Origin of the sequence: Tsukamurella sp. DT100, assembly GCF_049844855.1 — a bacterium.
GTDB lineage: Bacteria > Actinomycetota > Actinomycetes > Mycobacteriales > Mycobacteriaceae > Tsukamurella.
The window spans coordinates 117,561-230,936 of record NZ_JBNCLV010000002.1; the positions used below are offsets into that span (position 1 = coordinate 117,561).

103 protein-coding genes (2 of these 103 running past the window's edge) are annotated in these 113,376 nt (G+C 70.8%); 64 read left to right on the plus strand and 39 right to left on the minus strand.

Features of this window, described 5'->3' with window-relative positions; genetic code table 11:
- Window positions 1–781, plus strand: partial view of a succinic semialdehyde dehydrogenase gene (locus tag ACLQ3K_RS04300; protein ID WP_425997287.1) — the 3' portion only. Its footprint begins 770 nt before the window's first position; 781 of the gene's 1,551 nt are visible here — the last part of the coding sequence; the start codon falls outside the window, past its left edge; its stop codon occupies window positions 779–781.
- A gap of 51 nt (window positions 782–832) precedes the next feature.
- Here ACLQ3K_RS04300 and ACLQ3K_RS04305 read toward each other — a convergent pair whose 3' ends face one another.
- Window positions 833–1,186, minus strand: coding sequence for a nuclear transport factor 2 family protein (locus ACLQ3K_RS04305; RefSeq protein ID WP_425997289.1), 354 nt, complete (start codon window positions 1,184–1,186; stop codon window positions 833–835).
- A gap of 125 nt (window positions 1,187–1,311) precedes the next feature.
- Between ACLQ3K_RS04305 and ACLQ3K_RS04310 the strand changes: the two genes are divergently transcribed.
- A complete protein-coding gene (locus ACLQ3K_RS04310) occupies window positions 1,312–2,070 on the plus strand; it encodes a helix-turn-helix domain-containing protein (RefSeq protein ID WP_425997291.1) in 759 nt (252 codons plus the stop codon).
- 42 nt (window positions 2,071–2,112) lie between these two features.
- On the opposite strand, the gene ACLQ3K_RS04315 is transcribed toward ACLQ3K_RS04310, so the two are convergent.
- On the minus strand, window positions 2,113–2,979 hold the full coding sequence (locus tag ACLQ3K_RS04315; RefSeq protein ID WP_425997293.1) for an SGNH/GDSL hydrolase family protein: 867 nt from the start codon (window positions 2,977–2,979) through the stop codon (window positions 2,113–2,115).
- 85 nt (window positions 2,980–3,064) lie between these two features.
- Between ACLQ3K_RS04315 and ACLQ3K_RS04320 the strand changes: the two genes are divergently transcribed.
- Window positions 3,065–3,556 carry a hypothetical protein gene (locus tag ACLQ3K_RS04320; protein ID WP_425997295.1) on the plus strand — a complete coding sequence of 164 codons (492 nt, stop codon included), beginning with the start codon at window positions 3,065–3,067 and terminating at the stop codon, window positions 3,554–3,556.
- 12 nt (window positions 3,557–3,568) lie between these two features.
- Here the strand turns inward: ACLQ3K_RS04320 and ACLQ3K_RS04325 are convergent, their stop codons facing one another.
- Window positions 3,569–4,198 (minus strand): VC0807 family protein, encoded by a 630-nt coding sequence (locus ACLQ3K_RS04325; RefSeq protein ID WP_425997297.1) that lies wholly within the window; start codon window positions 4,196–4,198, stop codon window positions 3,569–3,571.
- Window positions 4,195–5,055 carry a glycosyltransferase family 2 protein gene (locus tag ACLQ3K_RS04330; protein WP_425997299.1) on the minus strand — a complete coding sequence of 287 codons (861 nt, stop codon included), beginning with the start codon at window positions 5,053–5,055 and terminating at the stop codon, window positions 4,195–4,197. The genes ACLQ3K_RS04325 and ACLQ3K_RS04330 overlap by 4 nt, the downstream gene beginning before the upstream one ends.
- A gap of 154 nt (window positions 5,056–5,209) precedes the next feature.
- Here ACLQ3K_RS04330 and ACLQ3K_RS04335 point away from each other — a divergent pair, with 154 nt between their 5' ends.
- Window positions 5,210–5,770, plus strand: a complete 561-nt coding sequence (locus tag ACLQ3K_RS04335; RefSeq protein ID WP_425997301.1) for a M15 family metallopeptidase — start codon at window positions 5,210–5,212, stop codon at window positions 5,768–5,770.
- 12 nt (window positions 5,771–5,782) lie between these two features.
- On the opposite strand, the gene eccCb is transcribed toward ACLQ3K_RS04335, so the two are convergent.
- The 5 genes from eccCb to ACLQ3K_RS04360 all read right to left on the minus strand — a co-directional run bounded on the left by eccCb (window position 5,783) and on the right by ACLQ3K_RS04360 (window position 14,182).
- On the minus strand, window positions 5,783–9,946 hold the full coding sequence (gene eccCb / locus ACLQ3K_RS04340) for a type VII secretion protein EccCb (protein WP_425997303.1): 4,164 nt from the start codon (window positions 9,944–9,946) through the stop codon (window positions 5,783–5,785).
- A gap of 28 nt (window positions 9,947–9,974) precedes the next feature.
- Window positions 9,975–10,697: a lytic murein transglycosylase gene (locus ACLQ3K_RS04345; protein ID WP_425997305.1), complete on the minus strand. Its 723-nt coding sequence runs from the start codon at window positions 10,695–10,697 to the stop codon at window positions 9,975–9,977.
- A gap of 305 nt (window positions 10,698–11,002) precedes the next feature.
- Window positions 11,003–12,361, minus strand: a complete 1,359-nt coding sequence (locus tag ACLQ3K_RS04350) for an EsaB/YukD family protein (RefSeq protein WP_425997307.1) — start codon at window positions 12,359–12,361, stop codon at window positions 11,003–11,005.
- Window positions 12,362–12,415: 54 nt separating this feature from the next.
- Window positions 12,416–12,712 (minus strand): hypothetical protein, encoded by a 297-nt coding sequence (locus ACLQ3K_RS04355; protein WP_068526633.1) that lies wholly within the window; start codon window positions 12,710–12,712, stop codon window positions 12,416–12,418.
- A gap of 48 nt (window positions 12,713–12,760) precedes the next feature.
- Window positions 12,761–14,182: a DUF4185 domain-containing protein gene (locus tag ACLQ3K_RS04360; protein WP_425997310.1), complete on the minus strand. Its 1,422-nt coding sequence runs from the start codon at window positions 14,180–14,182 to the stop codon at window positions 12,761–12,763.
- 574 nt (window positions 14,183–14,756) lie between these two features.
- On the opposite strand from ACLQ3K_RS04360, the gene ACLQ3K_RS04365 reads away from it, so the two are divergent.
- The 6 genes from ACLQ3K_RS04365 (at window position 14,757) to ACLQ3K_RS04390 (ending at window position 22,258) form a co-directional block, all read left to right on the plus strand.
- A complete protein-coding gene (locus ACLQ3K_RS04365; RefSeq protein ID WP_068627341.1) occupies window positions 14,757–15,089 on the plus strand; it encodes a WXG100 family type VII secretion target in 333 nt (110 codons plus the stop codon).
- 79 nt (window positions 15,090–15,168) lie between these two features.
- The gene (locus tag ACLQ3K_RS04370) at window positions 15,169–15,471 is read left to right on the plus strand and encodes a WXG100 family type VII secretion target (RefSeq protein ID WP_425997312.1); all 303 of its coding nucleotides are present in this window, start codon (window positions 15,169–15,171) and stop codon (window positions 15,469–15,471) included.
- 90 nt (window positions 15,472–15,561) lie between these two features.
- Complete coding sequence (locus tag ACLQ3K_RS04375) at window positions 15,562–16,137, plus strand: hypothetical protein (RefSeq protein ID WP_425997314.1); 576 nt, start codon at window positions 15,562–15,564, stop codon at window positions 16,135–16,137.
- Window positions 16,138–16,196: 59 nt separating this feature from the next.
- Window positions 16,197–20,219 (plus strand): hypothetical protein, encoded by a 4,023-nt coding sequence (locus tag ACLQ3K_RS04380; RefSeq protein ID WP_425997316.1) that lies wholly within the window; start codon window positions 16,197–16,199, stop codon window positions 20,217–20,219.
- Window positions 20,220–20,290: 71 nt separating this feature from the next.
- Window positions 20,291–21,100 (plus strand): hypothetical protein, encoded by an 810-nt coding sequence (locus tag ACLQ3K_RS04385; RefSeq protein ID WP_425997318.1) that lies wholly within the window; start codon window positions 20,291–20,293, stop codon window positions 21,098–21,100.
- A gap of 519 nt (window positions 21,101–21,619) precedes the next feature.
- Window positions 21,620–22,258 (plus strand): GAD-like domain-containing protein, encoded by a 639-nt coding sequence (locus ACLQ3K_RS04390; RefSeq protein WP_425997320.1) that lies wholly within the window; start codon window positions 21,620–21,622, stop codon window positions 22,256–22,258.
- 458 nt (window positions 22,259–22,716) lie between these two features.
- On the opposite strand, the gene ACLQ3K_RS04395 is transcribed toward ACLQ3K_RS04390, so the two are convergent.
- Window positions 22,717–23,412 (minus strand): DUF6474 family protein, encoded by a 696-nt coding sequence (locus ACLQ3K_RS04395; RefSeq protein WP_068740525.1) that lies wholly within the window; start codon window positions 23,410–23,412, stop codon window positions 22,717–22,719.
- 96 nt (window positions 23,413–23,508) lie between these two features.
- Between ACLQ3K_RS04395 and ACLQ3K_RS04400 the strand changes: the two genes are divergently transcribed.
- Window positions 23,509–25,056, plus strand: a complete 1,548-nt coding sequence (locus ACLQ3K_RS04400) for a TM0106 family RecB-like putative nuclease (protein ID WP_425997323.1) — start codon at window positions 23,509–23,511, stop codon at window positions 25,054–25,056.
- Here ACLQ3K_RS04400 and ACLQ3K_RS04405 read toward each other — a convergent pair.
- Both ACLQ3K_RS04405 and ACLQ3K_RS04410 read right to left on the minus strand, forming a co-directional pair.
- Entirely contained in the window at window positions 25,053–25,994 is a 942-nt protein-coding gene (locus ACLQ3K_RS04405) for an ABC transporter substrate-binding protein (RefSeq protein ID WP_425997325.1), read from the minus strand. The two genes, ACLQ3K_RS04400 and ACLQ3K_RS04405, sit on opposite strands and share 4 nt — an antisense overlap.
- 81 nt (window positions 25,995–26,075) lie before the next feature.
- The gene (locus tag ACLQ3K_RS04410; protein ID WP_425997327.1) at window positions 26,076–27,122 is read right to left on the minus strand and encodes a hypothetical protein; all 1,047 of its coding nucleotides are present in this window, start codon (window positions 27,120–27,122) and stop codon (window positions 26,076–26,078) included.
- A 193-nt stretch (window positions 27,123–27,315) separates the two neighbouring features.
- Between ACLQ3K_RS04410 and ACLQ3K_RS04415 the strand changes: the two genes are divergently transcribed.
- The 3 genes from ACLQ3K_RS04415 to ACLQ3K_RS04425 all read left to right on the plus strand — a co-directional run bounded on the left by ACLQ3K_RS04415 (window position 27,316) and on the right by ACLQ3K_RS04425 (window position 29,502).
- Window positions 27,316–27,798 (plus strand): XRE family transcriptional regulator, encoded by a 483-nt coding sequence (locus ACLQ3K_RS04415; protein ID WP_425997329.1) that lies wholly within the window; start codon window positions 27,316–27,318, stop codon window positions 27,796–27,798.
- An 88-nt stretch (window positions 27,799–27,886) separates the two neighbouring features.
- Window positions 27,887–28,399 (plus strand): hypothetical protein, encoded by a 513-nt coding sequence (locus ACLQ3K_RS04420; protein ID WP_068523328.1) that lies wholly within the window; start codon window positions 27,887–27,889, stop codon window positions 28,397–28,399.
- Window positions 28,390–29,502 (plus strand): MAB_1171c family putative transporter, encoded by a 1,113-nt coding sequence (locus ACLQ3K_RS04425; protein WP_224644929.1) that lies wholly within the window; start codon window positions 28,390–28,392, stop codon window positions 29,500–29,502. The genes ACLQ3K_RS04420 and ACLQ3K_RS04425 overlap by 10 nt, the downstream gene beginning before the upstream one ends.
- On the opposite strand, the gene ACLQ3K_RS04430 is transcribed toward ACLQ3K_RS04425, so the two are convergent.
- The 5 genes from ACLQ3K_RS04430 to ACLQ3K_RS04450 form a co-directional block, all read right to left on the minus strand.
- On the minus strand, window positions 29,499–30,257 hold the full coding sequence (locus tag ACLQ3K_RS04430; protein ID WP_425997332.1) for an SDR family NAD(P)-dependent oxidoreductase: 759 nt from the start codon (window positions 30,255–30,257) through the stop codon (window positions 29,499–29,501). The genes ACLQ3K_RS04425 and ACLQ3K_RS04430 overlap by 4 nt on opposite strands.
- A gap of 59 nt (window positions 30,258–30,316) precedes the next feature.
- On the minus strand, window positions 30,317–31,051 hold the full coding sequence (locus tag ACLQ3K_RS04435) for a TMEM165/GDT1 family protein (RefSeq protein ID WP_425997334.1): 735 nt from the start codon (window positions 31,049–31,051) through the stop codon (window positions 30,317–30,319).
- Between the two features lie 299 nt (window positions 31,052–31,350).
- A complete protein-coding gene (locus ACLQ3K_RS04440; RefSeq protein ID WP_224644932.1) occupies window positions 31,351–31,956 on the minus strand; it encodes a class I SAM-dependent DNA methyltransferase in 606 nt (201 codons plus the stop codon).
- A 94-nt stretch (window positions 31,957–32,050) separates the two neighbouring features.
- The gene (locus ACLQ3K_RS04445; RefSeq protein WP_224644933.1) at window positions 32,051–32,653 is read right to left on the minus strand and encodes a superoxide dismutase; all 603 of its coding nucleotides are present in this window, start codon (window positions 32,651–32,653) and stop codon (window positions 32,051–32,053) included.
- A 169-nt stretch (window positions 32,654–32,822) separates the two neighbouring features.
- A complete protein-coding gene (locus ACLQ3K_RS04450; RefSeq protein WP_425997337.1) occupies window positions 32,823–32,975 on the minus strand; it encodes a hypothetical protein in 153 nt (50 codons plus the stop codon).
- Window positions 32,976–33,274: 299 nt separating this feature from the next.
- Between ACLQ3K_RS04450 and ACLQ3K_RS04455 the strand changes: the two genes are divergently transcribed.
- The 7 genes from ACLQ3K_RS04455 to ACLQ3K_RS04485 all read left to right on the plus strand — a co-directional run bounded on the left by ACLQ3K_RS04455 (window position 33,275) and on the right by ACLQ3K_RS04485 (window position 38,086).
- Window positions 33,275–33,673, plus strand: a complete 399-nt coding sequence (locus tag ACLQ3K_RS04455; protein ID WP_224644935.1) for a hypothetical protein — start codon at window positions 33,275–33,277, stop codon at window positions 33,671–33,673.
- 74 nt (window positions 33,674–33,747) lie between these two features.
- Entirely contained in the window at window positions 33,748–34,167 is a 420-nt protein-coding gene (locus ACLQ3K_RS04460; protein WP_224644936.1) for a DUF2752 domain-containing protein, read from the plus strand.
- A gap of 47 nt (window positions 34,168–34,214) precedes the next feature.
- Window positions 34,215–35,120, plus strand: coding sequence for a S49 family peptidase (locus ACLQ3K_RS04465; RefSeq protein WP_224644937.1), 906 nt, complete (start codon window positions 34,215–34,217; stop codon window positions 35,118–35,120).
- A gap of 132 nt (window positions 35,121–35,252) precedes the next feature.
- A complete protein-coding gene (locus ACLQ3K_RS04470; RefSeq protein ID WP_425997340.1) occupies window positions 35,253–35,603 on the plus strand; it encodes a rhodanese-like domain-containing protein in 351 nt (116 codons plus the stop codon).
- Entirely contained in the window at window positions 35,603–36,436 is an 834-nt protein-coding gene (locus ACLQ3K_RS04475) for a DUF4328 domain-containing protein (RefSeq protein ID WP_425997342.1), read from the plus strand. Before ACLQ3K_RS04470 ends, ACLQ3K_RS04475 begins: the two co-directional genes overlap by 1 nt.
- Window positions 36,421–37,179: a glycerophosphodiester phosphodiesterase gene (locus ACLQ3K_RS04480; protein ID WP_425997343.1), complete on the plus strand. Its 759-nt coding sequence runs from the start codon at window positions 36,421–36,423 to the stop codon at window positions 37,177–37,179. The genes ACLQ3K_RS04475 and ACLQ3K_RS04480 overlap by 16 nt, the downstream gene beginning before the upstream one ends.
- A 10-nt stretch (window positions 37,180–37,189) precedes the next feature.
- Window positions 37,190–38,086 carry a DUF5926 family protein gene (locus ACLQ3K_RS04485; RefSeq protein ID WP_425997344.1) on the plus strand — a complete coding sequence of 299 codons (897 nt, stop codon included), beginning with the start codon at window positions 37,190–37,192 and terminating at the stop codon, window positions 38,084–38,086.
- A gap of 30 nt (window positions 38,087–38,116) precedes the next feature.
- Here ACLQ3K_RS04485 and ACLQ3K_RS04490 read toward each other — a convergent pair whose 3' ends face one another.
- The 3 genes from ACLQ3K_RS04490 to ACLQ3K_RS04500 all read right to left on the minus strand — a co-directional run bounded on the left by ACLQ3K_RS04490 (window position 38,117) and on the right by ACLQ3K_RS04500 (window position 41,110).
- On the minus strand, window positions 38,117–38,776 hold the full coding sequence (locus tag ACLQ3K_RS04490) for a TetR/AcrR family transcriptional regulator (protein WP_425997346.1): 660 nt from the start codon (window positions 38,774–38,776) through the stop codon (window positions 38,117–38,119).
- A gap of 9 nt (window positions 38,777–38,785) precedes the next feature.
- Window positions 38,786–40,264 carry an LCP family protein gene (locus ACLQ3K_RS04495; protein ID WP_425997348.1) on the minus strand — a complete coding sequence of 493 codons (1,479 nt, stop codon included), beginning with the start codon at window positions 40,262–40,264 and terminating at the stop codon, window positions 38,786–38,788.
- A gap of 66 nt (window positions 40,265–40,330) precedes the next feature.
- On the minus strand, window positions 40,331–41,110 hold the full coding sequence (locus ACLQ3K_RS04500) for a CPBP family intramembrane glutamic endopeptidase (RefSeq protein WP_425997350.1): 780 nt from the start codon (window positions 41,108–41,110) through the stop codon (window positions 40,331–40,333).
- A gap of 64 nt (window positions 41,111–41,174) precedes the next feature.
- Here ACLQ3K_RS04500 and ACLQ3K_RS04505 point away from each other — a divergent pair, with 64 nt between their 5' ends.
- Window positions 41,175–42,635, plus strand: coding sequence for an NCS2 family permease (locus ACLQ3K_RS04505; RefSeq protein ID WP_224651977.1), 1,461 nt, complete (start codon window positions 41,175–41,177; stop codon window positions 42,633–42,635).
- Between the two features lie 6 nt (window positions 42,636–42,641).
- On the opposite strand, the gene ACLQ3K_RS04510 is transcribed toward ACLQ3K_RS04505, so the two are convergent.
- A complete protein-coding gene (locus ACLQ3K_RS04510; protein WP_224651979.1) occupies window positions 42,642–43,478 on the minus strand; it encodes a hypothetical protein in 837 nt (278 codons plus the stop codon).
- A 78-nt stretch (window positions 43,479–43,556) separates the two neighbouring features.
- Here ACLQ3K_RS04510 and ACLQ3K_RS04515 point away from each other — a divergent pair, with 78 nt between their 5' ends.
- Complete coding sequence (locus tag ACLQ3K_RS04515; RefSeq protein ID WP_425997353.1) at window positions 43,557–44,123, plus strand: TetR/AcrR family transcriptional regulator; 567 nt, start codon at window positions 43,557–43,559, stop codon at window positions 44,121–44,123.
- The gene (locus ACLQ3K_RS04520; protein WP_425997355.1) at window positions 44,120–45,649 is read left to right on the plus strand and encodes an MFS transporter; all 1,530 of its coding nucleotides are present in this window, start codon (window positions 44,120–44,122) and stop codon (window positions 45,647–45,649) included. The genes ACLQ3K_RS04515 and ACLQ3K_RS04520 overlap by 4 nt, the downstream gene beginning before the upstream one ends.
- A 10-nt stretch (window positions 45,650–45,659) precedes the next feature.
- Here the strand turns inward: ACLQ3K_RS04520 and ACLQ3K_RS04525 are convergent, their stop codons facing one another.
- The gene (locus ACLQ3K_RS04525; RefSeq protein ID WP_425997357.1) at window positions 45,660–46,394 is read right to left on the minus strand and encodes a DUF2470 domain-containing protein; all 735 of its coding nucleotides are present in this window, start codon (window positions 46,392–46,394) and stop codon (window positions 45,660–45,662) included.
- Window positions 46,395–46,485: 91 nt separating this feature from the next.
- On the opposite strand from ACLQ3K_RS04525, the gene ACLQ3K_RS04530 reads away from it, so the two are divergent.
- Entirely contained in the window at window positions 46,486–46,881 is a 396-nt protein-coding gene (locus ACLQ3K_RS04530; protein ID WP_224651987.1) for a hypothetical protein, read from the plus strand.
- 12 nt (window positions 46,882–46,893) lie between these two features.
- Here ACLQ3K_RS04530 and ACLQ3K_RS04535 read toward each other — a convergent pair whose 3' ends face one another.
- A complete protein-coding gene (locus ACLQ3K_RS04535; protein WP_425997359.1) occupies window positions 46,894–47,853 on the minus strand; it encodes a hypothetical protein in 960 nt (319 codons plus the stop codon).
- A gap of 91 nt (window positions 47,854–47,944) precedes the next feature.
- Window positions 47,945–48,922 (minus strand): hypothetical protein, encoded by a 978-nt coding sequence (locus ACLQ3K_RS04540; RefSeq protein WP_425997361.1) that lies wholly within the window; start codon window positions 48,920–48,922, stop codon window positions 47,945–47,947.
- An 87-nt stretch (window positions 48,923–49,009) separates the two neighbouring features.
- Here ACLQ3K_RS04540 and pheA point away from each other — a divergent pair, with 87 nt between their 5' ends.
- Both pheA and ACLQ3K_RS04550 read left to right on the plus strand, forming a co-directional pair.
- Complete coding sequence (gene pheA / locus ACLQ3K_RS04545; protein WP_425997363.1) at window positions 49,010–49,942, plus strand: prephenate dehydratase; 933 nt, start codon at window positions 49,010–49,012, stop codon at window positions 49,940–49,942.
- Window positions 49,939–50,568 carry a histidine phosphatase family protein gene (locus tag ACLQ3K_RS04550; RefSeq protein ID WP_224651995.1) on the plus strand — a complete coding sequence of 210 codons (630 nt, stop codon included), beginning with the start codon at window positions 49,939–49,941 and terminating at the stop codon, window positions 50,566–50,568. The genes pheA and ACLQ3K_RS04550 overlap by 4 nt, the downstream gene beginning before the upstream one ends.
- A 6-nt stretch (window positions 50,569–50,574) precedes the next feature.
- On the opposite strand, the gene deoD is transcribed toward ACLQ3K_RS04550, so the two are convergent.
- From deoD to ACLQ3K_RS04565, 3 genes are all read right to left on the minus strand, one after another.
- A complete protein-coding gene (gene deoD / locus ACLQ3K_RS04555) occupies window positions 50,575–51,282 on the minus strand; it encodes a purine-nucleoside phosphorylase (protein WP_326483076.1) in 708 nt (235 codons plus the stop codon).
- A gap of 98 nt (window positions 51,283–51,380) precedes the next feature.
- Entirely contained in the window at window positions 51,381–51,725 is a 345-nt protein-coding gene (locus tag ACLQ3K_RS04560) for a metallopeptidase family protein (protein ID WP_224651999.1), read from the minus strand.
- Window positions 51,726–51,727: 2 nt separating this feature from the next.
- On the minus strand, window positions 51,728–52,735 hold the full coding sequence (locus ACLQ3K_RS04565; RefSeq protein ID WP_336669597.1) for a septum formation family protein: 1,008 nt from the start codon (window positions 52,733–52,735) through the stop codon (window positions 51,728–51,730).
- 87 nt (window positions 52,736–52,822) lie between these two features.
- Here ACLQ3K_RS04565 and serS point away from each other — a divergent pair, with 87 nt between their 5' ends.
- The gene (gene serS / locus ACLQ3K_RS04570; protein ID WP_425997366.1) at window positions 52,823–54,076 is read left to right on the plus strand and encodes a serine--tRNA ligase; all 1,254 of its coding nucleotides are present in this window, start codon (window positions 52,823–52,825) and stop codon (window positions 54,074–54,076) included.
- On the opposite strand, the gene ACLQ3K_RS04575 is transcribed toward serS, so the two are convergent.
- Window positions 54,048–54,446: a MerR family transcriptional regulator gene (locus ACLQ3K_RS04575; protein ID WP_425997368.1), complete on the minus strand. Its 399-nt coding sequence runs from the start codon at window positions 54,444–54,446 to the stop codon at window positions 54,048–54,050. The genes serS and ACLQ3K_RS04575 overlap by 29 nt on opposite strands.
- A gap of 47 nt (window positions 54,447–54,493) precedes the next feature.
- On the opposite strand from ACLQ3K_RS04575, the gene ACLQ3K_RS04580 reads away from it, so the two are divergent.
- Complete coding sequence (locus ACLQ3K_RS04580; protein ID WP_425997370.1) at window positions 54,494–55,462, plus strand: MBL fold metallo-hydrolase; 969 nt, start codon at window positions 54,494–54,496, stop codon at window positions 55,460–55,462.
- A 191-nt stretch (window positions 55,463–55,653) separates the two neighbouring features.
- Here the strand turns inward: ACLQ3K_RS04580 and ACLQ3K_RS04585 are convergent, their stop codons facing one another.
- The 3 genes from ACLQ3K_RS04585 to ACLQ3K_RS04595 all read right to left on the minus strand — a co-directional run bounded on the left by ACLQ3K_RS04585 (window position 55,654) and on the right by ACLQ3K_RS04595 (window position 59,468).
- Window positions 55,654–56,238 carry a hypothetical protein gene (locus tag ACLQ3K_RS04585; RefSeq protein ID WP_425997372.1) on the minus strand — a complete coding sequence of 195 codons (585 nt, stop codon included), beginning with the start codon at window positions 56,236–56,238 and terminating at the stop codon, window positions 55,654–55,656.
- A gap of 63 nt (window positions 56,239–56,301) precedes the next feature.
- A complete protein-coding gene (locus tag ACLQ3K_RS04590) occupies window positions 56,302–57,882 on the minus strand; it encodes a hypothetical protein (RefSeq protein ID WP_425997373.1) in 1,581 nt (526 codons plus the stop codon).
- Window positions 57,879–59,468 (minus strand): Rieske 2Fe-2S domain-containing protein, encoded by a 1,590-nt coding sequence (locus ACLQ3K_RS04595; protein ID WP_425997375.1) that lies wholly within the window; start codon window positions 59,466–59,468, stop codon window positions 57,879–57,881. Before ACLQ3K_RS04595 ends, ACLQ3K_RS04590 begins: the two co-directional genes overlap by 4 nt.
- Before the next feature lie 101 nt (window positions 59,469–59,569).
- On the opposite strand from ACLQ3K_RS04595, the gene ACLQ3K_RS04600 reads away from it, so the two are divergent.
- From ACLQ3K_RS04600 to ACLQ3K_RS04645, 10 genes are all read left to right on the plus strand, one after another.
- The gene (locus ACLQ3K_RS04600; protein ID WP_425997377.1) at window positions 59,570–60,334 is read left to right on the plus strand and encodes a lysophospholipid acyltransferase family protein; all 765 of its coding nucleotides are present in this window, start codon (window positions 59,570–59,572) and stop codon (window positions 60,332–60,334) included.
- 1 nt (window position 60,335) lies between these two features.
- Entirely contained in the window at window positions 60,336–61,184 is an 849-nt protein-coding gene (locus ACLQ3K_RS04605) for an HAD family hydrolase (RefSeq protein WP_425997379.1), read from the plus strand.
- Between the two features lie 303 nt (window positions 61,185–61,487).
- Window positions 61,488–63,584 (plus strand): SpoIID/LytB domain-containing protein, encoded by a 2,097-nt coding sequence (locus tag ACLQ3K_RS04610; protein WP_425997381.1) that lies wholly within the window; start codon window positions 61,488–61,490, stop codon window positions 63,582–63,584.
- Window positions 63,585–63,642: 58 nt separating this feature from the next.
- On the plus strand, window positions 63,643–64,845 hold the full coding sequence (gene glf / locus ACLQ3K_RS04615; protein WP_425997383.1) for a UDP-galactopyranose mutase: 1,203 nt from the start codon (window positions 63,643–63,645) through the stop codon (window positions 64,843–64,845).
- Window positions 64,846–66,771 (plus strand): glycosyltransferase, encoded by a 1,926-nt coding sequence (locus ACLQ3K_RS04620; protein ID WP_425997385.1) that lies wholly within the window; start codon window positions 64,846–64,848, stop codon window positions 66,769–66,771.
- Window positions 66,772–66,806: 35 nt separating this feature from the next.
- Window positions 66,807–67,346: a phosphatase PAP2 family protein gene (locus ACLQ3K_RS04625; protein ID WP_336670127.1), complete on the plus strand. Its 540-nt coding sequence runs from the start codon at window positions 66,807–66,809 to the stop codon at window positions 67,344–67,346.
- Window positions 67,346–68,266 carry a decaprenyl-phosphate phosphoribosyltransferase gene (locus tag ACLQ3K_RS04630; RefSeq protein WP_425997387.1) on the plus strand — a complete coding sequence of 307 codons (921 nt, stop codon included), beginning with the start codon at window positions 67,346–67,348 and terminating at the stop codon, window positions 68,264–68,266. The genes ACLQ3K_RS04625 and ACLQ3K_RS04630 overlap by 1 nt, the downstream gene beginning before the upstream one ends.
- Window positions 68,244–70,250, plus strand: a complete 2,007-nt coding sequence (gene zomB, locus ACLQ3K_RS04635; RefSeq protein ID WP_425997389.1) for a flagellar motor control protein ZomB — start codon at window positions 68,244–68,246, stop codon at window positions 70,248–70,250. Before ACLQ3K_RS04630 ends, zomB begins: the two co-directional genes overlap by 23 nt.
- Entirely contained in the window at window positions 70,250–71,659 is a 1,410-nt protein-coding gene (locus ACLQ3K_RS04640; protein ID WP_425997391.1) for an FAD-binding oxidoreductase, read from the plus strand. The genes zomB and ACLQ3K_RS04640 overlap by 1 nt, the downstream gene beginning before the upstream one ends.
- Before the next feature lie 99 nt (window positions 71,660–71,758).
- Entirely contained in the window at window positions 71,759–72,724 is a 966-nt protein-coding gene (locus ACLQ3K_RS04645; protein ID WP_425997393.1) for a GGDEF domain-containing protein, read from the plus strand.
- Window positions 72,725–72,761: 37 nt separating this feature from the next.
- On the opposite strand, the gene ACLQ3K_RS04650 is transcribed toward ACLQ3K_RS04645, so the two are convergent.
- Entirely contained in the window at window positions 72,762–73,625 is an 864-nt protein-coding gene (locus ACLQ3K_RS04650) for an alpha/beta fold hydrolase (protein WP_224648011.1), read from the minus strand.
- Window positions 73,626–73,808: 183 nt separating this feature from the next.
- Between ACLQ3K_RS04650 and ACLQ3K_RS04655 the strand changes: the two genes are divergently transcribed.
- From ACLQ3K_RS04655 to ACLQ3K_RS04695, 9 genes are all read left to right on the plus strand, one after another.
- Window positions 73,809–74,978 carry an MFS transporter gene (locus ACLQ3K_RS04655; protein WP_224648012.1) on the plus strand — a complete coding sequence of 390 codons (1,170 nt, stop codon included), beginning with the start codon at window positions 73,809–73,811 and terminating at the stop codon, window positions 74,976–74,978.
- Window positions 74,979–75,048: 70 nt separating this feature from the next.
- A complete protein-coding gene (hemA, locus tag ACLQ3K_RS04660; RefSeq protein ID WP_224648013.1) occupies window positions 75,049–76,284 on the plus strand; it encodes a 5-aminolevulinate synthase in 1,236 nt (411 codons plus the stop codon).
- Window positions 76,281–76,769, plus strand: coding sequence for a GNAT family N-acetyltransferase (locus tag ACLQ3K_RS04665; protein ID WP_224648014.1), 489 nt, complete (start codon window positions 76,281–76,283; stop codon window positions 76,767–76,769). Before hemA ends, ACLQ3K_RS04665 begins: the two co-directional genes overlap by 4 nt.
- Complete coding sequence (locus ACLQ3K_RS04670) at window positions 76,766–77,815, plus strand: hypothetical protein (protein WP_425997397.1); 1,050 nt, start codon at window positions 76,766–76,768, stop codon at window positions 77,813–77,815. The genes ACLQ3K_RS04665 and ACLQ3K_RS04670 overlap by 4 nt, the downstream gene beginning before the upstream one ends.
- A complete protein-coding gene (locus ACLQ3K_RS04675) occupies window positions 77,816–78,826 on the plus strand; it encodes an alcohol dehydrogenase catalytic domain-containing protein (protein WP_425997399.1) in 1,011 nt (336 codons plus the stop codon).
- A 21-nt stretch (window positions 78,827–78,847) separates the two neighbouring features.
- A complete protein-coding gene (locus tag ACLQ3K_RS04680; protein ID WP_425997401.1) occupies window positions 78,848–80,479 on the plus strand; it encodes an alpha/beta hydrolase-fold protein in 1,632 nt (543 codons plus the stop codon).
- 80 nt (window positions 80,480–80,559) lie between these two features.
- On the plus strand, window positions 80,560–81,000 hold the full coding sequence (locus tag ACLQ3K_RS04685; RefSeq protein WP_224648018.1) for a DUF732 domain-containing protein: 441 nt from the start codon (window positions 80,560–80,562) through the stop codon (window positions 80,998–81,000).
- 55 nt (window positions 81,001–81,055) lie between these two features.
- Window positions 81,056–82,024: a cutinase family protein gene (locus tag ACLQ3K_RS04690; protein ID WP_425997403.1), complete on the plus strand. Its 969-nt coding sequence runs from the start codon at window positions 81,056–81,058 to the stop codon at window positions 82,022–82,024.
- Window positions 82,025–82,043: 19 nt separating this feature from the next.
- On the plus strand, window positions 82,044–82,997 hold the full coding sequence (locus tag ACLQ3K_RS04695; protein ID WP_425997405.1) for a cutinase family protein: 954 nt from the start codon (window positions 82,044–82,046) through the stop codon (window positions 82,995–82,997).
- A gap of 42 nt (window positions 82,998–83,039) precedes the next feature.
- Here the strand turns inward: ACLQ3K_RS04695 and ACLQ3K_RS04700 are convergent, their stop codons facing one another.
- Window positions 83,040–84,158: an agmatine deiminase family protein gene (locus ACLQ3K_RS04700; protein WP_425997407.1), complete on the minus strand. Its 1,119-nt coding sequence runs from the start codon at window positions 84,156–84,158 to the stop codon at window positions 83,040–83,042.
- Between the two features lie 509 nt (window positions 84,159–84,667).
- On the opposite strand from ACLQ3K_RS04700, the gene ACLQ3K_RS04705 reads away from it, so the two are divergent.
- From ACLQ3K_RS04705 to ACLQ3K_RS04725, 5 genes are all read left to right on the plus strand, one after another.
- The gene (locus ACLQ3K_RS04705; RefSeq protein ID WP_425997409.1) at window positions 84,668–85,648 is read left to right on the plus strand and encodes a TIGR03621 family F420-dependent LLM class oxidoreductase; all 981 of its coding nucleotides are present in this window, start codon (window positions 84,668–84,670) and stop codon (window positions 85,646–85,648) included.
- Between the two features lie 226 nt (window positions 85,649–85,874).
- Window positions 85,875–87,785, plus strand: coding sequence for a long-chain-fatty-acid--AMP ligase FadD32 (gene fadD32 / locus ACLQ3K_RS04710; protein ID WP_425997411.1), 1,911 nt, complete (start codon window positions 85,875–85,877; stop codon window positions 87,783–87,785).
- Window positions 87,786–87,865: 80 nt separating this feature from the next.
- Window positions 87,866–92,995 (plus strand): polyketide synthase Pks13, encoded by a 5,130-nt coding sequence (gene pks13, locus ACLQ3K_RS04715; RefSeq protein ID WP_425997413.1) that lies wholly within the window; start codon window positions 87,866–87,868, stop codon window positions 92,993–92,995.
- Between the two features lie 19 nt (window positions 92,996–93,014).
- Entirely contained in the window at window positions 93,015–94,589 is a 1,575-nt protein-coding gene (locus ACLQ3K_RS04720) for an acyl-CoA carboxylase subunit beta (RefSeq protein ID WP_425997415.1), read from the plus strand.
- Window positions 94,590–95,939: an FAD-binding oxidoreductase gene (locus ACLQ3K_RS04725; protein ID WP_425997417.1), complete on the plus strand. Its 1,350-nt coding sequence runs from the start codon at window positions 94,590–94,592 to the stop codon at window positions 95,937–95,939.
- A gap of 142 nt (window positions 95,940–96,081) precedes the next feature.
- On the opposite strand, the gene ACLQ3K_RS04730 is transcribed toward ACLQ3K_RS04725, so the two are convergent.
- Window positions 96,082–96,567: a GAF domain-containing protein gene (locus ACLQ3K_RS04730; RefSeq protein ID WP_425997419.1), complete on the minus strand. Its 486-nt coding sequence runs from the start codon at window positions 96,565–96,567 to the stop codon at window positions 96,082–96,084.
- A 363-nt stretch (window positions 96,568–96,930) separates the two neighbouring features.
- On the opposite strand from ACLQ3K_RS04730, the gene ACLQ3K_RS04735 reads away from it, so the two are divergent.
- From ACLQ3K_RS04735 to ACLQ3K_RS04745, 3 genes are all read left to right on the plus strand, one after another.
- Window positions 96,931–97,908 carry an alpha/beta hydrolase family protein gene (locus tag ACLQ3K_RS04735; protein WP_336669621.1) on the plus strand — a complete coding sequence of 326 codons (978 nt, stop codon included), beginning with the start codon at window positions 96,931–96,933 and terminating at the stop codon, window positions 97,906–97,908.
- Between the two features lie 299 nt (window positions 97,909–98,207).
- A complete protein-coding gene (locus ACLQ3K_RS04740; protein WP_425997421.1) occupies window positions 98,208–99,170 on the plus strand; it encodes an alpha/beta hydrolase in 963 nt (320 codons plus the stop codon).
- A 112-nt stretch (window positions 99,171–99,282) separates the two neighbouring features.
- Window positions 99,283–100,212, plus strand: coding sequence for an HpcH/HpaI aldolase/citrate lyase family protein (locus ACLQ3K_RS04745; protein WP_425997423.1), 930 nt, complete (start codon window positions 99,283–99,285; stop codon window positions 100,210–100,212).
- 60 nt (window positions 100,213–100,272) lie between these two features.
- Here ACLQ3K_RS04745 and ACLQ3K_RS04750 read toward each other — a convergent pair whose 3' ends face one another.
- The 3 genes from ACLQ3K_RS04750 to ACLQ3K_RS04760 all read right to left on the minus strand — a co-directional run bounded on the left by ACLQ3K_RS04750 (window position 100,273) and on the right by ACLQ3K_RS04760 (window position 103,050).
- Window positions 100,273–100,809 carry a YceI family protein gene (locus tag ACLQ3K_RS04750; RefSeq protein WP_224648031.1) on the minus strand — a complete coding sequence of 179 codons (537 nt, stop codon included), beginning with the start codon at window positions 100,807–100,809 and terminating at the stop codon, window positions 100,273–100,275.
- Between the two features lie 113 nt (window positions 100,810–100,922).
- The gene (locus tag ACLQ3K_RS04755) at window positions 100,923–101,291 is read right to left on the minus strand and encodes a VOC family protein (RefSeq protein WP_224648032.1); all 369 of its coding nucleotides are present in this window, start codon (window positions 101,289–101,291) and stop codon (window positions 100,923–100,925) included.
- A 76-nt stretch (window positions 101,292–101,367) separates the two neighbouring features.
- On the minus strand, window positions 101,368–103,050 hold the full coding sequence (locus tag ACLQ3K_RS04760; protein WP_425997426.1) for a phosphoenolpyruvate--protein phosphotransferase: 1,683 nt from the start codon (window positions 103,048–103,050) through the stop codon (window positions 101,368–101,370).
- A gap of 102 nt (window positions 103,051–103,152) precedes the next feature.
- Between ACLQ3K_RS04760 and ACLQ3K_RS04765 the strand changes: the two genes are divergently transcribed.
- The 4 genes from ACLQ3K_RS04765 to ACLQ3K_RS04780 all read left to right on the plus strand — a co-directional run bounded on the left by ACLQ3K_RS04765 (window position 103,153) and on the right by ACLQ3K_RS04780 (window position 107,318).
- Window positions 103,153–103,926 (plus strand): DeoR/GlpR family DNA-binding transcription regulator, encoded by a 774-nt coding sequence (locus ACLQ3K_RS04765; RefSeq protein WP_425997428.1) that lies wholly within the window; start codon window positions 103,153–103,155, stop codon window positions 103,924–103,926.
- Window positions 103,923–104,882, plus strand: coding sequence for a 1-phosphofructokinase family hexose kinase (locus tag ACLQ3K_RS04770; protein WP_425997430.1), 960 nt, complete (start codon window positions 103,923–103,925; stop codon window positions 104,880–104,882). Before ACLQ3K_RS04765 ends, ACLQ3K_RS04770 begins: the two co-directional genes overlap by 4 nt.
- Window positions 104,883–104,928: 46 nt before the next feature.
- A complete protein-coding gene (locus ACLQ3K_RS04775) occupies window positions 104,929–106,992 on the plus strand; it encodes a PTS fructose transporter subunit IIABC (protein ID WP_425997432.1) in 2,064 nt (687 codons plus the stop codon).
- A gap of 68 nt (window positions 106,993–107,060) precedes the next feature.
- Window positions 107,061–107,318: an HPr family phosphocarrier protein gene (locus tag ACLQ3K_RS04780; RefSeq protein ID WP_068523395.1), complete on the plus strand. Its 258-nt coding sequence runs from the start codon at window positions 107,061–107,063 to the stop codon at window positions 107,316–107,318.
- A gap of 79 nt (window positions 107,319–107,397) precedes the next feature.
- On the opposite strand, the gene ACLQ3K_RS04785 is transcribed toward ACLQ3K_RS04780, so the two are convergent.
- A complete protein-coding gene (locus ACLQ3K_RS04785; RefSeq protein WP_425997434.1) occupies window positions 107,398–108,009 on the minus strand; it encodes a hypothetical protein in 612 nt (203 codons plus the stop codon).
- A gap of 115 nt (window positions 108,010–108,124) precedes the next feature.
- Here ACLQ3K_RS04785 and ACLQ3K_RS04790 point away from each other — a divergent pair, with 115 nt between their 5' ends.
- The 4 genes from ACLQ3K_RS04790 (at window position 108,125) to pntB (ending at window position 112,815) form a co-directional block, all read left to right on the plus strand.
- Window positions 108,125–109,045 carry a D-isomer specific 2-hydroxyacid dehydrogenase family protein gene (locus ACLQ3K_RS04790; protein WP_425997436.1) on the plus strand — a complete coding sequence of 307 codons (921 nt, stop codon included), beginning with the start codon at window positions 108,125–108,127 and terminating at the stop codon, window positions 109,043–109,045.
- Window positions 109,045–109,521: a MarR family winged helix-turn-helix transcriptional regulator gene (locus ACLQ3K_RS04795; RefSeq protein WP_224648039.1), complete on the plus strand. Its 477-nt coding sequence runs from the start codon at window positions 109,045–109,047 to the stop codon at window positions 109,519–109,521. Before ACLQ3K_RS04790 ends, ACLQ3K_RS04795 begins: the two co-directional genes overlap by 1 nt.
- Before the next feature lie 311 nt (window positions 109,522–109,832).
- On the plus strand, window positions 109,833–111,359 hold the full coding sequence (locus tag ACLQ3K_RS04800) for a Re/Si-specific NAD(P)(+) transhydrogenase subunit alpha (RefSeq protein WP_224648040.1): 1,527 nt from the start codon (window positions 109,833–109,835) through the stop codon (window positions 111,357–111,359).
- Between the two features lie 7 nt (window positions 111,360–111,366).
- The gene (gene pntB / locus ACLQ3K_RS04805; protein ID WP_425997439.1) at window positions 111,367–112,815 is read left to right on the plus strand and encodes a Re/Si-specific NAD(P)(+) transhydrogenase subunit beta; all 1,449 of its coding nucleotides are present in this window, start codon (window positions 111,367–111,369) and stop codon (window positions 112,813–112,815) included.
- Window positions 112,816–112,879: 64 nt separating this feature from the next.
- Here pntB and ACLQ3K_RS04810 read toward each other — a convergent pair whose 3' ends face one another.
- Window positions 112,880–113,376 carry the 3' portion of an NAD(P)H-binding protein gene (locus ACLQ3K_RS04810; RefSeq protein ID WP_425997441.1) on the minus strand. It continues 154 nt past the right edge of the window, so 497 of the gene's 651 nt are visible here — the last part of the coding sequence; its start codon lies off the right edge, out of view; it ends in the stop codon at window positions 112,880–112,882.

Genomic DNA, 113,376 nt, shown 5'->3' on the forward strand with positions numbered 1-113,376 from the left:
CAAGAACCCCATGGTGGTCACCAAGGACGCCGACATCGCCCACACGGCCGACGGTGCCGCCCGCGCCGCGTTCTCGAACTCGGGGCAGCTGTGCATCTCGATCGAGCGGATCTACGTCGAGCGGGAGATCGCCGACGAGTTCGCCCGCGCCTTCGCCGAGCGCACCGCCGCGCTCGCACTGGGCGCCGGCTACGACTTCGAGAACGAGATGGGCTCGCTCGCGTCGAAGTCGCAGATCGACACCGTTGCCGCGCACGTCGACGACGCCGTCGCCAAGGGCGCGACGGTGCTCGCCGGTGGCAAGGCCCGCCCCGATCTCGGCCCGTTCTTCTACGAGCCGACCGTGCTCAAGGACGTGCCGGAGGAAGCCGTCTGCTTCAAGTCGGAGACCTTCGGCCCGCTGGTGTCGATCTACCCCGTCGACTCCATCGATGAGGCCGTCGAGAAGGCCAACGACACTGAGTACGGCCTCAACGCCAGCGTTTTCGCGGGCACGACGAAGCAGGCGCAGGAGATCGCCGAGCGGATCAACGCCGGCACCGTCAACATCAACGAGGGCTACGCCGCCGCGTGGGGCTCGACTGCCGCGCCGATGGGCGGCATGGGCATCTCGGGCGTCGGCCGCCGCCACGGCACCGAGGGCCTGCTCAAGTACTGCGAGTCGAAGACCATCGCGGAGCAGCGGATCATCGGCATCGGCGGCATCAAGGGCGTGCCGCGCAACGTCTTCCTGAACGTCGTCCCGTCGGCGATCAAGGCGCTCAAGCTGATCGGCCGGTAGTCCGAGACACGGCGATGGCCCCCTCCGCGCGGAGGGGGCCATCGCCGTCTGTCAGGCGGGGACGCGGTCCAGGAAGCCGGCGACGGTGGCGATGCGCCCGTCGGCGCCGACGGTCACCACGTCGAAGCCGACGACCGGTGGCTCCGCGCCGGCGGGGCCGAGGCCCCACTGGAACCGCACCTGGCCGTGATGCGCGTCGGGCTCGCCGACGAGGGTGAACTCGAAGCCGGGGAACTGCTCGTGCACGCCGGCGACGACGGCGCCGATGGCCTCGGTCCCGGCGACCTCCGCCATCGGATCGGTGTACGTGGCCCCGGGCGCCCAGTGCCGCGCGAGCAGGTCGCGGCGGGCCTGCGGGTCGGTGCTGTTCCAGGTGGCGAGGTAGGCGTCGACGACGTGGTTCATGGTGTCCTCCAGGTGTTCTCGGTGGGGTCGATGGGAACGATGCCGAGTCTGCCGCCGATCGCGAACTCTGGCGATTACCTCGGAGGTAATGGTGGCGCCTCCCCGGCGCGGATAGATTCGCGAGCATGACGACGATCGAGGTGGGGCCGCTCCTGCGCACCTGGCGGCAGCGGCGGCGGCTCAGCCAGCTCGAACTCGCGAGCCGCGCCGAGGTCAGCGGGCGGCACCTGAGCTTCGTCGAGACGGGGCGGTCCCGGCCGAGCGCCGAGATGATCCTGCGGCTCGCCGACCACCTGGAGGTGCCGCCACGCGAGCGCGACGCCCTTCTTGTGGCAGGCGGTTTCGCCCCGCGCCACGACAGCCCGGCGGACGCCGCGGGCGTGCTCGCCTCCTTCCGCACCCTGCTCGATGCGCACGCGCCCTACCCGGCGGTCCTCCTCGACCGGTACTGGGACCTGGTGGACGCCAACGACGCCGTCGCCCCGCTGCTCGCCGGCTGCGCGCCGCACCTGCTGGAGCCGCCGGTCAACGTCGTCCGGCTGAGCCTGCACCCAGACGGGCTGGCGCCGCGCATCGTCGACCTCGGGGCCTGGCGCGAGCACCTGCTGCACCAGGTGGCCGCGCGCGCCGACCGGACCGCCGATCCGCGGCTGGCGGCGCTGCTCGCCGAGTGCCGGGAGTATCCGGGCGGCGGCCCGGCACCCGGGCCGTCCGGGCCCGTCGTCGAGCTCGTCCTCCGCATGCCCGACGGTGCGCCGCTGCGGCTGTTCAGCGTGGTCAGCGCCGTGCTCACGCCGCACGACGCCACCGTCGACGAGCTGCACCTGGAGACCTTCCTGCCCGCCGACGAGGCCACGCGGGAGCGGTTACAGGCGCGGGCCTGACGCCCGCACGGCGGCGGTGACAGCGGTGGCGACCGCCTCGCCCTACTCGGGGAAGGGGTGCAGCGCGGCGGCGCGGGGCACCTCGTCGACACCGTTGATCCACGGTCGCGCGCTGCACAGCTCGTGGCCCCTCGACGGTGCCTCCATGTCGACGTACTCGGCGCGGGCGTTCACGGCGGCCCGCCGGACGGCGCCGTTGAGCCGCTCGGTGAGGATGCTGCGCATCCACGGGATCGAGGCGGAGCGGAAGGGCGCGATCGTGGCGCAGGTCCGGTCGCCGGCGAACACGGCGGGGTAGCCCACCACGAGGATCCGCGCCCGCGGCGAGCGCTCGCGGACGGCGCGGATGATGCGCTCGTTCGCCGCGGTGATCTGCGCCAGACGGGAGGCGACGGCACCGTCGGACAGGCGGGCCGGGCGGGTGCGCTGATCGGCGGTGCAGCGGACCGCGGCCGATCGCGGTGCCACCGCGCAGGATTCGAGGATGCTCGAGTAGAGGTCGCCGTCGTTGCCGCCCAGGGAGATGGTGACGAGCCTCGTGGCGGGGGTGATCCCGTCGAGCTGCGGCGCGGCGTCGTAGTAGCCGGTCTTCGCGGAGCCGGCGTGTTGGCTCGCGAAGGCGTCCCGCGTCTTGGCGCCGCCGCAGGTGTTGTCCCGCAGTGCGTCCGGGGCCAGGCCCAGCGACGCGGCCACCAGCTTCGGGTAGTTGTGCGTGGACCGCCCGCACGCGCGCTCCTGCTGCGAGGCGCCGACGGTGGCGTCGGCGGGGAGGGAGGAGTAGGAATCGCCGAGCGCTACGTAGCTGGGCGCGGCAGGGGCGGCGTGCGCCGGCGGGGCGCCGACCACGGCCGTCGTGGCGAGGACCGCCGCGCCGAGCAGGGACAGGGACGGGCGGGCGCGCATCGACATGCCGCCACTGTATTGCGCGCGGCCGCGGGCCGCAGCCCGTCGAAAACCGGTTGCGGCGGCCCGGTGTGCGACGCACCCTGGAGGCATGGAGGTCACGTTCGTCAAGCGCCGGAACGGGTACGACGTGCGGATCACGCGCGCGAAGGGCCCCGAGCTGGCGCCCCGCGGCGGCCCGGGCGGTCGGCCGCCGGTGCCGCACGACGCGGCGCACCTCATCGTCGAGGCCGAGGCGGGCCTGCGCGGCGGGGTGTTCGGACGGATCGCCGACGCGAACGGCCTCGACGGGCTGTTCTGGCCCGCCGACCCGGGGGAGCGCCGCAAGGCGTCCCGCCGCAAGCGGCAGCCGACGGCCGCGCAATCCGCGGACATGGCGCGCTCGGAGTACCTCGCGTCGCTGACCGCGGCGCTGTGGGAGGTGGATCGCGGGCACCGGAAGCCGGAGCCCGCGTGGCCCGGCGCCCTCGAGGACGCGGACGTCGATCCCGCCCTGCGCGAGCGGATCTTCGCCCGCTACGACGACTTCGCCCCGCGCTGGGCCGCACTCGCCGACGGGGGCGAGCTCACGCTGCGCTGGTGACGCGCTCGGCCCTCAGGCAGGGTGGGGGTCCACCGGACGACGGAGCTCCGCGCGGAGGGGCCGGTCCGCCAGCTTGATGACGAGCAGGGCCAGCGGGACGAGGACGAAGCCGATCACCGGCCCGACGAGGACCACGGTGTCGATCGGGTAGTGCAGCGCGAGGTACAGGCCGGCCGACGATCCGGTGACCGCGGTGACGGCGCAGACCACGCTCATCCACCGGATCCGGCTGCGGAACCGCGGCGACTCGTCCAGGCAGCGGTCCCACGCCGTCGGTTCCACCTTGAGCGCCTTCACGTACATCGGCCCGAGAATGCTCGCTACGAGCGGCCTGCGGGTGAACGCCGAGACGAGGAAGTACGCCGCCGCGAAGAAGCCGTCGATGGACTGTGCCGCAAGGGCGATCCGCGGTTCTCCGGTGACGAGCGACGGTATGAGGGCCACCGCGAGGATGGCGGTCGTGAACAGCTCCAGCTGCCCGACCTGGCGCGTGACGAACATCCGCCAGGTCACGATCACCAGCCCCGTGACGATGCCGAGCACGACGCCGGTCAGCTGCGAGAGGCCGCCCAGGCGGGTGGCGCTGAAGTAGACGATGACCGGGAGGAGCCCGCCCAGGATCGCCGGGGGCGGTCGCCTCATGGTCGCTCGCGCTCCGCCCCGGTGCTTCGGAAGACGTTCCGCAACGCGAAGCCGCCGTCGCCGAGGCCGCGCAGGACGGCGAGCCGCGCCGCGTGGAAGCCGACGGTCAGCGGGAGCGCGGCCGTCAGCCAGGTGGCCGTTCCCCGCCGGCCGTGGATCCAGAAGGTGCGGGGCAGGTACGCGGCGTACGTCGCGTAACTGCCGACGCCGGTGTAGAAGCGGCGCGGCGAGACCTCCACCACGACGTCCCGGATCAGCGCGCACTCCCCGCCCGAGTCCTGGACGCAGAGGGCGATGTCGACGTCCTCGAAGACGTCTCTGCGCATCGCGACGTGCGGCCGTATCCGGCGCCACGTCTCGGCACGGAAGGCCATGCTCGGGCCGAAGCAGTAGCTCACCCGTTGCGCGCGCTTCTCGTTGCGCCCGAACGGATCGTTCCACTTGTTCAGGGCGGATTGGAATCGCCGGCCGGGGAGCCCGCGGAACTCCCCGAGGGTGGAGACGACGTCGAAGCCGCGGCCGTCGTCGGTGTCGAAGAACGTGCGCAGGCGCCGTGCCCATCCCGGAGCGACGACGGTGTCCGCGTCGATCCGGGCGATCACCGACGACGTGGCGGCGTCGAGCCCCGCGTTCCGGGCCCACACCAGGCCCTGCCGGTTCTCGCGAATCAGTTTCACGACGGGGTTCGCTGCGGCGGTGGCCTCCACCAGGGCGACGGTGCGGTCTGTCGAGTTGTTGTCGACCACGATGATCTCGTCGATCTCGGAACCTTCGGCGAGCAGTCGCTCGAGGCATTCCTCGATGACCTCGTCCTCGTTGTAGGCGGGAACGACAACAGTCAATGTGCTCTCTGCCATGGCGAAACGCTACGTCCGCCTCCGAGCCGTCGCAGCGCGGCGACCGGTGAGACTACTCACAGGTCGCCGGCGCTGTGGCGTTTGAAACACAACCGGGACGGGACCGCGGACCGTCGGCGACGGTACCGGGACGTGGGCGGCCCATCGTGAGGACATGGCTCATCTACTCACGAAATCGGCTGCCGCGCTGGTCGTCCTCGTCGCGGTGGCGGCGGTGATCGCGGCGTGTTCGGAGACGCTCCCGGGGATACCGGGCGGAGCGGAGACGGGCACCGTCGGGCAGCTGGGGGAGGCCGACGGGGTGGTGCTGGACAGGGTGGCGGTGGATGCGGATGTGCCGGCGGTGACCAGGCTCGACCCGAAGCTGCGCAAGGCGATCCGGTCGGCGGCACGCGCGGCGGCCGAGGAGGGCGTCGCGATGCACCTCACGTCGGGGTGGCGGTCGAAGCGGTATCAGCAGTACCTCTACGACGATGCCGTGCGGCGGGACGGTGCGGAGGAGGCGGCGCGGTTGGTCGCGACACCGGCGACCTCGGAGCACGTGACGGGCGATGCGGTGGACGTGGGGCCGACGGAGGCCGCGTATTGGATGGACCGCTACTCGGAGCGGTTCGGGTTGTGCCGCACGTACGCGAACGAGGTGTGGCACTACGAACTGCGGGCCGGGCGGGCGTGCCCGGAGATGGTGTCGGACGCCTCGGCGCGGCAGCGATGAGGGGGTGACCGGTCAGTCGGACTCGAGGAGCAGGGTCTGGGCGTGAATCGGTGCGGAATGGGGACGGATGATGCGCACGCGGCCGACCGGCTGATGGGTGAGGTGGACGCCGGGCGCCAGGCTGCCTTCCTGGCGGTCGCCGGAGAACAGCACCATCGTGGCGTTGTGCTCGCGGATTCCGCCGACGACGCTGTCGTACAGCGCGCGGCTGATGCCCGCTGAACGGCGGGCGACCACCAGGTGCAGTCCGATGTCGGCCGCGTAGGGGAGGTACGGGATCAGCGGGGCCAACGGATTGTTCGAGGTGCCGGACGCGAGCAGGTCGTAGTCGTCCACGATGAGGTAGATGTGCGGTCCCGTGAACGGCGCCGCCCGCTGTTGCAGGTCCTCCGGCGGGAGCCGCCGCTGTAGTTCCTCCGCGATCCCCGCCGCAAGGGCTCCGGCCGCGGGCGGCGATCCCGCGTATCCGCCCAGGTAGTCGTCCGGGACGAAGCCCTGCAGTGTGCGCCGGGGATCGAAGAGGCCGATGACGAGTTGCTCGTCGGTGTGGGTCGAGACGAGTTCCTCGACGATCACGCGGAGGAGGTTCGTCTTCCCCGAACGAGATTCGCCGATGACGAGCAGGTGCTGGTCGGTCGTCGTCGGATCGAGGACGAGCGGGGCGAGGTCGGTCTCGTTGATGCCGACGAGGAGCGGCTCGCGCTCGGGGAATCCGGGGCGGAAGCCTCGATAGGCGAGCGCGTCGGGGAGGGTGGGAACCGGCGGCATGGCCTGCCCCGCGGCGCGGTGCCGCGCCACTTCGACGACCTCGTCGAAGCCCGAGTCGGAGGAGAGGTGCGGGAGGGCGATCTGGGCCTGCGCGCCGAGGGGGTCCGTCGTGATGACACGGCCGGGTTGATCGGCGCGGATCAGCGCGTTCTGTGCGCGGCCGATCGTCGAATCGAGCGGATCGTTGAGGCGATGCTCGATCTTGGTGCCGATCACCGCCTGCATCGACATCCGGAGGTCGGCCCATCGCCCACCGACGATGACGACGTGGATACCGAGCGCGAGACCGCGGTTGCCGATGTCCTGGACCACGTCGACGAGATCCTCGTGGTTCTCCTTGAAGGAGGCCCAGCCGTCGATCGCGAGGACGATGTCGGCCGTCACGATCTCGGGGAACTGCTCGCCGCTCGCGATGCGCGCCCGGAGGTCGGCGATACCCTGGATTCGGCGCGACGCGAAGAACTGCTCGCGGGAATCCAGACTGCCGTGGAGATCGGCCACGATCCGGCGTGCGAGGTCGCCGTCGTAGCGCGTCGCGACACTCCCGGTGTTGGGGAGACGCTCGAGGTCCGCGAGCGCCGTTCCGTTCGCGTCGATGACGTGGAACCCGAGGGTCGCCGGCGGGTGGCTGATCGCGCCGGCGGCGACGATGGTCCGCAGTGTCGTCGTCTTGCCGGTCTGCGGGGCGCCCGAGATGTAGACGTTGCCCGACGTTCCCCGGAAGTCGACCGTGAGCGGTGATTGACGTTGCCGTTTGGGCTCGTCGGCGAGGCCGATCGCGACTGCGAGGCCGTCCACGGAGTGGCTCGAGCCTGCGCCGACCTGGTCGAGGGGCAGGGCCGCCGGGAGTGGGGGCAGCCAGATGCGGCGGGACTGGAGTGCGGGCGCATCGAGCGCATCGAGGATGACGTCGAGCGTCGTCGTGTCGGTCGGGGCGAGCGTGGGTGCTGCGGAATGGCGGCCGGGATGCTCCGCGACGGGCGAGAACTCGAACCGGGACACCTCCGGCGCGGCCTCGCTCTGCACGCGCTCGACGCTGGGCCGGTACGGGCCGGAGACGAACGCGGCCTTGAACCTCGTGAAGACGTCGGGGTCGACTTTGAGGATCGCCGAGCCCGGCACGGCGGGCAGGGTGTGCGCATCGGACACACCGAGTGCCGTCCGGGACTCCTGCGCCGTGAACGTCCGCAGCCCGATCCGGTACGAGAGATGTGATTCGAGACCGCGGAGGCGGCCCTCCTCGAGACGCTGAGTGGACAGGAGGAGGTGGACGCCGATCGAGCGGCCGATTCGCCCGATCTGTACGAAGAGATCGATGAAGTCGGGCTTGGCCGAGAGGATCTCACCGAACTCGTCGATGACGACGAACAGCGCGGGGAGGGGTGGCAGCTGCTCCGCAGTGGGATCGGCGAGCCGGATCCGCCGCAGGCGTTGGTATTCGGTGACGTTCGGCAGGTTGCCGGCATCGGCGAGGACGCGCTGACGCCGCTGGAGCTCACCGAGAAGGGCGTCGTGCAGGCGATCGACCAACCCGAGATCGTCGGCCAGGTTGTCGACCGAGGCGCTGGTGTGGGGAAGGCGCTCGAAGCCGGCGAACGCGGCCCCGCCCTTGTAGTCGACGAGGACGAACGACAGGAGATCCGGCGGGTGCGCGATGGCCATGGAGGTGAGGAGCGTTCGAAGGAGTTCGGACTTGCCGGATCCCGTGGCGCCGACGCAGAGGCCGTGCGGCCCCATCCCGTTCTGGCCGGACTCCTTGATGTCGAGGCGAACCGGCGCGCCGGCCGCATCCGCGCCGATCGGAACGTTGAGGTGATCTCCGAGCGGTCTCGGCGTGCTCCACAGTGCCGCCGGGTCGAGGTCGGCGGGATCACCGATGTCGTGCAGGGACGGAAGGTCGAAGGTGGCTTCGAGGGCACTCGACGGGATCGGGTCCGCGACGAGGCGCAGGGGCGCGAGTCGCCTGGCGCAGACGGTGGCCAGCTCGAGGGTCCAGGCGTCGACGGTCCCGCGGTCCGTCCCCAGGATGAGACGCTTCACCCATCCCGGTCCACTGTCGAGGTCGATCCCGTTGATCGATGCCGCGGAGATCCTGCCGTCGTCACCGTCGTAGGCGGATCGCGAGCTCCGCACGGCGGTAGCGCCGTCGGTGGTGTCCGGCTCACCGTCAGCGTCGGAGTCGTCGCCGCCGAGAAGCCTGGTCAGGACGCCCGTCAGGTCGGTCACATCCACCTCGCCCGTCGGGGAGACGCGTACGCGGGTATCGACGTGTCCCGGCTCATCGACGCGGCGCAGTGTCTCGGTCACGAAGCAGATCCCGAGTTGTTCGGGAGAGACTCCCGGAGGTAGCAGGTCGGCCGGATCGGTGCCCGCCCCTAGGCCACTGCCGATGCGGGCCGCTTCGGTCATGATGACCACGAGGGTCGGGCCGTCCCATGCGGACTCCGAACGCGACCGGTGGCCCCGGTCGCTGAGAGCGGTGATGCGCGCGGAGATGAGTTCGACGAGCCGCGTCCGCATCTCGTCCGGATCCGTGGTGATGCGGCGGGCGGGGAAGGGGCCGTCGAAGCGCCCCGGGTCGGCCGTGTGCGGGAGCCACTTCATCCAGTCGAATCGGCCTGCCCCGGTGACGGGGTCGGGGGGTGTGCCGATGTCATCGGGCGTGGTGCACAGCATGATCTGCACATCGGCGGGAGCGTGAAGAGCGGCGGCGCCGAGCACGAGGGCCGTGATCGTCCGTCCGGTCTCATGCCCCTCGCCCAGCACCGAGACCGTGCCGCGGAGCCGGACGGCGACCGGTACTCCGATGACCGACTCCGCGCGTTGCAGGAGCCTGTCGGCATGCGCCGCGGCGACCGGATCGGGTGGCGCGGCGGAGCCGGAGGCGCCGGGAAGGGTGACGGAACGCGCTATCGGGCCGATGCCCTCACCGATGCGGACCACGAGGAAGTCGATGTCGCCGCGGCGTCGTTCGAACAGTCGGAGGCGGTTGACCGCGATCTGCGGTAGGGCTTCGGGTGCCGGGTGGCGCCACGCCATCGCGGCACGATAGTCGAGGATGTCCTGGTCGATACCCACGCGGAGTCGCCCGATGTAGTCGACGTACCCGAGGCGGGCCTCACGTGCTTCCCGACGGCTACCCGTGCGGGCGAAGATCACGCTGGCGATCGCGGCGAGCACCATGGAGGCGATGATGGCGACGCCGGCGAGCATCCGGATCGGGTTGTTGCCGGAGAACAGCATCGCCCCGGCGCCGATCGCCGCGCCGAGCGGGAGCACTGCGCGGACGACGGTCGATATTCCGCCCGCGCCACGGGCGGTGGCGGGGACGGCGGGGATGTCAAGGGGAGCGACGTTCAGCTCGGGGCCACGCCCGCGGGCGGGCCGGCGGAAGATTGTGACCGACATGGATCTTCGTTTCTGCCGTAGTGGCGCTTCAGTCGGTGAACGACTTGGCTTGGAAGTTGACCGCCTCGATGAACTTGGGATCGGGGTTGTACGAGGCGACGGCCTTCTGCCAGCCTTCGGGGGTCGACATGTCGGCGCCGGCGCCGCAGAGCAGGCGTCCGAGGGTCAAGGCGGCATCGTCGAGATTGTCGGGGTTGGGCGGCATGCTCGTGTCGGAGCTCGCGGTGATGGCCCATTGCTCCCACACGGTGGGGGCGAACAGAAGTGGGCCCATGAGAAGGTCCGCGGAAGCGTCGCCGTCGTAGAATCCGCCGTCCGTGTCCTTCGCCGCCGGCTTCTGCGCCTCGCGGAAGGAGGGCCGGACGACGGCGTCGTCCCCGAGGCTGTGACTCCGGGAAGTCCCGTGGTCGGAGGTGATGCGCCCGATGGCCGCCAGTGTGGCCCAGCCGAGTTGGCAGCGTGGTGCGTTCTTCCCCATCACCAGGGCGGCCCAGGAGTAGGATTCCAGCGCCGTCGTCGGGGTGAGGTAGGGGCCGCTGTGAATGGCAGCCCACTTGGCCATCGCTGCCGCCGCACGCGGCGCCGACGGCGCGCTGGAGGCCGAGGAAGCGGGGGCGTCGGGTGTTCGCGTCAGGCGCGCGGAACATCCGGACAGGACGACGGTCAGCGCGACCGCGATGGCGATGCCGCGGACGGCACCGGTGAAGCGTGCCGAATGATGCTGCGGCGCTCGGGCTGTCGATTTCGTCACGGAGTGGCCTCTCGGGGTCGTGCACGCGATACCGTTGTGGAATGCAGGTCGACGATCAGGTAGCGGGTTCGCGTCAGCGGGCGCAGCGGGTGCACTGGGAACGGTCGGAACGACAGCGGATTCTGCAGGCGCATTCGCTCCGTACGAAACTGACCACTGCCGCGGTCCTGAACGGCAAACTTCCCCCGCGGTCGACGGCTTCGGTCGTGATGCTCGTGCTGTGGTCCGTCGCGATCGCGGCGATCGCCGCGGCGGCGGTGCTGGCGGGAGTGTGGATCGCCGGCTGGATGGGTGCGAAGTCACAATCAGCGCCCCAGGTCGGTACCAAGTATGTACTGGTAAATGCCCTGAGCCCAGAACAGCATGGGAATCAGCCCCAGTAGGACGAGCGCATCGACGATGTTCCAGAGCTGAGCCAGCCGTGCGCCGGTGACGGTGGGGAGCTCGAAATAGCCGAGGAACAGGATGATCACGCCGAGGAGCAGGGCGATGACCATGGTCGCGGCCGCGGTGATGAACGGTGCCGACTCCCCGATGCGCTGGCCGATCAGGGCGACCGGCACGATGAACGCACTCGTCACTGCGACGCCGATGATCGGCGCGACGTGCCGGACCTCCGAGAAGCTTCGACTCCGCAGGAGGAAGGCCAGTCCGATGTAGGCGCCGAACGCCGCCTGCTCCCAGACGCCCGTGATCGCGAGCACGAGAACCGCTCCCACGGCGCTCGCGCAGCACGCCCACACGATCCCGTCGAGGAGGTCGGTGGCGATGACCGCCCGCCGCACGATCTCGGGGCGACCGGGGCGCTCACGTCCGGCCTCGTACGAGGCGGCGGGAGACTCCTCCTCGGTGCGGGCCACGACGCCGCCCAGTCCCGACCACGCCACCGAGAGCCGTCCGGCGCAGGCGAGGCCGATGACGAGCACCGGGGAGATCCATGCCGCGAGCGCGGTGGCGTTGACTCCCAATCGAATCGCGATCACAGCGGCGATCGCGGTTCCGCCGGCGATCGACGACGAGGCGACGATCGCCCACCGGGCCGGTGACAGGACGAAGGTCGTGATGGCGATTCCGCACAGTCCGCCGCCGACGGTGGCGAGGACGACCTGTGGCCACGGGGACGCGTGGAACACCGCCGCCGACGCGGCGGCGAAGCAGATCGGAGTGATCCAGACGAGGTGACGGGCCGGCTCCGGAGCTGCGTAGGTGGCGAGGATGAACGCGCCCATCGCGGCGGCGCATGCGCCGGCGACGAGGCCCCCCGTGACGGCGAACGCGACGGCCGCGACGACGACCAGCATTCCCGCGTAGCCCACGACGACCGAATGCCGGGCGTTGCCGGTCCACATCCGGCGCTCGTCCTCGACGTAGTCGGCGACCACGTCGATCGCGGAGAAGATCTCCGGTGCGGCGACCTCGCTCGCGGCGGGCACGATGTAGAGCATGTCCCCGTCCACGACGCCGTAGTCGCTGAGCTTCCCGTGCGCGGCGAGAGGACCGGCCGCCACCGACGCGAATTGCCATCCGGTCTCGTCGGACGGATCGAGACCGAGAACGGCGGCGACCTGGTCGACGACCTCGGCGACGGGGCGTCCGAGCGGCGCGGTGACGTCGGCGGCGTTGTCCTCCGGGCCGACGACGGTGACCCGGACGAATTCAGCCACGGAACGTCCCCGACCGGGCGGAGGTGCGGTGTGCGCCGTTCGACGCGTGTCCGGTCACGCCTGCACGCGGTTGAACAGGGCCTTGCCGGCGATGTCCGACGCCGATGCCCGCGCGGCGATACCGTCGGCGGCGCGGCCGAACTCGGCGATATTCGCGATCAGCTGCTGGGTGAAGACCCCGCCGACCTCGGCATGACCGGCCATGGCTGCGTTGACCGCCGCACCTGCTTCCGCTCCTGCGCCGGCGACGGCGGGGCGTGCCGGGGCCGACAGCGACGCGGATACCACCCGCAGGCTGCTGCTCGCGTCGAGCAGGTCGTCAAGCGGGAACTGGGAGAACGAGGAGGTCATCGGCTTTGGCCCTTCCGGTCGAGATGGCGTGATGCGGAGCAGGAACGGTCAGGACGCGGCCCGCGACGTCGCGGTGGACGACGAGGGTGCGGGCTTGCCGGTGGTGGGAGGTAGCTGGCTGGTCGGCCCGGTGGGCGCCCCTTGTGCCGGCCCGGGCGGGAGGAAGGGCGCGTTCGGGAGCGGACTCTGGCCCACGTCCGGGACCGGGATCGACGGGACCTGCGCTCCACCGGGCAGGGTGACCGGGGCCAACTGCGCCGGCGGCTTGGGATTCTGCTTGGTGACGTTCGTGTGCATCAGGTACGTGTTGTACGAATTGAACTGAGACACGACGAAGTACAGATCGTTGCCCGAGGAACCGGGGAGGACCCGCGGTGCGTAGAGGCTGGGGTAGTCGGTGCCCGAGGCGATGATCTCGGGGTCCGACCACGGGCCGAGCGCCGACGCGGACTGACGCATCACGATGGCGTTGCGCACCATGTCCGTATTGACCATCACGAACCGCTGAACGCCGGGATGATAGGCGACGTTGAAGTCGCCGAGTGCACCCCAGGCGAGGGGGGACGGGGCGGTCTTCTCCGCGGCGGAGAACTCGCCGCCGTTCCACACCTTGTACTTCGACGAGTCGAGGACGTCCTTGGTCTTGGTCTTCGACACGAACACTCCGCCGATGCGGCCGGGCGGGCTCCCGTACAGGTAGACCTCGTCGCCGACGACGACGGCGGAGGTCATCTGGAAGGCCGTGTTCCGCTCGGAGTTGCGCCAGACGGCCTTCGGGGCCTTGAACCACGTGGAGCCACCGTCGTCCGAGTAGGCGATGCCCGAATAGTTCGACACCCACTGCCCGGACGAAGGGCCCCAGTTCCGAATGGAGGTGTAGGTCAGGAAGGTGCGGTCGCCGATCGCGAACCCGGAGGTCGGGATGACGGTCTCTTCGGCACCCTTCGCCTTCGCGCTCTGCAGAATCTCCTTGGCGTGGCCGGGGCGGTCGGAGATGAACGAGGTGATCTTCATTCCCGCCGAGGGATTGGAGACGTCGGCCACTGCGAGCGAATTGGACCTCCAGTCGAATCCCGTCGGTCCCGTGGTCCCGGTCCAACCGACGCCGGGGCTCTGCTGCCCGGTGCCGCCGCCGGAACCCTCCGAGGAGCTGCCCGAGCCGCCGCTGCCGGATCCGGAACCCTGCTGGCCGCCGGCGCGAATGTTGATCAACGGGATGTCGGGCACGGGGATCTTGACCGCCGAGGGAATGATCGGCACGTTCAATCCGCTACCGTCAACCAGCGGCGGAGTCGTGGCCTGCTCCCCGGTCGCGCGAGGGCCGCCGAACGTATCGCCGAAGGCGACGAGGGTTCGTCCCCGCGAGTCCGCGAACGGCACGGCCCAGGCCGCGCCGGCGACGCCCCAGTTCTTGTCGGTGTGAGAATACGACTGGGCGCCAGTGATCTTCGAGACGAAGGCGTTCGTCACCGATCGACCCTGCGGCAGAGTGGGCTGTCCGGCCCCGGGAGGCTCGGCGGCCGGTGCGGCCGGCTTCGCGGGTCCGCCCGGCCCGCCGGGACCGTTCGGCGTGGCTGCGACCACGGGAAGCCCCGGAACCCCGGGAGCGGGTGGCACGGCGTAGGGAAATGAACCCTGGGCACTGACCTGAGAGGGCTGCGCGCCCGCTTCCACCGTCTGAGAGGGTGCTGAGGAGGTCGAGCACGCGGCGACTGTGCACACCGCCACGGAGCCGACCGCGGCGGCACGCACTCGCGAGAGAAGCACGGACGTACCTTGAGATCGGTTGTGACGTACCGCATGTTTCGCCACGGCGTGCTCCCCGCTGGTTCTGGGGCCGCTGGAGCGCCGCTCCAGCAAACCTGAGATTTTCATATGGATCGCGGCGACCTTATCGCGCGGATTCAGCTCTCGCTACTTGATGTGACGAAGGGTACGTTGGTTGCGGTAACTGTTGCGAACGGTCGTAACCGCTTGTAGTGTCCTGCGCAAATTCAACCTGGGGTGTCTTGCCCCGGAAGATTCCCGGAGGGGCACGACGGCCATGGGTACTCGTTTCTCAGTCGCTAATCATGCGGTGACCACGCACGCGACCAACATCGAGCAGGTGTCGGGGGCGTTGAACGCTCAGGGCAAGAGGTTCGTCTCCGCGGTGGAGGCGTTGCCGGCGTCGTGGAAGGGGCAGTCGTTCATCGCGTGGGATCAGTTGACGACGCGGTGGGATGCTTCGTTCAAGGAGCTCAATGCGGCGTTGACGACGATTCGTGAGTCGGTGGGGCAGGCGGGGCAGCTGTACACCTCCGGTGAGCAGCAGCAGGCGGCGAACCTTGAGCAGGCGGCTCGGGGTATGGCGTGGGATCAGGCGAAGTTCCGCTGACTCTGGGGCTTTTCGAGCCCGACTTTTGATCTGCAGCCACGGACTTCCGTGAGCTGCGTCTGAGCCTTCCTATGAGGAGATGATCATGTCTGAGATGTATGCGTACGACGAGGGTGGCGCGGAGACGGCCGGTGATGATCTGGCGTCGATTGTCGCGGCGTTGGAGGCGAACCTGGAGCAGTTGCAGGGGTACGTGGCGTCGGTGGAGTCGCAGTGGAACGCGGATGAGCAGGTGCTTTACCGCGATGTGCAGACCAAGTGGAACAACGCGGCGGCGTCGGTGAGCGAGATCCTGGGTCAGATGAAGACCGCGCTCGGCACGAACACCGAGCAGGTTCGTGACATGCGGTCGCAGGTGCGTTCTGCGCTGTCGCGCAACTGACTGTGCTCACGAGCTCGTCATAGTCCTGAAGGCCGCGCTGTGCCTGCGCGGCCGCGTCCTGTCGTTGTCTATCGAAGGGTCACTGAGCTGATGTCCTCCATTTTCACCCTTGCCAAGCGGCTGTCGGTAGCGGCGCTGACTAGTATCGCGATCGCTGGTGCTGTCGTCGCGCCCGCCGAAGCTGCACCGATCACGAACGGCTGCCGCGCCGCGACCCAGCCAGCGATCGTGCTGGGCAAAGCAGGACATCTCCAGGTCGAAATCCCCGCAGCGCCCGGCTGGCATGACATTGGCCTACCCAAGGACGCACGAGCCACCGACCTAGGACAACTACGCGATGCAGCCGGACAGGATCGCCTCAACGCGTCCGCGGGCGTCCTCAAGCCTTCGATCACAACCTCAGCGCAGTTGGCCGACGCATCCTTGGCCGGCGTGCAGATCCTGTCCCGGCGAACGGTGAAGGGGCCGTGCGGGCTCCCCACCGAAGCAGTCACCTTCCAGGTCGCGGGCGGCGCGAACCAGCCTCCTCTCTACCGAATCGCTTGGTACACCGCCATGCGCTACAACTCGACGACGGCGGGGGTCGATGTCAGTGTCGGCAGCTATGACCGGAACCGTCTGCCGCAGTTGGAGAACGAGCTTCTTCGCGGCTACGGCCTGATCTAACCGGACCACTATCCAACCCTCCGTCAGTTCCGACGCCCCAAGCCTAGGAAGGCACCCGCATGAGTCTCGACATCACTCCTGGCGACGGCATCGTCGGGGAGCTTGAGCTGCTCGGTGACCTGATCGTCGGCGGGTTCCCGGAGGCCGTGTTCACGCTGCCGGGGGTGAGCGTCGACGAGGTCCTCGATCACGCCCGTCTGTATCTGGGGTTCGCGGAGGCGGCGGAGTCGGCGCATGCGCGGGTTCGTGGGCTCGAGGTACCCGAGTTCGTCGGTGTGGAGGGCGAATTCTTCCGCGGCCGAGTCCCCGGCGAGTTGGCGATGCAACTCGGCGCGGCGGTGGAGTCGTACTCCCGAGTCGGTTCGGGGATCAAGGAACTCGCTCGCGAACTCGATGCCTCCCAAGCAGCTTTGAAGCCCCTCGAAGCGCGGGCGCGGGCGGTGTTCGAGCACATGCAGAAGGTGTGGATCAAGGTCAACGTTCCGTTCACCGAATACTCGGGGTTGCGCAGCGAGTGGGATGAGCTGGTCCGCGCTGCGGGTGTGGTGCATGAGCGGGTCGCGGTGGCCGGGCAGCAGGCGGCCGCGGCGATCAACGCGGGCACAGAGGCGATGGTGCCGGTCAACGACTACTTCTCCACGCTGCCTGGCGGAGCGGTGGCGGGTGGTGTTGTGGCGCAGGGTGTGCGGTCGACTGCCTCGCGTGCGGCCTCCGCTGCCGGCGGTGTGACCGGTGCTCCGGGGCGCGCCGCGAAGGTGACCGCCGACGGGCTGGGTGTCGTAGCCGGCTCGGCCGTCTCGGTTCCGCAGCAGATCACCGCCCGCGGCCAGCAACTGGCAGCGCAGGTGACCCCGGACGGGATCAAGGTCGGCGACCAGCTTCTTATCGATCCGACGAGCGAGCAGGCACAGAAGCTTGTGCGGGACGGTCATGCGACGAACATCCTCGGACTCGACCCCACTGGTGTTCCGACAGCGATGATGATGCTCGCTTCCCCGAACACCCTGCTGCGGGAGCAGCCGCGCAAGAAGGCGGCCGGGCGTAGATGGTCGGGTGAGGATTCGAAGGCGCAGTCGATCGCGGAGAGTGCGGTCGGTCAGGTGGTCTCGGTTCCGGGCAGGTTCGTCGGCGGCGCCGTCGACCGGTTCGGCAACACCATCGCCGGCAATGCCGCTCTGATCGGTGTCGGTGGTGACCCCGTGCGCGCGTGGACGGGGCTGCTGTCGAACGTCACCAGCCCCGTCGCAGGTGCCGGTCGTGCTGTGGCGTCGGCTACCCCTGAGCAGATTCTCGCTGATCCTGTGGCCGCAGCCGGCTCAGCGGCCACCCACGCGCCCGCCGCGGTGCCCTTCGTCGGCTGGGCCTACGGGCTGGTGGAATGGGCGACCAAGCCCGGCGAACTCGCCCGCGAAGGCGCGAAGGAAACACTCACCTCCGCCCTGGATGCGCTCACCCTCAAGAACCTCGAAGCAGGCCAGGTAGTCGCCAACACCGGCGAAGTGCACGTCACCACCTCCGACGTGGACGTCCACGCCGACAACGGCGGATACGTCACCTTCACCCTGCCTGATCTGGAGGGTGGGGAGCCGAAGGCGTGGTACATCATGGCGACCCCCGATTCACCGGGAAATTTCACCACTGATGTTGCGACTGGTCCTGGTGAGGAACTGGTGGAGCGAGCGGATGGTTCTGTTGTGGTGGTCAACACCCGCACGGGTGAGGATGTTCGCCTGGTTAAGACGCCATGGGCGAAGGACGCGTTGGGGCGGGATCAGCCGACCTGGTACAGCGTCGAGAAGATTGATGATCAGACTTCGACGATCACCCAGCATATTCAGCCGAACAAAGGTGCGTTGTATCCGCTGATTGCGGATGCTCCGAAGGTGGTGGAGTGCCGTGTTGATGGGACGTTGGTCTACGACGACGGTTCGACGCGGAAGATGGAGCCGCCGCAGCAGACGAAGAACACCGTTCAAGCGCAGCAGACCGCTGATGCATTCGCGCCGACATCGGGCCCAGGTGTTCAGGTCGGACCGTATACGCCGGGTAATTCTCCCGCCGAGCAGAATCAGAAGATCCGCTCTGAGACCTTGGGGACGCTGAACACGATCAACCCGGCAGGAACGGCGCCTGTGGGGCAGCAGCCCACATGGAACCCCACCGTGACAGGTGGGACGGGAAGCCAAGCTGCCGTTGAGGCGCAGCGTATTACGCAGCAGCGTAACCAGGTCCAGTACGAGGCGAACCTACGCGCGGCTGCAGAAGCGGAGGCAAAGGCGCGGGAGGCCCGCGAGCAACGCGATACCAGCAGCAGCCTGGACGCGACGCAGAATGCGCTCACGAGAACGGCAACGGGCCCACAGACAGATGATGCACCTGCTTCGACCGGATCAGCGACACAGGCTCTGGCAGAGTTGAGCGCAGCGAAGCTCTCGCAAACCCTCGCCGCGTCGCCGACCAACTCTATGGGGCCGCACCTGCCCGATCCTGCCGCGACTACCGCAACGCCAACAACATTCATAGGTCCTGCAACGGGTGTGCCCTTCAAACCGGAACCGAAACCGTTCGTCGCACCGATCACTAAAGTGGTGCCCTTTGTTGCTGGTGTTGGAACGGGAACTGTCGATGCAGTCGAAGGTACCGTGCAAGCGATTGCACACCCGATTGATACGGCAAAGGCGATGGCGCCGCTGGTCGGGCTCGGTGACGATGGAATTGCAGTCAGGGACGCATGGAAGCAAGTCGCACGTGCGATGGTCGCCGCCGACGACTTCGAACGAGGCGACAGCGCCTACGCCAGCGGCAAAGTCGTCGCCAACGTCCTCACCGCCATCGTCGGGACCAAAGGCACTACAGCTCTGAGCAAAGCAGGCAAAGCGGCAGCCGTTAGTGAGTTCAATCGCCTCGTCGACCTCGGCGCGACTGCACCGAAGCCCGAAGCATGGGCGCAGGCAATTCAACAAGCGCAAGCGCGGGTGACCGCAGCCGAACAATCGCTGCAAGTCACGAAGGAAGCCGCGAAATCGGCAGGTAAGAACACCCCCGCCGCCGTTGCCGCCGCCGCAGCAGGGACAGCCACCCACGAGACGACCAAGCCACCGACCCCCGCTGCACGGGTAGAAGCCCCCGCTATGCCGAAACCTGACAAACCAGCTTTCGCCACCACCCCAGGAGTCGACCGCCGAACCGCCGAAGCGGCAGCCGCCACCGTGGAGAAGATCGCCATCGAAGCCGACAGGGCTGGATCACGCGTTCCGACAAGCGATACCGACATCACCAAGACCGTCGAGGTTCCGACATCAGGTGACAAGCCGTTCAACGCGACACCCGCATCCGAGAAGGCAGGCGCGGACGCGGCGAAGAGTGTTACGGGACCGCGCGGCGGGCCCGGACCCGAAACTCCCAAGGTTGAATCACCTGCGCCGAAACCCGACACCAACGGAACTCGATCCGTCGGCGGATTCGAAGGTCGTCCCCACCAGAAGCCGCTCATCAACGACCCCACCACCCTGCCACGGCACCCCGAAGACATAGGGCAATGGGGCAAAGCGGGCGAAGGGATCACCAACAAGAACACAGGCGGAAAACGCTTCTGGGCGATGTTTCAAGAATGGACCAGCAGAGTCCCGGCCGAATACGCATTCAAAGTGGATGGCGTACCTGAAAAGATCGCCAATAAAGGTGTCGTCAAATTCGACGTTGCAGGATACTCGGGCAAGCAGCGAATCTATGGCGATGCCAAGATGGGATATGCGGAAGCGCTTGAAGGTGCGCTCAAGTCTGTTGCGAAGAATCCGAACGTCAAATCCTTGCCTCCGCAGGTCAAGAGCTTGATCGAAAGTGTTGCGAAGCAGGTAGAAACACTGCAGTCCAAGGGCGTCCAATTCGGGGTTGGAACGGATAATCGCTATGCCGTCGTCTTTAACCGAACGGACACACCGGCCCTGGCGAGAAGGATACTTGGTGTGCGTTCAGGTATTCCGTCAGAGATACTTCGGAAGATTGATTTCGTGTCACTGGACGACTTCAAGAGGAGATTCCCCGAGTTCACCCCGATTCGCCCTGAAAATTTCGGGCAGTAGTGTTAGGGTAGGATGATTCTCGGACCATGTACCCGATTTGTGACGGCTTCTAGGTTGAATCAGGAGGACAGATGAGGGTCCGTATTGAAGTTAAGGGTGCGCCAGGAAATTTCTATGCAGGTGTGCGTCAGATTTCCTCGTTCCTCACAGTCCTTTCCTCGGTTGGTTGGATCCGGCCCTGGGAGCTGAACGGCGATTCCGGCGATCATCCACTATGCGGCGTGGATGAAGAAGGGGTGGCAGCGGCGCTAGCCCTGGAGGATGACAAAGATTACCGAGGGAACTGGAATTTCTACTCCGTGCCCGAGGGCTATGGTTTCACGGCATGGACAGGGATAGTCAGCAAACAGCGTTCGGATCGAGATGGCAACGCTCCCATATGGGACGAAGACGCTACCTCGCGCTTTGAGGTCGCCATCTCCCAGCTCGCCGATGGATCGGTTCCGCCCGAGCAGCAGAAGATAGCGTCTCATCTTACCTTGATTGCATCGCTGTCGCGGGCAGCCGAAATAGTCAGCATAAAAGCGGGCTTTGTGGATTTCGCTATAGGTGAATATTGGTTTGAACTTGATGAGCGTATCCAGGCTGTTGACTTGGCGGCCAATCAGCAAATAGTAAACGTTGATGCAGTACAGGTCGACTGGCTGTTTTCTGTTGCCGATGCGCCGTTCGACGAGGCGAAGATACCGTCGTCTGCGACAGTTTTCATTGAGCCTGGTAGCGGGTTGAAATGCATTCGCCTGTGCGAGAACCCAGAGGACGTGACTGTAGAGATGATTGACGACACGCGAGCGGCTTTCGGGTTCCCAAGGTTGCGACAGATTGTGGATGTGAGCACGGTGCCGGACGACTACGACGGTCCGTACATTCTACCTGAGTAGCGCCATCGCCGTCGGCAGCGGCAACGGTTCAAGGCCAATCCGATAAACCACTGGCCCAAGTGTGGACAGGATCAGAATTTCGATTTCCAGGGGTACCTTCGTTCCGTCTTCCCTGGCCGGCTGACCTCGATAGAGGGCGAGTCATGATAGCCAAAGAGGATGGGCAGCCTGGTGACTGGTGGCTGGCCTTCGATGGCGGAGTTGGCTCCCCGGTAGTGATTGTAGAAGTGTAGACGCAGGATACAGTCCCGCCGAAGCTGAAATCTCTCAAAGAAGTTTGCGAGCGAATTCTTCCGCGGCCAGGACATGACTCACGATCCCGATATCAATATTGCGGGCGCGGACGTCCTGGTGAACTACCGCGACCGTGGCGTGAATCGTTCCCTAGGAATTTTTCAAAGCATGAACGGGCGGCACTCGAGGCCTGGTGGATAACGCAGGATCCAGACTCTGTCATCAATGTTAGGTTCACGCCAGAAACAGGCCCCACCCAAGACGCCCCGAAAGAGCCCTAGGACTATGACCGACGACGACTTCGAGTACTTTCTGACCAAGCTTCCGTGCACTCAGGAGGGGCCTGCGTGCACGGAAGATCACCTCAAGGCCTACCGCGACGAGATCCCTAACGCCCTGCTCTCCTACTGGAAGGAATTTGGATTCTCGGGGTTCGGCGGCGGAATTGTGTGGCTCACAGATCCGCTCGAATGGGGGCGAACAACTGAGACGCTCACCGCCGAGCTAAGCCACCCCGAACTGGGTGAGGGCGCCACCTATATTCCGTACGCACGGTCCGCATTCGGCGAGGTCTATTTCTGGACTCCCGGGTTCGGTCGCTCTCTCAGTATTGACCCTGTCTACCGACTAGCATTCTTCACAAAGCCGGGACGCGCGGGCGCGACGGACAGGTCGATCCAGTCGTTCTTTGGATCATCGGATCGAGATGAATTCGACTTGAAATGGAATGACATCCCACTGTTTGAATCAGTGCTGGAACGTTGCGGACCATTGACGTATGACCTCATGTATGGGTTCGTACCGGCGGTGGCGCTTGGCGGTGCGGCCAGTACGGAGACGGCTGCCCCGTTCGACATTCATGTTCACCTGGAGTTGCTCAAGGAACTCGCCGGGGAGTGGCAGACGAGCTACGTCAACTTCTGACGCCCGCGCGGGCGCCCGCTGGTGCTGCCGAATCTTTGTCGAGTCGTTTCTGGCACTTCTACCCGGCAGGGCCCCGACCAGCGCAAGTCGAGTCGCACAAACCTGTCTCAGAGCTTGAGCGGTCTCCGAAACTTGCCGTGGAGCAGCGCCGGCACGCGCAGCTGCTCAAGGCTGGCGGGAAGGACTAGACGAGATCGCCGCGTCGCAGGCGAAGGTCTACCGGGCACTGAGCCGTCCCAGATTTCATGCCGCTCCTATGCGGGGATCGGCTGTCGCTTGCTTCACCGGCTCCAGTGGCAAAACACCACATCAACAGCGTGAAGTCTGAGGCATAGAGGGCGGGACGGCGGCCCGTCGGCGATGGTACCGGAAGCTCCGGGACCCATCGTGAGCACACGGGCTCATCGACTCGCCGGGTCTCCGCGCGGCGGCGCTGAATCGCCGCGCGGAGCGCAGGACTACGAGCTGACGCCGAGGCGATTGAGCAGGTCGGCGTCGATGCCGTCCAGCTCGCGGGCGATGGCCTGGTGCGCCGGGCGGCGGCGCGCGGGCGGCATCGACTCGGACGCGGTGATGGCAGTGCCCAGGTCGTCGAGGCGCTGCGCCACGGCGGCGGTGAAGGACTTGGTCTCCGCATCGGGGTGCGTGGCCGCCAGCTGGTCCAGCGAGCGACGGGCCGCCGCGACGCGGGCCGAGAGGCCGCCGCCGTAGCCGGCGAACGCCGCGACCTCGTCGACGGGCACGCCGAGGCGCGAGGCCTTGGCCGCATCGAGCTGGTTCCGGCCGGCCTGCGCCGCGCGGTAGGCGATCGGCACCACGACCGGTGCGAGCAGGCGCGCGGTCGAGATGTAGCGCTTGAGCCGCGCCTCGGAGAGGAGCTTGCCGTCGACGGCCGCGCGGGCCTGGGTCTCGGCGATCTTCAGGTTCGCCGCATCGGCCTTGCCCTGCGCCTTCGCTACGATCTTCGAGCGCTGCAGGTCGGCCTTCAGCGCCTTGCGCTCGCTCTTCGACGCGTTCTTCACGACGCGCTTGGCGTCACGGTCCGCGTTCTTGGCGGCGAGCTTCGCCTCGAGGCGCCCCTTGGACTTGAGCGCCTTGGCCTGCGCGCGGCGCTCCGCGCGGGAGGACTTCGTCTTCTTGCCGAACAAACCCATCAGTGCACGTCCTTGTAGGTCAGTACTGCCGTCCGGTACAGCATTGCACAGCGCGGCTCCGCGGGTTGTCGGTGCCGCCCGCCATACTGCTAAGCAGTGGACATCGACCAGGGCATCAAGACGACTCCGGTGAGCGCGCGCTCGCTCACCGGTTGTCGGCACCGTCTGGCGCTCGAGGCCCGCGCCCCGCAGGGCGAGCCCGACCCGGGCATGGCGTTGCGAGTCGAGGCGGCCGCCGTCTTCCGCGCGTCCGTCCGCGACCGGCTGCCCGGGCTCACCGTCATCGAGCCGGGGGAGGGCGCGGTGCGCCGCACCCTCGCCGCGATGGAAGCCGGTGCCGACCGGATCTGGAACGCCGTGCTGCCGTCCGCGCACGACCGCCGCGGTCACAGCGAGCTCCTCGTCCGCCTCGCCGACGGCTACATCCCCGTCATCGTCGTCAACCACAAGACCTGCGACCCCGGCGCCGGCGCGGTCACGTCGCCGCTGGACCGCTGGGAGCCCCGCGAGGACGAGACGGTCCGCTCCCGCCAGCACCGCGGCGACCAGATGCGCCTCGCGCACCTCACCCGGATGCTGCAGGACGCGGGCTTCGCGTCGCGAACCCTGCTCGGCGGGAGCATTGGGGTCGACGGTGCGCGCATCGTCGTCCAGGAGGTCGGGCCGCTCCTCTCCGCCTACGACGAGCGGTTCGCGGACCGTCGGGCCGTGCTGGCCGGCACCGTGGAGACCGAGCCCGTGCGGGTGGCCGAATGCCGACGGTGCCCGTGGTGGCCGCAGTGCGCGCAGACCCTGACGCTCGCGCGGGACGTGAGCCTGGTGGCCGACGGGCGGTCGGCGCCCGGGCTGCGCGAGGCGGGCATCGGCACCGTCGACCAGCTGGCCGAGTACGCGGGGCCCCAGCCCGAGGACGTGCCCGTGCCCATCGCCGACCTGCGGGCCATGGCCCGCGCGTGGCGGGACGGGCAGGTGCTCGTGCGGCGGCAGCCCGAGGTGAAGGTGCGCCGGGCCGACGTCGAGGTCGACGTCGACATGGAGAGCTACCAGGAGTACGGCGCCTACCTGTGGGGGACGTGGCTGCGGCGCGACGGCGTCGACCTCGGCTACCGGCCCTTCGTCACCTGGGACCCCGTGCCCACGCGCGACGAGGCCCGTTCGTTCGCCGAGTTCTGGGCCTTCCTCATGGACCGTCGCGCGGAGGCGCACGCCGCGGGCAAGACCTTCGCCGCGTACTGCTACTCGCAGAACGCCGAGAACAAGTGGCTGCTGGCCTCCGCGGACCGGTTCGCGGGCGAGCCGGGCGTGCCCGTGCGGCGGGCCGTGGAGGAATTCATCGCCTCGCCCGAGTGGGTCGACATGTTCGACGCCGTCGGCGACGCCTTCCTCTCCCTCGAGGGCCGAGGCCTGAAGAAGGTGGCGCCCGTCGCCGGATTCCATTGGCGCGATGCGGAGGCCGGCGGCGAGGCGTCGATGCTCTGGTACCGCGTGGGCGTCGGGATCGACGCCGGCTTCGCCGACGAGGACCGGGCCGTCCAGCGGCAGCGGATCCTCGACTACAACGAGGACGACGTGAAGGCCACCGCGGCGCTCCGCGCGTTCATGTCGAGCGAGAAGGTGCTCGCGCTGCCGGTGGTGGGCAGCTAGGGCCTGCCGGCCATGAACTTCTGCATGTCGGCGAGGACGCGCTCCGCGGCGACGGTGGAGGCGTTGAGGAACCAGGGGTCGACGTCGACCTCGAAGGCGCGCCCGCGCTCGACGACCGGCAGCTTCTTCCACAACGCCGCCTCCGTCATGTCGCGCGAGGCCTTCGGGAACGAGTAGAACAGCCAGTCGGCGTCGAGCATCCCCACCTCCTCCGGCGACAGCGCGCGGCTCGCGACGTCGGAGAAGCGTTGGGCTGCAGGGCGGGTCAGGCCGGCGTCCGTGCCGACGATGCTCGCCAGGGCCAGCGTCCCGAAGTACAGGTACTGATCGCCGCGCGCCCGGACCAGCGAGACGGTCGCGGCGTCGCGGCGCGACTGCGCCCACGCGCGGGCGCGGCCCTCGTAGTCGGCGAGCAGCTTCTCGCCGGCCTGCTCGCGCTTCAGCGCCTCGGCGACGGTCGTCAGGTCGGTCTTGAACGCCTCCGAGCCGCCCGCGGTGAGCACGGTGGGGGCCATCTTCGCCAGCTGCGCGTTGAGGGACTTGTCGGCCCGCTTGTTCGACAGGATCAGGTCGGGCTTGAGTGCGGCGATCTTCTCCGGGTCCGGCGTCATCCGCTCGCCGACGATCCGGATCGCGTCGAGGTCGTACTTCGCGCCGAAGGCGTCGCGGATGAACTGGGGGATCCCGGTGCTGTTGCTCGCCTCCGGGGCGACCACCGCGAGGCCGACCGGCACCGTCCCCAGCGCGAGGCAATGATCCAGGTGACCGGTGGAGAGCGCCACGACGCGCTTCGGGCCGTCGTCGCCCGTCTGCGCGGACGTGCCGTCGGTGCCGCACGCGGACAGCGCGGCCGCGGCGCCCAGGCCGCCTGCGCCGAGGAGCAGCGATCGTCGGCTGAGGGGGCGGCGCAGCGGGGAGCGAGGACTCGGGGAGGTCATCGCTTTAGGTTAGGCTAAGGATAGTTGGCGCGACGCGCGGCCCCGCCAACCAGCAAGGCGCTCGGGAACTGCTCGGGAGGGCTAGGCCTGGGCCTGGCGCAGGTGCGCGCGGCGCAGGGCGTCGGCGAAGCTGCCGCTGCCCAGGAGCGCGATGCCGCCGAGGATGGCGATCATCGCGGGGGAGAGCTGTCGCGCCGTCTCCGCCGCGACCGGCGCCACGCGCTGCGCGGAGGTGTACGCCGCCGCGAACACGGTGCTGTTGCCGTTGCTGCCGGAGCTCTGCTCCGCCGGCGTGCGGTCGGTGTTCGACGGTGCCGGGGCCGCGGGAGCCGCCGGCTTCGGGGTGGCGGGCTTCGGCGGTGCGGGAGCGGGGGCCGGGAGCACCGGGCCCGCCACGACGATCGGCGGGACGATGACGGGCGCCACGACGACGGGGGCCGCGGGCGCTACTGCCGCAGGACGCGCCGCCGGAACGCTGGGGGCCTGCGCGGTGCCGCCATCACTGCCGTCGTTGACCGAGGACGTCGACTCGGGGAGCGGATTGCCGGTGCGGACGCCGCTGCCGCTGGAGATCGAGGCGCCGCCGGAGCCGGTCGAGTTGGTGGAGCCGGCGGACGAGCTCGACGACGAGCCCGAATCGGAGCCGCCCGCGCTGGGGATCGTGGGCGGGGTCGCGGTGCCGGTCGAGCCGCCGCTGCTCGAGCCGCCACCGCCGAAGATGCCGCCGATGATGCCGATCAGGCCGCCGCCGTGGCCGTGGCCCTTGTCCTTGTCCTTGTCGTTCTCATCCTCGGACCCATTGGTGCCGGGGTCGGGCTTCGAAGTCGGTTCCGTCGCTCCGTCGGCGGGGTCGCTCTTCCCCGGCTTGCTCGCGCCCCCGTTCGAGGACTCGTCGCCGAAGCGGGCAGTGACGCCGGAGGAGGATGGCTTGTCGTCATCGGAGTTGCTCGAACTGCTGCTGCTCGACGAATCGGAGTCGGTGCTCTGCGACGTGGAGGTGTCCGAACCGGTGCTGGAATCGGAGGTGTCGGGGTCCGCCCAGGCGGGCGCGGACGCGATGGCGCCGACGGCGAGAGCGGTGATGCCGATGGCGCGAAGTCGACGCGGGAGATGGGTCGGACGCGACACAACACACCCCTTCCGCTCTTCATGCACAGGCGTAGGTAACAATACAGTATCCGCCCATGCGGACGATAGTCGATCACGAAGCGGTCGTGTCTCATGATGAAGTGCGCTATAGTGTGATCGAGGCTTGTGGACTCGCAACATAATGTGTTCCGCGGGTCACAGGTCGTGCCGGTGATAGAGAGGGATGGCACAAGTGGATACAGGTAATAAGTACGACAGCGACGCTCTGGTGGGCCAGGGCCTGTTCGCGAGTCGGCTCGAGGAGCTGTTCCGCACGGTGCCCGGCCCGAACGGCCGCGCATTCACCGCGAAGGCGATCGCCCAGCGCTCGACCGCCCTGGGCTTCCGCCTGGGCGAGTCGTACCTGAGCCAGCTGCGTTCCGGCAAGGCGAAGTCGCCGTCCTTCCGCACCGTCGAGGGCATCTCGGCCGCGTTCGGCGTGGACGTGCACTACTTCCTCGAGGACGAGGCCGCCCAGCGCACCCGTGACCAGATCCACCTCATGCGTCTGCAGGCCGACACCAAGGTGCAGATGGCCGCGTTCCGCCTGGCAGGGCTCTCGCCCGACTCGGTGAACATGGTCAACGAGCTCATTAAGGTGTTGCGAGTGCAGCAGGGCTTGCCCGCCGACCCGCCCGAGCTTCCCGTAGGCTCGCGCGAAAATGAGGGGCTCTAGCCTCACCGGCTGACACGCCGCAGCCCGTCCGGGCGCCGTGAGTGTGCCTCCGGCGCGTCGTCCCTCTACGACCGTGTGGAGGTGGGCTGTGCGTTCCGTCAAAGCGCTGCGCCGCCTGTGTGAGAACGAGGTGCGCAGCCTCGACCTGGACCTGCCCTTCGACGCGGTCCAGCTGTGCGAGAAGTACGGCAAGCGGCGCGGCCGCGACATCCTCGTGATCTCGCAGCCGCTGCCCGTCGGCATGCCGAACGGGCTGTGGCTCGTGGGCGACGACGCCGACTACTTCTTCTATCAGGCGAACACCTCGCGGACGCACCGCGACCAGATCATCATCCACGAGTTCGGCCACCTCATCGCAGGCCACCAGAACGCCGGTCCAACAGCGGCCGCACCGCAGACCGCGGAGATGTCCTCCCCGGAGGCCGACGCCGCCCTGCACCGCACCTGTTACGACGACGAGCACGAGTGGGAGGCCGAGATGATCGCCTCCATCATTCTCGGCTGGGCCTCCGAGGCCGGCGCCCTCGCGGGCCGCACCGCCAAACACGACAGCCTGCGCGGCATCCAGCGCGCCCTGGGAGGTCATTCCCGGTGGCTGTGAAGCTCGTGAACGTACTCGGCGTCGCGTTCTTCACCCTGGTGTTGTGCTGGCGCATCGACCGCCTCTACCGCGCGAAGGCCGGCATCCAGGCCGTCGCGGTCACCGTCGCCATCGCCGCACTGACGCTGGCCGTGCTCCTGCTCGGCTCGCCGCTCGCGCCCACCATCGACGGTGCGCTCTGGCGCGGCGCCTCCCGCCTCGGCGGCTACGCCTCGCTGGCGCTGGGCGTCGCGGCGCTCGCCGTCGCCTTCTTCTACGGCCCCACCGAATCCGCCCGGCAACGTCGCGCGGGGATGGAGGCCATCCCGCTCATCGCCGCCGTCGTGGGCCTGTCCGTCGCCATGAACGTGACGCCGCCGTCGTTGCGCGACGCCAGCCTCGACACGCTCACCGTGCAGGAACTGGGCTTCGCGGTCTTCTTCGTGATCGCGGGCGGCTACCTGATGTACGGGCTCGCGGACTGCGTGCTCTCCCTGACCCGGCTGATGCCCTTCGCCGACGGCTACCTCACGACGTCGCTGCGGCTCATGTCGGCGGGCCTCGCGATCACCGCCGTCGGCTCGCTCACCCAGGTCGCGTTCGTGCTCACCAGCGCGGGCCACGTCGCCTCCTGGCCGGTGCTGCTCACCCTGTCGCAGGCCTGCACCGCGGGCGGCATCCTGCTGTTCGTCGTGGGCCTGAGCTACCCGGGTGTGCGCGGCTTCGTCGTGCAGATGCAGTACCGCAAGAAGCACCGCCGGGACTACAAGCGGCTCGAGCCGCTGTGGACGCTCCTGACCACCGCGGTTCCCGAGGTGGTGCTCGACGCGGGCAAGGCCCGCCGCGACCCGCACCTGCGCTTCCAGCGCCGCGTCGTCGAGATCCGCGACGTGCTGGTCCAGCTCAGCCCCTACCTGCCCGAGGACTTCGGCGACGGGGTGCCCGAGGAGAACGTGCACAACCTGCTCGTCGCGATCGACCTGCGCAACGAGGCCGGGGCGGCCCCGGCACCGTCGTCGATGGTGCTGCCGCCCGACGGCCCCTCCATCGACGACGACGCCGCCCCGCTCCTCGTCCTGTCGGACGCGGTCGGGGCGACGCCGGCGGAGGAACTGCAGATCTAGCGCGGAGCCATCCGAATGGCGCCGTCCATGCGGATCGTCTCGCCGTTCATGTAGTCGTGCTGCGAGAGGAAGTACGCGAGATCGGCGTACTCGGACGGCTCGCCCAGACGCTGCGGGAACGGGACGCCCGCCTCGAGCGTCTGCTTGAACTCCGGGGTCACGCCCGCGAGCATCGGGGTGTTGATGATGCCCGGCGCGATGGTGTTCACGCGGATGCCGAACTGCGCCAGGTCGCGCGCGGCGGTGATGGTCATGGCGTGCACGCCGCCCTTGGACGCGGTGTAGGCGATCTGGCCGATCTGGCCCTCGAACGCCGCGACGGAGGCGGTGTTGACGATGAGGCCGCGGGAGCCCTGCTCGTCGACGGCCTCCTGCTTGCTCATCTGGTCGGCGGCCAGGCGCATCACGTTGAACGTGCCCACCAGGTTGATGTTGATGACCGTCTGGAACAGCTCCAGCGCGTGCGGGCCGTTCTTCGACAGGATGCGGCCGGCCCAGCCGACGCCGGCGCAGTTGACGGCCACGCGCAGCGGGCCCGCCTTGACGGCCTCGGCGATCGCGGCGAGGACCTCGTCCTCCTTGGTCACGTCGGTCGCGACGAGGTGCACGTTCTCGACGGGGGTCGCCTTGTCGATCGACGGCTGCAGGTCGAGGCCGAAGACGGTGGCGCCGGCATCGGCGAAGCGCTTCGCGGTGGCGGCGCCGAGGCCGGATGCGCCACCGGTGACGATGACGGAGGAGCCGGAGACGTCCATGGCTGGTTCCCTTCTGTAGTGGAGCGCACTCGCCGGTGGGCGGCGCGACCCACCTCACATTAGTGAAGGGCGGTTCTTCCGGGGCCGGGGGTGCTCTCCTCGGGGACCTCGGGGTTCGACGGTGCCGCCGCCGCGGCGCGGTGCGCCCGGCGCACGACGAGCCCGCCGCCGATCATCGTGACGGCGACGACCAGCCCGGTGACGATCCGGCTGGTGCCGTCGAGCTCCGGCCAGACCTCGGCCAGGAGCCACGCGCCGAAGCCGAAGAACAGGATCGTCGCGCCGATGGCGATGGCCCGCTCCGGCAGCCTCGAGCCGAGCAGCGCGCCGACCGCAATGGCGAGGGCGTCGGCCGCGACCATGCCGAGCGTCGAGCCGACCCACACGCCGAACCAGTTGTGCTGCGTCGTCAGGGTGATGGTGGCGAGCATCGTCTTGTCGCCGAGCTCGGCGAGGAAGAACGCGGACGCCACGGCGAGGAAGACGGAGCGGGTGACCCGGTCCGCGGTGCCGCTCTCGTCGTCGGAGAGGGTGTCGCCGCGCCAGGTCCAGAAGGCGAAGACCAGCATCGAGACGCCCGCGACGGCGGTGATGAGCTGAGTGGGGATGGCGGAGCCGAGCGCGAAGCCGATGCCGACCGACGCGATGTGGGTCAGCGCCGTGGCGGCGGTGATGCCCAGCAGCACGACCCACCACTTGAAGCGGGCAGCGAAGGTCATCGCCATGAGTTGGGACTTGTCGCCGAGCTCGGCCACGAAGACCACGGCGAAACTGATGAGCAACGCGTTGAGCACGGTGCATACCTCCTGCGAAGACCTGTGCCACACGGATCCGACCGTCGGACCGCGCAAGTGGCACAAAGGTCTCGCCCACCGGAGGCTTTCCGGTTCGCGCGGCCGGGCTCTCGCCAGTGTGTCGACCGCGCGATTGGGGGCTACTCCCCTTCGTGCGAGCTCCAGGTTAGTCGCGTGCCTCTGAAATGACAAGTAGCGCAGGAGTTTTGGAGCCCTGTCTTGATTCTTCACGGGCCCGGCCCGAGGGTTTCGGGTACCCGGATCCGACGGTGCCGGGCGCCCGGCACCGTGCCGCATGGTCAGTCGCGGACGGCGAGGAGCTGCGCCATGGGGAAGCGGTAGTCCTTGTCGCGGACGACGATCCGCCACGCTTCCGCGAAGCCGGCCTCAACGAGGACGCGGGCGAACTCGTCGGGATGCCAGCGCCAGGCGGGTGCGACGGCGTGGTCGAAGGCGAGCGGCGGCCCGGGATCGTCGGCCGCCTGGAAGGCGACCATGACGGGTGTGCCCGCGGCGACGCGTCGCGACCAGGCGCGCACCGTCGACCGGACCTCGGCCGGTTCCACGTGGATCAGGCTGAACCGGGCGAGGATCGCGGCGATCGGGCCGTCGGGCAGTGCGGCGAGGGAGGCGTCACCGTCGACGAAGGGGACCTCCGGGTGCAGGCGGCGCGCGTGCGCGAGCATGCCGGGGCTGGGGTCGACGCCGATCACGTCCAGGCCGCGTCCGGCCAGGTCGGCGGCGACGTGGCCGAGCCCGCAGCCGACGTCCACCGTCCGGCCCGGGCGCCCCGCGGCGGCCTCCGCGAACGCCGCCGCGGCGTGCCGCTCGATGGGGTACTGGTACGGATCCGGGAACATCTCGGCGTACGTGTCGGCGAGGGCGTCGTATCCCGGTTGTGTCATGTGCCCACTGTGTCAGGAGGCACTGACACCGGGAACGACGAAACCCCGCCGGCGCGATGCGCTGGACGGGGTCTCGAGGCTGAGGAAGAAGGACTCAGGCGGTGGCGGCGGCGTAGCGCGCGGCCACGTCGTCCCAGTTCACGACGTTCCACCAGGCCTTGACGTAGTCGGCCTTGACGTTCTTGTACTGCAGGTAGAAGGCGTGCTCCCACATGTCCAGCTGGAGCAGCGGGGTGAGGGCCTCCGAGATGTTGCCCTGCTGATCGGTCAGCTGCTGGATGATGAGGCGCTGGCCGATGTGGTCGTAGGCGAGCACGGACCAGCCGGAGCCCTGCAGGGTCATCGCGACGGCGTTGAAGTGGGCCTGGAACTTGTCGAAGCCGCCGAACTGGTCGTCGATGGCCGCGGCGAGGTCGCCGACCGGCTTGTCGCCACCGTTGGGCGACATGTTCTTCCAGAAGATCGAGTGGTTGGTGTGGCCACCCAGGTGGAAGGCGAGGTTCTTGCTCAGCAGCGGCGCCTTGGTCGCGATCGAGCCGTCCTCGCGGGCCTCCGCGAGCTGCTCGAGGGCCTGGTTGGCGCCGGCGACGTACGCGGCGTGGTGCTTGCTGTGGTGCAGCTCCATGATCTCGGCCGAGATGTAGGGCTCGAGAGCGCTGTAGTCGTAGTCGAGTTCCGGCAGAGTGTAGACGGCCACGTCTTTCCCTTCGATTGCGGAAGCGATCGCTTCCTGTTTCGTCCTTCGTACTCTTCCAGCCTTTCTTATCTGGAATGGTTCCGCAATAAGGACGGCCGAAAGCGCATGAAGTGCAGTTGAGGTTCGCGGTGCGGCCCGGCGAGGGCCGACGGGGCGTTCCGGCCGGGTGTCAGCCCAGGACGACGATGAGCACCAGCGCGAGTGCGAGCACGCCCACCGTCAGCAGCGTGCGGGTCAGCGAGCGCGAGAAGTACACGGTGCAGGAGCTGCGCGACGCGGCGTCGGGACCGGCGGAGAGGGAGTGGGAGTGCTTGACCGTCATCGCGCCGCCTTCCGTGTGTTGCACCTGTGAAGCTCGTCACAGATGTGGTGTGGAACACTGTAGCGGACCTTCAGGCCTGTAGGAAATCGAACCCGGAACACGGCGGGATCCGGCGCCGGTGGACAGTCGGGCCAAGAATGTCCGATGTTTGTTGTTCATTCAAGCAAATGTGACCTATTAGACCGACGGATTGATTTACGGCGTCCACCTGCGACGCCGCGACGCGGGCCGATAGAAACGCGGTCGGTTCCTATCGCAAACGCTTGGAATCCCGGGTGCGGCGCGGGAACATGGTGGACATGACCGGAACCAGCTTCGGGGCGCGCACCCAGCGCCTCAGCGGTGATCGGGCCGGCCGCGTTCGCACCCTCGTCGGCGGCCGCCAGACCCGCGCCGACATCATCGTGTCGATGACACTGCTCGTCGTGTCCTTCACGGCGACGATCGTCAACCTGGCGCTCGCCGCGCGCGCCATGCCCTCGATCCGCGAGTGCGCGGCCATGGCCTGCACCTACACGGGCACCTTCGACGTGCTGGCGATCACCTTCCTCACGTCGCTGCTGCTCGGCACCACCTTCGGCGCGCACGCGGTGCTCAACCTGCTCAACCGGCGCAACGCCTGGGGGTACGCCCTGCTCGACGCCCTGGTCTCCTTCGGCTGCCTGTTCGGCGGCCTCGCCTTCGCATCCGCCCTCTGACCCGCAGATCCTCGCCGCGGCTCGGGACGATGCGCCCGGGCGCCAGGTCGGCGCCCGGCGCTAACCTGGGGGCCATGACCACGACCGCGCCGTCGCCGTCCGCACGCCTGCGGGCGGCCGCGTGGCCGATCGCCGCCGCGGCGGGCACCGGCGCCGTCGTCCTCGCGCTGCACCTGCGCGATCCGCACGTCCAGAACAGCTGGGGCGTGTGCCCGCTGTACGCGGCGACCGGCCTCTACTGCCCCGGCTGCGGGGGCCTGCGCGCCGTCAACGACGTCACCAACGGCGATTTCCTCGCCGCCCTCGGCTCGAACGCCCTGATCTACCCGGCGGGCGCCGTGCTCGCGTGGCTGTGGCTCGCCTGGCTCGGCCGGCGGGTCGGATTCACCGTGCCGGCGGTGCCGCAGAACAAGTACCTGTGGATCACCGTCGGCGTGCTGGCGGTGGTCTGGACCGTCGCGCGGAACTTCCCGGGTTCGCCGCTGGCGCCCTGACCTGCGGCGACGGCGGGGTGTCGGATTCGCCCGCTACCGTCGGGTCCATGAGTCCCCTCGTGACCGATCTGCAGGACGCGGCCAAGGCCGCCAGCCACCGCGTGCGCGCCGCCCTCGGGCAGGCCGGCGGCGTCGTCCCCGTCGTGCGCCTCGAAGGCCCCATCGCGGCGCCCGCCATGTCGGGCGGGCTCGGCCGCGGCACCCTCAACCTGGCCGGGGTCGAGTCGGTGCTGCGTCGCGCCTTCGAGACCGACGATGCCGTCGCCGTCGCACTGGTGCTCAACAGCCCCGGCGGCTCCCCGGCGCAGTCCGAGCTCATCGCCGCCCGGATCCGGCAGCTCGCAGCGAAGCACGAGCTACCCGTGCTCGCCTTCTGCGAGGACGTCGCCGCGTCGGGCGGGTACTGGCTGGCCTGCGCCGCCGACGAGATCTTCGTGACCACCACCTCGATCGTCGGGTCCATCGGCGTGATCTCCGCGAGCTTCGGCGCGAAGGAGCTGATCGGGAAGATCGGCCTCGAGCGCCGCGTCTTCACCGAGGGCGACGCCAAGCACCGGCTGGACATGTTCGAGGACGTCCGCGAGGGCGACGTCGAATGGCTGCACGGCCTCCAGGGCGATATCCACAGCGCCTTCCGCGAGTGGGTCACCAGTCGCCGCGGCGAGCGCCTCGGCGACGACCCCGCCCTGTTCACCGGCGAGGTGTGGATCGGCCGCAAGGCCGTCGATCTGGGCCTCGCGGACGGCGTCGGCACCCTGCGCGGGGTCCTGGAGGAGCGCTTCCCCGACGCCGAGATCGAGGCCATGCACACCCCGAAGCCACTGTTCGCCCGCCTGCTCGGCGGGACCGCGGTCGACGGTGCCGGTCTCGCCGCCTCCGTCACGGCGGGCGTGCTCGACGGTGCGATCGCCGGCCTGCAGCGCCGCGGCCTGTGGGCGAATTTCGGGGCTTGACATGCTCGATCCACAGGGCGCGGAATCCGCGCTGGTGAAGGGCTCGCCGCACAACCCTCAAGTTGTGGATGAGCCTGTGGAAACTGTGGATGAATCGTCGGCGGCCCCCGTCGCGCGTGGAAGACTGGAGCCATGACGGACTACCCCGCAGACGGTCCGATCCCCGTCGATGCGTTGCCCGCCGACCTCGCCGCGGCGCCGGGCCTCACCGTGCTCGACGTCCGGGACCAGGGCGAATGGGACCTCGGTCACGCGCCCGGCGCCGTGCACCTGCCGCTGCCCGACCTGCCCGTGCGGTTCGAGGAGATCGACCTCGACGACCAGGTGTACGTGATCTGCCGCGGCGGCGGACGCTCCGAACAGGCCGTGCGCTATCTCGAAACCGTGGGGATAGAAGCCGCCGTCGTGGACGGCGGGATGATCGCCTGGGCGTCCGTGGGACGGCCCGTCGTGCGGCCGGACGGCAGCGAGGGGACCGTCTGATGCACCCGAGTCCCGCGCGCACCGCGCAGCCCCGCGGCCGCCTGCGTTGGCTCGCCCGGCGCCCGCCGGAGACGCTGCCGGTGCCGCGGCGCGCACCGTCGGCCCCGAAGCCGACGCCGCGCTACCCCGCGACCCCGCGCTGGGGCCTGCGCCAGGACTTCACCCCGGCCGCGCCCGCCGCGCCGACCACCGCGGAGGCCGCGGCCGAGGCGACCCCCTTCGTCCTGCGGCTGACCACCGGCATCGTGTTCGCGGCGGCGATCGTGGAGGGCCTGGCGTACCTCCTGCTCGTGATCAACCGATCCGGGCCCCTGCCGGGCTGGCTCGCCGTGATCGCCACCGTCGCCGTCTTCGCGGCGGGCTGGCTCGCCGTGATCGCGGTGATCGCGCTCTTCGTGGTGCTCGCGCTGTGGCTGCGGGTCGCGCGCGAGCGCGCGTACGCGGCGCTCGGCACCCGCGAGCCGCGCCCGGCCTGGCAGCTGTGGGTGTACTGCCTGGTCCCGGTGGTGAATCTGGTGGCCGCGCCCGTGCTGGTGCTGGAACTGGCCGACGCGCAGCGCCGCGCGGCGGGGGAGCCGACGGATCGTCGCGCGATGTTCATCCGGCGATGGTGGGCCGGGTGGGTCGCGCTGACTATCGTCACCGTGGGGTGCGTGGCGTACTCGCGCGCGGACGGCGGCCTGCAGCACGGCGCCGACGCGATGGTCTACACCGCGCTGACCTACCTGCTGAGCGGGGCGTTCCTGCTGGTCACGGCACGGTTGGTCCGGATGATCGACGGGGGGCCGACGGCCCAGGAGCAGGAGGACGGGACGCGATGGTTGGCGGCGTAGCGGGGATCGTGGCGCATCGGGGCGCCAGCGGCGAGTACCCCGAGCACACCATGAGCGCCTTCGAGGCCGCGGTCGCCGAGGGCGCCGACGCCATCGAGTGCGACGTCCGGCTCACCAAGGACCAGCACCTCGTCTGCCTGCACGACCGCACCGTCGAGCGCACGTCCGACGGGACCGGCGCCGTCTCCGAGCTCGACCTCGCCGACCTGCGGGCGATGGACTTCGGCTCGTGGAAGCGGCCCGGCCACCCCGAGTCCGTGGTCACGCTCGACGAGCTGATCGAGCTCGCCCGCACGTCCGGCCGCAAGCTCTTCGTCGAGACCAAGCACCCCGTGCGGTTCGGCGGCATGGTCGAGCAGAAGCTGCTCGCGGCCCTGCAACGCCACGGCCTCGCCAAGTCCGGCGACCTCGCCGACGCGCCCGTCATCGTCATCTCCTTCTCCGGCTCCGCGGTCTGGCGCGTGCGCCGCAACGCCCCCGGTGTGCCCGCGGTGCTCCTCGGGGAGGCCTCGCGGCTGCTCGGCGGCGGCGCGGCCACCGCGGTCCGCGCCCAGGGCATCGGGCCGTCGGTGGACTCGCTACGCGAGCGGCCCGACACCGTCGCCAAGGCCCGCGCCGCCGGGCGGTTCACCTACTGCTGGACCGTCGACTCCGAGGCCGACGTGGCCCTGTGCAACGGCCTCGGCGTGGAGTGGGTCGCCACCAACCACCCGGCCCGCACGCGCTCCTGGCTGCGGGGATAGGCTGCCGGGCATGGGTAGACGCGAACGCAATGCCACTCCCCGCGAGGGATCGAACCGTGCCGAGAAGCTGGCCGCCCAGCGCGCCCGCGCCGAGGCGAGCGTCGCCGACACCGGCCGTCCCTTCGAGGGCCTGGCCGCCGAGTGCGACATCGTCGCGCTGCGCAACTTCGTGCCCAGCGCCACCGCGCCGCTGAAGGTCGCCGGAGCGAACCGCGAGATCCGCCTCGCGACGGTGCTCCCGGGCGCCGCGCAGGCCCTCGTCCGCGAGGAGGCCGACGGGGTCATCGGCTACGCCGCCCTGCAGACCGCCATCCGCCCGCTGCAGCCCGGTGCCGCGCTCGCCGGCGCCGCCCGGTTCGCCGCCGACGCCGCGGTGGGGGAGGCGCTGTCCGAGGAGTCCGACGGTGCCCTGCTCGAGGTCCTCGAGGCCGACGCGCCGCTCGAGGTCACCGTGCACAAGGACTTCGACTGGTGGCTCGCCGGCGACGCCGACGCGCAGACCCGGCAGCTCGTCGAGCACGCCAACTCGCTCATCACCCCGGCCGCGCGCCTCGACCTGGGCGCCGACGGCATCGGCGCGCCGTGGTGGGCCGACACCGGCTCCAAGGCGCACCTGCGCTGGGTACACCCCGCGCCCGAGGACGAGCTGATGGCCGCCCTGGCCCGCGTGCACGCCGCAGGCGGCCTCACCGTGGGCGAGGGCTCGCGGTTCGCCGGCTCGTTCCGCTCCGACGGCCTGCTCGTGCCCGTCTTCGACCTGGACCGCGAGTCGCACCCCGACGAGTGGGTGCCGGGCACCGTCGAACTGGCGAAGCGCCTCGCCGAGGCCCTGACCGACGACACCGAGCTCACCGCCGCACAGCGGCGCTCCCGCGACGGTCTGCGCGGCCGCCAGGTCTCGCTGTAGGCGAGCCCGGCTGATCCGGCCCCGGCCGGGTCAGCCGTGGAAGCGGTCGCCGAGGGCGCCGCGGAGGTACGCGCGGATCGTCTCCCGCACCTCGTAGGTCTCGGCGCTCGGTGCGAGCGAGCCGAGCGCGCTCGACAGTCGTGGCCGGTCCAGCACGTGCTGCGGGATCTCCCGGTCCACCCACGCGCTCGACGACGGGCGGGCGTCGCGCATCGCCTGGTTGGTGCGCACGGTGACCTCGCCGATCGTGAACCGCCACAGCGCCAGCAACAGGTGCAGCGCCTCCTGCTCGGGGATGCCGATCTCGTCCGTGGTGCGCAGGAACTCGTCGAAGGCCCATGCCGAGTAGGCCTCGATGATCTCGTCGGCAGAGAGCACGTCGACGACCCACGGGTGCTGCGTGAGGTGGTCGATCACGGTGAGCTGGAGCTGCACCAGCCGCTCGTGCGGGTCCTCGGCCAACTCGGGCACCGGCGTGTTCCACGACTGGTGCTCCAGCACCGCGCCGAGCAGGTCGTTCTTCGAGTCGAAGTAGTGGTAGATGCCCATCGCGCTGATGTCGAGGCGCGCCGCGAGGGTGCGCATCGAGAACTTCAGCGGGCCGTCGGTGGTCAGGATGTCGGCCGCCGCAGCGACGACCTGCTCCCGGTTCACCTTCGGCGGACGGCCGATCCGGCCGCGTTCAGTCATGGCGCCACCTTAACCGGTTCCCGGGGTCCCACTGAGGAGGCGAGCGGGAACGGGCTGGTCGGCGGCGATGAGACCGAAGAACTCATCGGTGTTCTTGCCCCACGCGAGGGAGTCGCCGTCGCTGGTGTACTCGCTGCCCGCGGTGGGCGTCGTGGTCGTGACGGTACTGCCGCTCATGGCCCACGCGAGGCGCGCGAGGTCCCACAGGTGCGTGTCCTTGTCGACGGACAGCGCGTCGACCACCGCGTTCGACAGGCCCCACATCTCGAACGGGTTGAGCAGCGTCGTGGGCGAGGTCGCCTCCTTGAACAGCGCCGACATGAACTCGCGCTGGTGCACGACCCGGTCGAGGTCGGCGTTGGGGGTGGCGCGGGTGCGCACGTAGCCGAGCGCCTGCGCACCGTCGAGCGTCTGGCAGCCGGCCTTGATCCGTAGGCCGGCCTTGGGGTCGTTGATCGGGTACTTCGGGCACATCTCGACGCCGCCGATCGCGTCGACCATGTTCGCGAAGCCGCCGAAGCCGATCTCCGCGTAGTGGTCGATGCGCACGCCGGAGGCCTTCTCGAAGGTCTGCACCAGCAGCTGCGCGCCGGCCGCGTCGCCGTTGCCCGACGTGCTGCCGAGGAAGTAGGCCGCGTTGATCTTGTGTCCGCCCTGCCCGGGGATCTGCACGTAGAGGTCGCGGGGGATCGAGACCACCGTCGCATCGCCCGACTTCGGGACGTGCACCAGCATGATCGTGTCGGTGCGGGCGCCGCCGAGGTCGCCGCCGGTGGCGAGCGCCTTCTGCTGCGCGGGCGTCAGGCCCTCGCGGGCGTCGGTGCCCACGAGCAGCCAGTTCGTGCCCGGCGTGTCGGCGACGCGGCCCGCGTACGAGGCGAGCGCGTCGATCCGCGTGAGCTTGCCGTCGAAGTAGATCGTGCCCGCCACCGTGCCGACCAGCAGCAGCACCAGGAAGACGCCGAGCCAGCGGAAGGGGTGCAGCTTGCGCTTGCGGCGGACCTTCTTCGGCGCGGGCGCCTCGGGTGCGGGGGCGGCGGACCGTCGACCGGGCTCCCGGTCACGACCGCGGTTGCGGTTGCGCGGCGGACGCGGGGGCGGCGGGACGCGCCCGTCGCTGCTGCCCCGGGCCCCGACGGAGCGCTTGACCTCGCCCGCGGGGACGGGCTCGGGTTCCTGGCGCGGCGCCCACTCCTGCCTGGGCTGCGGCTGCGGCCGCTCGACGCGGGTGGCGCGGGGCTGGGCGGGCGCGGGCTGTTGGGGCGCGCGGCCCTGCTGTGCGGGGTTCTGGGTCGCGGGGTTCTGCGGCGCGGGGCGGCGCGGCGGCTGCTGGGCCGCTCGCTGCGCGGGCGGGACGGGCCGCTGGCCCTGGCCCTGGCGCGGGCGGGGGATGCCCTGCGGGTGCCGGGGCGCGCGGGAGCGCGGGTCGCCCTCGGGGACCTGCGACCAGGCGAGGTTCCGCTCGTCGCGCGGTCGTTCGTCGTTCACGCACATCGACTGTACGGGCCGCAACTGAGAAATCGGCTCAGCGCGTGATCCGGGTCGCAGGCCGGGTCAGCCGAGGAAGCCCAGGTGCGGGCGGAGCAGCGCGTAGCCGACGAAGGCCACGACGTCGAGCAGGAAGTGCGCGATGACCAGCGGCCACAGCTTCCGCCAGCGGTCGTACGCGGCGCCGAAGACCACGCCCATCACGAGGTTCCCCAGGCCCGCGCCGAAGCCCTGGTACAGGTGGTACGAGCCGCGGAGCACCGAGGACGCCGCGATGGACCCGGCCCGCCCCACGCCCAGCTGCCGCAACCGGGTCATGAAGTAGCCGACGACCACGACCTCCTCCGCGACGGCGTTCCCCGCCGCCAGCAGGACGTAGGTGAGGATCCGCCACCACTGCACGTCGCCCGACGCGGGCACCACGCTCGCGGTGACGCCCAGCGCGCGGCCGGCCGCGTACAGCGCCAGGCCGGGGATGCCGATGAGCGCCGCGAGGCCGGTGCCCAGCCCCACGTCGCGCAGCACGTCCCGCCGCGGCCGGCGCAGCGCGAAGCCGATGTCGGCGAAGCGGATCCCGGAGCGGTACAGCAGGTACAGCGCCAGCGCGGCCCAGCCGAAGAGCTGCACCGCGCCCAGCACCTGGAGGAGGAAGTCGATCACCGCGTGCGGGCTGCGGACGGGGTTGAGCGTCACCGTCGTCCCGCGGACCCCGGGCCCGAGCTGGTAACCGATGAGGCGGACCGTCGAATACAGGCCCGACCAGGCGAAAGTCACCAGCAGCACGATCGCGACCTCGGCGCGCAGCGGGCGGCGCTCGGCGGTCGGGACGGGCTCGGGGGCGTTCACCGGGCCACCCTATCGGGCGCGTTGTACGATCGCGCGGTCCTACCGCCGCTGAAGGGGAACACGCGTGTCCGCACCCACCGAGCCCCAGCTGGGGCCCATCGACCGGTACTTCCGCATCTCCGAGCGCGGGTCGACGGTGCCCCGCGAGCTCCGCGGCGGCCTCGTCACCTTCTTCACGATGGCCTACATCGTGGTGCTCAACCCGATCATCATCGGCGGCGTCGTCGGCAACTCCAAGAACGTCGACGTGCTCGGCAACGTGCTGCCCACCGCGCAGGTCGCCGCGGTCACCGCGCTCGCCGCGGGCCTGATGTGCATCGTCTTCGGCGCGATCGTCAACTACCCCTTCGGCATCGCCGCCGGGCTGGGCGTCAACAGCCTGCTGGCCGTGAGCATCGCGCCGCAGGTCACCTGGCCCGAGGCCATGGGCCTCGTGGTGATCGACGGCATCATCATCGTGCTGCTGGGTGTCACGGGCTTCCGCACCGCGGTCTTCCGCGCGATCCCCGCCGAGCTCAAGGCCGCGATCGCCGCCGGCATCGGCTGCTTCATCGCGTTCATCGGCTTCGTCGACGCGGGCTTCGTCCGGCGCATCCCGGACGCCGCCGGCACGACGGTGCCCGTCGGCCTCGGCATCGGCAACTCCGTCGCGGCCTGGCCGACGGCGGTCTTCGTCTTCGGCGTGCTGCTCATCGGCGTGCTCGTGGTGCGCAAGGTGCCGGGCGCGATCCTGCTCGGCATCGTCATCACCACGATCGTCGCCCTGATCGTGCAGAAGGTGGCCGGCCTCGGCCCGTCGTTCAAGGACCCGCACGGCTGGAGCTTGAACATCCCCGAGCTCCCGTCGAGCCTCGGCGGGCTGCCGGACCTCTCGCTGGTCGGCGAGGTGGACGTCTTCGGCGCCTTCACCCGGATCGGCGTGCTGGCCGCGTCCGTCCTGGTCTTCGCGCTGGTGCTGTCGAACTTCTTCGACGCCATGGGCACGATCACCGGCCTCACCAAGGAGGCGGACCTGATGCGCGAGGACGGCACCGTCCCGAACATCGGCAAGGCGCTCGCCGTCGAGGGCGCGGGCGCGATCGTGGGCGGCGGCGCCTCGGCCTCGTCGAACACGGTCTTCGTCGAGTCCGCCTCGGGCATCGCCGAGGGCGCCCGGACGGGCCTGGCGAACATCGTGACCGGCGTGCTCTTCCTCGCCGCGATGTTCTTCACCCCGCTCTACGAGGTGGTCCCGTCCGAGGCCGCCGCTCCCGCGCTGGTCATCGTGGGCGCCATGATGCTGGGCCAGCTCAAGGACATCGACTGGACCAAGTTCTACGTGGTCCTGCCCGTCTTCCTCACCGTGGTCTCGATGCCCTTCACCTACTCGATCGCCAACGGCATCGGCATCGGCTTCATCACCTGGGTGGTGATGGCCGTCGCGCGCGGGAAGGCCAAGGAGGTGCACCCGCTGCTGTGGATCGTCTCCGGGCTGTTCCTGCTGTACTTCGCGAAGGAGCCGATCGAGGTGCTGTTCGGGATCTGACGGGAGCTACCTCCCGTCGCCGCCCGTGGGATCGCCCGACGGTGACTCGTCCAAGCTCGGCGCGCGGCCGCGGCCGGCCTTCTCGGCGGCCTTCGCGTCCTTGTCCATCTGCTTGGCGAGCGCCTTGGCCTGCTTCTCGACGGCCTTCTGTTCCTTCTTCTTCGCGCGCTTGCGGCGCTGCACCTCGAGGAAGATCGCGACGGCGATCGCGGCCACCACGCCGATGATCACGCCGATGAGCGTGGACCACCGGAACCCGGCGGCGTTCTGGTCGAGCTTGGTGCGCGCGTAGTTCGCGCCGCTTCCGGTGCCGATCGCGACGGCCAGCGTCATGAGGTTCGGCACGGCCGCGACGACGGCGATGAGCCCGAGCACGGTCGCGATCTTGGGATGGCTCGCCGCCCGCTTAGCCGCGAACCACAGGATCAGGAGCGGCAGCCCGGCGCAGAGGAAGCCGATGCCGAGCCCGAAGACGGTGCCCTTGAGCGTGCCGCCGTCGGTGCCGACCCAGCCGACCAGCATGTCCGCCCACTTGCGCGGCAGGTAGGCGGCGAGGGCGAAGTACGCGGCGATCAGGACCGCCACGAGGATCGCGGCGACGATCGCGCGCTTGAGCCACTTCTTCGCCGCGTCCCCGGCGCGGGTGGCGGCGTCCCCGGCCGCCGTCTTGGCGCGCGTGGCCACGTCGTCCGCATGGGTCTTGGCCCGCGTGGCCGCGTCGTCGACGTGGGTCCTCGCCCGCGTCGTCGCGTCGTCGACGTGGGTCTTCGCGCGCGTCGCGAAGTCGGGCTTCGACGCGCCTTCGGGCTGGTCGGGGGTGGGATCGTCCGGTGTGGCGCTCATCGCACCAATCTAACCCGATCTTTGCCGCCGCACATAGTGTACGTTTGTACATGTACAAACGTCTATGAGGAGTGAGTGATGCCCGCAGCACCCCGTCGGCGCGATCCCGAGCGCCGCCGCCGCGAGATCGTCGAGGCGGCCGCGGCGATCGTCGTGGAAGAGGGGCCCGACGCTCTGACCCACCGCAAGGTGGCCGCGCGCGCCGGTGTCCCCCTCGGCTCGACCACGCAGTACTTCGCGACCCTCGACGACCTGCGCGCCGCCGCCCTGACGTCGCTGATCGTCGAGGCGGAGGAGTGGCTCGACGAACTGGAGGCGACGTTCGTCCGGGAGGGGGCGTCCCCGTCGGCGTACGTGGCCGCGGTGCACCGCTACCTGTGCGACCCGCACCTCGTCGGGGCCGACTTCGCCCTGACCTGTGCCGCGCCCCTGCATCCGGGGCTCAAGGAGCTCAGCGACCGGTGGGCGGCGGACTTCGCCGCGACGCTCGAGCGTTATGTCACGCCCGAGAGCGCCGCGGCCGTTGCCATGTTCACCGACGGCGCGATCATGCACACCACCCTCACCGGACGACCGGCCGATCCGGGTCTGCTCGACCGCGCGATCACCGCCCTCTGGAACCCCCGACAGGAGACGAATCGATGACCGACCTCCAGACTCCGATCGTGGCGTCCGCCGCCCGACGGTGGGCCGCCGCGCTGCTGCTCTCGGCGAGCCTGCTCGTCATCACCGTCGACATGACGATCCTCAACATCGCCGTGCCGGACCTGGCGGCCGATCTGAGGCCGACTGCGGCGCAGCAGCTCTGGATCATCGACGTCTACTCGCTGGTGCTCGCCGGCCTGCTCGTCTCCACCAGTTCGCTGGGAGATCGCTTCGGGCGCAAGCGAATGCTGCTGCTGGGCTACGTCGTCTTCGGCGCCGCCTCGGCGCTCGTGCTGTGGGCCGAGACGCCCGCCCAGGTGATCGCGCTGCGCGCGGCGCTCGGCGTGGGCGGCGCGATGATCATGCCCACGACGCTGACGATGCTGCGCGTGATCTTCACGGACCCCGCCGAACGCGCGAAGGCGCTGGGCCTGTGGGCAGCGGTCTCGGGCGTCGGCGCCGCGGTCGGCCCGATCGTGGGCGGCGTGCTCCTCGAGAACTTCTCCTGGCGAGCCGCTTTCATGGTCAACGTGCCGATCATGGTGATCGTGCTGATCATCGGCGTCTTCCTGCTCCCCGAGTCGAAGGTCGCGACCACCGGCGCCTGGGACTGGCTTGGCGCGCTCATGTCGATCACCGGGATGGTGGCGCTGGTATGGGCGATCAAGCGGTTCGCGAAGGACCACACGCTGCTGTCGGGTCCGGGGCTGCTCGCCCTGCTGCTCGCCGTCGTGGTGCTCGGGCTGTTCGTCCGGCGGTCGCTGCGCCGGGAGGACCCGCTGCTCGACGTGCGGCTCTTCGAGCGCCGGCAGTTCTCCGCGGGGATCCTGGCCGCGCTCGGCGTGATGTTCGCGATGGCGGCGGCGCTGCTGCTGCTCGCGCAGTGGATGCAGCTGGTCGCGGGCTACGGCCCCATCGAGACCGGCGTCCGGCTACTGCCCGTCGCGGTGGCCGCGGTCGTCGCGTCGCTCGCCGCGCCGTGGCTGGCGAACGTGCTCAACGCCCGCGTCGTGCTCGCCGGCGGTCTCGTCGCCGCGGCGGTCGGCATGGTGCTCATCGCGGCCCCCGCGCAGCTCGATTACGCGGGCCTGCTCGCGCCGCTCGTGCTGGTCGGCGTCGGCATGGGCGCGATGACGGTGGCCTCCGCGATGATCATGTCCGGCACGCCGGAGGAGAAGGCGGGCAACGCCGCCGCGCTCGAGGAGACGAGCTACGACCTGGGCAACGTGCTCGGCGTCGCGATCCTCGGCAGCGTCGCGGCCATGCTCTACACGGCCGACGCGGACTTCGGTTCGATCCCCGGCGTCGACCCGGCCACCGCCGGCGCGGCGGGGGAGTCGCTGGGCGCTGCCATGGCGATCGCGCAGCAGGCGGGCCTGCCCGCCCTCGCCGAGCACGCGACCACCGGCTTCACCGCGTCACTGCAGACGACCGGCCTGGTCGGCGGCGTGATCCTGTTCGCCGTCGCGCTGGGCGTCTACGCGCTCACCCCCAAGGGCACCGACATCACGCAACAGGCGCACTGAGCTCGGCAGATCAGCTCGCGCGGAGGCCGTTGAGGAAGGGGCAGCCGAGCAGGATGCGGATGCTGCGCTGCAGAGCGGCCATGTCGTCGGCGGGCTGCGCGAAGTTCAGCCGCACGTCGACGTCGGAGAGCTCGTGGTGCTCGGCGCGCAGGCGGATGCCCAGTCGGTCGATGCCCAGCAGGCGGATGCGGTGGTTGCGCAGCTTGCCGGGCAGGCGGCGGGCGAGCTGCCCGACCATCTCCGGGTGCCCGGTCTCGACGTGTGCGAGCCAGGCGGTCTCGTAGCCGGCGAAGGGATCCGGCTCGGCGGCGGCCAGCTCGTCACCCGTCACCGACGAGGCGCCGGCGGCGTCCGCGAGCACGGCCGTCTCGATCGGCATGGTCAGCAGCCGCGCGCCGTTGCCCACGTCGAGCAGCGCCTCGAGCGGGTTGTCCACGGCGATGCGGGCGGCGAGGGCGGCACCGTCGGCGACCTCGGACAGCCGGCCCGACAGCCACACCAGCGAGCGGGTGCGCTCGTGCAGCGGCAGCGGCGAGATGTCGTTGATCTCGACCATGGCGCGCACGCCCTCGAGCCAGGGCGAGTCGTCGGCGACGGCGACCACCAGGCGATCGCCCAGCATGTGGTGCAGCGCGACGGTGATCGGTTCGTAGCCGTCGGCCGCGAGGACCGCGGCGTGGGGGACGGCCGCGATGGAACGGACGCGCTCGGCCGGTGTCGGCTCGGCGATGGTCGGGGCGCTCATGACGACTCCTCTCGCTCGGTGGTTGTCGGTCATGAAGGTAACCCTAACCTAATGCGGTGAGCAACCCCGGGCAAGAGTTAGGGTCATCGTGATGGCGATCGAACTGGAGTTGCTCGCACCCCCGCGCGAGCCGATGTCCCTGGTCGACGGGCTGGCCGTGGCAGCCCCGTCGGGCCGTGCGAGCTGCACCTACGCGCCCGGCGACCCCACCGCGCTGGCCGAGTTCCTGGTGCACGGCGTGCACGACGAGGGTCCCGGTTTCGAGATCGCGGTGGCGGACGCCGACGAGGCCGTCGCCGTGCTGTGCGCGGTCGTCGCGGCGCTCACGGGCGACGACATCCCGGCCGCGCTCGCGGCGCCCGACGAGGCGCGCCTGGCCGCGCTCAACCCGATGGCGCAGGACGCCGTGCGGGAGCGGCTGCGCCACGTCGTGCTGCCCGACCCACAGGCGCTCACCGACCGCCTGCACGCCCTGGGCCTGAAGTAGCTCCGCGGCCGTTCAGGGGAGCTGATCGACGGGGGCCGACCACGCGTCCGCGCACGGCGAGGTGGTCCGCACGGCCGCGCCGCGGTTGAACCAGGTGGTCAGCGCCGGCCCGGCCAGCGTGTGGCCCGTCTGCTCGTCCAGGTCGGTCCAGAGGGCGGCGGCCGCCGCCGCGCCGTCGAGGTCGGCCCGGCTGATCCCGTGGTCGACCATCATGCCGAGGATGCCGCCCGTGAGGCAGGCGCGCTGCGCCGCCTGGCGCCGCAGGTACTCCGTGCCGAGCGGGGTCGCGCTGCCGCCGACCTGCGTGACGAGCGCCTTGACGTCGGCGCGCTGGCCCCCGTCGAAGGAGACGCGGATGGCCGCGATCCGCGCCAGCCACTCGATCCCGGAGCCGAGCTGGCTGCCGATGCTGCTCACCATCGACGTGTAGTTGGTGGCAGAGCCGCCGGAGCAGACCCAGAAGCCGAGGGTGGGCTGATCCGTGGGGCAGCCGGTGGACGCGGGCGCGAGATTGCCGGTCGACTCGAACACCGTGATCCGGGGCATCCGCGTGCCCCAGACCCGGCCGAAGCAGTCGTTGGCCGCGTCGGTGAAGGCCTGCATCCCGCCGAGCGTGGTCGACCAGGCGGGGAGGGTGCACGCCGGTGCACTCAGGGTCTTCGACAGGATCGCGTTGAACCGCACCTGATTCACGGTGGGGACGGCCGGGGTGGTGATCGTCGGTAGGTGGAGGGTCGTGGGCTCGAGCGTGGGTGCCGCGGTCCGCGACGGCTTCGTCGCGGCGCCGACCGCCAGGATCGCGACCGCGGCGACCGCGGCGACGACGAGGAAGGCGACCGTCGTGATCAGCACGACCAGGGCGATCTGCATCCTGCGGGACAGCCCGGCGGGCTGCGCCGGGCCGGCCGGATAGGGCTCGTAGGGCACGAACCCCGCGTGCTGGTCGGGCCGTGTCTCCTGCGGTCCGGTCATCGCTGATTCCCCCGTTGATCGTCGCGAATGCGAGGAATGAGTCTAACGAAGAATATCAATGGAGGTTGTGTAATCTTCGTCGCACTGCGGGCTAGGAGACCTGGTCGACGGGGACGGTCCAGGCCGTCCGGCACACGTCGAGGGTGGGGGAGAGGCGGCCGCGATCGAACCAGCTCTGCGCCGTGCCGCGGGCCAGCACGGGCTGGTTCGACGTGGCGCTGATGATCGTCCACGAGGCCGCCTCGCTCGACGCCTCCTCCATGTCGCGCGGCTGGATGCCGTGGCCCACCAGCTTCGCGAGCGTGCCGCCCGCGAGGCAGAGGTTCTGGACGTGCCGGCGGCGCAGGTGTTCGCCGCCCTGGACGCCGGTCGGCCCGCCGTCCAGGCGCACGAGGGCGTCGACGTCCGCGGCGACACCACTGTGCCGCTCGGCGCGGCCGGCCACGTCGAGCGCGAGCCACATCAGTGCGGCGCCGGCCTGGCTGCCGATGCCGGAGCGCGCCCGGTCGTAGTTCATGAGCAGGACGTCGTCGCAGGTGACGATGCTCTCGACGTGCTTGCTCGCGGTGCACGCCCCGTCGACGGTGCCGTCCGCCTCGGGGGTGAAGACGTCGACCCGCACGGCGGGCAGCCCCCACATCCCGCCCAGGCACCCGGTCCCGGCCTGGGCGAAGGCCTGCATGGCCGCCCGCTCCGTGGACCAGGCCGGGAGCGGGCACGACGCCGGGGCCGTCAGGGGCGTCGTGAACAAGCTGTTCGCGGTGATCTGCGCGACGCTCGGCGCGGGCGGCGGCGTCGCCCGCCCGGTGATCCCGGGCAGCGCCGCGTCGTCGCGGTCGGACTTCGACACCGCGGCCCAGCCGACGGCGCCCGCGAGGAGCACGACCGCCACGGCGAGGGTGAGCCAGCCGGCCAGGCCCAGCCGGCGCGGGTTCCGCACGTCGCCGGTGCCGTACAGGCCGTTCGCGTAGGGGCTGCCCGTCGGCAGCCGGTTCGAGCGCCACGGGTTCGGGCCCGTCGGCGCCGGCCCCGCGCTGATCCGGTCCAGTGGATTCTCGTCCTGCGCCATATCGCCCCCTGTTTCTGCAAGAACGAAATGACTGTACTGAATCACCGGAGCGCCGCCCCACCGCGGCGGCCCGGCTAGGCTCGGGGCGTGACGCGCATCGCCTACTTCGGCCCCGAGGGGACGTTCACCGAGATGGCGCTGCTGCAGTGCCAGGAGCTCGCCGCTCGCGGCGCGATGGCGGTGCCGGGCGTCGAGCTCGTCGGCGCGGAACGGATCAGCGCCCCCAGTCAGGTGGCTGCCCTCGAGATGGTGGCCGACGGTGCCGCCGACCTCGCCTGCGTGCCGATCGAGTCGTCCGTCGAGGGCCCGGTCACGCCCACGCTCGACACGCTCGGTTTCGGTGCGCCGCTGCAGATCTTCGCCGAGACGGACCTCGCCGTCGCCTTCTCCATCGCCTCCGCCGAGCCTCTCGACGAGGCTCGCACCGTCGGCGCGTACCCGGTGGCCGCCGCGCAGGTCCGCGCCTGGCTCGCCGCGAACATGCCGCAGGCGCAGGTGGTTCCGGCGGCCTCGAACTCCGCCGCCGCGCTCGACGTGGCCGAGGGGCGCGTCGACGCCGGCGTCACCACGGCCCTCGCCGCGCGGATGTACGGGGTGACCGAGGCGGCGACCGGCGTGGCCGACGTGGCCGATGCCCGCACCCGGTTCGTGCTGTGCGGCAAGCCCGGTCCCGCGCCGGCGCGCACCGGCAGCGACTGCACCTCGGTGGTGCTCGACGTGCCCAGTCGCCCCGGCTCGCTCGCGCTCTGCATGGCCGAATTCGCGCTGCGCGGCGTCGATCTCACCCGCATCGAGTCGCGCCCGAAGCGAACGGTCTTCGGCAGCTACGTCTTCCACTTCGACTGCGTCGGCCACATCGACGATCCCGCGGTCGGCGAGGCGCTGCGCGCCCTGCACCGGGTGTGCGACGAGCTGCGCTTCCTCGGCTCCTGGCCCCGCCCCGGCGGGCCCGGCACGGCCCCCGTCGACCCCGGCGACTCCGAGGCCTGGTTCGACGGCCTGCGCAGGGGCGAGCGATGACGGGGCTGCTGCACCTGGTCCGGCACGGCCAGACCACCGCGAACGTCGCGCGGATCCTCGATACCCGACCGCCCGGCGCGCCGCTCACGCCCGAGGGCGCGGAGCAGGCCCGCCGGTACGGCGCCGAGCGGCCGGACGCCGCGCCCGCCGTGCTGCTCAGCTCGGTTGCGCGCCGCGCGCAGCAGACCGCCGGGCACATCGCCGCCGCGTGGGGCGTGGAGACCGCCGCGATCGACGGGGTGCACGAGGTGCAGGCCGGCGACCTCGAGGGATTCCACGACGAGGCGTCCATCAAGGTCTTCCAGGACGTCGTGCGGGGCTGGTACGAGGGCGACCCGACCGCCGCGATGCCCGGCGGTGAGAGCGCCGAGGACCTGCTCGCGCGGTACCTGCCCGCCGTCGACGCGATCCGCGCCGAGCACCTGCCGCGCGGCGACGCCTACCTCGTCAGCCACGGGGCCGCCATCCGGCTCGTCGGCTTCCACCTGTCCGGGGTCGACGGTGCCTACGCGCACAAGCACCACCTGCCGAACACCGGCGAGATCGTGCTCCGTCCCGTCGACGGCGGCGCGTGGGAGCTCGTGAGCTGGGCCGACGCACCGTCGCACCTGGACCCGATGGGCTAGCGCCCGTCAGCTGAAGGCGGCCTCGATCGCGATGGTCGCGGCGGCGGCGAAGCTCTTCTCGCGGTCCTCGGAGGGCATGGCCTCCTCGCGGAAGAGGTGGTCGCTGACCGTGAGCACCGTCAGCGCCTCCCGGCCCTCCGCCGCGGCGACGGCGTAGAGCGCGGCGGTCTCCATGTCGACGCCGAGGACGCCGTGGTCGCGCAGCCCCTCGTGCAGGCCCGGGCGCGCCAGGTAGAAGTGGTCCGAGGAGTACACCGGGCCCACCCGCACGGGCGTCCCGGCGCGCTCGGCGGCGTCCACCGCGGCGCGGAGCAGCGGGTACGAGGCCGCGGGCGCGAACTTCACGCCCGGGATGCGCGGGTCGTTGATCGCCGAGTCGGTGTGCGCGGCGGTCGCGACGATCACGTCGCCCAGGGCCAGGTCGTCCTGGAAGCCGCCCGACGTGCCGACCCGGATGATCCGCTGCACGCCGTACTCGCGGTAGAGCTCGGTGGCGTAGATCGTCATCGTCGGCATGCCCATGCCGGAGCCCATCACCGAGATCGGCCGGCCGCCGACGGTGCCGGTGTACGCCTCCATGCCGCGCACCTCGTTGACGAGGCGGGCGTCGTCGAACAGCGTCTCCGCGATGCGGCGCGCCCGACGCGGGTCGCCCGGCATGAGCACGGCGGGCGCGTAGTCGCCGGGGGCGGCGGAGTTGTGCGGGGTCGGCATGCGGATTCCTTTCAGGCCCAGCCCAGCCCAGGTCCGGTCAGGCCCAGCCCAGGTGGTGCAGTCGGTGGCGGCGATTCCGGAGGGATGTGCCCGTCCGGTCAGGCCCAACCCAGGTCGTGCAATCGGTGGTCGTCGATACCAAAATGATGGCCGATCTCGTGCAGCACGGTCACCCGGATCTCGTGGCGCAGCTGCTCCTCGGTGTCGCAGATGTCCATGAGCGCTTCGCGGTAGATGGTGATGGTGTCGGGCAGGGTGCCCACGTAGTTCCAGTCCCGCTCGGTGAGCGCGATTCCCTCGTACAGCCCGAGAAGCGTCGGCTCGTCCTCGTTGCGGTCGCGGACCAGCACCACCACGTTGTCCATCGCCTTCGCGAGCTCGGGCGGGACGTCGTCGAGCGCGTCCGACACCCACTCCTGGAAGGCGCGGCGGGAGACGTGCACGGCTACCGGCCGGGGGCGGGCGTCGGGGCGGGCCCGGCGCCGGGGAAGGTCGGCATCACGGGCTTCTTGCCGTCGATGAGCAGGTCGGGCGACTTCGCGGAGCCCGTGATCGGGGTGAAGGTGCGCGCGTCCTTCGACGAGGCCAGGAAGCAGATCACCGAGCGCGAGCCGGCGGTCCACGAGGGCTGCGAGAGCTTGTTCCACGCGAGCTGCAGGCCGGACTTGCGCAGCCCGTCCTGCGAGCCGAACCAGCCCGTCGTGCGCGACGGGCAGATGCGGCTCAGGTAGTCCTCCTGCTGGCGTTCGGTGGGCCACGAGGCGTCGGGGAAGGCCTGCCGCATGTCGATCACGGCGGTCACCTCGAAGGCGTGCGGCTGCGTGCAGGCCACGGGCGCGGTGCGCTGGCCGCGGTCGTCGATGCCGATGCAGGTGCCCGGCGGCCAGGTCAGCGACTTGTCCTGGTTCACGATCTTGCCCTGGTTCTCCAGGGCGTTGCCGGCACCGTCGACAACCTGCACGCCGCAGCGCATCGTCCGGTCCCCGGACTCCCACGCCTTCTCGCCGGCGGTGAGCAGCCCCATCTGGAACCGGCCCATCGGGTCGAGGCGCGTGCCGAGGTACTCGGTCACCACGGGCGGGCACAGCTGGTCGCGCTGCGCGGCCAGGGCCGTCGCCGACGGGTAGGGCGCGTTCTCCGGCAGGGTGCGGGCGGGCTCGCCCGCGACCTCGAACTTGTGGGGCTGCACGCAGTCCACGGGGGCCATCGTCGACGGGTCCTTGTCCCAGGTCAGGCACGTGCCGGGCTTGGAGCGGGCGAGGGTGGTCCCGGCGGCGGCGAGCCGCGGGGCCTTCTCCTCGTTCTTCGGCTCGAAGGCGCCGGTGGCGAACAGGATCCCGCCGATGGCGAGCGCGCCCACGACCACCGCGGCCAGGACGGCGCGCACGGTGAGGGCTCCGGCGCGCCCGGTCTTCGCGGCGGGTGCGGGCTGGGTTTCGGTGTCGTCGGCCATCGCCATCCATCATGCCCGGTCCGGGCGCGGACGGGTGCGCGGTACGTCGGTCGGGGCGGGTCGACGGTGCCGTAATAGGCTGGTCGGGTGATCGACGTCAAGCTGGTACGCGAGAACCCGGACCGTGTGCGCGCCTCGCAGCGCGCCCGTGGAGAGGACCCGGCGCTGGTCGACGCCCTGCTGTCCGCGGACGCGGACCGTCGGGCGGCGGTGCTGGCGGCCGACAACCTGCGGGCCGAGCACAAGGCCTCGTCGAAGTCCATCGGCAAGGCGGCGCCCGAGGACCGCAAGGCCCTCGTGGCCGCGGCGGGCGAACTCGCCGCGCGGGTGAAGGAGGCCGAGGTCGCGCAGAGCAGCGCCGACGAGGCCTTCGACGTTCTCGCGCGGAAGATCGGCAACGTCATCATCGACGGGGTGCCCGCCGGCGGCGAGGACGACTTCGTGGTGCTCGAGCACGTGGGCGAGATCCCCGAGATCGCGGAGCCCAAGGACCACCTGGAGCTCGCGGAGGGCCTGGGCCTGCTCGACATGGAGCGCGGCGCCAAGGTCTCGGGCTCGCGGTTCTACTTCATGAAGGGCTACGGCGCGCTGTTCCAGATGGCGCTGCTGCAGCTCGCGGTGCAGAAGGCCGTGGCGAACGGCTTCACGCTGATGATCCCGCCCGTGCTGGTCAAGCCCGAGGTCATGGCGGGCACCGGCTTCCTGGGTGCGCACGCCGACGAGATCTACCGCCTCGAGGCCGACGACCTGTACCTCGTGGGCACCTCCGAGGTGCCGCTGGCCGGCTACCACATGGACGAGATCCTCGACCTCTCCGACGGTCCCGTGCGCTACGCCGCGCAGTCGAGCTGCTTCCGGCGCGAGGCCGGCTCGTACGGCAAGGACACGCGCGGCATCATCCGCGTGCACCAGTTCGACAAGATCGAGATGTTCGTCTACTGCAAGCCGGAGGACGCGGAGGCCGAGCACCAGCGCCTGCTGAACTGGGAGAAGGAGATGCTCGCGGCCGTCGAGGTGCCCTACCGGGTGATCGACGTGGCGGCGGGCGATCTGGGCTCGTCGGCGGCGCGCAAGTACGACAGCGAGGCGTGGGTGCCGTCGCAGGGCCGCTACCGCGAGCTCACGTCGACCTCGAACTGCACCACGTTCCAGGCGCGGCGGCTCGGCATCCGGTACCGGGATGCCGACGGTCGGCCGCAGGTCGCGGCCACGTTGAACGGAACGCTGGCCACCACGCGCTGGCTCGTCGCGATCTGGGAGAACCACCAGCAGCCCGACGGTTCCGTGCGCGTGCCCGTCGCGCTGCAGCCGTTCATCGGAACGGACGTGCTGCGCCCGTAAGGTCCCGGCCCGAGGCGAAGCCGGAGCACTCCGGGCACTGGGTGACGACGGGATGCGCGCAGGTGAGCGTGTGCTCGAGGAACGCGTCGGCGCGCTGCAGCTCGTCGATGCGTCCGGCGATCGCCTCCCGGTGCCCCCGGAGTCGTTCGGCGCGGCCGGCCGTGTCGGCGACGATCAGCTGCTTGATCTGGTCGAGCGACAGGCCCGCCCGCTGGCACAGCAGGATCAGGCGGGCCCGCGCGACGTGCTCGCCGGAGTAGCTGCGCTGCCCGCCGGGCTCGCGCGGTGGCACGAGTACGCCGACGTCCTCCCAATGACGGAGGACGTGCGTCGCGACGCCCACCTCCGCCGCCGCATCCCCGATGCGCATGCGTTCCGCCTTTACTTCAGGTCGACCTGAAGTTCTACCGTAGCGCCATGACGGACATCACCGAGCAGATCGGCCCCGACCACATCGTCGACCGCGTCGTACCGACGGCGCTGAGCACGTGCTGTCGCGCGGTCGGGCAGTCGATAGCCGGTGCGATGCGCCCGCGCCGGCCCGATCCCGCCCGCATCGCGCGTTTGCACGAGACGCTCGCCGCGCCGCCGGCGTCGTCGGTGGCGGTGCGCCTGCGGGCCCTGCCGCAGGTCCCGCGCGACGTGCGCACGATGACCGTGCTCGAAGGGGTGCGTGGTCCGGCGACGATCCGGATGGGCATGCGCACCTACGTGATCGACCACCCGTCCGCCCGGATCCTGCTCGACCCGTCCGTCGCCTCCCAGGTGCGCGAACGGGTCCTCGGCGCCATGCAGCCGATGCTCCGCGCCGCAGTGATGCCGTCTCCTGACGTCCTCAGCACCGTCGAGGCGCTGCACCGCGGCGGAGTGGATCCGGCGAGCGTCGACCTCGCGCTGTCGACGCACCTGCACTGGGATCACGTCAGCGGGCTGCTCGACCTGCCGGGCCTGCAATTGACGGCGCACCGTCGGGAGTACGAGTGGGCGGTCGCCGGAGAACTGGCACCGGCTGCCGGGGTCCGCCCCGCGCTCGCCGGTCGCACGATGGACCTGCGGGACCTCGACGGTCCGCCCGTTCTGGCGTTCCCGGCGAGCCACGACGTCTTCGGCGACGGATCGGTCGTACTCGTCGACCTCGCGGGGCACACGCCGGGAAGCGTCGGCGTGCTGCTGAACACGGAACGCGGGCGGGTGCTCATGGCCGGCGACGCGGTCTGGCACTCCGAGCAACTGGCGCACGGCGCGCAGAAGGCGGCCTTTCCGGGGCTGCTCGTCGATGTCGACCGCGACGCGACCTTCGAGACGATGATGCGCCTCATGGCGTTGCCCGACGACGTCACGGTCGTTCCGTGCCACGACCACGACCTCGCGGGCCGCTGGGCGTAGATGCTCCGGGCCCGACTCTCGGATCCTGTCCGCTACGGACACGCTGTCCGTGATGGACAGAATCCGAGAGTCGCGCGCAACTGGGCTCACGAGCTCCGCCGGGCTGCTGCAGACCTACGGTCTCAACACCTGGTTGCCGAAGATCATGGCCGACGCAGGGTACGACGCGAAGGGTGTCCCCGATCGCGGCGCTAGAAGATCTCCATCACGTGCCACCACGGCCCGTCGATGTGTTCAACGGTGTTGCGGTCGGGGTGCTCGCCGTGGGCGCGGACCGTCGTCCCGTCGGGTGCGTACACGAGGTAGTGGATGTCCATGAGTCCGCCGGAGCCCCACATCATGAAGCGGACCGTCCCGTCGGTGATCGACGGGCTGACCTCGAATCCACCGATACGCCTGCGGTCGTGCTGGGGGAGCTCGCCCGACAGGGTCGCCTGGGCCGCGCGTTCGAAGGCCGGTCGCGCGAGGGCCCAGCGCGCCTGGAACGGGACGCCGAGCCAGACCGTCGCGACCGTCACCGCGCCGATCAGCGGCGCGACGAGGAACATCGGACTCCATGCCCGGCGATGTGACAGCGCGAGCACCGTGCGGACGAACCACGTCAGGCCGGCGATCGCGATGCCGAGGAGCACCGCGAACCCGAGGAACATGTCGCCGCCCAGCTTGCTCTCGGCGTAGATCCAGACGCCGCCGACGAGCGCGGTGAACGCGGCGAGCGCCCATCCCGGTGGTCGCGCCCACCGGGATCGCGCGACCTCGCCTGAACCATCGTGCATTGGCGCTACGTTACCGCGCATGCAAGGGGTGGCGGTGCTGCGAGGAATCGGCCGCCGGGGCCGTCAGACCTCGATCTGCTCCGCGAGCTTGGTGAGGCGGAAACGGGCCATCGCGAGGTTGGCGCGCGAGCGGTCCAGCACCAGGTACAGGAACAGGTCGTCGGTGCCCTGGTTGATCGGGCGCACGATCTGGTACTGCGTGCCGAGGGTGATGAGGATGTCCTCGATGTGGTCGTCGAGGTCCAGATCGCCCAGCGTGCGGCTCATCGCCTGCACCAGCGCCGAATTGCCCGCCGCCGCGACCTCGAGGTTGAACTCCGCGGGATCGCCGGCGGTCGCGAGCGCCATGCCGCTGCTCGCATCGACCAGGGCGACGCCCAGCGCGCCGTCGATGGTCATGGCTTCGTTCAGGGACTCGTTGAATTCGGTCATGTCACCGGGGTCCTTCGGCTCGTGCGGTGCCTGGCGGTTCTGCAGATTCTGCAGCGTCTCGGAGTCGACGTAGGTCTCATCGATCTGCGTGTACGGGAACGGATCGATCGCGAGCGGTTCCGCGAACGTCGGGCGAACCGGCTCCTTCGCGGGTGCGGGTTCTTCCGTCCCCGCGGACTCCTCGGTCTCGCCGGTGCCCTCGGACGTCTCGGACTCCGCGGCCGGATCGTCGCCGAACGACGCCGACTCGGCGCTGGTGCTCGCGCCGTCGCCGGACTCCGCCGCCTCGGGCTCGCTGGGCTCTGTCGCCTCGGATTCGACAGGCTCCGCCGCGGCGTCGGCCGGCTCGGCCTCGTGGTCGACGAACTCGGCGTGATGCACCTCGTCCTCGTGCGACTCCGCCTCGTCGGCCACCGCGGGCGCCTCGGTCCCGGCGGGCTCCTCGGGCTCTGCGGTGTGCGCCGCGTCCACCTCGACGTCCACCACCTCGACGTCGATGTACGACTCGTCGGGCTCGTCGAGGGTCTCGGACTCGGGGTGCGCCTCGAACGTCGCCTCGAGGGTCTCGCCGTCCTCGTGCGCGGACTGCGGCGCGGGATCGGCCCAGAGGTCCTCCGTGCGTCCCTCGGCGCGGGGCTCGAAGCGCGGCGGCGCGAACTGGTCGAAGCTGCCGTCGAAGGCGGTCGCGGACGTGTTCGACGCCGTCTGCGGCCCCGTCGACGCGCTGTAGCCGAAGCCGCCGACCACGCCCGCCTCGTAGGTGTCCGACGCGGGCTGCACGCCCTGGAAGGTCTCCGAGGTCAGCGGGTCCGTCAGGGGGTCGGGCTTGGTGCGCGGCGCTTCGGGCGCCGGGTTGTCGGCCTGCGAGAACGACGGCGACGCGAGGCCGGCCAGCGGATCCGACGGTGCCGGACCGGCGCCCGGCGTGCCCGGTGCGGACGGCGGCGCGCCCGCGGCGGCGCGGGCCGCCTCCTTGGCGGCGACCTGCACCTCGGGCGGCGGGATCACGCGCGGCCGGCGGGGCGCCTGCGGCGGCTGGCCCGGGGCAGCCTGCCCCTGGGGCGGGCCCTGCGGCGGGGGACCGGCGGGCGGCACCGTCGGGGGAGCGGGCGGTGCGGCGGGCGCCGGGCGCGAGCCCATGCCCGTGTCGTGCACGCCGTAGTAGTCCTCGACGCGCTGCCGGTTGTTGCGCGGACGCCGCGGCCCGCTCATGTCAGCTTCTTCGCGCGCAGCTCGTGCCCGCTGGAGGTCAGGCAGCGGCCGGACTCGAGGTCCCACTGCCAGCCGTGCAGGTTGCAGGTCAGCTTGCCGCCGTCGACGACGCCGAACTTCGACAGGTCGGCCTTGAGGTGCGGGCAGCGGCGCTGCACCTCCCAGCCGTCGAGCTCCGTCGACGCGGTGTCGTCGTGCGCCTCGGAGAACCAGCCGTCCGCGTACGCGATCCGCTCGTCGGTGAGGCACTTGAAGAAGGTGTAGAGGAACTCGTTGTAGCCGCCGATGCGCCACGTGGTGAACCGCGTCGACAGGAAGATCGTGTTCACCCAGTCGGGCTCGTCGTCGCGGAGCACGGTGCGGACGAGCTCGGCGGCGATCCGGAAGCCGTACCGGTACTTGCCGTCGCCCTCCTCGGGGCCGCGGACCGTGCGGTTCGGGAAGTCGAGCACCACGGTCTCGACGGCACCGTCGGGCGAGGCCATCTCCAGCCCGACCGCGTAGCCGATCCCGTCGCTGATCAGCGCGGACGCCTGCATGATCGGTTCGAACTTGGTCTTGAGGGCGCCGAGCAGCGGCACGCCGTCGTCGGCCGCCCAGGTCGCCTTCTCGGCCTCCAGGACCGGCGCCTGGCGCGCCGCGAAGGCGTCGAGGTACGCGGTCTTGTTCTCGAAGATGTCCATCACCTCGGCCTCGGAGACCGGGTGCGTGAGCGAAACGAGTTCCTTGCCCCGGAAGTCGCCGACGGTGCCGGGGATGAACAGCAGGCCCCCGTCGTTCCCGTTCTCCCGCATCTGCTCCAGGAAGGTGATCTGGTCCGGGAAGATGCTCGACGGGTCGCCGCCGATCGTCTCGCGGTCCACGCGGCCCTCGTCGTTGAGGTAGCGCAGCTCGGGATCGAGGAAGGCGGGCGGGCCCGCCGACGGCACGACCCAGGTGCCGGCGACCTGGTCGACGTAGCTGCGGGCGCGATCCATGCCGCGCTGGCGCTTCTGCTCGGCGAAGCGGCGCTTGGAGCCCTTCGGCATGTCGTAGACCATGGGGTACCAGATGGCGCCCGAGTACTGCAGCAGGTGCACGTCGATGCCGCCGAACTCGTCGAGCACCTCCATGTCGACGGGGCGGGCGTCGTTCATGTTGAACAGCACCGTCTCGCCGTCGGAGACGACGAGGCCCGAGTCGCCGATGGGGCCGTCCGCGGGGGCGCGCAGGGCGATGATCATCACGTCGAGCTCGCCCTTGGGGCCGCTGAGCGTGTGCTTCACCGAGTCCTGCGTCTCGAAGAACTTCGTGAAGCCCAGCTTCTCCAGCTCACGCCGCAGGTCCGGCACGGGGTAGTCGGGCAGCAGGACGGTGGCGTCCTTGCTCACGTTCTCGGCGAGGTTGCGCGCATCGAAGTGATCGCGGTGCAGGTGGGAGACGTAGAGGTAGTCGACGTCACCCAGGGCCTTCCAGTCCAGCTGCGTGTTGTCCGGGAAGGGGAACCACGACCCGAAGTACGCGGGGTTGACCCACGGATCGCACAGGATGGTGCCTGCGGCGGTGGAGACGTGGAAACCCGCGTGCCCGACGCTGGTGACCTGCACTGTGGAGCCTTTCGCCTGTGTTCGTTACCGCTACAGCGTAATGGGCGCTCGGCGTACCGGCTGACACACCGTGGAGACGACCGCGCGGCTACGCTGACGGTGTGGAACCCGTCTACGGAACGATCATCAAGGTGGCCCGCGGCATGTGGGCCTATCAGGGCATCAAGTTCACCGAGGTGGACTTCCATAAGTTCCCCCGCACGGGCGGTGCCGTGGTCGCCATCAATCACACCGGCTACCTGGACTTCCCGTTCGCCGGGAAGCCCGCCGACGAGGCCGGCCACCGCAAGGTGCGGTTCATGGCGAAGCAGGAGGTCTTCGACAACTCCAAGACCGGCCCCATCATGCGCGCGCTGCGGCACATCCCCGTCGACCGCGAGGCCGGGGCGACCGCCTACCAGGCCGCGGTGGACGCGCTGAAGAGCGGCGAGCTCGTCGGCGTCTATCCGGAGGCGACGCACAGCCGCAGCTTCGAGCTCAAGGGCTTCAAGTCCGGCGCCGCGCGCATGGCGATCGAGGCGAACGTGCCGATCGTCCCCGTCGTGGTGTGGGGCGCGCAACAGGTGTGGACCAAGGGCCTGCCCAAGCAGCTCGGCCGGAACAAGTTCCGCATCGTCATCGGCGTGTGCGATCCGCTCGACCCCGTCGGGCCGCCCGACGAGCTGACCGCGCGGCTCAAGGAGTCGATGCAGGCCATGCTGCTGCAGTTGCAGGACCTCTACGGCCCGCACCCGCAGGGCGAGCCCTGGGTGCCCGCGCGCCTCGGCGGCACCGCGCCCACGCTGGAGGAGGCCGACGCCATGGACGCCGCCGACCTCGACGAGCGCCGTCGCGCCCGGGAGGAACGTCAGGCCGACGGTGCCTGAGGTGTCACCGACTGCGCCGGGGCTCGACACGCTCGGCGCCGCGCCGATCCTCGTCGCGAGCGACGTCGACGGCACGCTCGTCGACGATCACGAGCGCCTGACGCTGCGGACCCACGTCGCCGTGAACGCGGTCCGGGACGCCGGCGGCCACTTCGTGCTGGCCACCGGCCGCCCGCCGCGGGCCGTCGACCCCATCGCGGAGCAGCTCGACTTCGCGCCGCTCGCGGTGTGCGCGAACGGCGCGGTGCTCTACGACACCGGCTCAGGGCGCGTGGTCTCGGCGGCGCTGATGTCGCCGGAGCTGCTGCAGACCGTCGCCGAGCTGGTCTACCGGCACCTGCCGGGCGCCGGCTTCGCCGCCGAGCGGGTGGCGCAGGGCGAGCACGACTCCGCGACGCCGCGGTTCGCCGCGTCGACCGGCTACCAGCACGCCTGGCTCGAGCCCGACACCGTGACCGCCGCCGACGCCGAGGTGCTCGCGCACCCCGCCGTGAAGCTGCTGGTCCGGCAGCCGGGGATGACCTCCGACGAGATGCACGCCCGCGTCGCCCCGCACCTGGAGGGCCTCGCCGACGTCACCTACGCCACGAACAACGGGCTCATCGAGTTCCACGTCCCGGGCGTCACCAAGGCCACCGGGATCCAGCTGGCGATCGAGCACCTCGGCCTCACCGGCGAGCTCCGCACCGCGGCGTTCGGCGACATGCCCAACGACGCCGCCATGCTGCGCTGGGCGAGCATGGGCGTCGCCATGGGCAACGCCCACCCACTGGCCCGCGGCGCCGCGAACACCGTGACCGCGACGAACCTCGACGACGGCGTCGCCCGGGTGCTGGAGCGCTGGTTCTAGCTCGTGCGACCGTGCGGCGTGGGCGCGTGCCCTGGCCGGGTGGAGCCCTGTAGTCGTTCGCGGTGGGTATGCGCGCCACGCATACCCTCCGTTTGCGCAGGTAGATGACCTGATTGCTCGATCGGTCGATGCGCGCGACGCATCGCTCCCCGCGGACTGCTCCGCGCCACGCAGCCCCCTCCTGTGACCGATGTGACAAATGTTGCTCACGTGACGAATGTTGCAGATGGTGTTAGTCTCGACCTCACGTTGAGCTTTGCCGTTCCCGGGCACGGCTCACCTGCGTCGAGCTAAGGAGAAGCCATGCCCGTGTGGATCGACGGCGGACCTCGTCGCCGCCGCGGACGGCGTACCGTCGCGCTCGCACTGCTCCCGGCCCTGGCCGTGGGCGGCGCCGCCGCGCTGCTCAGCACCACCAACATCGTCGGCGACCCCGCGCTGGCCGCCGGCAGCGACGTGACCTTCACCGGACAGGGCAACGGCCATGGCCGCGGCCTCGGCCAGTGGGGTGCCTTCGGCTACGCGAAGTCCGGCTGGAAGGCCGAGCAGATCGTCGCCCACTACTACGGCGGCTCGCAGCTCTCCCGTGCCGATACCAATCTGCCCGTCCGCGTGCAGCTCACCACCCAGAAGGCCGCGAACGTGCTGGCCCCGGCGGGCGCGAAGATCGGCGACCAGCCCGTCGCGCCCGGCCAGGCCGTGCGGCTCGAGGGCGGCAACGCCGTCATCACCACCGGCTGCGGCGGCCCCGTCGTCAAGACGATCCCCGCGGGCGACGACGCCACCATCGCCCCGCTCAACGCCGAGGCGAACCGCCCCGTCGGCGAGCTGCTGAAGTTCTGCGGCACGAACGCCACCTACCGAGGCGCGATCGCGGCGAAGGACGGCAAGGTCTTCAACGTGGTCACCATCGAGGACTACGTCCGCGGCGTGGTCCCCGTCGAGAGCAAGGTCGAGTGGGCGGACCAGGGCGGCTACGAGGCCCTGCGCGCCCAGGCCATCGCGGCCCGCTCGTACGCGCTGGCCGAGGGCGCCAAGCGCGGCGACCGCTACAACGACACCCAGGACTCGCAGGTCTACGGCGGCGCCGGCAAGGAGGACCCGCGCACCGACAAGGCCGTCGCGAGCACCGCCGGCCTCGTCATGGCCAAGAACGGCTACGCCGTCTCGACGGAGTTCTCCAGCTCCACCGGCGGCTTCACCGCGGGCGGCGACTTCACGGCGGTCAAGGACGACGGCGACGTCGTCTCCCCGTTCAAGAACTGGACCCAGAAGGTCCCCACCGCGAAGATCGCGCAGGAGTTCGGCGTCGGCGCGTTCAAGTCCATCCGCGTGGTCAAGACGCAGTCGGCGCAGGCCGGCCGCGTCGAGGCCGTCGAGATCGTCGGCGCGAACCGTACCGTCACCGCGAAGGGCGACGAGGTCCGTAAGAAGCTGGGCCTGCGCTCGGACTGGTTCACCATCGACGGCCAGGCCCCGGCCGCGGCCCCCGCGCCCGGCGCCCCGAGCACGCCCGGCGCGGCCACCGCACCGTCGACGGCGAACCAGGCCCCGGTCCCCGGGCGCGTGGTGGACCAGCCGATCGTGGCCGCCCCCGTCGACCCGTTCAACCCGGTCCCGACCGCCCCCAACGCGGCGCAGTCCGCGCCGGTGGGTGCGACCACGCCCACCGCCTCGGCGGGTGCCGTCGCCGCGGCCCCGGCCGCCCCCGCCGTCCCGACGGTGCCCGGCGCCGCCCCGGCAGCCGCCGCCCCCGCGGTCCCGACGGTCGCCGCTGCGCCCACCGCGCCGGCCGCGCCCGCGATCCCCGGCATCCCCGCGCCGCCCGCCGCCTCCGCCGTGGCGCCCGTGGTGCAGGCCGTGACCGGCAAGGCCGCGGTCGAGGCCGCGTACGCCGCCGCCGGCGGGGAGAAGGGCACGCTCGGCCGCGCCGTCGCGAACCCGATCGCCTTCCCCGACGGCTCGATGCTGCAGTCGTACCAGAACGGCACCATCTACTACTCGAAGGCGAACGGCGCCCAGGTGGTCCCGTCGGGCGTCTCCGCGCCCGCGACCCTGCTCAACTGGGCGACGGCCTTCGCCGCGGGCGGCGCGCCGAGCCTGCCGCCGCTCCCGCTGCTCAACCTGATCCCGGGCTGGGGCGACGTGGTCGGCATCAACCCGACCCCGGGCGACACCCCGACGGGCGTCCCCGCGGTGCCCGTCACCCCGGGCGACACGGCCGCCGCCGCCACCCCGGGCGCGAGCACCCCGGCGGCGCCCGCCGCCCCGGCGGCACCGGCCGTCCCGTCCGCTCCCGCGGCCGCCGCGACCACCGCACCCGCCGCTCCGGCGGCACCCGCGGCGCCGGCGGGATCGACCCCGCTGGCCGTCCCGACGGTGCCGGGCGCAGCGGCTTAGTCACAGGCCCGGGCCGGGTGGCGTCATCCACGCCGCCCGGCCGGTACCCTGAACGTCCGTGGCAACCTCTTCTCCCCAGTCCTATGACCTGATCGTGGTCGGCTCCGGCTTCTTCGGCCTGACCGTCGCCGAGCGCACGGCCGCTGAGCTGGGAAAGCGGGTGCTGATCATCGAGCGCCGCCCGCACCTGGGCGGCAACGCCTACTCGGAGGCCGAGCCGGAGACCGGCATCGAGATCCACAAGTACGGTGCGCACCTCTTCCACACCTCCAACGAGCGGGTGTGGGAGTACGTCAACAAGTTCACCGACTTCACCGGCTACCAGCACCGCGTCTTCGCGATGCACAAGGGCCAGGCCTACCAGTTCCCGATGGGGCTCGGGCTCGTCAGCCAGTTCTTCGGCCGCTACTTCACGCCCGACGAGGCGAAGGCGCTGATCCAGGAGCAGGCCGCCGAGTTCGACTCCAAGGACGCCGCGAACTTCGAGGAGAAGGCGATCTCCCTGGTCGGCCGCCCCCTCTACGAGGCGTTCATCAAGCACTACACGGCCAAGCAGTGGGAGACCGACCCGAAGAACCTGCCCGCCGGCAACATCACCCGCCTGCCGGTGCGCTACAACTTCGACAACCGGTACTTCAACGACACCCACGAGGGCCTGCCCGTCGACGGGTACACCGCCTGGCTCGAGAACATGGCCGCCTCGGACCTCATCGACGTGCGGCTCGACACCGACTGGTTCGACGTGCGCGACGCCGTCGTCGCCGCCTCCCCGGACGCGCCGATCGTCTACACCGGCCCGCTGGACCGCTACTTCGACTACTCCGCCGGCCGCCTCGGCTGGCGCACCCTGGACTTCGAGACCGAGGTCCTCCCGGTCGGCGACTTCCAGGGCACCCCGGTGATGAACTACAACGACGCCGACGTGCAGTACACGCGCATCCACGAGTTCCGCCACTTCCACCCCGAGCGCACGACGTACCCGACCGATAAGACGGTCATCATGCGCGAGTTCGGCCGCTTCGCCAACGACGACGACGAGCCCTACTACCCGATCAACACCCCGTCGGACCGCGAGATGCTCGCGGCCTACCGGGCGCTCGCCAAGACCGAGGCCGCGGAGCGGAAGGTCCTGTTCGGCGGCCGTCTCGGCACCTACCAGTACCTCGACATGCACATGGCGATCGCCAGCGCGCTGTCGATGTTCGACAACACCCTGCGCCCGCATCTCGAAACCGGTGCCGCGCTCACCGAGGAGGCCTGAGTGACCAGCGCCAAGACCCTTCTGCAGCGCGTCATCCTGCCGCGCCCGGGTGAGCCGCTCGACGTGCGCTCGCTGTACCTCGAGGAGGCCGAGACCAACTCGCGCCGCTCGCACGCCCCCACCCGCACGTCGCTCAACGTCGCCGGCGAGTCCGAGGTCAGCTTCGCCACCTACTTCAACGCCTTCCCGGCGTCGTACTGGCGCCGCTGGACCGTCCTGAAGGACGTGGTGCTGCGGATCGAGCTCAAGGGCACGGCCCGCGTCGACCTCTACCGCTCCAAGGTCGACGGTGCGCGCATCGCCCTGGGCGGCGACCTGGTCCAGACCGACGCCACCGGTTACGGCGTCGCCGAGTTCGCCACCGACCTCGGCCCGTTCGAGGACGGCGGCTGGATCTGGTTCGACGTGACCGCGGACAGCGACACCGAGATCATCTCCGCCGGCTGGTACGCGACGATCGGCGAGGAGGGCCTGCCGGACAAGCGCGTCACCGTCGGCATCCCCACCTTCAACCGGCCCGACGACGCCGTCGCCGCGATCGCCGCGCTGACCAGCGATCCGCTGGTCGACGGCGTGATCGACGCCGTGCTCATGCCCGACCAGGGCAACAAGAAGGTCATCGACCACCCGGACTACGCGGCCGCGATCGCCCCGCTGGGCGAGCGGTACCGCCGCTTCGAGCAGGGCAACCTCGGCGGCTCCGGCGGCTACGGCCGCATCATGTACGAGGCGCTGCGCCTCACCGACAGCCCGTACGTGCTGTACATGGACGACGACATCGCGATCGAGCCGGACTCGATCCTGCGCGCGCTGCAGTTCGCGCGGTTCGCGAAGAAGCCGATGCTGGTCGGCGGGCAGATGCTCAACCTGCAGGACCGCAGCCACCTGCACTGCATGGGCGAGGTCATCGACCGCAACGCCTTCATGTGGACCGCGGCGCCGTTCGTCGAGTACGACCACGACTTCGCCGAGTACCCGCTCTCCGACAAGGAGAACAGCAAGAACCTGCACCGGCGCATCGACGTCGACGGCAACGGCTGGTGGATGTGCCTCATCCCGCGCGTCGCCGCCGAGGAGATCGGGCTGCCGCTGCCGCTGTTCATCAAGTGGGACGACTGGGACTACGGCCTGCGCGCCGCCCGCGCCGGCTACCCGACGGCGACGGTGCCCGGCATCGCGATCTGGCACATGGCCTGGTCCGACAAGGACGACGCCATCGACTGGCAGGCCTACTTCCACCTGCGCAACCGGCTCGTCGTCGCGTCGATCCACCACGAGGGCGATCACCGCGGCATCATCAAGAGCTCGATCAAGGCGCTCATGAAGCACCTGCTGTGCCTCGAGTACTCGACGGTCGCGATCCAGATCGAGGCCATGCGCGACTTCCTCCGCGGCCCCGAGGCGCTCTACGAGCTGCTGCCCACCGCGCTGCCGAAGATCGCCGCGATGCGCAAGGAGTACCCGGACGCCGTCGTGCTGCCCAGCGCCACCGAGCTGCCGCGCACCAGCGGCCAGGCCACGGCGTTCGGCACGCGGATCCCGCTGAACCCCGTCACCAAGGTGTCGACGCTGGTCAAGGCCGTGCGCAACAACCTGCGTCCTGCTGATCCGCACAACCACGAGGTGCCGCAGGCCAACTACCCGCCGCTCGAGGCGCGCTGGTTCAGCCTGGGCCGGGTCGACGGGGTCACCGTCACCACGGCCGACGGCCGCGGCGTGGTCTACCGCCAGCGCGACCGGGACAAGATGTTCGCGCTCATGCGCGAGAGCCTGGCCGTGCACCGCGAGGTGGACCGCCGGTTCGCCGAGATGCAGCAGCGCTACCGCGCCGCGTACACCGACCTGACCAGCCGCGAGGCGTGGTCCGAGATCTTCGAGCCCGCGGCGCGGGAAGCGGAGCGGAACGAGATCGAGGAGAGCAAGTGAGCAACGCCCCGGAGCAGGCCCTGAGCCCCGAGGAGATGATCCTCGTCGGCGTCCAGGCGCAGCTGGCCGGCCGCCCCGGCGTGCTGCCCGCGGCCCGCGGCCTCAGCCACTTCGGCGAGCACTCCCTCGGCTGGCTCGGCCTCGCCGCGCTCGGCGCGGTGCTGCAGCCGAAGCGCCGCAAGGAGTACGTCACCGCGGGCGTCGGCGCGTTCGTCGCGCACGCGGCGTCCGTCGTGATCAAGCGGATCGTGCGCCGCAAGCGCCCCGACCACCCGTACATCACGGTCGGCGTCGGCACCCCGAGCAAGCTCAGCTTCCCGTCGTCGCACGCCACCAGCTCGACGGCCGGCGCGATCCTGCTGGGCCGCGCGTCCGGCGTCCCGGGCGGCGCCGTGCTGGCGCCCGCCGCGGTGGTGCCGCCGATGCTCACCTCCCGCATGGTGCTGGGCGTGCACTACCCGACGGACGTCGCCGCCGGCGCCGCGATCGGAGCGGCGACCGCGTTGGCCGCGATCGAGGGTGAGAGACTGTGGACGCGCCGCGCGGCGTGCCGGAACAATGGGAAGCAGGGTTGATGAGCGAGGAGCCGATCGAGCACGGCGAGCCGAAGGCACCGTCGAACCTCGCCACCGGACTGATCAAGGCGATCCGGCCCCGGCAGTGGGTCAAGAACGTCCTCGTCGTGGTGGCCCCGCTGGCCGCCGGGCGCGACCAGCTGGAGTTCGTCAACTTCGGGAACGTCGGCATCGCGTTCGTCGCGTTCTGCCTGGCCGCGTCGTCGATCTACCTGATCAACGACGCCCTCGACGTCGAGGCCGACCGCCAGCACCCCACCAAGCGCTACCGCCCGATCGCCGCCGGCGTGGTGCCGGTGAACCTGGCCTACGTGCTGTCGTTCCTGTTCGGGGCCGCGGCCATCGGGGTCTCGCTGCTCGCGAACAAGGAACTGGCGATCGTGATCGCGGCGTACATCGTGATCCAGCTGGGCTACTGCTTCGGTCTCAAGCACCAGGCCGTGATCGACATCTGCATCGTGAGCTCGGGTTTCCTGCTGCGCGCCGTCGCCGGTGGCGTGGCCGCGGAGCTGCCCAAGGGCCTGTCGCAGTGGTTCCTGCTGGTGATGGCCTTCGGCTCGCTGTTCATGGCCGCGGGCAAGCGGTACGCGGAGCTGCAGCTCGCCGAGCGCACCGGCGCGAAGATCCGCAAGTCGCTGGAGTACTACACCACCTCGTACCTGCGGTTCGTCTGGACGCTGGCGGCCACGGCCGTCGTCCTCTGCTACGGCATGTGGGCCTTCGACACGACGAAGCACCCGGACAACATCTGGTACGCCCTGTCGATGGTGCCCTTCACCGTCGCGATCCTGCGCTACGCCGTCGACGTCGACGGCGGCGAGGCGGGCGAGCCGGAGGAGATCGCCCTGGGTGATCGCGTGCTGCAGGTGCTCGCGATCGCGTGGATCGGAACAGTCGTTGCCGCGGTCTACTTCGCCTGACGCCGAGGCCGGCGAGTCCGCCGGCACGGCCCCGTCGACCTTCTCCGCACCCCGAGTCAGCTTCTGGCTCGGTGTGGCGGCGTGCGCGGTCCTGTTCGGCTACGGCGCCTGGCAGCGCCGGTGGATCGCCGACGACGGCCTCATCGTGCTGCGCACCGTCCGGAACCTGCTGGCCGGCAACGGCCCCGTCTTCAACGCGGGCGAGCGCGTCGAGGTCAACACCTCCGCCGCCTGGACGTACCTCATCTGGTTCTTCTCCTGGATCAGCGGCGTGCAGACCGAGTACGTGGTGCTCACCGTCGCGCTGGTGCTGTCCGTCGCCGCGATCCCCCTGGCCATGCTCGGCACGGCCCGCCTGTACCGCGGCGGCCCGGGCTGGGCGCGGCTGCGCGGCTCCGGCCTGCTGCTCCTGCCCGCCGGCGGCCTCGTCTACATGGCGCTGCCCCCGGCCCGAGACTTCGCGACCTCCGGCCTCGAGGTCTCGCTGACCATCTTCTGGGTGGCGCTGCTGTGGTACCTCGCGATCTGCTGGTCGCAGGCCGACCGCGCGCCCGTCGAGCGGCGCGAGCAGGTCCGCTACTGGATCCTCACGTGCGCGACGGCCTTCGTCGCCGGCCTGTCCTGGCTGGTGCGGCCCGAGATGGCGGTCGTCGGCGGCCTCGTCCTCATCGTCATGTTCCTCGCCCCCGTTGGGCTGAAGCTGCGGCTCGCGCTGACCGCCGCCGCCGGCCTGCTGCCCGTCGGGTACCAGATCTTCCGGATGGGCTACTACGGCCTGCCCGTGCCCAACACGGCCGTCGCCAAGGACGCCAGCGGCTCGAAGTGGGGCCAGGGCTTCGCCTACCTGATGAACCTGGTCGAGCCGTACTCGCTGTGGCTGCCGGTGCTGGCGCTGGCGATCGCGATGCCGATCATCCTGCTGCCAGCGCGCGGCGCCCGCACCCCGCTGACCGGCCGCTTCCGGCTGCCGCGCGGCGGCGTCCGCGGCCTGCGCGATCACCTGCAGCGACCCGCGGTGATCGTAGCCGTGATGTTCCTCGGCGGCCTCATCGAGACGCTGTATTGGCTGCGCCAGGGCGGCGACTTCATGTCGGGCCGCGTGCTGCTCGCGCCGCTGTTCCTGCTGCTCCTGCCGGTCATGGTGATCCCGCTGCGGATACCGTCCCGCCGCCCCGAGGATTCGACGGTCCGCGGCATCGCCCGCCTCGCCACCGGCACCGCCGGCGCCGCGGTCGCGGCCGTGCTGTGGGTGCTGGTCCTCGGCTGGGCCCTGCACGCCACCACCTTCCGCGGCCAGCCCGACGGCACCGCGATCGGCACCAGCGGCATCGTCGACGAGCGGGCCTTCTACTCGCTGCAGACGGGCCACGCGCACCCGCTCACCGCGGACGACTACCTCGACTACCCGCGCATGACGTCGCTGCAGGAGATCCTGCGCGCGACCCCGCGCGGCGGCGTCTACCTGCCGTCGTTCGACTACGACTGGTGGTTCATCGATCCGCTGCCCTACCCGCGACCCGACGACGTGCCGCTGCGGCAGACCGTCTTCTTCACCAACCTGGGCATGACCGGCATGAACCTGCCGCTCGACGTGCGCGTGTGGGATCAGATCGGCCTCGCCTGGCCGATGGCCTCGCACACCGCGCGGCTCGAGGACGGCCGCATCGGGCACGACAAGGAGATGTTCCCGGACTGGGCCGTCGCCGAGGCGAAGGCCTACCCGAAGAAGCCGGCGCTGCCGCCGTTCATCGACCCGGACTGGGTGAATCAGTCGCGCGTCGCGCTGACCTGCCCGCAGATCCAGCAGCTGCAGGACTCGTACTCCGCGCCGCTCACCTTCGACCTGTTCAAGCGGAACGTCAAGCTCTCGCTCGCGAACATGAAACTGCGCATCGACCGGGTGCCCGAGTACACGCTGCGGATGTGCCGCATGGACGTCCCGCCGCCGCTCACCGACGACCAGAAGTCGATGTCGAAGCCCTGATGGACCTCAGCGGGGCGTTGCGGGCGATCGCGGACTGCTCCGTGCTCACCGACGCGGACGCCGTCGCCGGGTACGTCGCCGACTGGACCGGCCGGTGGCGCGGCGGGCCCGCGATCGTCGCGCGCCCGCGCACCGCCGAGGCGGTCTCCGCCGTCGTGTGGGCGTGCGCCGCCGCGGGCGTGCCGGTGGTCCCGCAGGGCGGCAACACCGGGCTCGTCGCCGGGGCGGTGCCGCCCGCCGGCGCCGTCGTACTGTCGCTGCGCGGGCTCGACGCGATCGGCGAGGTGTCCGACGGTGCCGTCGTCGCCGGCGCGGGCGTCACCCTCGCAGCGTTGGAGTCCTTCGCCGCCGCGCGCGGCCTGACCTGCGGCCTCTCGCTCGCGTCGGGAGAGTCGGCGACCGTCGGCGGCGCGGCCGCCACCAACGCCGGGGGAGCGGAAGTGCTCCGCTACGGCTCGGCGCGGGCCCGCATCGCCGGGCTGCGGGCCGTCCTGCCCGACGGTGCCGTCCTCGACCGCCGCCGTCCGCCCGTCAAGGACAACACCGGCTACGACCTCGTCGGCCAGCTCGTCGGGTCCGAGGGCACCCTCGCCGTCATCACCGACGTCACCTGGCGCCTCGACCCCGCGCCCCGCGCGCGGACGGTGCTCGCGCTCGCCTTCCCGTCGCCGGAGGAGGCCGTCGCGGCGGTGCCCGTGCTGCGGGGCCTGCCCGGGCTCCTCGCGCTGGAGTGGTCCGATGGTGCCGCCGTCGCCCGCGTCGCCGCCCACCTCGACGCGCCCGCGCCGCTCCCGACGGACGGCTGCTGGGTGTTCGCGGAGTTCGACGGTGCGCCCGAGGCGGCGGGAGTCGTCGCCGGGCTCCTCCCGGACGACCGGATCGCCGTCGCCGGGCCGGAGGATCGAACCAGGCTGTGGCGCTACCGTTCCCGCACCACCGAGGCGGTGGGCGCCGCCGGGGTGCCGGTGAAGCTCGACGTGGGAGTGCCGCTCGCCGCCTTCGCCGCCGCGCGGGAGGCCGTGGTCCGCGCCGTCCGCGAGGTCGCCGACAGCGCCGGCATCGCGATGGAGCCGGTGCTGTTCGGGCACCTCGCCGAGGGCAACCTGCACGTCAACCTGCTGCCCGGCCCGTCGGCGCCGGAGCGCGGATTCTCGGAGGAGTTCGCCGAGCGGCTGGAGGCGGCGGTGCTGGAGCAGGTGCTGGCCCTCGGCGGCACCGTCAGCGCGGAACACGGTGTCGGCCGGGCGAAGCGCGCCTGGCTCGAGCGGCAGCGCGGCCCGGAACAGGTGGCCCTGATGCGGCGCGTCAAAGACGCGTGGGACCCCGCCGGGCTGCTGAACCCGGGCGCCGTCCTCGAGCCGGAGGTCCGCCGACGGACGTCGGGCGACCCCGGCGCGGACGCCCGGTGACTGAATCTTCGCCTGGCTCAATGCGGCTCTTCCGCGTGCCGGACCGCGTATCCTGTTTCGAATAGCAAGACGAACCGAGTTTCAGTAGGAGATGCAACCGTGACCGTCCTGTTGCACCCCCGGGAACACGACCGCGTCGCGGCGGTGAAGTCGCTGCGCATCATGGACTCGCCGCCGATCCCCGACCTGGAGCGGATCGCCGAACTGTCCGCGGTGCTGTGCGGTGTGCCGTTCGGGTCCGTGAACATCCTCGACTTCGACCGGCACTACACGGTCGCGTCGTACGGCACCCCGCCGGTGCACGCCTCGCGCGAGGACAGCCTCTGCGCGCTCGCCATCGAGGACGACAAGGTCCTGTACGCGCCGGATGCGCAGGTCGACGAGCGCTTCCAGGCGAAGCGCTTCCTGCATCTGGCCAAGCCCACGATCCACCTGTTCGCGGCGGCCCCTATCTGCACCGCGGACCGGCTGCCGGTGGGGACGGTCCGCATCTACGGCCCCGAGCCGGGGGAACTCGACGATCGCCAGATCCAGGGACTCGCCGACCTGGCGGGTCTCGCGATGAGCGTCCTCGAGCTGCGGTCGGCGGCCCGGACCCTGCACAGCACCGCGACCACCGACGCGATCACCCGGCTGCCGAACCGGCACGCCCTCGAGCTGATGCTCGCGGACGAGGACCAGGCCGCGACCGTCACCGTGGTGGCGTACGCCGACCTGGATCGGTTCAAACGGTTCAACGACGGGCTCGGGCACGGCGCGGGCGATGAACTGCTGCGCGGCGTCGCCCGCCGCATCGATTCGGCGATGGGGCCGGACGACGCGGTCTACCGGGTCGGCGGCGACGAGTTCGTGATCGTCTCCCGCGCGGCGGACGCCGATCCGGACGAGTTCGTCGAGCGCTTGCGGGAGTCCGTCGGGCGGGCGCCGATCACGGTCGCCGGCACCGAGGTCGAGGTGAGCACGACGGTCGGCGCCGTCCGCGTGTCCGAGCACTCGGACACCGGCGCCGCCATCGCCGCGGCAGATGCCGCGATGCTCCGGTCGAAGCCCGCCTCGCGCGCCTGACGGGCCGAAGGCCCCCCGGAGACGGTACGGCGCGGTCTCAGAGGTCGTGGCGGTCGAGGAAGTCCTCGATCGCGGCGGCGAAGACCTGATTGTCGTCGCCCGCCACCATGTGCCCGGCGCCGCTGACGTCGGCGACCTCGGCGTGCGGGACCCGCTCCAGCATCTTCGCCACGCCCTCGTCGCTCACCACGTCGGACTTGCCGCCGCGCACGATGAGCGTGGGGACGGTGACGTGCACGGCCGCGGCGCCGAGCCGCCCCTTGTCCTGGATGCGGGCCTCGTTGCGGTCCTCGCCGCGGATGAAGGCGGGGTCCCAGTGCCAGTACCACCGGCCGTCCGGGCGCTGCCGCACGTTCTTCTTCAGGCCCTCGAGGTTGCGGCCGCGCTTGCGGGCCGGGTTGTACGCGGCCACGGCGTCGGCGACCTCGTCGAGCGTGGCGAATCCGTCGGTGTGCGCCCCGAGGAAGTCGGTGACCCGGTCGATCCCCTTCTTCTCCGCGTCCACCACGACGTCCACCAGGACCAGCGCGGAGGCGATTCCCGGGTTCTCGCCCACCGCGCACAGGCTGGTGATGCCGCCGAGCGAGGCCCCGATCAGCACGGGCGGCGGACCGTCGAGCGTGCGCAGCACGCCCAGGAGGTCCCCGACGAAGTCGCCCAGCGCGTACGCGCCGTCCGCGGCCCACGCGGTGTCGCCGTGGCCGCGGGCGTCGAGCGTGATGACGGTGTGCCCGCGCTGCGCGAGCGCCGCGGCCGTGCGATCCCACGAGTGCCGGGTCTGGCCGCCGCCGTGCAGCAGCACGAGGGTCGTCCCCGCGTCCCCGGACGCGGCCCAGCGGTCGCCCGCGATCGTCAGCCCGTTCACGTCCAGCGTGAACGGCGTTCCCACGGCGTCCGCCATGCCATCACCTCATCCGTTTCGTCCGTCTTCCGATCATGAAGTCGTATCACGTCGGCTCGTCAAGGTTGCGCGCAGTGATGACTCGAACCGCCGCCACCGGTTGCCGGAGGGTACGGGCTCCTATGTAGTTAGCGCAGGAATGGGAATTCGCCGGATCGGCGACGACGTGGGGAGTGATAGCCCGTGGTACGAGCTTTGTGGCCGTTCATCATCGGCAGCGTTGCGCTGGGACTCGACGCCTACGTGATCGCGGGCCTGCTGCCCACGATCGCGGACGACCTGCACACCACGCAGTCTCTGGTCGGCCTCGGCGTCACCGCCTTCACCGGGGCGTACGCCGTCTCGGGCCCGCTGCTCGCGGGGCACGCCGGGCGCGACTCGGGCCGCAACCTCACCATCGCGCTGGCGGTGTTCGCCGCCGGCAACCTGCTGACCGTCCTCGCGCCCACGATCGCGGTGTTCATCGTCGCGCGGGTCATCGCCGGCGCCGCCGCCGGCGTGTACTCGCCGCTGTCCTCCGCGGTCGCGGCGCACCTCGTCGCGCCCGAGCGGCGGGGCCGGGCCCTGAGCCTGGTGCTGGCCGGGATGGCGACGGGCAGCGTCTTCGGCGTACCGCTGGGCCTGCTCGTGGGGCAGCGCATCGACTGGCGCGCGACGATCGGGATCATCACCGCGCTCGGCGTTCTCGCGCTCCTGGGCGTGCGGTTCCGCGGCGGTGAGCCCCTGCCGCGCATCGAGGCGCCGGGCCTGACCGCGCGCCTGCGCTCCCTGACCGCGACGCCCACGCTGCTCACGGTGCTGGTCACCCTGTTCACGGGGATCGGCTCGCTCGGCCTGTACACCTACATCAGCCCGCTGCTCTCCACCTCGTCGCTGTCGGAGCACCTCACGCTCTCCATCTGGATCTGGGGGATCGGCGGCGCGGTGGGCGTCTTCGCCATCGGGCGGATCGTCGACGCGCTGAAGAACACCCTCGCGATCACGGCCGCGATCACCGCCACGCTCGCGCTCGTCCTCCTCGTGATCGGCCTCGAGCCCGCCGCGGTCGTCCTCGCCGCCGGGCTCTTCCTCTGGGGCGCGCTGGGATGGTCCTCGCTGGCGCCGCAGCAGCACACGCTGCTCGCGGCCGCCCGCGAGAACGGGCCGACGGCCGTCGCCGCGAACGCGTCCGCGAACTACCTCGGATCGGCCATCGGGTCCGCCGCGGGCGCCGCCCTCGTGGCCGGCGGCACCGTCGGCGGCTCCCTCGCGCTCCTCGCGGCCTGTCCGCTCCTCCTCGCCTTCCTCCTCCAACTCGTCCGGCTCCGCATCGCCCGCGGCGCCGGCGTCGATCAGACCGCCACCGTCGCCTGACGGTCGCGATCCGCAGCACCCTCTCGGCCACCCTCCTCGCTCCACCACTTCGACGAAAGTGAGTACCGGCGTGTCTTCTTCCCTCCTCGCGACCCAGAACCACTACGAATCCGTCGCGCGCGGCAGGCTCGACCGGCTGCGCGCCGTCGGCGAGTACCGCACGTTCGCCAACATCAACCGCCGGGCAGGTGCCTTCCCCGCCGCCGCGGTCGGCGCCGACGGGTCGGGCGATCCCGACGTGGTGGTCTGGTGCAGCAACGACTACCTCGCGATGGCGCAGCATCCGGAGGTCATCGCGGCGGCGCAGGCCGCGCTCGCCGAGTACGGCGTGGGCGCCGGCGGATCCCGCAACATCGGCGGCACGAACCGCGAGACCATCGCGCTGGAGGCCGTGTTGGCGGAGTGGTTCGGCACGGAGCGAGCGCTGGTGTTCCCCACCGGCTACGGCTCGAACGACGCCACCATCGAGGCGCTCAGCCTGGTCTACCCGGAGCTGCAGATCTTCAGCGACGAGCTCAACCACGCGTCGATCATCGCGGGCGTCCGGCGGAACCGGAACGCGCGGCACGTCTTCCGCCACAACGACGTCGACCACCTGCGCGAGCAGCTGCGCGCCGCCGACCCGGGGGTGCCGAAGCTGGTCGTCTTCGAGTCCGTGTACTCGATGGACGGCGACGTCGCGCCGATCGCCGAGCTCGTCGCCGCCGCCAAGGAGCACGGCGCCCTGGTGTTCCTGGACGAGGTGCACGCGATCGGGATGTACGGACCGCAGGGCAGGGGCATCGCGGCCTCGCTGGGGCTGCTGGACGAGATCGACATCGTGCAGGGCACTCTCGCCAAGTCGATCGGCGTCATCGGCGGATTCATCGCGGGCCGGGACTGGCTGATCGACGCGATCCGCTCCTTCGCACCGGGCTTCATCTTCACCACGGCGCTCCCGCCGGCGACCTGCGTGGCCGCGCGGCGAAGCGTCGAGATCGTCCGCGGGGCGGAGGACCTGAGGGCAGATCTGCAGGCGAAGACCGAGCTGCTGCGGCAGCGGTTCCGGGCGCACGGCATCACGGTGATGTCCGCCTCCTCCACGCACATCCTCCCCGTGCGGATCGGCGATGCGCTCCTGTGCACCCGCGCCGCGCGGAAGCTGTTCGACGAGTATCGGATCTACGTCCAGCCGATCAACCCGCCCACCGTGCCCGCGGGCACCAGCCGCTTCCGGATCAACGTCACCCCGGCGCACACGTACGACCACATCGAGCACCTCGCGACCGCGCTGGGAACGGTCTTCCGCGACCTGGGGATCGAGTGACCGCCGCGACCCTCCTCGCCGTCCGCGCCCTCGCCGCGGGCGACGTGGACGCCGCGGTCCGGTTGCGGGAGCAGCTGTTCGCCTCGGACCCGGGCGCGCCCTGGGCGACGGGCGCCGACGACTGGCGCCCGCACTACCGGGCGCAGCTCGACGAGGAGCTCCGGGGTGCGAACCCGGACGCCCGCACCCTGGTGGCCGTCGTCGACGGCGCCGTGGTGGGGACGCTGACGGCGATCGTCGACCGGCACCTCGCGGGCCCCGCGGCCCCGACCGGTCGAACGGGCTGGATCCAGGGCGTGTTCGTCGCGCCGCCGGCGCGGGGCCGGGGTCTCGCCGCGCGGCTGACCGCGGCGGGGGAGGAATGGCTGCGGGGACGGGGCGCGCGCACCGTCGTGCTGGCGTCGACCCCGGCCGCGGAGGCGCTGTACCGGGGAAGGGGTTACGCCGAGGACGGCGAGACCCACTTCCGGAAGGACCTGCGATGACCCGGGCGGACCTGTTCGGCACCGGCTACGAGGGCACCCGGTTGCGTGAGGCGCTGCACGCGGCGACGCGGCTCGCCGGCGCGCCCGAGGTCGAGGTCCGCGAGCACGGCCGCGGCGACACCGCCCGGCTCGCCGCGCTCGCCCCCACCGACCTGGCCGAAGCGCTGCGCGACGCGGACTTCCTCATCAACGCCGTCAACGACGACCAGCACGACGCGATCCTGGATCTGCTCAGCGCCGCGCCGGGATTCGTCGTCAGCGAGAAGCCGCTCGTCGCCCCGCACCAGGACGTCGGGGCCGGCTGGGCGGCCGCGTGGGCGGAGCGGGACCGGTTCGCGCTCAACACGATCGAGCGCTACTCCGCGGCCGTCGACCATGTGCGGAACCGCGTCGCCGCGGCGGGCCTGCGGATCGTCCGGATCGACTTCGCCTGGGCCAAGAACAGATTCGACGACCCGCGTCCCACCGTCGGCGTCGTCTCCGAGGTGATCCACCCGCTCGACCTCGCGATCCACCTCCTCGGCGGCAGCGCCCGCGACGTCCGCCTCCGGTCCACGGCCGTCGTGGAGTCCGACTACGCCGCGGCGGCCACCGTGCTGCCCGAGACGGTGCAGCTGGCCTTCGAGCTGGGCGGCGCCGTGGTCACCGGGTACGCCGGATTCGGCCACCCGAGCCGCTCCCGGGTCTTCGACATCACGGCGGTCGGGCGCGGCGGGGAGCGGGAGTACTTCGAGATCCGCTTCGACGACCCGGCGTGGGACTTCGACCGCGTCCGGCACTGGTCCACCGCCGGCACCGTCCCCCCGGTCGCCCTGGACTTCACGCCGCCGGCCGGCGGGAGCCCCACGGGCACGGCGAAGCTCGTCCGGTTCTGGCTCGACCTGCTCGACGGCCGGTTCGGCCGCCGGTACACCCGCTACCCCGAGGCCGTCGCGCTGCAGCGGCTCCTCGTCGAGATCTCGGCCGCGCCGCGGTCCGCGGCCGAGTACGGCGGCGGCCCGGCGCGATCCGTACTCGACCGGCTCGATCCCGAGAGGCTGGGGTAGGTGGACTTCGCCGGCCGCTGCATCGGCGTCCACGACTTCGGCGGCGCCGAGGTCCTCACCACGTTCGACGACGTCAAGACCCTCGACGGCCCCGACCGCGTCGTCCTGCGCAACCGGTACTGCGGCGTCAACCCCGTCGACGTCAGCTTCCGGACCGGGCGCATGCGCGCGTACGCGGGCGATCTGGGGCCGGGGCTGGTCCTCGGCATGGAGTGCGCGGGCGAGGTGGTCGCCTCGCGGAGCCCGCGGCTGCCCGTCGGGGCCGTGGTCAACGCCCTCACCCTCCCCGGCGCCGGCGCGCACGCGGGCAGCTACGCCGAGTACGTCGCGGTCGACGCGGACCACGCGGCGCCGCTGCCCTTCGGCCTCGCCGCCGACGCCGCCGCCGCGATCCCCCTCAACGGGGTCACCGCCTCGTCCATCGTGGACGAGCTCGGCCCCGGAACCGCCGTTGCCATCACCGGCGCCGCGGGCGCGCTCGGCCGGTTCCTCGTCTCCGCCGCGAGCGCGGCCGGGCTCACCACGATCGCGATCGCCCGCCCCGCCGACGGGCCCCTGCTGCGGCGGATCGGGGCCGACCTGGTGCTCGACGGCGCGGCCCTCGAGTCCGACGGTGCGCCGCCGGTGGACGCGGTCGTCGACGCCGCGGGCCTCGGCCCGGCGCTGACCGCGTGGTTCTGCCCGGTCGACACGATCGTCGCGGTGCGCGCCGATACCGTCCACACGCTCGCGCACCGTCGGCGCGTCGACGCCAACGTCCGGCGGGCGACCCGCGTCGCGGACCGCCTCGCGTGGTGGAACCGGCGGGTGCTGCGGCGGCCCGAGATCGTGGGCCCCATCGAAAGGTTCGTCCCGAACGAGGTGGCGGCGGCGCAGGAGCGGCTCGCGACCCGGCACCGGCGCGGCAGGGTCGTGCTGCGCTGGTGGGAGTGCGGACCGGTCGGAGCGCCGGTTCCCGCGCCGTCGCGCTCGTCACAGCTCGCCCTGGCGCGGCACCGGGACGGCGAATGACACGCGTGTAACACTGGTCCCATGTCATCGCTGGGCCGAATCGGAACGCTGCTCGTCGCCGGGGCCGTGGCGGCGGGCACCGTCGTGGCGGCACCGTCGGCCCTGAACCCCGCGCCCGCGCACGCGGACCCGGCCCCCGCGAAGTCCCGGATCACGGACGCGCAGTGGCAGGGCGATCACCAGGTGGACCTCACCGTCTACTCCGCGGCGATGAACGATTCGATCAAGATCCAGCTGCTGCTCGCCCGCGACTGGCACGCCGACCCCAAGGCGAAGTTCCCCACGCTGTACCTGCTCGACGGGATGCGGGCGCGCGAGGATCGCAACGGGTGGCTGCTGGAGACGAACGTCGCGGACTTCTACCGCGACAAGAATGTCACCGTCGTCCTGCCGGTCGGCGGCCAGTCCAGCTGGTACACCGACTGGAAGCGCCCCGACAACGGCAAGAACTACCAGTGGGAGACCTTCCTCGCCAAGGAGCTGCCGCCGCTGCTGCAGCAGGGCTGGCGCGCCACCGACGCGCGCGCCGCGGCCGGCGTCTCCATGGGCGGCACCGCTGCCTTCACCCTGGCCGCCCGCAACAAGGGCCTGTACCGGTTCGCCGGCTCCTACTCCGGCATCCTCTCCACGAGCACCCCCGGCACCCCCGAGTCGATCGCGATCGCCATGCGCGACGCGGGCGGCTTCAACGCCGACGCCATGTACGGCCCGCCCACGGGTCCCGCCTGGGCGCAGCACGATCCGCTCAAGCTGGCGGAGAAGCTGCGCGGCATCAGCCTGTACTTCAGCTCCGGCAACGGCTCCGGCGGGACCGGCGCGCCCACCGACCTGCAGGCGATGGCGCTCGAGGTGCTCGCCCGCTCGTCCAACCAGGCCTTCGCGATCGAGCTCAACCGGCTCGGGATCCCCGCGAACGCGCTCTACCGCCCGTCGGGCAACCACAGCTGGCCGTACTGGCAGTTCGAGAACGGCCAGGCCTGGCCGCAGGTGCAGGCGGCCCTCGGCGTCGCCAACCCGAAGCCCTGCGGCATCGCCGGAGCCATCGGCGAGGCCGCTCCCAAGACCCCGACCCTGGGGTCGTGCGTCACCGTCGAGTACGCCGTGCCCGGCGGCCGCGCACAGGACTTCCGCGGCGGCCAGGTCTTCTGGTCGGCCGACACCGGCGCGCAGGTCGTGGGCGGCGCGATCGGCGGCGCCTACCTGGGGACGGGCGGCCCCGGCGGCCCGCTCGGGTACCCGACCGGCGGCGAGCGCGCCCTGGCCGACAAGAAGGGCCGCTACCAGCAGTTCCAGCACGGCACCGTCTACTGGAGCCCGCAGACCGGCGCCCGCGCAGTGCGCGGCGCGATCCGCGACAAGTACGCCGCCCTGAACTACGAGCGCTCGGCGCTCGGTCTGCCGCTGGGCGACGAGACGAAGCTCCCCGCCGGCGCCTTCCAGCGCTTCCAGGGCGGGCAGGTCTACTGGTCGCCGAAGACGCCCGCGACCGTGGTGAACAACGGGCCGATCTTCGCCGAATGGGGCCGCCAGGGGTACGAGGGCGGACGCCTCGGCTACCCCGTCGCCGACTCCACGCCCATCCCGGGCGGCTTCGAGCAGCGCTTCGAGCGCGGCGTGATCGCGCTGGTCAACGGGGTTGCGACCGCACGCTGACGCCCGGCCGAGGGTTGCGCTTCGGCGCTGCCGGTAGCCTGGCAGCGTTGCGTTCCGGACGTACTTCAAGGAGAGAAGACATGGCTGGACTTCGGGGAGCCCTCGCGGCCGCAGTGATGACGGGCGGCCTGCTGCTCGGTGCCGTCGCGTGCGGCGGCAGTTCGACGGTCGAGGCGCCCACCACGCCGGTGGAGGGCGAGCCCACGTCGCTGCCCGCGACCGCCCCCGGATCGGCCACGGCACCGTCGGGCTACCCGGGCGCGAGCTCGGCCTCGAACCCGGCGCTGACGCAGAAGGACAAGGACTTCATCAAGAAGGTCCGCGAGGACGGCGTGAAGGCCCCCGACGACGTCGTGATCAACGCCGCGCAGTTCGCGTGCGAGTACGACAAGTCGGGCCGCGACGCCAAGAACCTCGAGCCCTTCGTGGTCGGCATCCTCGGCCCGTACGACGGCGACGCCGCCTCCGGGAACGCGAAGAAGTTCATCACCGAGGCGCGGGCCTCGTACTGCAAGAAGTGATCCCGTGACGCACCAGGAGCCCGGAAAGTCGAGCGGTCCGCGGTCGAAAGGCGGAGTGACGGCTCTCTCGATCGTCGTGGGACTGGTGGTGCTCGTTGCCATCGTCCTCGTGGTGGTCTTCGTCGTCAGCCTGCTCCGTCCGGGCCCGTCGCTGCCGCCGGTCTCGCCGGACGGCTCCTCGTCGAGCCCGTCCGCGACCGCGGCGCGGCCCACCTCGCAGCCCGCGGACTGCCCGGACGTGCAGGTGATCTCGGTGCCCGGCACGCTGGAGTCGTCGTCGAAGGACGATCCCTACCGGCCGACGTTCAACCCGAACTCGCTGATGCTCAAGGTGACGGCGCCGCTCGCGGCGGCGCTGCCGGACAGCCGCGCCGACGTGTGGACCACCCCGTACGTCGCGCAGCTGTCGAACCCCGTCGCCATCCCGCCGGACGGGCAGGCCTCGTACGAGAAGTCCCGCACCGAGGGCTACGACAAGTCGGTCGCGCAGATGAAGAAGGTCTACGACAAGTGCAAGCTCACCGGCTTCGTGCTGATGGGCTTCTCGCAGGGCGCCGTGATCGCGGGAGACATCGCCGCCGAGGTCGGCGCGGGTAAGGGTGTCGTCCCGGCGGAGAACATCCTCGGCGTGGGCCTCATCTCGGACGGTCGGCGCGAGCCCGGTGACGCCCGCACCGCGGGCCCGAACCCGCCCGGCGTGGGCGTCGAGGTCGCCTACGGCGGCTTCAGCTTCGGCAGCCTGTCGCTGCGCGGCAAGCGCGAGGGCGGCTTCGGCGCGGTCAAGGACCGCACCGTCTCGCTGTGCGGCAACAAGGACCCGATCTGCAACCAGCCCAAGGACATCTTCCAGGCCGGCAACATCGCGACCACGCTGCCCGAGCTGCAGAAGGTGCTCGCCGGCAACTCGCACGCGCTGTACGCCACGACCACGGACTGGTCGTCGAACGGGCAGACCGCCACGCAGTGGCTGCAGGCCTGGGCGCGCGGCGTGATCGACAAGGCGCCTAAGCCTCCCCACAGCTAGCCCTGGTATCCACATAGGAATGGCAGGCACGAAGAGTCAGGGAGCGCGGAAGGCCGGGCGCGTGTTCGGCATCGCCGTCATCATCGCGGCGATCATCGCGATCATCGTCGTGATCACGCTCATCATCACGATGATCCGCAAGCCGGAGCCCACGCCGCCCGGCGAGCCCACGGGGCCGCAGGCCGCGGGCTGTCCGGACGTGCAGGTGATCTCCTTCCCCGGCACCTGGGAGTCCTCGGCGACGGATTCGCCGGAGGCGCCGACGTTCAACCCGCGCTCGCTCATGCTGCAGGTGACGAACCCGCTGGACAAGCGGTACGCCGACGCCCGCGCCGACATCTGGACCGTCAACTACGCCGCCCAGTTCCACAACCCGATCGCGGTGCCGCCGGACGGCCAGATGACCTACCAGGCGTCGCGGCAGCAGGGCACCGACCGGGCGATCGCCAAGATCACCGCGGTCAAGGACAAGTGCCCCCGCACGGGCTTCGTGCTGATCGGCTTCTCGCAGGGCGCGACGATCGCGGGCAACATCGCCGCGCGGATCGGTGCCGGGAACGGCCCGATCACCGCGGACCGGCTGCTCGGCGTGGGCCTGATCTCCGACAGCCGCCGGGTCCAGGGGCAGGGCAGGGCCATCGGCCTCGACCCCGCGGGTGAGGGCGTCGAGGTCACCTTCGCCGGCTTCAGCTTCTCGGGCGTCGACCTGCAGGGCAAGCGCGACGGCGGCTTCGGCTCGGTGAACGACAAGGTCGTCACGATCTGCGGCTCCAACGACCCCATCTGCAACCAGCCGAAGGGCGGGCTGCTGGGCCTGGCCACCGGCCTGCCGCAGGTGATCTCCACCATCACGCAGAATTCGCACGCGGCCTACGGCACCACCGCGAACTGGTCGCTCGACGGCAAGACCGCCACGCAGTGGCTCACCGGCTGGGCCGTCGGCGTCATCGACAAGGCGCCGAAGACGAAGTAGCCGTGTACCGCTGACCACCTGTGCGGTGGTCAGCGGTACACGTCAGGGGCGAGCCGGCTGCTGTTGGGTGGCGCAGTGGATACCGCCGCCGCCCGCGGCGACCGGATCGATGTCGAGCTGCACCACCTCGCGGCCGGGGAACAGCCGCTGCAGCGTCGCGCGCGCCTCGCCGTCGGTCTCGGCGTCGCCGAACTGCGGGCAGATCACCGCGCCGTTGCACAGGTAGAAGTTGATGTACCCGGCGGCGAAGTCGTCGTCCTGTGCGTACCGCTCGCGGACGGTCGAGGGCGCGCGCAGCGCCTCCACCTGCAGCTTCCGTCCCTTCGCGTCGGTCGCTCCGCGGAGGATCTCCAGGTGGCGCTTCGTCACCTCGTGGTCGAAGGAGTCGGGATCGTCGTCCTGCGCGGCCACCACCACCCCGGGCGAGGCGAACCGCGCGTAGAAGTCCGTGTGCCCGTCGGTGATGTCCTTGCCCTTGATGCCGGGCAGCCAGATCACCTTCTCGATCCCCAGCAGCTCGCTCAGTTCCGTCTCGACCTGCTGCTTCGTCCAACCGGGGTTCCGATTGTCGTTGAGCACGCAGCTCTCGGTGATGATCGCGGTGCCCTCGCCGTCGACCTCCAGCGCCCCGCCCTCGATCACCAGGTCGGTCCGCACCGCCTCGGCCTTCGCCTGCGTCGTGACGAAGCCGGCGACCTTCGCGTCGGCGTCGTGGGTCTGCTTGTTGCCCCACCCGTTGAAGTTGAAGTCGACGCCCGCGAGGCCCGTGTCGCCGGTGACGAACGTCGGGCCGGTGTCGCGGATCCACAGGTCGTCGAGCTCGGCCGGCACCAGCGTCACGCCCGGCGCCGTGCCGAGCAGACCGCGGGCGGCGTCCAGCTGATCGGGGCGGACGAGCATCGAGACGGGCTCGAACCGGCCGATCGTCGTCGCGATGAGCATGAGCGTCCGCTGCACGTCGGGCAGCAGTTTCTCGCCCCACACGTCGTCGCGCGCGGCCAGCGCCATCCACGTGCGCTCGTGCCGATCGCCCTCGTCGGGCATGCGCCACCGTCGCCCGCCCCGGTCCACGGGCGATCTCTCCGCCGGCGTGTTCGACGGTGCGCCGCACGCCGCCAGCACGGCCGCTGCCGCCGCGAGCAGGAAGTTCCGTCGTCGCATCGCGTCACCTCTTCCGACGGTGCCGGCCTCTCCAGCCCCGCCCGCTCATTGTCGCCGGTCGCGGCGTTCCGCGGGGGATTCGGTGCGGCGCGGGGGACGGCCGGTCCCCCACCGGAGGAACGCCGTCTCATGGGGGACCGAACGCCGCGCGGGGGACGTCGACGCCGCGTTGGGGACATCTGGTCCCCTCACGAGGCGACCGGCGCCCGATGGGGGAGGCGTCGTCCCCCACGCCCCGTCGACGCCGCGTGGGGGACGGTGGGTGCTGAGTCCGGCACGTGGGAACCGAACGAGGGACGGGTGGGGACTACGCCGTCGAGCGCATCGGAGGGAGCGAGCCGCTGGGCGAGCGAGTGACGTTTAAGCGAGCGGCGAAGTCCCCACGCGGCCCGGTCGTGTGCAGGTCACCGGCACCGGGAATCACAGGGCGGCCGAGGCACCGTCGGGCAACCGTTAGGCTGTCCGCAACGTTTCACGACCGCACCCCAGTCGACCAGGAGTACCCACACGTGACCACTGAGCCCCGCAAGTTCCGGTTCGCGGCCGGCGGCGCCGGCAACGCCGACGAGGGCGGCGCGCGCAAGTTCGTCAAGCTCGCGCAGGAGGCCGAGGAGCTCGGGTTCGACACCTTCGCGATCCCGGATCGGCTGGACGCGCAGGTGGGACCGCTGGCCGCGCTGGGTGCGCTGGCCGTGTCCACCGACAAGATCCGCCTGGCGACCTCGATGCTGGCGATGCCCTTCCGGCATCCGGCGGTGCTGGCCAAGGAGCTCACCACCATCGACGTGCTGTCCAAGGGCCGCCTCGAGGTGGGCCTGGGCCTCGGCGCCTTCAAGGAGGACTTCGACCAGTCGGGCATCGAGTTCGAGTCGCCCGACCGCCGGTTCCAGCGCCTGGACGAGGGCCTGATGGTGCTCGACGCGCTGCTCCGCGGCCAGGAGGCGGAGTTCGAGGGCGAGGTCTTCCGGGTCAAGGAGCTCAAGGGCTACCCGCGGCCGCGGCAGGGCCCGCGCCCGCCGATCGCCATCGGCGCCGGCGCCCGCCGCACGCTGGAGCTGGCGGCCCGGCGCGCCGACGTCGTCTCGATCAACCCGCGCAGCTCGGCCGAGGGCAAGCTCCGGATCTCGGACATGTCGATGGACGCCGTGAAGAACAAGGTCGAGATCGTGAAGGCCGCCGCGGGCGAGCGCTTCGCGGACATCGAGCTCTCCTGGTCCATCGCCACCATCGTGATCACCGACGACCGCGAGCAGGTCGCCGACTTCGCGCTCAAGGCCATCGAGCGCGGCCTCTCGGCCAGCATCGAGATCGACAAGGAGGTGACGATCGACGACGTCCTGGGCTCGCCCTACCTCGCGATCGGCACCTTCGACGAGATCGCCGACCAGGTGCGCGCCACCCGCGCCGCGACGGGCATGTCCTACGTCGGCGTGATCCCCACCCAGATGGAGGCCTTCGCGCCCGTCCTGGAGCAGCTCAAGGGCGAGTGATCGAGTCCACTGCCCAACCTCTCGGTTTTCGTCCCCGCCGTTACCGCGCGGTACGATAGTCGGGTTTGCGGATTTTCACAGCGTGGTTACGCCCCGAACGGGTGAAACATGTTGCGGATATCAAGCACTATGAGGTGGCGCACAGGCCCGCAACGGGCCGTCGCCGCCACGCGATGTACCACTGTATGACCGTCAGCCGCCCGGCGTCGGTGACGAGGAGCAATGCATGAACAACGAGTTTGACCAGTTTCTGGACGAAGACGGCAACATCTTCTTCCGCCCCGGAACCACGCTGGTCGACTTCGTCGAGCGCAACGCACGGGAACGTGCCGACACCCTCGCCTACCGTTTCATCGACTACAGCCGCGAGCGCGACGGCGTCGTCCACGAGCTGACCTGGTCGCAGTTCGGCGCCCGGCTGCGCGCCATCGGCGCCCGCCTGCAGCACATCACCAAGCGCGAGGACCGCGTCGCGATCCTGGCCCCGCAGGGCCTCGACTACGTGACGGCGTTCTTCGGCGCCCTGTACGCCGGCAACATCGCGGTGCCGCTGTTCAGCCCGGACGAGCCCGGCCACACGGACCGCCTGCGCATCGTCCTCGAGGACTGCAAGCCGACGGCGATCCTGACCTCCTCGGGCTCCGCCGAGGCGTGCCGCAACTTCTTCCGCCACCTGCCCGCCAAGGAGCGGCCGCGGATCATCGCCGTCGACGCCATCCCGGACTCGGTGGGCTCGACGCTCAAGCCCTTCCCGATCTACCGCGACACCATCGCGTACCTGCAGTACACCTCGGGCTCCACGCGGAACCCGGCCGGCGTGCAGATCACGTACGAGGCCGTCGGCACGAACGTGATCCAGATGATCCACGCGCTGGACCTCAACGAGAACTCCCGCGGCGTCACCTGGCTGCCGATGTTCCACGACATGGGCCTGCTCACCGTGATCCTGCCCGCGCTCGGCGGCAAGTTCATCACCATCATGAGCCCGTCGGCGTTCGTCCGCCGCCCCGGCCGCTGGATCAACGAGCTGGCCGCCGTCGAGGACGGCGCGGAGACCTTCGCCGCCGCCCCGAACTTCGCCTACGAGCACGCCGCCGCCCGCGGCCTGCCCAAGGAGGGCGAGACCCTCGACCTGTCGAACGTCAAGGGCCTGATCAACGGCTCCGAGCCCGTCACCGTCTCGTCGATGAAGAAGTTCAACGAGGCCTTCGCCCCCTACGGCCTCTCGCCGAAGGCGATCAAGCCCTGCTTCGGCATGGCCGAGGCGACGCTGTTCGTCAGCTCGACCCCCGTCGAGAACGAGGCGCGCGTGGTCTACGTCGACCGCGACCAGCTGGCCGCCGGCACCTTCGTCGTCTCCGAGGAGGGTGCCGAGGGCGCCGTCCCGCAGGTCTCCTGCGGCGACATCGCGCTGAGCCAGTGGGCCTGCATCGTCGACCCCGAGACCGGCAAGGAGGTGCCCGACGATTCCGTGGGCGAGATCTGGCTCCACGGCATGAACATCGGCTCGGGCTACTGGGAGCGCGACGAGGAGTCCCGCGAGACCTTCCAGAACTACCTGACCCCGCTCTCCGACGGCAGCCACTCCGCGGGCGTGAAGAACCTCGAGAAGGCCAAGTGGATGCGCACGGGCGACTTCGGCGTCTACCACGGCGGCGAGCTGTACATCACCGGTCGCGTCAAGGACCTCGTGATCGTCGACGGCCGCAACCACTACCCGCAGGACCTGGAGTTCACGGCCCAGGAGTCCGACACCAAGTACATCCGCACCGGCTACGTCGCGGCGTTCTCGGTGCCGGCCAACGAGCTGCCGGCGGCGGTCTTCGAGAGCAACACCTCGGGCCTCACCTTCGACCCGAACGATCAGAGCGAGCAGCTGGTCATCGTGGCCGAGCTCGGTGCCGGTGGCGCCAAGCAGGACCAGCAGGCCCTGGCGGACGGCATCCGTTCGGCCGTGGGCGCCGCGCACGGCGTGCTGGCGCGCGACATCCTGCTCGTCCCCGGTGGCTCGCTGCCCCGCACCAGCTCGGGCAAGATCGCCCGGCGCGCGGGCCGCGCCGCCTACATCGACGGCACGCTCCGCGGCGGCTACACCCAGACGGCGTTCCCCGACGCCGAGGCGAACGACGTCCAGTAGCGCCCACCGGCGCTCGCACTCACAACTTCATCTCCCGCGACTGGGTAACCCACGGTCTCGACGCGAAGGGTAGACACAACATGGCTGAGAACGAGTACACCCCCCATGAAGGCCCGACCGGCAAGGCCCGCGAGGATCTGAGCCTCGAGGAACTGCGCGCGTGGATGCGGCAGTGGATCGCCGATGCGACCAAGCAGCCTGTCGAGAACATCACGGACGACAAGTCGCTCGACGAGTTCGGCCTGGGCTCGCGCGACGCCGTCTCGATGGCGTCCGACATCGAGGACTTCACCGGCGTGCAGCTGACGGCCACCGTCGCCTTCCAGCACCCGACGATCGCGCTGCTCAGCCAGCGCATCATCGACGGTGACCCGGTGGTCTCCGACGACGACCTCGCGGCCGAGGCGGCGCGGTACGACCGCGGCGAGGAGTTCGAGGCGAACCGCGGCACGCACGACGTGGCCGTCGTCGGCCTCGCGACCCGCTTCCCCAAGGCCGGCGAGACGCCGGAGTCGACGTGGGAGTTCCTCATCGGGAACGGCGACGCCACCACGGACCTGCCCGAGGACCGCTGGCTCGAGTTCAAGCAGGACCCGCGCCTGAAGGCCGTGCTCGACGAGGCCAACACCTTCGGCGGCTACCTCGACGACGTGGCCTCCTTCGACGCCGAGTTCTTCCAGATGACGCCGCGCGAGGTCGAGATGGTCGACCCGCAGCAGCGGCTCGCGCTCGAGCTGACCTGGGAGGCGCTGGAGCAGGCCAACATCCCGCCCAGCTCCGTCAAGGGCACCCGCACGGGCGTGTGGATGGGCAGCTCGGCGAACGACTACCAGATGCTGGCCGTCGCGGATCCGACGAAGGCCAACCCGTACGCGCTGACCGGCACGTCGACGTCGATCGTCGCGAACCGCGTCTCCTACTTCTACGACTTCCACGGCCCGTCGGTGACCGTCGACACGGCGTGCTCCTCGTCGCTGGTCGCGATCCACCAGGCCGTCCGGAGCCTGCGCGACGGCGAGACCGACATGGCGGTCGCCGGCGGCGTGAACATGCTCATCGTGCCCGCCGCGACGCTGGGCTTCGACAGCCTCGGCGCGCAGGCGCCCGACGGCAAGATCAAGGCCTTCAGCTCCGACGCCAACGGCATGATCCGCGCCGAGGGCGGCGGCGTCGTTCTCCTCAAGCGCCTCGCCGACGCCGAGCGCGACGGCGACGACATCCTCGGCGTCATCGCGGGTTCCGCGGTCACCTCCGACGGCAAGTCGAACGGCATCTTCGCGCCGAACCCCGAGGCGCAGGTCATCAACCTGCGCGACGCCTACATCGACGCCGGCATCGACCCGCGCACCGTCGACTACCTCGAGGCGCACGGCACCGGCACCATCCTGGGCGACCCGCTCGAGGCGGACGCCATCGGCCGCGTCCTGGGCCGCGGCCGCGAGGCCGAGAAGCCGCTGCTCCTGGGCTCGGCGAAGACCAACTTCGGCCACCTGGAGGCGGCCGCGGGCATCGCGGGCGTCGCCAAGGTGCTGCTCGGCATGCGCAACGGGCAGATCCCCGCCTCGCTCAACTTCGCCGGCCCCAACCCGTACATCCAGTTCGAGGCCAACCGCCTCCTCATGGCGGCGCGGAACACGGAGTGGCCCAAGTACTCCGGCAACCGGCTCGCCGGCGTCACCGGCAACGGCTTCGGCGGCACCAACGCCCACGTCGTGATCAAGGAGTACGTCGCGCCCGAGGTCGTCGACGGCGCCGTCGAGTCCGACGAGGCCCCGGCGAACGCCGTGCCCGCGTTCTACGCCGCCACCTCCGACGGTGCCGCGGTCCCGCTCGTGCTCACGGCCTACGTCCCCTCGCGCCGACGGGCCGCCGCCGCCGAGCTGCTCGAGTGGCTCGAGTCCGACGAGGCGAAGGAGTACACGCTCGCCGAGATCGGCCGCACGCTCGCGAGCCGCAACCACGGCCGCGTCCGCGCCGTCGTGATGGCGAAGGACCTCGACGAGGCGATCAAGGGCTTCCGCGCGATCGCCGAGGGCAAGAACGCGCCGAACGTCATCTCCGCCAACCAGCCCGACGCGGCCGGCCCGGCGTTCATCTTCTCCGGCTTCGGCAGCCACCACCGCAAGATGGCCAAGCAGCTCTACCTCGAGAACCCGATCTTCAAGCACTACTTCGACGAGGTCAACGAGCTCATCATCGACGAGTCGGGCAACGACTACGCCGACATGATCACCGACGACGAGCAGACCTTCCACATCGAGACCGGCCAGGTGGGCATCTTCGCCATCCAGGTCGCGCTCGTGGGGCTGTTCCGCCATCACGGCATCGAACCCGGTGTGGTGCTGCCGCATTCGATGGGTGAGGCCACTGCAGCCTGGGTCACCGGCGGTCTCTCGCTGGAGGACGCCGTGCGCGTCATCTGCAACCGCTCGCGCCTCATGGGCGAGGGCGAGGAGATGCTGCCGGAGGAGATGGAGCGCTTCATGGCGCTCGTCGAGTACAGCGCCGCCGACATCGAGACCGTGCTCGGCGAGTACGAGGGCCTGGAGATCTGCGTCTACGCGGCCCCCACCCACACCGTGCTCGGCGGCCCCGGCAAGGTCATCGACAAGATCGTCGCCGAGACCGAGGCCAAGGGCCTCATGGCGCGCAAGCTCGTGACCCGCGGCGCTTCCCACACCTCGCAGATGGATCCGCTGCTCGGCGAGCTGCAGGCCGAGCTCATGGGCATCGAGCCGCACGCGCTGCAGTACCCGATGTACTCGACCGTGAACAAGGACGAGTTCTACAAGGCCGGTCACGCGCCGGTGCACGACGTGGACTACTGGATCAAGGGCCTGCGCCACAGCGTCTGGTTCACCCAGGCCGTGGAGAAGGCCGTCGAGGCGGGCTACCGCACCTTCATCGAGTTCTCGCCGAACCCGATCACGCTGATCTCGGTCGCCGCGGTGACCTTCGGCTCGGGCATCCAGGACGCCGCGCTGGTGCAGACCCTCAAGCGCAAGGAGGACGAGCAGGGCACCATCATGACCGCCCTCGCCACCGTCTTCGCGCGCGGCCACCACGTAGACGTCGCCTCGCTGTTCGGCCCCGGCCGCTACGCGCCGGTGCCGCGAACGAAGTTCCAGCGCAAGCACATCTGGATCCAGACCAAGCTGCCCGACGGCGGCTCGGGCATGGTCCCCGGCGGCCACGTCGCCCTGCCCGACGGCCGGCACGTCTGGCAGCTCGACGCCGGCGCGCTCACCCTGGGCGACGGGACGAAGATCCCGCTGGTCGACCTGGCGAAGAACGCCGCCGTCCAGGTGCTCGACGGTGCCGCGGTCACCGCGGCCGTGGAGCACGGCGAGGTGCGCGACGGGCTGACCCTCACCACGACGCTGACCCCGCACCCCGGCGGCGCGTCGATCCAGGTGCACGAGAACACCGGTAAGGGCTTCCGTCTGCTGCTCGACGCCGTCGTCGTGGGCGGCGAGGCCTCCGGCACCGCCGCGGCCCCGCTCATCACCCGGGCCGCGCCCGCGGTGGAGGAGATGGACGAGCTCGACGAGTCCGAGCCCGAGATCACCGTCTCCGACGAGACCGAGGCACCCGCGCCCGAGGGCAGCGGCGAGCGCTGGTCGCCCGACACGGGCGAGTCGGTGGAACACCGCCTGGGCCTGATCATCTCGGAGATCATGGGCTTCGAGATCGAGGACCTGCCCAAGGAGATCCCGCTCATCGACCTCGGCATGGACTCGCTCATCGCGATGCGCATCAAGAACCGCACCGAGTACGAGTTCGACATCCCGCCGATCCAGATCCAGGCGGTGCGCGACGCCTCCTTCAACGACGTGGTGCAGTTCGTCGAGTACGCGGTCGAACACCGCGACCAGGTGGACGCGCTCGCCGAGCACCAGTCCGGCACCGGCGAACTCGCCGACGCCGGCCAGCTGGCCGAGATGATGAAGGCCGCCAAGGCGGAGGCCGCCGCGAAGGCCGAGGCCCCCGCGCCCGCTTCCGAGGCGCCGGCCGCTGCCGCACCCGCCGAGCCCGCCCCGGCCGAGGCCGCGCCCGCGGCACCGTCGGACGAGAAGACCGCGACCCCCGACCTGCTCGACGGCGCGGCCGTCGCGGCGGCCGTGGGCGACGGCGTGCCCCCGCGCGACGCGGCGGAGCGCCTGACCTTCGCGACCTACGCGATCGTGGTGGGCAAGTCGCCCGGTGGCGTCTTCACCGAGCTCGACGTGCTCTCCGAGGACGTGGCGGAGAAGCTGACCGCCCGCCTGTCGGAGCGCGCCGGCGGCGAGATCGACATCGAGGACGTCATCGACTCGAAGAACATCGAGGAGATGGCGACCTACGTGGGCGCCGTCATGAACGAGGCGACCCCGGTGGACGGCTTCGTCCGCACGCTGCGCAAGCCGGAGGGCTCGGACCGCAAGCCGCTGTTCCTCTTCCACCCCGCGGGCGGCAACACCACCGCCTACGAGGCCCTGCTGCGCAAGCTGCCGGAGGACCTGCCGATCTACGGCTTCGAGCGCGTCGAGGGCGAGATCGAGGAGCGGGTGGCCGAGTACCTGCCGAAGCTCAAGGAGATCCAGCCGGAGGGGCCGTACCGGCTCGCGGGCTGGAGCCTCGGCGGTGCGTTCGCCTACGGGCTGGCGCGCGCGCTCGAGGACGAGGGCCAGGTGGTCGAGTACATCGGCCTGCTCGACGTGGTCGCGCCGAAGGTGCCGCTCACCGACGAGCCCGCCGAGAAGAAGGCCCGCCTGGAGCGCTGGGAGACGTTCGCCCGCAAGAACTACGACATCGGCAACGAGATCGAGCTGCCCATGGACCGCCTCAACGCGGCCGACGACGAGGGCCAGTTCCGGATCATCATGGAGCTGGTGCAGCTCTCCGACAAGAAGATCCCGACGTCGATGATCGAGCACCAGCGCACGTCCTTCGTGGACAACCGCATGCTGATCAAGGTGAACCCGGCCGACTACGGGAAGTTCGGCGGCACGGTCACGCTGTACCGCGCGGACCGCATGCACGACGGCGCCGTCGAGCTGGAGCCGAACTTCGCGGACATCGCGCCGGACGGCGGCTGGGCGCCGGTGGTCGAGGATCTGCGGATCGTCAAGATCGGCGGCGATCACCTGCAGCTCATCGACGAGCCGTACATCGGCAAGATCGCGACGCACATGACGGACGAGCTCAACCGGGCCGACGGCGCCAACTGAGCTCCGGGCAGGGGATAGGGTGACAGACGTGACGGACGTATCGGACCAGGTCGACCTCAACACGACCGCGGGCAAGCTCGAGGATCTGTACCGGCGCCTCGAAGAGGCGAAGGACCCGGGCAGCCCGCGGGCGCGGGAGCGGCGCGACGCGAAGGGCCTGCCCAGCGCGCGCGGCCGCATGCGCATGCTGTTCGACGAGGGCACGTTCGTCGAGCTGGACCAGCTCGCGAAGTCGCCCGGCGACGACCGCATCAAGGACGGCGTCGTCATCGGCTACGGCCTGGTCAACGGCCGCAAGGTCGCGGCCTTCAGCCACGACCAGACCGTGGGCGCGGGCACCGTCGGCGAGATGTTCGGCCGGAAGATGGTCAAGCTGTACGACTTCGCGGCCTCCGCCGGCCTGCCGGTGGTCGGCATCAACGACTCGGGCGGCGCCCGGATCCAGGACGCGGCCACGTCGATCGCCTGGTACGCCGAGCTCGGCCGGCACCAGGACGGCCTGTGCGGCCAGGTCCCGCAGATCTCGATGATCCTCGGCACCTGCGTCGGCGGCGCCGTCTACGCGCCCGCCAACACCGACGTGCTCGTCGGCGTGCAGGACAACACCTACATGTTCGTCACCGGCCCCGAGGTGATCCGCCCGACCACGGGTGAGACCACCTCCGCGGAGGACCTCGGCGGCGCGATCAAGCAGGCCCAGTGGGGCAACCTGCACCACATCGCGGTCGACGAGCAGGCGGCCTTCGACTGGGTCAAGCGCTACCTGTCCTTCATGCCGGACTCGGTGCACCAGCGCCCGCCGCTGATCAACCCGGGCCTGGAGCCCGAGCTCACCGACTCGGACCTCGAGCTCGAGTCGATCATGCCGGACGCCGACACCGCCGGTTACGACATCCACGACGTGATCCTGCGCGTCTTCGACGACGGCGACTTCCTCGAGTACGCCGAGCTGTGGGCGCCGAACATCGTGACCGGCTTCGCCCGCGTCGACGGGCAGTCCGTCGGCGTCGTCGCGAACCAGCCGATGCACATGGCCGGCACCCTCGACACGCAGGCCTCGGAGAAGGCGGCGCGGTTCGTGCGCCTGTGCAACTCCTTCAACATCCCGCTCGTCTTCCTCGTGGACGTCCCCGGCATCCTGCCCGGCGTCGAGGAGGAGAAGATCGGCACCATCCGCCGGTCGGGCAAGTTCATCTTCAGCTACGTCGAGGCGGCCGTCCCGAAGGTCACCATCATCCTGCGCAAGTCCTACGGCGGCGCGTGGGCCGTGATGGGCTCCAAGCAGCTGGGTGCCGACTTCGTCTTCGCGTGGCCGACGGCGCGCCTGGCCGTGATGGGTGCCGAGGGCGCCGCCGCGATCATCAAGCGGCGCGAGATCGAGGAGGCCGGCGAGAACGGCCCCGCGATCCGGCAGGCCTTCATCGACTTCTACAACCAGTTCATGGCGACGCCGTGGCTGGCGGCCGAGCGCGGCTACATCGACGGCGTGATCGAGCCGAAGGAGACCCGCCTGCTGATCCGCAAGTCGATCGCGCAGCTGCGCGACAAGGAGCTGCAGCGCGTGCCGCGCCGCACCTACCTCATGCCGATGTAAATGGCGTCGCTGGAGGGCTTTCCGCAGCTCACCGGGTCGGTGCTCACCGACCCGGACGTGATGGCCGCCTACGCCGTCGACCACTGCTCGCCGGTGCACGGCGCGGTCCCGCTCGCGGTGGTGCTGGCGGAGACCACCGAGGACGTCGCCGCGGCCGCGGCCTGGTGCTACGCCAACGACGTCGTGATCGTGCCGCGCGGCGCGGGCAGCGGCCTCGCCGGCGGTGCCAGCGCCATCGAGGGCTGCGTGATCATCTCGCTCGCGAAGATGAACGCGGTCAAGGAGATCAGCGTCGCGGATCAGTACGCGATCGCCGAGGCGGGCGTGATCAACGCCGACCTCGACCGCGCGGTCCGCGCGCACGGGTTGATGTACCCGCCGGACCCCTCGTCGTTCGAGATCTGCTCCATCGGCGGCAACGTCGCGACGAACGCCGGAGGCCTGCGCTGCGTCATGTACGGCGTGACGCGCGAGTACGTGCTCGGGCTGACCGTCGTGCTGCCCGACGGCCGGATCATCAAGACCGGGCGGCGCACCGTCAAGGGTGTCACCGGCTACGACCTGACCCAGCTGTTGGTCGGCAGCGAGGGCACGCTCGGCATCGTCACCGAGGTCACCGTCAAACTCCGTCCCGCGCCGGTGATCCCGCCGACGACCGTCGCCGCGTCCTTCCCGGACGTGGTGAGCGCGGCGGCCGCGGTCGCCGCGGTGGTCGGCACCGGCGTGGTGCCCGCGCTCATGGAGCTCATGGACCGCCGCACTCTCGAATGCGTCGAGGCGCTGCGCCCCTTCGGACTCGAGGACGAGACGCGGGCGATGCTCATCGGCCAGGGCTCGACGCCCGCCGACGCCGAGGTCCTGGCCCGCGAGTTCGACGCCGCCGGAGCGCATTACACCGTCGTCTCCGACGATCCCGTCGAGGCGGCGGAACTGCTCGCCGTGCGCCGCGCCGCCTTCCACGCCTACGAGCACGCCGGCAACATCTTCTCCGAGGACGTGGGCGTGCCCCGCTCGCAGCTGCCGGAGATGTTCGCCCGCATCGAGGCCATCTCCGCGAAGTACGACGTCGACATCCCCACATGCGCGCACGCCGGCGACGGCAACCTGCACCCCACGCTGATCTACCCGAAGGACCAGCGGGAGGTGCCCCAGGCCATCTGGGACGCCGCCGACGAGGTCTTCCAGGCCGCCCTCGCGCTCGGCGGCACTCTCACGGGTGAGCACGGCGTAGGCGTGTTGAAGGCACGCTGGGTGGGGGAGGAGCTGTCCGAGGACGTCCTCGAGCTGCACCGCGGCATCAAGGCCGTCTGGGACCCGAAGAACCTCCTCAACCCCGGCCGCGGCTTCTAGCCCCCGCTCGCTGCGCTCGTGGCCGTCCCTAGCGGGGCGGCCTCCTCCCCAGGTCCATGGACGTGGGGAGTGCACGGCACGCGGAGGCAATGCACGCCCCGCTAGGGAGAGCCCGACGGGGCGCCGCGGTCGGGCGAGCGGGCTACGTCAGCGAGTCGACGAAGACCGCGGCGACGGCTTCGAGGCCGCGCTGGTCGTCGTCGGTGAACCGCGCCGTCCGCTCGCTGTCGAGGTCGAAGACGCCGATCAGCTCGCCGTCGCGGACCAGCGGCACCACGAGCTCGGAGTTCGTCGCGCCGTCGCAGGCGATGTGGTCCGCGACCGCGTGCACGTCGTCGACCCGCTGCGTCGCGCGCGTGCGGGCGGCGGCGCCGCAGACGCCCCGGTCCAGCGGGATGCGGATGCACGCCGGCAGGCCCTGGAAGGGTCCGACGACGAGCTCGGCACCGTCGTAGAAGTAGAAGCCCACCCAGTTGAGGTCGGGCACCGTCGCCTTGACGAGGGCCGACAGGTTCGCGGCGTTCGCGATCCGGTCGGGCTCGCCGGCGACGAGCGCGCGGGCGTAGTCCGCGAGCTCGGCGTAGCGCTCGGCGGGGGACTCGGAGAGGTCGGGAAGGGAGAACGACACGCCCTGACGGTACGGGGTCCGACGGTGCGCCGGCACCCTCGTATCCGGCCTGAGTCTGGGCGGAAGCTGAGAGTGCGAGGGGTTGGAACCCCGCGTGATCGAGATCGAAAAACACCGTATGTACTGCGCTGACCTGCCCGAGCGCATCGATCTTCACCGGTAGTTGTAACAGGGTGACGCGACGCTCCGACTAAGAGTTTGTCAGGAACTGAGATCTCGCATACAGTGCCTGACGAGCACTGAACCGCTCGCGTTGCTCTGTCACGGGGCCTCCCTGTGGTACTGACGGGGCCGGCTCGCCGGCACCGCGCAGGCGGTTCGCACGCGCCCACCGGGCGGAAACACTGAGGAAGAGAGTCTCGTATGCGTATGCGTAACGGCTGGGCCAAGAAGGCCACCGCCGCCGCGGTCACCGTGGCTGCCATTCCGGCCCTGACGATCGCCGGCACGGGCGCCGCGAACGCTTGGGGCCCCGGCAGCGCCAAGAACCCGCCGAAGGGCTTCAAGCAGGCCTTCGTCAACGGCGCCGGCATGCCGAACGTCAAGGTCCGCAGCTGGGCCTCGACCACCACCGACCCCAAGAAGGCTCCGACCGTCGTTCTGCTCGACGGCCTGCGCGCCACCTGGGACGTCTCCGGCTGGGAGCGCGACTCCAACGTCGCCTTCCTGTCGCAGAAGGGCATCAACGTCGTGACGCCCGTCGGCGGCACCTCGAGCTGGTACACCGACTGGCAGGGCCCGTCGTCGACGAACCGCCAGGCGTACCGCTACACCTGGGCGTCGTTCCTCAAGAACAGCCTGCCCCAGTACATCCGCAGCCTCGGCTTCAGCGACAACGTCTCGCTGGTCGGCCTGTCGATGTCCGGTAGCGCCGCGATCATCAACACCGTCGAGTCGAACGGCTACTACAAGCGCGCCGCGTCGCTCTCGGGCCTGAACAACATCTCGGCGCCGGGCGTCCCGATCGCCGTCGGCATCGCGTCGCTCGATTCGGGCGGCTACAACGCCGGCCTCGACATGTGGGGCGGCCCGTTCGACTCGCGCTGGGCCAAGAACGATCCGACCGTGCAGGTGAACCGCCTGAAGAACATCCCGCTGTGGATCTCGGCCGGCAACGGCGTCTTCGGCAAGTACACCCCGAACCCGGGCCCGGCCGACGTCATCCAGGGCGTGCCGCTCGAGTGGCTCGCGCTCTCGCAGTCGCGTTCCTTCCAGGGTGCGGCGCAGCGCGCCGGCCTGAACAAGGTGCACTACGACTTCCCGCCGGCCGGCACCCACACGTGGGGCTACTGGCAGGACCAGGTGTGGCAGATGCAGCGCACCGGCTGGTTCTCGAAGTAATCCTTCGCGATTCCACGAACAGATCACACGACAGGCGGCCTCGTTCGGACGAACGGGGTCGCTTGTCGTATTGTGAGCTGGACGACTTTCCTGAGGAAACCGGGAGTGTCTGTAACGCCTTACCCTGTGATTTCGATGAGATCCAGGGAGAGTGTCGCCCATGTGACGCATGTGAAACGTGTGACATGTGTGACGAACGATGTTAGAGTGACGACTGTGACAAGGCTGGTCTCATCGACCATCCGTCCGGTCCACCAGCTACTGCGCGGAGACTCCGCGTGAAAAAGGAGAGGTCAGCAATGCGAGCAGCCTGGGGTAAGCGAGCGGGTGCAGCGGTTCTCACCGCGGCCATGGTGCCCGCCCTCGCCGGTCTGGGTGCCGGCGTCGCCGGTGCCTGGGGTCCGGGGACGGCGAAGAACCCGCCCAAGGGCTTCAAGTCCGAGAAGGTCGACGGAGCCGGCATGCCGGCCGTCACGGTGCGTTCGTGGGCCTCCACCACGACCGATCCGGCGAAGGCCCCGACCGTCGTTCTGCTCGACGGTCTGCGCGCCACGCAGGACGTCTCCGGCTGGGAGCGTGACTCCAACGTCGCCTTCCTGTCGCAGAAGGGCGTCAACGTCGTCATGCCCGTCGGCGGTACCGCCAGCTTCTACACGAACTGGGCGAACTCCTCGAAGCACGGCAACGGCACCTACAAGGCCACCTGGGGCAACTTCCTGGCCTCGAGCCTGCCGGCCTACATCAAGTCGCGCGGCTTCTCGAGCAACCTGTCGCTCGTCGGCATCTCGATGGGTGGCGGCGCCGCCCTCATCAACGCCGCGAACAACCCGGGCGTCTACAAGCGCGCCGCTGCGCTGTCGGGCTTCCTGAACACCTCGGCCCCCGGCATGCCGGTCGCCGTGGGCGTCGCGATGCTGGACGCGGGCGGCTACAACGTCCTCGACATGTGGGGCGGCCCGTTCGACGCCAACTGGGCGAAGAACGATCCGACCGTCCAGGTCGGTCGCCTGAAGGGCACCAAGCTGTGGATCACCGCCTCGACCGGTGAGCCCGGCAAGTACACCCCGAACCCGTCGCCCGCCGACATCGTTCAGGGCGTGCCGCTCGAGATCCTCGCCAAGTCGCAGTCGGAGGCCTTCAAGGCCGCCGCTGACAAGGCCGGCGTGAGCGCTCACTACGACTTCTCGTCGGTGGGCACCCACACGTGGGGCTACTGGAGCGACCAGGTGTGGCAGATGCAGCGCACCGGTTGGTTCAACTGATCACGCGCTGATCGAACGATCGTGAGGAAGGCCCCGGGCACCTGCCCGGGGCCTTCCCGCGTATCGGTACCCTCGTCAGCGAACCCACAGCAGAAACCCGAGGTTGCAGACGATGGCCCCGCTCACCCCCACGACCGAGACCGACGAGCCCGTCGGCTTCCGCATCGATCCCGTGCTCGCTCGCAGTTGGCTGCTCGTCAACGCCGCGCAGCCGGAGCGCTTCGACGCGGCGGCCCGCTCCCGCGCGGACATCGTGGTGCTGGACATTGAGGACGCCGTCGCGCCCAAGGACAAGACGGTCGCGCGGAACAACGTGGTCGACTGGCTCAGCCGCGAGGTCGACGGGACGCCGAACAACGGGTGGGTCCGCGTCAACGGCTTCGGCACGCAGTGGTGGGCCGACGACCTGGAGGCGCTGCGGGAGGCGAAGCACCTCGGCGGCGTCATGCTCGCGATGGTCGAGTCCATGGACCACGTCACCGAGACCGCCAAGCGGCTGCCGGACACCCTCATCGTCGCGCTGGTGGAGACCGCGCGCGGCCTGGAGCGGATCAGCGAGATCGCGTCCGCGAAGGGCACCTTCCGCCTGGCCTTCGGCATCGGCGACTTCCGCCGCGACACCGGCTTCGGCGGCGATCCGAGGACGCTGGCCTACGCCCGCTCGCGGTTCACCATCGCCGCCAAGGCCGCGCACCTGCCGGGCGCGATCGACGGGCCGACCGTCGGCTCCAAGGGCCTGCTGCTGACGGAGGCGACCGCGGTCTCCGCCGAGTTCGGCATGACCGGCAAGATCTGCCTCACGCCAGACCAGTGCCACCCGGTGAACGAGGGCCTGAGCCCCTCGCCGGAGGACATCCGCTGGTCGCGAGAGTTCTTCGCGGAGTTCGACCGCGACGGTGGCGAGATCCGCAACGGCTCGGACCTGCCCCGCATCGCGCGGGCCACGAAGATCCTCGACCTGGCCCGCGCCTACGGCATCGTCGTGGCCGACGGCCTGGACGGCGAGCACGCCCCGGCACCGTCGGACACCTTCCACTACTGAGCCCGACGACGAAGCCCCCGCACCGCGCTCCGGCGGTCGGGGGCTTCGTCGCGCTGTGGATCAGGCCTGGCGCAGGGCCTCGATGTCGAGGGTCAGGGTGATCTTGTCGCCGATGACCTTGCCGCCGGTCTCGAGCGGCATGTCGATGGTGATGCCGAAGTCCTGGCGGGTGATGACGGTCTTGGCCTCGAACGCCGCGACCTCGCCCTGGCCCATGCCGGGGTTGGTGCCGAGGAACTCGAGCTCGAACTCGACGGGCTTGGTGACGCCGCGCAGGGTCAGCTCGCCGGTGAGCACGTAGTCCGAGCCCTTCGCCGCGACGCCGGTCGACAGGAACGTGGCCTTCGGGTGGTTCTCGGCGTCGAAGAAGTCGGCGGTGCGGATGTGCGCATCGCGCTGCGCGTTGCGGGTGTTCACGGAGGTCACGTCGACCTCGGCGGACAGCGACGCGGTGCCGTCCTCGGCGACCGTGATCGTGCCGCTGAACTCGTCGAACCGGCCCTTGACCTTGCTCACCATCAGGTGGCGCACGGAGAACTCGACGGACGAGTGGACGGGATCGACGACGTAGGTGCCGGCGGGGAGGACGTTGCTCATGGGAATGCTCCTTCGATGGTTGAACTCTCAAGACTCATCGAGCATAACCGGACTGCGGTCCGATGTATTCCGGGTCTGGTGAATCCGTCCTGAACATCTCCGGAATTCCGGTTCTACGCGGCCCCGTGGAAGACGGCCTCCACGTTGTTGCCGTCGGCGTCGCGGACGAAGGCGCCGTAGTAGCCGGGGTGGTACTCGGGCCACAGGCGCGGCGCGTGCAGCGACTCCGCGCCCAACTCGAGGGCGACCCGGTGGAACTCGTCCACGGTGGCGGTGTCGGGCGCGGCGAAGGCGATGTGCGCCTCCCGGTTCGAGGCGCCCTCGGCGGCGCCGGAGATCCAGAAGACGGGCTGCTCGACGCCGTAGCCGACGGCCACCTCGAAGTCCATGAGGCGGCGCGAACCGAGCACCGCCAGCACCCCGTCGTAGAATCGCTTCGCGGCGTCCAGGTCGGCACAGTTGATCCCGAAGTGGTCGATCATGACGGCTCCTCGCCCGATGCCGGGCGCCCGCTGCACCCGTGACGCCCTCAGGTCTAGCACCGGGGGCCGACAGGTTTCAGGCCAATGCGGCGCGCGCCGCCTCCCTGGCCGCCTGGGGGTCCGTCGCGGCGACCGCCGCCTCGGCCGCCCAGCGGCACTGCTGCAGCGTCACCGAGCCGACCCGGGCGCCCACGGCCGCGGCGGCGCCGGCCGCGCACGACAGCGAGGTCACGCCGAGGCCCACGAGCACGCAGGCCAGCAGCGGGTCGGCCGCGGCCTCGCCGCAGACGCCCACCGGCTTGTCCGCGTCGGCGCCGGCCCGGGCGGTGAGCTGGATCAGCCGCAGCACCGCGGGCTGCCACGGGTCGGTGAGCGCCGCGAGCTCGGTGCTCATCCGGTCGGCCGCCATGGCGTACTGGGTGAGGTCGTTGGTGCCGAGCGAGACGAAGTCCACCTCCGCTAGCACGGCGTCCGCGCACAGCGCGACGGCCGGGACCTCCACCATGACGCCCGCCGTCAGCCCGCGCTCCCGGCACTTGGCGGCGAACTCGCGGGCCTCCGCGGCGGTGGCGATCATCGGCGCCATCACCCACGGCTGCGCGGCGGCGCCCTCGGCCGCGGCGGCGATCGCGTCCAGCTGTCGGTCCAGCAGGCCGGGGTCGCCCACCGCGATGCGGATGCCGCGCACGCCCAGCGCGGGGTTCTCCTCCTCGCCGTGGTCGACGAACTTCAGCGGCTTGTCCGATCCGGCGTCCAGCGTGCGGATCACGACCTTCTGCCCGGCGAAGGCGTCGATCACCTCGCGGTACAGCGCGGCCTGCTCGTCGACCGAGGGCTCGTCGGCCCGGTCGAGGAAGGCCAGCTCGGTCCGGAACAGGCCGACGCCCTCCACCTGTCGCTCGGCGGCGCCCCGCGCCGTGACCCCGTCCTGCACGTTGGCGAGAATCGCGACCGCGGCACCGTCGGACGTGTGTCCGGGGCCGCGCCACCGGGCGATCTCGGCCGCCTCCCGGGCCGCCTCCGCGACCCGCGTCCGCGCGTCGCCCTCGTCCGGGTCGACGGTGACGGTGCCCGCACCGCCGTCGAGGAGGACGGGCGTGCCCGCGTCGACGGTGCCGGCCCCCGTCAGCCCGACGATGCAGGGGATGCCGAGTTGCCGGGCGATGATCGCGGTGTGGCTGGTCGCGCCGCCGAGCCGGGTGCCGATGCCCACGATGAGTGCGGGATCGAGGCCCGCGGTGTCGGCCGGGGCGAGGTCGTCGGCCAGCAGGATCGACGGTGCATCCGGCACCGGCACGCCGGGCTCGGGGCCGCCGAGCAGCTCGGCGACGACGCGGTCGCGCACGTCGCGCAGGTCGGTCACGCGCTCGGCCATGAGGCCGCCGATCTTGGTGAAGACGTCCGCGAACTGGTCGGTCGCGGCCGCCACGGCGTTCGCGGCGGGCGTGCCGGCCCGGATCAGCTTCTCCGTGGTGCCGATCCACGCCTTGTCGGAGGCGAGGCCCGCGTTCGCCCCGAGGACCTCCGCCGCCGCGCCCTGGGCCTGTGCGGCGCGGGCCCGCAGCCGGTCCGCCACGGCCTGCGCCGCGGTGGAGAACCGGGCGGCCTCGGCGTCCCGGTCGTCCTCCGGGAGGTCGACGGGCGGCGGCACCTCGGGGCGCGCGCCGGGCCACATGACGGGCGCGTAGGCGACTCCGGGCACGACGGGGGTGCCGGTGAGGGTGGCGAGGCCGGGTGCGGTCGACTGCTGCGAAGTCATGTGACACAGATTACGAAATCCTCTTGACTTGTCAACACAAACAGGCGTAAAAACAGAAAAATCAAAACCATAACCACAGAAACCCACGAACTCGGAGGGGTCATGTACGCGGAGGAACGACAGCGCGCGATCAGTGAACTGGTCGGCGGCCGCGGCCGCGCGTCGGTCATGGAACTGGCCGAGCGGTTCGACGTGACCCCGGAGACGGTGCGCCGCGACCTGGACGCGCTCGAGCGGCTCGGCGGCGTGCGCCGGGTGCACGGCGGCGTCGTCGCCGCGGGCGTCCTGGCCGGCGCCGAGTCGGGCCTGGGGGAGCGCGAGGGCACCAACGCCGAGGCGAAGCGCCTGATCGGTGCCGCGGCCCGGCGCTTCCTGCCCCCGGCGGGCGGCTCCGTCCTCTTCGACGCGGGCACCACGACCATCGCCGCGGCCCGCGAGGTCCCGGCCACCCTGCACATCACCGCGATCACCAACTCCGTGCCCGTCGCGGCCGCGCTGTCGACCCGCGAGGCCGTCGAACTGCGGCTGCTCGGCGGCCGCGTCCGGGGCCTCACCCAGGCCGCGGTCGGCGCCGGCACTGTCGCCGAGATCGCGGGGCTGCGCGCCGACGTCGCGATCATCGGCGCCAACGGCCTCGGCGCCGAACGCGGCCTCTCCACCCCCGATGCCGACGAGGCCGCGGTCAAGACCGCGATGGTCCGCGCCGCCGACTTCGTGGTCCTCGTCGCCGACGCCTCCAAGTTCGGGCGGGAGAGCCTGGTCGCCTTCGCCGGCCTGGGCGCGGTCGACGTGTTGGTCACCGACGCGGCGCCCACCGGCGCGCTCGCGACGGCGCTCGCCGACCACGGCGTGGACGTCGAGGTCGCCGCCCGATGATCGTCACCGTCACCGCCAACCCCAGCCTGGACCGGCTCGTCGTCCTCGGCGGGCCGCTGCGCCGCGGCGCCGTGCACCGCGCCGAGGGCGCCGCCGCCGACCCCGGGGGTAAGGGCGTCAACGTCTCCCGCGTCGTGCACGCGGCGGGGGAGGGCACCGTCGCCGTGCTCCCCGCCGACCAGGGCGACCCGCTGCTCGTCGGGCTCTCCCGCCTCGGCGTGCCCGCGATCCCGGTGCCCGTCGGCCACGAGGTCCGCAGCAACATCACCGTCACCGAGCCCGACGGCACCACCACCAAGCTCAACGCGCCCGGGGCGCCGTTGGCGCCGGAGACGGTGCGGGCCTTCGAGGACGCGATCGTCTCCGCCGCCGACGGTGCCGCCTGGCTCGCGCTCTGCGGCTCGCTGCCGCCCGGCCTTCCGGAAGACTGGTACGCCCGTCTCGCCGCGCGCCTCGGCGCCGCGCCGGGCGGCCCGCGCATCGCCGTCGACACCTCCGGCCCGGCGCTCGCCGCCTCGGCGGTGCGCGGCGTCGCGCTGCTCAAGCCCAACGCCGAGGAGCTCGCCGAGCTCGTGGGCCGCGGCGCCGAGGCCGGCGCCGACTTCGAGAGCCGCGCGGCCTCCGGCGATCTCGCGCCCGTCCGCTCGGCCGCCGAGGAGTTGCATCGCGACACGGGCGCCGCCGTTCTCGCCACGCTCGGCGCCGCCGGCGCGCTCCTGGTCACCGACGAGGGTGCCTGGGCAGCGACCCCGCCGCCGATCTCGGTGCGCAGCACCGTCGGTGCCGGCGACAGTTCCCTCGCGGGTTACCTCATCGCTCATGCGCGCGGCGCCGATGCGCCGCAGCGTCTTTCCCTCGCGGTCGCCTACGGCGCCGCGGCCGCCGCACTGCCGGGCACCCAGGCGCCCCGACCGGAGGAGCTCGCCGTCGCCGACGTGCGGGTCACCGCCCTGTAGTCCCCTCGATCCGCCCGATCCACCAGCAGAACCGGAGAACACCCCCATGACCGAATCGATCATCGCGCCCGAACTGGTCGCGCTCGACGTCTCGGCCGGCACCGACAAGAACGAGGTGATCGCCTACCTCGCTGCCCGCATCACCGACGCCGGCCGGTCCACCTCCGTCGACGGTCTCGTCGAGGCGGCGCTCGCGCGTGAGGCCCAGTCCGCCACCGGCCTCCCCGGCGGCATCGCCATCCCGCACTGCCGCGCCGCGGCCGTCACCGCCGCGAGCCTCGGCTTCGCCCGGCTCGACCCGAAGGTCGACTTCGGCGCCCCCGACGGCGGCGCCGACCTCGTCTTCCTCATCGCCGCACCGGAATCCGGCGGCTCGCAGCACATGAAGCTGCTCAGCGCGCTCGCCCGCGCCCTGGTGCGGCCCGAGTTCACCGCGTCGCTCCGCGCCGCCGCGACGCCGGAGGAGGTGGTCGCCCTCGTCGAGGGCGTCATCACCCCGAAACCCGCGGAGCCGAAGCCCGCCGCTCCCGGCACGGCTGCCTCGGCGACGCCCGCCCCGGCGGCACCGGCGCCGGCGGCGGCACCGTCGGACAAGCCCTCGCTGGTGGCGATCACGGCCTGCCCCACGGGGATCGCGCACACCTACATGGCGGCGGACGCCCTCAAGCTGGCCGCCGAGCGCGCCGGCGTCGAGCTGACCGTGGAGACCCAGGGATCCTCCGGCTCCACGCCGCTCTCGGCGCAGACCATCGCCGACGCGGGCGCCGTCGTCTTCGCCACCGACGTGGGCGTGAAGGGCCGCGAGCGCTTCGCGGGCAAGCCCGTCATCACCTCCGGCGTCAAGCGCGGCATCAACGAGCCGGACGCGATGATCGCCGAGGCGGTCGCCGCCGCCTCTGATCCGAATGCCACCAGGGTCGACGGTGCCGCCGCCGCGAGCGGCGAAACCGCCTCCGCGCCGACGGGTCTCGGCGGGCAGCTCAAGCGCGCCCTGCTCACCGGCGTCAGCTACATGATCCCGTTCGTCGCCGCGGGCGGCCTGCTCATCGCGCTCGGCTTCCTGCTGGGCGGGTACGAGATCGGCAACTCGACTCTGTCCGAAGGCATGTCCGACGGCGCCTACGTCGCCCTGCACAACTCCCTGTGGAACCTCCCCGACGGCGGGCTGCTCCAGTACCTCGGTTCGGTCAGCTTCGCGACGGGCCAGGCGGCGATGAGCCTCATGGTCGCGGTGCTCGCGGGCTACATCGCCTACGCCATCGCCGACCGGCCGGGGCTCGCACCGGGATTCGTCGCCGGCGTGCTCGCGGTGACCGTCAACGCCGGCTTCATCGGCGGCGTCGTCGGCGGCCTGCTGGCCGGCGTCGTCGCGCTGTGGATCGGCAAGCTGCAGCTGCCGCAGTGGGCCCGCGGCCTGATGCCGGTGGTGATCATCCCGCTGTTCGCGACGCTCATCACCGGCGGTCTGATGTACATGGTGCTCGCCGGCCCGCTCCGCTGGGTCAACGAGGCCATGACCGACGCCCTCAACGGGATGAGCGGCAGCAGCAAGATCGCGCTCGGCGTGGTCCTCGGCCTGATGATGTGCTTCGACCTGGGCGGCCCGGTCAACAAGGCGGCCTACGCCTTCGGCGTCGCCGGGATCGGGCTCGCCACCGCCGGCGTGCCGCAGTGGGAGATGATGGCCGCCGTCATGGCAGCGGGCATGGTGCCGCCGCTGGCGCTGGCCCTGGCCTCCACGGTCCTGCGCCCGAGCCTGTTCACCGAGCCCGAGCGGGAGAACGGCAAGGCCGCCTGGTTCCTCGGGGCGTCGTTCATCTCCGAGGGCGCCATCCCCTTCGCCGCGGCCGACCCGCTCCGGGTGATCCCGTCGATGATGCTCGGCGGCGCCGTGACCGGCGGCCTGTCCATGGCGCTCGGCGCCCAGCTGCGCGCCCCGCACGGCGGCGTCTTCGTCCTGTTCGCCATGAACGGCACGTGGTGGAAGTTCCTCATCGCCCTCGCCGCGGGCGTCGTGGTGAGCGCCGTCGCGGTCGTCGCGGCCAAGTCCGTCGTCCGCGAGGACGCCGCAGCGACCGAATCCGCCCAGCCCGCGGCCGTCGCCGCGTAATACTGGTCCTGACCACTCCCGCGGCCGACCGGCGGCGCGGAGACGAACACCACCCCACGAGGAGAGACATGCCCAGCACCACCGTCGCCGTCGGATCGGCCGTCGGCCTGCACGCCCGCCCCGCCGCCGTGATCGCGAACGCCGTCAACGAGTCGGGCCACGAGGTCACCCTGTCCGTCGCCGGCGGCGAGCCGGTGGACGCCGGCTCGGCGCTGATGATCATGACCCTCGGCGCCGAGCAGGGCGTGGAGGTCACCGTCGAATCCGCCGATCAGGGCACCGTCGACGCGATCGCCGCCCTCGTCGCCCAGGATCTCGATGCCTGAGCAGCTCGACGCCTGAGGCGCCAAGCGCACGAAGGAGGGGCGGCTGGAATGCCCGGCCGCCCCTCCTTCGTGTTCCGGTCTAGGTGACCGGCGCGATGCAGTAGCTCACGCGCTGCGGCGCGGCGTAGTTCAGCGCCGACGAGCCGCGGCAGGTCAGCGGGGCGCCCGCCGCCCGCTCGATCACCCGGATCACGTTCGACGGTGCGCTGCCCGTCGCGGACGGGCAGGCGACGGAACGGATGTCGGTGGTCGCGGCCGTATCGGGCTTGACCTGGTAGCAGTTGCCCAGAGTGAGCTTGGGGACGACGCACAGGACGGCGCCCGCGGACTCGACGCGGGCGTAGCTCGGCTGGCTGCACGCGGTCTTCGCGGCGGCCTTCTCGGCGACGGCGAAGCTGAGGCCGTCGCCGTCGCACCCGGTGCGGGTGGCGTTGCCGCCGGAGACGGTGACGCAGTCGCCGACCTCGACGGAGCTCACCGGCGCGACCTCCGGGCTCGACGGCTTGACGCCCAGGAGCAGGACCGCCGCCCCCATCACGAGCGCGGCGATGAGGCCGGAGTAGACCACCGAGCTGACCACCTTCCAGGTGGTGGTCGGCCGCGCCTCGTCGATCCGCCGGCCCACGGGCGTCGCCTCGAGGCGACGCCGGAGCGCGGCGAGACGCGGCTGCGCGGGGTGGAGGAATGACATCGACATAGTCTCAATCCTAACTTGAGACTCACTAGGTAACACAAGTCTCAGTTTTCACAGATCGAATCGGCGCGGCTGGGCACGGCACCGACGCGGGCTCATTAGGCTTTGCGACATGTCATTCGACGACGCGCCCGTCATCGCCGTGGGTCCGAAGCCCGATCCCGATTTCGACGCCGCGATCACCGCGGGCGGCGGCGAACCCGGCCCGCTGGCCCGCGCCGACGGCCTCATCTGGACCGATTCCCGCGCGCCCCTGCCGAAGCTCCCGCCGAGCGTGCGCTGGGTTCAGCTGCCCTTCGCGGGTGTCGAGGGCTTCCTCGACAGCGGCGTCATCGCGGGCAACCCGAAGGTCGTCTTCACCTCGGCCGCGGGCGCCTACTCCGGCACCGTCGCCGAGCAGGCGATCGCGCTGCTGCTCGCCGGCGTGCGCGGGCTCTGGCGTCGAGAGACGTCCTGGGACGCGGCCGGCGCCGGCGCCCGCACGGGCCGGCTCGGCGGCACGACGGTGGCGATCATCGGCGCGGGCGGCATCGGTCGCGACATCATCCCCGCGCTCCGCGGGCTCGGCGTCAAGGTCGTCGCGGTGAACCGCTCGGGCACCGACGTCTCCGACGCGGTCGTGGTGACCGCCGACCACCTCGACGAGGTCTGGCCCGCCGTCGATCACGTGATCCTGGCGGCACCGTCGACCGCGGAGACCCGCGCGCTGGTCAACGCGAAGGTTCTGGCGCAGCTCCAGCCGCACTCCTGGATCATCAACGTCGCGCGCGGCTCGCTGATCGACACGGACGCGCTGGTCGCGGCCCTGAAGAAGGGCACGATCGGCGGCGTCGGCCTGGACGTCACCGACCCCGAGCCGCTGCCCGACGACCACCCCCTGTGGTCGATCCCCAACGCGATCATCACCCCGCACGTCGCGAACCCGCCGCAGCACCTGCGCCCCGCGCTGCTCGCCCGCGTCGAGGTCAACGTGCGCCGCTTCGCCAACGACATGGAGCCGCTCGCCGTCATCGACGCCGACCGGGGCTACTGATGTCCGGTGGCCCCCCGGGGCCCCCTCCGCCGGACCCCGATGAGGTCGACCTCATCGTCCGGGGCATCGTCGGCCTGGCGAAGCGGATCCGCAGCGACGCGCGGTTCGTGGGCGCGGAGGTCTCCTACGTCGACTTCACGCTGCTGTTCGTGTTGCACGAGTCGCCGGGGATCCGCGCCGTCGACCTGGCCGAGGCCGTGTCGATCGACAAGTCGACCGCGAGCCGCCAGCTCGCGGGACTCGAACGACGGGGCCTGATCACCCGCGACGTCGACCCCGGCAACCCCCGATCCCGGCAGCTGCGCCTGACCGAGCGGGCGGAGCGCGTGCTGGCCGAGACCGACCGCGAATGGCGTCGCCGGATCGAGGCCCGGACGGCCGATTGGTCCCGCGAGGAATTGCGTACATTCGCGACACTGATCGACCGCTACATGAGCGTCGATCTGCCCGGCGAGGAGCCGCCGTCAGGCCTCTGATCACGGGCGGAATCCCGTGGAGTGATGCGGCTCACGAGGCTACCGAGCAGTAAGTTATGCCGTGCTATGGTCAGCCCACTGTTCTGTGCATCAGGCGACCAGCGTGCCCTCGCGATGCCCGGCGACCCCGGGCCTTCCGCGTCAATTCGCCTCCGTTCACACCGCGGCGGGGTCGTACACGCATGGAGTCGACCCGTTGCCGGAGCTCCGGGCGCGCATCCGCGGCCCGGTAGGGACGACAGGAACGAATCAATGAACGTCGGTGGACCGACCATGACTCCGTCCGCGGGTCGGCAGCGGGAGTGCTGCGCATGATCATCGGAGCTTTGAAAGAGGCACAGCCGGGCGAGACCCGCGTCGCCGCAACCCCCGCCACGGTGGCCCAGCTGATCAAGCTCGGCTACGAGGTGGTCGTGGACTCGGGCGCCGGTGTCGCGTCCTCGTTCGCGGACGAGGCCTACGTCGAGGCGGGCGCGTCGATCGGTGACGCTCGCGCCGCCGATGTGGTGCTCGGCGTCAACGCCCCGTCGGCCGCCCAGCTCGACGGCATGCGCCCGGGCGCGACCGTCGCCGGACTCCTGGCGCCCGCGCAGAACCCCGAGCTGCTCGAGGATCTCCGCGGCCGCGAGCTGACCGCGTTCGCCATGGAGTCGGTGCCGCGCATCTCGCGCGCGCAGTCGATGGACGTGCTGTCCTCGATGGCGAACATCGCCGGCTACCGCGCCGTCGTCGAGGCCGCGCACGTCTTCGGCCGGTTCTTCACCGGCCAGGTCACCGCCGCGGGCAAGGTCCCGCCGGCCAAGGTGCTCGTGGTGGGCGCCGGCGTCGCCGGCCTCGCCGCGATCGGTGCCGCCGGCTCGCTCGGCGCCATCGTGCGCGCGACCGACCCCCGCCCCGAGGTGGCCGACCAGGTCGCGTCGCTGGGCGGCGAGTACCTCTCCGTGCAGAACGAGGAGGCCGAGGTCTCGGCCACCGGCTACGCCAAGGAGATGGGCGACGACTACAAGGCACGCGAGGCGCAGCTGTACGCCGAGCAGTGCAAGGACGTCGACATCATCATCACCACGGCTCTGATCCCCGGGCGCCCCGCGCCGCGGATCATCACCGAGGAGATGGTCGCCTCGATGAAGCCCGGCAGCGTCATCGTCGACATGGCGGCGCAGAACGGCGGCAACGTCGGCGGCACCGTCAAGGACCAGGCGATCGTCACGCCCAACGGCGTCACCATCATCGGCTACACCGACCTCGCGGGCCGTCTGCCCGCGCAGGCCTCGCAGCTGTACGGCACGAACCTCGTCAACCTGCTCAAGCTGGTGACGCCCGAGAAGGACGGGCAGCTCGTGCTCGACTTCGAGGATCCGGTTCAGCGCTCGATCACCGTGACCCGCTCGGGCGAGCTGCTCTTCCCGCCGCCGCCGGTGCAGGTCTCGGCCGCGCCGAAGGCCGCGGCCGTCGAGCCGGTGGAGCCGAAGCCCGTCAAGGAGCCGATGTCGGCGTCCAAGAAGGTCTCGCTCACCCTCGTGGGCGTGCTCCTGTTCGGGCTGCTGATCAGCTTCTCGCCGAACCCGCTGCCGCAGCACTTCACCGTGCTCATGCTGGCCATCGTCATCGGTTACTACGTCATCGGCAACGTCGCGCACGCGCTGCACACGCCGCTGATGTCGGTCACCAACGCCATCTCCGGCGTGGTCGTGGTCGGCGCCCTGCTGCAGGTCGCCACCAACACCACGACGGTCCTGGTGCTGTCGACGATCGCGATCCTGGTGGCGTCGATCAACATCTTCGGTGGCTTCGCGGTCACCCGCCGCATGCTCGCCATGTTCAGCAAGGGGGCATGAGTAACTCATGAGTATCACTGCAATCTCCGTTGCGGCGTACATCGTCGCCTCGCTGCTGTTCATCCTCTCGCTGGCCGGGCTGTCCAAGCACGAGACCTCCAAGAGCGGCCTGACCTACGGCATCGTCGGCATGGGCATCGCCCTGGTGGCGACCATCGCGCTGGTCATCGACAAGGTGCTCAAGCCCGAGCTCGACCTGACCTGGCTGCCGGTCGCGCTCCTGGCCGGCGCCCTGATCGTCGGCGCCGTCATCGGCTTCTGGCGCGCGCGCATCGTCGAGATGACGGGCATGCCCGAGCTGATCGCCCTGCTCCACTCCTTCGTGGGCCTGGCGGCCGTGCTCATCGGCTGGAACGGCGCGCTCGAGGGCTTCCACGCCGACGGCGTGAACCCGGCCGACGTCCGCGCGCTCACCAACATCCATGAGGCCGAGATCGCGATCGGCATCTTCATCGGTGCGGTCACCCTGACCGGCTCGATCGTCGCCAACCGCAAGCTCTCCGGCAAGATGAAGTCGGCGCCGCTCATGCTGCCCGGCAAGAACTACATCAACGTCGGCTCGATCGTCGTGTTCATCGTGCTCACCGCGGTCTACGTCTCGCGGGACACCCACGGCGACAACACCTCGATGATCCTGCTCGGCGTGATCACCGCGCTCGCCCTCTTCCTGGGCTGGCACCTGGTCGCGTCGATCGGCGGCGGCGACATGCCCGTCGTCATCTCGATGCTCAACAGCTACTCCGGTTGGGCCGCGGCCGCGTCCGGCTTCCTGCTGAGCAACGACCTGCTCATCGTCACGGGTGCGCTCGTCGGCTCCTCGGGTGCGTACCTGAGCTACATCATGTGCAAGGCGATGAACCGCTCGTTCATCTCCGTCATCGCGGGCGGCTTCGGCATCGAGGCCGGCCCGGCGGAGGACAAGGACTACGGCGAGCACCGCGAGGTCAACGCCGAGCAGGTCGCCGAGCTCCTCACCGGCGCCAAGTCCGTCGTCATCACCCCGGGCTACGGCATGGCCGTGGCGCAGGCGCAGTACGGCGTCGCCGAGCTGACCAGCGAGCTGCGCAAGAAGGGCGTCGAGGTCCGCTTCGGCATCCACCCCGTCGCCGGCCGCCTGCCCGGGCACATGAACGTGCTCCTCGCCGAGGCGAAGGTGCCGTACGACATCGTGCTCGAGATGGACGAGATCAACGACGACTTCCCCGAGACCGACGTGGTCCTGGTGATCGGTGCCAACGACACCGTGAACCCGGCGGCGTCGGAGGATCCGAGCAGCCCCATCGCGGGCATGCCGGTGCTCACCGTGTGGGAGGCCGAGAACGTGATCGTCTTCAAGCGGTCGATGGCCGCCGGCTACGCCGGTGTCCAGAACCCGCTGTTCTTCCGCGACAACTCGGCGATGCTCTTCGGCGACGCCAAGGACCGCGTGCAGGACATCCTCGCCGCGATGCACTGACGCAGACAGCACACGGGCCCGGCATCGTCCTTCGACGGTGCCGGGCCCGCGTCGTCTGCGGGGCTTAGGTCCAGGCCTCTTCGATGCGCACGTCGCCGTCGGTGAAGGGCAGGTCCTTCCCGACGGTGTCGGGCCGGTCCAGCACGGAAGCGGCCACCAGCGCGACGTTCGCGCGCGACGTTCCGGGGTTGTCCACGGCCCGCACCGCCGCGGGATCCACCCGCCCGGTGGGCTCGTCGAGGGTGAGTCGGCCCGGCATGAGCACGGTCCAGTCCAGGTCGGAGGCGCGCACGGCGACGTCGGCGGCGGCCTTCGCCTCCGCGTAAGCGAAGAAGGAGTCGGTCTCCGGGACGCCGTGATCGGGGGCGGCGCCGAGGTACGAGACCATCACGTAGCGCTTCACCCCCGCCGCCTCGGCGGCCTGCACGGAGCGGATCGCCGCGTCGCGGTCCACCGCGTACGTGCGGTCGGGGTTCCCGCCTCCGGCGCCCGCAGAGAAGACCACGGCGTCGGAGCCGGCGAGTGCCGCCGCGATCTCCTCGCGCGACGCGTGCTCGACGT

Coding starts and splice junctions, on each gene's coding strand:
- ACLQ3K_RS04305 (WP_425997289.1), bottom strand. CDS start 1,186: ATGAACCACGTCGTCGACGCCTACCTCGCCACCTGGAACAGCACCGAC.
- ACLQ3K_RS04310 (WP_425997291.1), top strand. CDS start 1,312: ATGACGACGATCGAGGTGGGGCCGCTCCTGCGCACCTGGCGGCAGCGG.
- ACLQ3K_RS04315 (WP_425997293.1), bottom strand. CDS start 2,979: ATGTCGATGCGCGCCCGCCCGTCCCTGTCCCTGCTCGGCGCGGCGGTC.
- ACLQ3K_RS04320 (WP_425997295.1), top strand. CDS start 3,065: ATGGAGGTCACGTTCGTCAAGCGCCGGAACGGGTACGACGTGCGGATC.
- ACLQ3K_RS04325 (WP_425997297.1), bottom strand. CDS start 4,198: ATGAGGCGACCGCCCCCGGCGATCCTGGGCGGGCTCCTCCCGGTCATC.
- ACLQ3K_RS04330 (WP_425997299.1), bottom strand. CDS start 5,055: ATGGCAGAGAGCACATTGACTGTTGTCGTTCCCGCCTACAACGAGGAC.
- ACLQ3K_RS04335 (WP_425997301.1), top strand. CDS start 5,210: ATGGCTCATCTACTCACGAAATCGGCTGCCGCGCTGGTCGTCCTCGTC.
- eccCb (WP_425997303.1), bottom strand. CDS start 9,946: ATGTCGGTCACAATCTTCCGCCGGCCCGCCCGCGGGCGTGGCCCCGAG.
- ACLQ3K_RS04355 (WP_068526633.1), bottom strand. CDS start 12,712: ATGACCTCCTCGTTCTCCCAGTTCCCGCTTGACGACCTGCTCGACGCG.
- ACLQ3K_RS04365 (WP_068627341.1), top strand. CDS start 14,757: ATGGGTACTCGTTTCTCAGTCGCTAATCATGCGGTGACCACGCACGCG.
- ACLQ3K_RS04370 (WP_425997312.1), top strand. CDS start 15,169: ATGATCATGTCTGAGATGTATGCGTACGACGAGGGTGGCGCGGAGACG.
- ACLQ3K_RS04375 (WP_425997314.1), top strand. CDS start 15,562: ATGTCCTCCATTTTCACCCTTGCCAAGCGGCTGTCGGTAGCGGCGCTG.
- ACLQ3K_RS04380 (WP_425997316.1), top strand. CDS start 16,197: ATGAGTCTCGACATCACTCCTGGCGACGGCATCGTCGGGGAGCTTGAG.
- ACLQ3K_RS04385 (WP_425997318.1), top strand. CDS start 20,291: ATGAGGGTCCGTATTGAAGTTAAGGGTGCGCCAGGAAATTTCTATGCA.
- ACLQ3K_RS04390 (WP_425997320.1), top strand. CDS start 21,620: ATGACCGACGACGACTTCGAGTACTTTCTGACCAAGCTTCCGTGCACT.
- ACLQ3K_RS04395 (WP_068740525.1), bottom strand. CDS start 23,412: ATGGGTTTGTTCGGCAAGAAGACGAAGTCCTCCCGCGCGGAGCGCCGC.
- ACLQ3K_RS04405 (WP_425997325.1), bottom strand. CDS start 25,994: ATGACCTCCCCGAGTCCTCGCTCCCCGCTGCGCCGCCCCCTCAGCCGA.
- ACLQ3K_RS04430 (WP_425997332.1), bottom strand. CDS start 30,257: ATGGACGTCTCCGGCTCCTCCGTCATCGTCACCGGTGGCGCATCCGGC.
- ACLQ3K_RS04440 (WP_224644932.1), bottom strand. CDS start 31,956: ATGACACAACCGGGATACGACGCCCTCGCCGACACGTACGCCGAGATG.
- ACLQ3K_RS04450 (WP_425997337.1), bottom strand. CDS start 32,975: ATGACGGTCAAGCACTCCCACTCCCTCTCCGCCGGTCCCGACGCCGCG.
- ACLQ3K_RS04455 (WP_224644935.1), top strand. CDS start 33,275: ATGACCGGAACCAGCTTCGGGGCGCGCACCCAGCGCCTCAGCGGTGAT.
- ACLQ3K_RS04460 (WP_224644936.1), top strand. CDS start 33,748: ATGACCACGACCGCGCCGTCGCCGTCCGCACGCCTGCGGGCGGCCGCG.
- ACLQ3K_RS04465 (WP_224644937.1), top strand. CDS start 34,215: ATGAGTCCCCTCGTGACCGATCTGCAGGACGCGGCCAAGGCCGCCAGC.
- ACLQ3K_RS04470 (WP_425997340.1), top strand. CDS start 35,253: ATGACGGACTACCCCGCAGACGGTCCGATCCCCGTCGATGCGTTGCCC.
- ACLQ3K_RS04475 (WP_425997342.1), top strand. CDS start 35,603: ATGCACCCGAGTCCCGCGCGCACCGCGCAGCCCCGCGGCCGCCTGCGT.
- ACLQ3K_RS04480 (WP_425997343.1), top strand. CDS start 36,421: ATGGTTGGCGGCGTAGCGGGGATCGTGGCGCATCGGGGCGCCAGCGGC.
- ACLQ3K_RS04485 (WP_425997344.1), top strand. CDS start 37,190: ATGGGTAGACGCGAACGCAATGCCACTCCCCGCGAGGGATCGAACCGT.
- ACLQ3K_RS04490 (WP_425997346.1), bottom strand. CDS start 38,776: ATGACTGAACGCGGCCGGATCGGCCGTCCGCCGAAGGTGAACCGGGAG.
- ACLQ3K_RS04510 (WP_224651979.1), bottom strand. CDS start 43,478: ATGAGCGCCACACCGGACGATCCCACCCCCGACCAGCCCGAAGGCGCG.
- ACLQ3K_RS04515 (WP_425997353.1), top strand. CDS start 43,557: ATGCCCGCAGCACCCCGTCGGCGCGATCCCGAGCGCCGCCGCCGCGAG.
- ACLQ3K_RS04520 (WP_425997355.1), top strand. CDS start 44,120: ATGACCGACCTCCAGACTCCGATCGTGGCGTCCGCCGCCCGACGGTGG.
- ACLQ3K_RS04525 (WP_425997357.1), bottom strand. CDS start 46,394: ATGAGCGCCCCGACCATCGCCGAGCCGACACCGGCCGAGCGCGTCCGT.
- ACLQ3K_RS04530 (WP_224651987.1), top strand. CDS start 46,486: ATGGCGATCGAACTGGAGTTGCTCGCACCCCCGCGCGAGCCGATGTCC.
- ACLQ3K_RS04535 (WP_425997359.1), bottom strand. CDS start 47,853: ATGACCGGACCGCAGGAGACACGGCCCGACCAGCACGCGGGGTTCGTG.
- ACLQ3K_RS04540 (WP_425997361.1), bottom strand. CDS start 48,922: ATGGCGCAGGACGAGAATCCACTGGACCGGATCAGCGCGGGGCCGGCG.
- ACLQ3K_RS04550 (WP_224651995.1), top strand. CDS start 49,939: ATGACGGGGCTGCTGCACCTGGTCCGGCACGGCCAGACCACCGCGAAC.
- deoD (WP_326483076.1), bottom strand. CDS start 51,282: ATGCCGACCCCGCACAACTCCGCCGCCCCCGGCGACTACGCGCCCGCC.
- ACLQ3K_RS04565 (WP_336669597.1), bottom strand. CDS start 52,735: ATGGCCGACGACACCGAAACCCAGCCCGCACCCGCCGCGAAGACCGGG.
- ACLQ3K_RS04575 (WP_425997368.1), bottom strand. CDS start 54,446: ATGCGCATCGGGGATGCGGCGGCGGAGGTGGGCGTCGCGACGCACGTC.
- ACLQ3K_RS04580 (WP_425997370.1), top strand. CDS start 54,494: ATGACGGACATCACCGAGCAGATCGGCCCCGACCACATCGTCGACCGC.
- ACLQ3K_RS04585 (WP_425997372.1), bottom strand. CDS start 56,238: ATGCACGATGGTTCAGGCGAGGTCGCGCGATCCCGGTGGGCGCGACCA.
- ACLQ3K_RS04590 (WP_425997373.1), bottom strand. CDS start 57,882: ATGAGCGGGCCGCGGCGTCCGCGCAACAACCGGCAGCGCGTCGAGGAC.
- ACLQ3K_RS04610 (WP_425997381.1), top strand. CDS start 61,488: ATGCCCGTGTGGATCGACGGCGGACCTCGTCGCCGCCGCGGACGGCGT.
- ACLQ3K_RS04625 (WP_336670127.1), top strand. CDS start 66,807: ATGATCCTCGTCGGCGTCCAGGCGCAGCTGGCCGGCCGCCCCGGCGTG.
- ACLQ3K_RS04630 (WP_425997387.1), top strand. CDS start 67,346: ATGAGCGAGGAGCCGATCGAGCACGGCGAGCCGAAGGCACCGTCGAAC.
- ACLQ3K_RS04640 (WP_425997391.1), top strand. CDS start 70,250: ATGGACCTCAGCGGGGCGTTGCGGGCGATCGCGGACTGCTCCGTGCTC.
- ACLQ3K_RS04650 (WP_224648011.1), bottom strand. CDS start 73,625: ATGGCGGACGCCGTGGGAACGCCGTTCACGCTGGACGTGAACGGGCTG.
- ACLQ3K_RS04670 (WP_425997397.1), top strand. CDS start 76,766: ATGACCCGGGCGGACCTGTTCGGCACCGGCTACGAGGGCACCCGGTTG.
- ACLQ3K_RS04680 (WP_425997401.1), top strand. CDS start 78,848: ATGTCATCGCTGGGCCGAATCGGAACGCTGCTCGTCGCCGGGGCCGTG.
- ACLQ3K_RS04685 (WP_224648018.1), top strand. CDS start 80,560: ATGGCTGGACTTCGGGGAGCCCTCGCGGCCGCAGTGATGACGGGCGGC.
- ACLQ3K_RS04695 (WP_425997405.1), top strand. CDS start 82,044: ATGGCAGGCACGAAGAGTCAGGGAGCGCGGAAGGCCGGGCGCGTGTTC.
- ACLQ3K_RS04700 (WP_425997407.1), bottom strand. CDS start 84,158: ATGCGACGACGGAACTTCCTGCTCGCGGCGGCAGCGGCCGTGCTGGCG.
- fadD32 (WP_425997411.1), top strand. CDS start 85,875: ATGAACAACGAGTTTGACCAGTTTCTGGACGAAGACGGCAACATCTTC.
- pks13 (WP_425997413.1), top strand. CDS start 87,866: ATGGCTGAGAACGAGTACACCCCCCATGAAGGCCCGACCGGCAAGGCC.
- ACLQ3K_RS04725 (WP_425997417.1), top strand. CDS start 94,590: ATGGCGTCGCTGGAGGGCTTTCCGCAGCTCACCGGGTCGGTGCTCACC.
- ACLQ3K_RS04735 (WP_336669621.1), top strand. CDS start 96,931: ATGCGTATGCGTAACGGCTGGGCCAAGAAGGCCACCGCCGCCGCGGTC.
- ACLQ3K_RS04740 (WP_425997421.1), top strand. CDS start 98,208: ATGCGAGCAGCCTGGGGTAAGCGAGCGGGTGCAGCGGTTCTCACCGCG.
- ACLQ3K_RS04745 (WP_425997423.1), top strand. CDS start 99,283: ATGGCCCCGCTCACCCCCACGACCGAGACCGACGAGCCCGTCGGCTTC.
- ACLQ3K_RS04750 (WP_224648031.1), bottom strand. CDS start 100,809: ATGAGCAACGTCCTCCCCGCCGGCACCTACGTCGTCGATCCCGTCCAC.
- ACLQ3K_RS04755 (WP_224648032.1), bottom strand. CDS start 101,291: ATGATCGACCACTTCGGGATCAACTGTGCCGACCTGGACGCCGCGAAG.
- ACLQ3K_RS04760 (WP_425997426.1), bottom strand. CDS start 103,050: ATGACTTCGCAGCAGTCGACCGCACCCGGCCTCGCCACCCTCACCGGC.
- ACLQ3K_RS04765 (WP_425997428.1), top strand. CDS start 103,153: ATGTACGCGGAGGAACGACAGCGCGCGATCAGTGAACTGGTCGGCGGC.
- ACLQ3K_RS04770 (WP_425997430.1), top strand. CDS start 103,923: ATGATCGTCACCGTCACCGCCAACCCCAGCCTGGACCGGCTCGTCGTC.
- ACLQ3K_RS04775 (WP_425997432.1), top strand. CDS start 104,929: ATGACCGAATCGATCATCGCGCCCGAACTGGTCGCGCTCGACGTCTCG.
- ACLQ3K_RS04780 (WP_068523395.1), top strand. CDS start 107,061: ATGCCCAGCACCACCGTCGCCGTCGGATCGGCCGTCGGCCTGCACGCC.
- ACLQ3K_RS04785 (WP_425997434.1), bottom strand. CDS start 108,009: ATGTCATTCCTCCACCCCGCGCAGCCGCGTCTCGCCGCGCTCCGGCGT.
- ACLQ3K_RS04790 (WP_425997436.1), top strand. CDS start 108,125: ATGTCATTCGACGACGCGCCCGTCATCGCCGTGGGTCCGAAGCCCGAT.
- ACLQ3K_RS04795 (WP_224648039.1), top strand. CDS start 109,045: ATGTCCGGTGGCCCCCCGGGGCCCCCTCCGCCGGACCCCGATGAGGTC.
- ACLQ3K_RS04800 (WP_224648040.1), top strand. CDS start 109,833: ATGATCATCGGAGCTTTGAAAGAGGCACAGCCGGGCGAGACCCGCGTC.
- pntB (WP_425997439.1), top strand. CDS start 111,367: ATGAGTATCACTGCAATCTCCGTTGCGGCGTACATCGTCGCCTCGCTG.